Source organism: Sphingomonas alpina, from assembly GCF_014490665.1.
In the GTDB taxonomy this organism is placed as follows: domain Bacteria; phylum Pseudomonadota; class Alphaproteobacteria; order Sphingomonadales; family Sphingomonadaceae; genus Sphingomonas; species Sphingomonas alpina.
The window spans coordinates 4334601-4444770 of the sequence record NZ_CP061038.1 but is presented as its reverse complement, the minus strand read 5'-3'; the positions used below and the strand labels follow the sequence as shown (position 1 = coordinate 4444770).

Sequence of the window (110170 nt, the reverse complement as noted above, 5' to 3'; positions counted from 1 at the left end):
CCGGCGACCATATACGTGGCAACGGTCCAGGGGCTGCCGGCAAAACCCAGAAAGGTCGTTTCCGGTGAAAGCGCCGCGGCCACCTGGGCTACCGTCGCATAGATCGGTTCGAGGCGCTCTGGGGCGGTTTGCAGCCCCGTCAGCGCATGATCGACCAGCGCCGGCTCCAATCGGGGCCCCTCGCCGACTCCGAAGCTCAGATCCTGCCCCAGCGCCCAGGGGATCATGAGAATGTCGGAAAACAGGATCGCACCGTCGAACCCGAAGCGGCGGATCGGCTGCAGCGTTACCTCGGCGGCCGATTCCGGATCGGTCGCCAGTGTCAGAAAGCCGCCTTTCTCAGCCCGCAGCGCGCGATATTCGGGCAGATACCGCCCTGCTTGGCGCATCAGCCAGACCGGCGGGACCGGAAATTTCGCGCCCTTCAGCGTGGCGAGCAGAGGTTTGGAAACCGGGGCATCGGTCAACGCCGAGCATTCCTTCTTCTATATAGATTTAAGAATCTAAGAGGTGATTGAAGTGATTGGCAGGTGGATGCCGGGGCTTATGCGGTCATCCCGATAATGCCAACAGCTTGACGGCACGAGTCTCGCGCTCCTGCGCTGAGTCGGACAATTTGTCCTCCTTATCCACAGGCTGTGGGCGGAATCGTCGCCTGTCGACGAGATTGTGGACAAAGTGCGACTTATCCGCAGACCAACGCCGCCTTTTCGCATCGGCGAAGTTCCGCTACCGATTCGAGTCATGTTGTCCACAGACTTGCCCAGCTGATGCGGTTGCACCTCCATCTCCTCTCCGATTCCACCGGCGAGACGCTGGAGAACATCGCCAAGGCGGCGCTGGCGCAATATGACGATGTCGAGACGATCCGTCATTTCTGGCCGATGGTACGGACCGAGGCGCATCTTGAACGCATCCTGCAGGAAATCGCGCAGAATCCGGGGCTGGTGATCTTCACCCTGGTCAACAGCACCACCAGGCGAACACTCGAGGCGCGATGCCGCGCGCTGGGCCTCCCGGCGGTGGCCCCGCTTGATTCGGTCAATGACGCCCTGTCCGGACTGCTCGGCCAGCAGGCCAAGGCGCGGCCGGGCCGGCAACATGCACTCGACGCCGCCTATTTCGCGCGCGTCGATGCGATCCAGTTCACCATGGCACATGATGACGGCATCGGCTGGGAGAATTGGGAGGAAGCCGATATCGTGCTTGCCGGCGTCTCGCGGTCTTCCAAGACGCCGACCTCAATCTATCTCGCCAATCGCGGATTCAAGACTGCCAATATCCCGATCGTGGTGGAATCGCCGCCGCCGGACGCGCTTTACTCGCTGAAGCATCCACTGGTGGTTGGCCTGACCACCAGTGCCGACCGGTTGATTCAGGTGCGGCGCAATCGCCTGTTGTCGCTCAACCAGGTGCCCGAGACCGATTATGTAAACCAGGAAGCGGTGACTCGCGAGGTAGCTTTTGCGCGGCGCATGTTCGCTGACAATGGGTGGCCGGTGATCGACGTTACGCGACGTTCGATCGAGGAGACGGCTGCGGCAATCATAGCATTGGTGAGCGAACGGGACGATGCGGCATGAGACTGGTTCTTGCTTCGCAGAGTGCTTCGCGTCGGGCGATGCTGACCGCCGCCGGCGTGCCGTTCGAGGCGCTCGCGGCCGGCGTTGATGAGGAGAGCGCCAAGGCGGCTTTCGCTGGCGAAGGCCTGGCCGCGCGTGACATGGCCGACGCGCTCGCCGAGCTGAAGGCGCTGAAAGTATCGCAGCGTGATGGCGAAGCCCTGGTGCTGGGCAGCGATTCGATCGTCGCGCTTGAGGACGGCACGATGCTCGACAAACCAATTGATCGTGCTCAAGCGGCCGAGCATCTCCGCCGCCTGTCGGGCAAACGGCACGAACTGGTCAGCGCCGCAGTGATGGCCGAACAGGGCCGGGCAATCTGGCGTATCGTCGACCGCGCGAAAATGCATGTCCGGCCTTTGTCCGATGCGTTCATCGACACCTATCTCGATGCCGAATGGCCGGCGATTTCGGGCTGTGTCGGCTGTTACCGGATCGAGGGGCCAGGTGCGCAATTGTTCAGCCGGATCGAGGGCAGCCAGTTCACCGTTCTCGGTATGCCATTGCTACCGGTACTCGATTATCTGCGCGTCAGGGGAGTGTTGCCGGCATGAGCAGGCCTTATGCCGAGGTGATCGGCGATCCGATCATCCAGTCCAAATCACCGTTGATTCACGGCTTCTGGATCAAGGCGCTCGGCATCGATGCCGAGTATCGCGCCTACCGGGTCGCGCCCGGGGATCTGCCGGACTATTTTGCCGCACGCCGCGCCGATCCGCTCTGGCGGGGGTGCAACATCACCCTGCCGCACAAACAGGCAGCGCTTGAGCTGATCGAAGATCGCGGCGGGGTGCGCGGCACGATCGGTGCAATCAATCTTGCACTGCGGGTCGAGGATGGCGCGGTGATCGGGACCAATACCGATGCCGGCGGATTCTATGCACCGATTGCCGATCTCGATCTGGCCGGAAAGCCGGTGATCGTGATCGGTGCTGGCGGGGCGGCACGGGCCGTCCTGTTTGCCTTGTCCCGGGTCGGGGTCGGGCCGGTGACGATCCTCAATCGCAATGTGCTGAAGGCTGCAGCTTTGTTGTCCTCCTTTGGGTTGAAGGGCCAGGCGCTGTCGCTGAGTGCCGCGCTGCCGTCCGCGATGCTACTGGTCAACACCAGCGCGCTGGGCATGATCGGGCAACCGCCGCTCGAGATCGACCTGGCGCCGTTACCCGATAACGCTCTGGTCTATGATATCGTCTATGCGCCGCTCGAAACGCCGTTACTTGCCGCGGCGCGAGATCGTGACCTCGATACCGTCGATGGACTCGACATGCTGATCGGCCAGGCCGCGCTTGCGTTCGAGCTGCTGTTCGGCGCTGAGCCCCCGCGTGACCGCGATGACGAGCTGCGAGATCTGCTGACATCATGATCGTGATCGGGCTGACCGGGTCGATCGGCATGGGCAAATCGACCGTGGCGGCGATGTTCGCGGATCGCGGCATACCGGTGTTCGATGCCGACGCCGCGGTCCATCAACTGCAGGGCGAGGGCGGGCGGCTGGTCGCGGCGATCGAGGCGATGTTTCCCGGCAGCACCGGTGTGGAGGGTGTCGATCGGGCCCGGCTTGGCGAAGCCGTGCTGGGCGATCCGGCGGCGCTCAAGCGACTCGAAGCGCTGGTTCATCCCGCAGTCGGGGAAGATCGCGCCGCTTTTCTGGCTGAAAACAAGGCCGCTCCGCTGGTCGTGTTCGATATCCCGCTGCTGTTCGAAACCGGCGGCGAAGCCAGAGTCGACAAGGTGGTGGTGGTCAGCGCACCGGTCGATGTGCAGCGCTCCCGGGTCCTCGCTCGGCCCGGCATGCACGCCGACCGACTCGATGCGATTCTCGCGCGCCAGCTGCCGGATGCGGAGAAGCGGGCGCGCGCCGATTTTATCATTCCGACGGGCGGTTCTCTCGGCGAGACACGTGCGGCGGTTGATGCTGTGATCGCTTGCTTGATCGGCTCCGAAGGCAGATAATCACACTCATGCGCGAAATCGTCTTCGACACCGAAACCACCGGCTTCAGCTTCGACAATGGCGACCGGATGGTCGAGATCGGCTGCGTCGAGATCGTCAACCGGGTCGAGACCGGCCGCACCTTCCACGCCTACTTCAACCCCGAGCGCCAGATGCCGCCCGAGGCGCAGCGGATTCACGGGCTGGGCGATACCTTCCTTGCCGACAAGCCGCTCTTCTCGCACCAGGCCGAAGCGCTGATCGAGTTTCTTGGCGACTGTCCGCTCATCGCGCACAATGCCGGGTTCGACTTCGGCTTCCTCAACGGCGAGCTGGCACGGGCCGGACGGGCCCCGATCGATATGGGACGGATGATCGATACCGTTGCGATGGCGCGTACGCGGCATCCCGGCGCGAAGCACAGCCTGGATGCGCTATGCAGCCGCTATGGCATCGACCGCAGCCACCGTGTGCTGCACGGGGCGCTGCTCGATGCGCAATTGCTGTCGCAAGTCTATGTCGAACTGACCGGCGGTCGTCAGATCGGGCTGACCCTGGTGACCGAGACAGTCGAGGAACAGACCAGCTTCGCACCCGTCGCGGCGCCGGCCGTGGTACGTCCGCCGCGCATTTTCGAACCCAGCGAAGCGGAACTTGCGCGCCACGCGGCGTTTATTGAGAAGATCGCCAATCCCCTTTGGCGGCTTGAGGCGTCAGGTTGACGCGATGACGGGGCCTACCCAGATCGGTGGTCCCCAATAAGGAGAATGCTCATGGAAATCCGGGTATCGGGCCATCAGGTCGACACCGGCAAGGCACTGAAAAGCCATGTCGAAGATCGACTCCAGGGCATTGCCACGAAGTATTTCGCACGCGCGATTTCGGCGCATGTCACCTTCGGCAAGGGTCCGCACGATAATGGCTTCACCTGCGACATCGTCGCGCATGTGATGCATGGTCTGGTGCTCAAGGGAACGAACAACGGCAAGGACGCCCATGTCTCGTTCGATGGCGCGGCCGACAAGATCGAAAAGCAGCTGCGCCGCTATATGCGCCGCCTGAAGGATCGTCATTCCGCCGGTGCGGCGAATGGCGCGGTGGAAAACGGTGCCTATGACAATGCCGGCTATACCGTGTTCCGCGAAACCGAGGATGAAGAGGCGGCGGACTTTCCGCTGATCGTCGCGGAAACGCGCGTGGATGTTCCCGACGCAAGCGTTTCCGATGCGGTGATGATGCTCGACCTGCGCAACACCACTGCCTTGCTGTTCAAGAACAGCGGATCGGGCGCCTATAATATGGTCTATCGCCGCGGCGACGGGACGATCGGCTGGGTCGAGCCGCACCGCTCGGCCTGAGCGGCTTTCACGAACCCGCGTTCGGCGCTATGGGCGCCCGAACGCGGGGGCGATTACGCAAGAGCGTTTCAGGGACGATGATGACCGATTTCAGCGATCTGCTGCTGCCCGAGGCCGTGGTTCAAGGGCTGGTCGCGGGGACCAAAAAGGCGTTGCTGCAGCAAGTTGCGGCTATGCTTGCCGATATCCACGGGCTTGATGCCAAGATCATCGCCGATGCGTTGACGGCGCGCGAGAAGCTCGGGTCGACCGGTTTTGGCGGCGGCGTGGCCATTCCGCACGGCAAGCTTGCGGGCCTGCCGCAGGTGATCGGTCTGTTTGCCCGGCTGGCACAGCCGGTCGAATTCCAGGCGATCGATGATTTGCCGGTCGATCTGGTTTTCGTGCTGCTCTCGCCGCCTGATGCGGGTGCGGCGCATCTGAAGGCTTTGGCACGCGTGTCGCGGCGGCTGCGCGATCGCGGCTTTCTCGCCAAGCTGCGCGGCGCGGGGTCGCCCGACGCGCTGTATGCCTTGTTTACGCAAGACGAAGCACGCGATGCCGCCTGAGCCCGCGAGCGGGGCCGAAGCGCATTTTCGCGCGCTCGAAGCGCTTTATGCTGCGGCCCCGATCAACCAGCTGTTCGACTCGACGCTGGAGATTCCCGCAAGCGGCTTTGCTCGAATCCATTTCCTGATCGACGAACGTTATTATCATGCCGCGGGCGCTGCCCATGGGACGAGCTATTTCAAGATGCTCGACGATGCGGCTTTCTACGCCGTGAACAGCCTGGTCACCGACCGTTTCCTGCTCACCACTGCGTTCAACTTGTTGTTCACGCGTCCGCTCAAAGCCGGACCGGTAACTGCGGAAGGCCGCTGGGTCAGTGGTCAGCGGCGTGTATTCGTTGCCGAAGCACGGCTGATCGATGCCGATGGCGAGGAAGCGGCGCGGGGAACCGGCACCTTCATGCGGTCCCGGGTCGCGTTGGCCAGCCTGCCCGGATATCGCGCCGTTACATGAGCGGGCGGTTGCCCAGCGGGATCCTGGTCAGCGCGTTGCTGCGGCGGGTGAACGATGCGGGTGGAATGGGCATGATGCTCGCCCGGGGCGATGCTCAGGCCGGCGCGATACTGATCATCGCGTTGGAAAATGGGCAAAATCCGCGTGCGCTGGAACGCGGTATCGGGCCGGATGGCGCTGTCGCGTTGATCGAATCGTCTCGTCAAATAGTTGATAATCCATCGGAAATTACGGCGTATTGGCAGCGCCGGCGATCACGCGATCCGGATTTGTGGGTGGTCGAACTGGACATCCCGTTCGCGGAACGGTTCGCCGCTGAAACGATCCTCGGCGATTGACATTGTGCGCTGCACAAAGATAGCAGGCTGCACTGTCAAATGCGTTGTGTCGATGCGGGTGCGATCCGTTCGATTACGCAGTCGGGGGGCAGCCCGGGCGATCGCTCCTTCTGAGCCGGCCGTTCCGCGCACCAACCGCATAGTTCGAAGATTGAATGTCGTTTTTTCAACGCGCCGCAACACTCGCGGCGATGTCGCTCGGAATCGCCGGACTTATCGGCGTCAGCACACCGGGCTTCGCCTTCGAACTGGATCGCGCGATTAACGCATCGACGCTGATTCCGGTTCCACTGCCCACGCAGATTCCGGCTGTTGTGCCCCAGTCTGCGCCTCAGCCTTCCACGCCTGCCATCGATACCGAAGAGCCTGCGCCGGTCGTCACCACTGACGATGTGGAATATGCGAGCCTCGACGCCGCCGTTGCCGACCAGGACGCGCCCGCATCGGTAGATGGCGATCTGCGTTGCATGGCCAGCGCCATCTATTTCGAATCCAAGAGCGAGCCGCTCACCGGCCAGCTCGCGGTTGCTGAGGTCATCCTCAACCGGACCAAATCCGGCCGCTTTCCGAAATCGGTCTGCTCGGTCGTGACCCAGCGCGGCCAGTTCTCGTTCGTGCGCGGCGGCCATATCCCGACCATCGCCAACAACAAGCAGTTCCGCACCGCGGTTGCCGTGGCACAGGTCGCAATGGCCGATCATTGGGATAGCCCCGCCGCCAACGCGCTGTATTTCCATGCGCGTCGCGTCGCGCCGGGCTGGCGGATGAGCAAGGTCGCATCGATCGGAAACCATGTTTTCTATCGCTGATCCGGTATAACCAAAAGCCTTTGGGCTTTATTCCGTTCGCTTAATGTTCTAGATCGGGAGGATGCTTCAGCGTCCTCCCGTTTCTGCGTTGACCGATACCGCTTCGGCCGATTCGTGCGTCGAGGATCCCGGATCCGCGCTGTGCGCAGCCGATGTCGCACGTGGCACGACTCGGATGCTGTTGCGGCATGATCTTGTCGCGATGGCCGAGGTATCGCTCGATGGTGGCAGGCGGGCCGATCTGATGGCGATCGATTCGCGTGGCCAGATCATCATCGTCGAGATCAAGGTGTCGCGCCCCGACCTGCTCGGCGATGGTAAATGGACCGACTATCTCGGCTGCTGCGACCGGTTCTATTGGGCGTTGCCGGCCGGCTTCGATGCCGCGCCGCTCGATGGGGCGGCGTTTCTGCCCGAACGCACCGGTATCATCATCGCCGACCGCTATGATGCGGTGATCGTCCGCGAAGCTCATAGCGATCCGCTTTCTGCCGCGACGCGCAAGCGCTGCACGCTGGCATTTGCCCGTCGTGCGGGCCGTCGCCTGATCGGAATGCTCGATCCCGAGGCCGAAGTCGGAACCCCCTATTGAGGTCGACGTCGGGAGGGCGTTTCAAATCCGCCCGACTTTTTCCGAATCAGAGTTTGGGGCCGGAAACTGCCCGACGTGGTTTTTTCGGTGTCTCATCGATCAGCTTGGCCATGATCGACGACCGTTTGTCGTCATGCGCATAGTCACGCGCCGACATGCCGGCGAGCAAGTCAGGCTGATCGGGGTCCGCACCGGCGGCGAGCAATGTACGGGCCAGGCCCACGTCGCGACGTTGAACCGCGAGAATCAACGGGGTCTCACCACGCGAATTGCCGAGATTCACATTGGCCTTGGCCGTGATCAGGATATCGACCAATGCGGCCTGGCCACCATTCACGGCAAGCGCCAACGGGGTATTTCCGTCTCCATCGCGTAAATTCGGATCAGCCTGTTGCTGCAGCAAGAAGCGTAGATAGGTCGCATCGCCGCGCTTGACGACGATGTGCAGCGCGCCTTCCCGAGTCCCGATATCCCGCGTGTTGATGATGCGGCTGCCGGGCTGATTCAGCATCTTCAGCACGTCGTCGCCCTTGCTGTCGCGTACCGCCTGCAGGAACTTGTAGCTTTCGGACTGCTGCTGCGCCTGTGCGACGCCAGAGGACATCATGAGCGCGGCAGCAGCCACCGCGATCTGCTTCAAACGAACGGTCATCGTGTCGTGCCGACCCTTGTTATGCTGTGGTGACGTATCAACGCAACTTGCGCGCTCCGCCTTAACAGATCATGGCTGGCCACGCTATGAAACTGATCGCCCGCGCTATTGCCGCACTCCTGGTCGCGGCCATGCCTGTCGCTTGCTCCGCACCTTCCGCGCCGGCGCGGCCGCCGCTCGAAGGGGCGACGATCGGCGGGCCTTTCACGCTGACCGATCAGGATGGGCATCTGGTCAGCGACACGGCGTTCAAGGGCAAATATCGCATCGTCTATTTCGGCTACACTTTCTGTCCCGACGTCTGCCCGGTGGATGTGCAGAATCTCGGCGCCGGCTTGCGCGCGCTGGAAAAGAGCGATCCCGCGCTGGGCGCCAAGGTGGTGCCGATCTTCATTTCGGTCGATCCCGAACGTGATACGCCGCCGGTCCTCAAGCAGTTCGTCAGCGCCTTTCACCCGCGCATGATCGGCCTGACCGGGACCCCTGACGCGATCGCCAAGGTCGCAAAGGCATTTGCGATCTATTACAAGAAGGGCGATCCGGCACCGGGCGGCGGCTATCTGATGGATCATGCGCGGGTCGCCTATCTGATGGATCCGGACGGCAAGCCGCTCGCCTTGCTGCCCCAGGACGGTAAACCGGAGGCGATCGCCGCCGAACTCAAGCGCTGGGTGCGATGAGCTGGGTCATATGAGCGGCGCCTTCTGGGAAGATACGCCGCTCGAGCAGCTTGACCGGGGGCAATGGGAAGCGTTGTGCGATGGATGCGGCAAATGCTGTATCCACAAGCTCGAGGATGAGGAAACCGGCGAGCTGATCCCGACCAATGTCGCTTGCCGCCTGCTCGACCGGTCGAGCGGGCAATGCTCCAATTATCGCCATCGTCATGCATACGTCAGCGAATGCGTGCGGCTGACGCGTGACAATGTTCATGACATCGACTGGTTGCCGGAAACCTGTGCTTATCGCCTGCGTGCCGCCGGCGAGCCGCTGCCACGCTGGCACTATCTGGTTTGTGGCGATCGCGATGCGGTGCACCGCGCGGGCGAGTCGGTTCGTGGATGGACCATTTCAGAGGTCGATGCCGGCGAGCTGGAGCATCATATCGTCGACCGGCGCCTGTGACGGAGGGGGTGTGACGGCACCGGTCGAAGTCGTCCGTAACGCCCGCGCCCGCCGCGCCAAGCTGTCGGTCGATCCGGCAAGCGGGCGCGTCCGCCTGACGCTGCCGCCGCGCGCGCCCTTGAAAGAAGCGCTGCGCTGGGCCGAAGAACAGCGCGGCTGGGTCGAGGCGCAGCGCGCGAAACTGCCGCGGGCGCGCCCTTTCGTGCCCGGCGCCGAGATACCGGTCGATGATGCGACGCTGACCATCGACTGGCATGCCGACACCTCCCGCCGGGTGATGCGCGATGGAGCGCTGTTGCGTTGCGGCGGCTCGCTCGATGGCTTGTCGCGGCGGATCGAACTCTGGCTGAAGCGGGAAGCGCTGCGCATCCTGAGTGCGGAAACCGCCGAATTTGCCGCGCGGGCCGGGGTCGGCGTGACCCGGGTGGCGATCGGCGATCCGCGGGCGCGCTGGGGCAGTTGCGCTTCGACCGGGGTCATTCGCTACAGCTGGCGGCTGATCCTCGCGCCTGCGTTTGTGCGCCGATCGACCGTGGCGCATGAGGTCGCGCACCGGGTGCATATGCACCATGGGCCGGAATTCCACGCGCTGGCCGATGCGTTGACCGAAGGCGATCCGGCCGCATCGCGTGCCTGGCTGCGCGCCAACGGCGCAGCGCTTCACTGGTTCGGACGGGTTTCCTGAGGCCGCGCACGCGGCACTTCCGGTGGAGGCACTGCGGAAGGCGCTTTGTTCGGGGCAGAGTTCGGTCTTGGCGGGGGCGACTGATTGCGGTCGAGCACGCGGTCGATCCAGTCCTGATCGAGCCGTTCGGGCTTTGCTTCGGAGCCCTGAGCCGGGGGCAGAGGCTGGCCATCGGCATCGACCTGCGCGTCGCTACCCGGATTTGCCGTGGTGCCCGGCTCGACCGGGTTGCCGTCCGCATCGACGAACAGGCTGTTATCGGCCTCGCCGAAATAGGATTCCTCGTCGGGTTCCAGCTGCCATTCGGGCAGAGTGACCTGGGTATCGAACTGCTCGACCGGCCGATTGGCAACGGCAACCTTCATGAAGGCGGCAAAGGCGCGTGCTGGCGCGGTGCCACCCTGCAGGCCGGGCACGACCTTGGCGTCGTCGCGGCCCATCCACACACCGGTGGTGAGCCCGCTGGAGAATCCGACGAACCAGCCATCCTTGTTCGACGTTGTCGTGCCGGTCTTGCCGGCGACGGGACGGCCGATCTGGGCGGCCTTGCCGGTACCGGTATTGACCGCGGTCTGTAGCAGATCGGTCATCTGTGCTGCGACATAGGGCGCGACCAGCACCTGACTGCGATCGACTTCCTGCGCGTAGATCGTCACGCCCTGCGCGGTCACCTTGGTGATACCGTATGGCGTGACCGCGACACCCTTGTTGGCGACACTGGCAAAGGCACGGGTCATGTCGAGCAGGCGAACGTCTGACGTGCCCAGCACCATGGCCGGATGGGTATCGACCGGCGTCGTGATGCCGAAGCGGCGCGCCATGTCGGCGATCGTGGCGAAGCCGACCTCCAGCCCCAGCTTGGCGGCGATGGTGTTGACCGAATAGGCAAAGGCGGTGCGCAGGGTCATTTCGCCGCGGTTGGCGCCGGATGAGTTGCGCGGGGTCCAGCCCTTGATCGTGACGGGCTCGTCGACCAGCGTGTCTTCCGGCTTGTGACCGGCTTCGAGCGCGGCGAGATAGACGAACAGCTTGAACGCCGATCCCGGCTGCCGCACCGCCTGGGTCGCGCGATTATAGTTGGACGAGACATAATCGGTACCGCCGACCATCGACCGTACCGCGCCGTCGCGGTCGATCGTGACGAGCGCACCCTGCGCGTTCTTCGGTGCATTGGCGCGGATCGCGGCATCGGCGGCGCGCTGCATGTTCAGGTCCAGCGTCGTCCACACTTCCAGCGGGCGTTGCGTCTCGTCGATCAGCACTTCGAGCTGCGGCAATGCCCAGTCAGTGAAATAGCGGACACTGTTCTGCTTCGGCTCGGGCGCGAGCGAGACCGAGGAGGGATTGGCACCGGCCGCCTGGGCGGCGCTGATCTTGCCGGTTTCCTGCATCAGCTTGATCACCACGCCGGCACGGCCGATCGCGGCTTCCGCATCCGCGGTCGGTGAGTAGCGTGACGGGGCCTTGACCAGGCCGGCGATGACTGCCGCCTCGTTGAGGTTCAGCGTGTCGGCGCCATGACCGAAGAAGCGACGCGACGCGGCATCGATGCCGTATGCGCCGCCGCCGAAATAGACCTTGTTGAGATAAAGTTCGAGGATCTGGTCCTTGGAGAATTTTCGCTCGATCGCCAGGGCGAGGATCGCCTCGCGGATCTTGCGGCCGAAATCATATTTGTTCGACAGGAAGATGGTGCGCGCGACCTGCTGGGTGATGGTCGATGCGCCCTGCAGCCTTTTATCGGTACCGCGATTGTTGAAGGCGAGCTTGACCGCACGCAGCACGCCGATCGGATCGACGCCGGGGTGCGACCGGAAGCGGCGATCCTCGACGGAGACCATCGCATCGCGCATCACTCCCGGAATCTTGTCGTAGGGCAGCCATTCGCCATAGCTCGGCCCGAGCGACACAATGACCGTACCGTCCGCGGCATGGACGCGAATCATCTGCCCGTTGGGCGACGATTTGAGCTCCTCGTAACTGGGCAGCTGGGAACGCGCGACATAGACAGCGATGACCAGCGCTATCAGCGCGAGAAAGCCGAGCACGCCCAACACCTGCAGCGTACGGATAAACCGACGACGCCAGGGCGAGGACAATTTGGTCTTGGATCTGGTGGCCATGAAGCTGCCCGAGATTACGCGTTAATCATGCGGCTCACAAGCCGCCACAGGCTGCCCGATCCGTCAGGTTAGTCTTTCCACGCCCAGTAGAGCTGGGCGGGCGGCAGGTTCCACCACTCCATCGTATGTTCGACCCGCGGGATGTAGGGCACGATGAAATCATAGCATTTGGGCGAATATTGATAGACCAGAAAAGCGCCGCCCGGGCGAAGCACATCGGCGGTCGCGGCGCCGATCGCGTCGCCGACACCGGCCGGCAGAGTCGAGAAAGGCAGGCCCGACAGGACGTAATCGGCCTGTTCGAAACCATGATCGGTGATGATCTGGCGCACATCGGCAGCTGAGCCATTCACCACGGTGAACCGCGGATCGGTGATTTCATGGCGCAGATAGCGTACGAAATCGGGATTGGTGTCGATCGCGATATATTTTGCATCGGGACCGAGCTTTTCGAGCACCGACGGGCAGAACGTGCCGACGCCGGGGCCATATTCGACGAACAATTTCGTGTTCTGCCAATCGACCTTGGACAGGACCTTGCGCACCAGCTTGGCCGAGGAGGGGAAGATTGCCCCCACCATGACCGGATGCTTGAGAAAGCCTTTCAGGAACATCCCCATGGGCGAAGGGACGCCTGCGGCGCGAAGGCGCCGACGGCGTTGAGCGGCGGTGGATGCTGGCATCATGGTCCTGTCGTAAAGGAAAAACGGTGTGTTGGGATCACCCGTCGCAAACTTGTAACGAACATTCAAGCGATCGGGTTGCGTGTCGTGCCCAACCGGGGTTGCACGACCCCCCGATTCGCTTAAGCGAGGCACATGCACGACGACCGGACCGGGCAGATCGCAGTCATCTTCCTGTCGCACCGCACCGATGCGGACGATGCGGGATATGGCGAAGCGGCGGAAGCGATGGGAAAGCTGGCGTCTCGCCAGCCGGGCTATCGTGGCATCGATAGCACACGTGGCCCGGACGGGCTGGGTATCACGATCAGCTATTGGATGGACGAGGAGAGCGCGCTGGCATGGCGCGCCAACCCGGAACACAGCGCGATCCGCAATACCGGGCGCGAAATCTGGTACGAAAATTATGAAGTGATCGTCGCCCGCATCGCGCGCAATTATGCCTGGGCGCGATCGTGAAGGCGGCCCCGAAAACTTCAGCACCGGTCAATCGCGACTTCATCCTTCTCTTCCTCGTCATGCTGACCATCGCGGCCGGCAATACCGCGCTGCAATCGGTCCTGCCGGCGCTGGGGCGGTCGTTGAAAGTGCCCGACAGCGCGGTTGCCGCCGCGTTCTCGGTCTCGGCGCTGCTCTGGGTGATCTCGGCGCCGTTCTGGGCAAATCGTTCCGACCGGCACGGGCGGCGGGCGATGATCCTGCTCGGTGTCGGCGGATTCACCATCTCGCTGCTATTGTGCGGGATCGTGCTGACCGCGGGCATCAATGGCTGGATCGGTGGAACGGCGGCGTTTCTCAGCTTCATCGTCGGGCGGCTGATTTATGGCAGCTTCGGATCGGCCGCCCCACCCGCGGTCCAGGCATTGGTCGCCGGACGCACGACCCGCGAGGAGCGGACACGCGCGCTGACTCTGCTCGGATCGGCGTTCGGCCTCGGCACGATCCTGGGGCCGGCGATCGCGCCCTATCTCACGCTTGGCCATATCGGCGGCCTCGATATCGGGCTGGCCGGCCCGGCCTATTTCGGTGCAGCGTTCGGCGCCTGCATCTTCCTGGCCGTGCGTCACATGCTGCCCAACGACCTGATCGCCGAACCCGGCACCCATGGCGCGGCAAATGCCTATCCCTCGATCGGCGGGCAGGCGAGCGGCGCGAGCGTTACCGCTGCCACCCACACCCATAGCGAACGGGTCGGTTATAATGATCCGCGCATTCGCGCCTGGATGGTGATGGGGCTGGTGATGGGCCATGCCCAGGCAATGACCGGTCAGGCGATCGGATTCCTGGTGATCGACCGACTGAAGGTTGCGCCGATCGAGGCCCTGCAGCCGACCGGCATCGTGCTGATGATGGGTGCGGGGTCTTCGCTCCTGGTGCAATGGGGGCTGATCCCCTTGCTCAATTTGACTCCGCGACGGCTGGTGCTCGCGGGGCTGGTGATCGCGGCCGTCGGCACCGCGCTGACCGGCATTGCCACCTCGCTCTATGGCATCGCGCTGGCCTATGCGATCGCCTCGGCCGGGTTCGGCCTGATCCGGCCCGGCTTCACTGCCGGATCGTCACTCGCGGTCGGGCCGGAGGCACAGGGGTCGGTCGCGGGCAAGGTCACCTCGGTCAATGGCGCATCGTTCGTGCTTGGCCCGTCGATCGGCGTCGGCCTCTACGAAGCGCAGCATTCGCTGCCCTATCTGACCGCGAGTGCTGCGCTGCTGATCCTGATCTTCTATGCCTGGCGCAGCCTCAAGACCCCGGCGATGTCCGACGACGATCCGGCTTAGGCCCCGATCGATCGTCAGCCCGTTGCCGCGACGCGAGTCGCGCGACCTTTCCGCTGTTCCGGCGACAATAAAAAAACCCACCCCTGTTAAGTTGGCATCGAAATGGTGGTTTCTTCTTTATTTTCAGTATCTTGAGTCATATTTCGCTGTTTTCGATAACAGGGGTGAACTGCGCAGGAACAGGGGTGAGCGACCCCTGTTCCTGTCGAAACAGCGGTCGCGGGGGCGCGATATTTTTCCGGTCATGTCAAAGAGCGGGGCGGAACGCCGGCTGGCGTCCCGTCCGCCACCACCTTGTCACGGCCATCGGCACAGTTGAATCGATGTGCACCATCCGGTGCCGATCCATTCTAATCAGGCACGACCATGGCCGACCGCCGCGCGCTGATCGAGGCCCCGACGGCATAAATGGCCAGCGCGATCCAGATCGTGATGAAGGCGCCGATCTGAGCGGGATGCAATTTCTCTCCATAGACGAACACCGCAAGCACCAGTTGCAGCGTCGGTGCGAGATATTGCAGCAGCCCGAGATCGGAATATCGAACGCGCTTTGCCGCTGCAGCGAAGAGCAGCAAGGGGAGCGCGGTCACGACACCGCTTGCAGCGAGCAAGGGCCAGCCCGGCCCGGCCGACCCCAGCGTCGTACCTGCCAGCATCAGCCAGGCGAACGCGGCCGGCGCAAGAATCAACGTCTCGATCAACAGCCCGTCAAGCGCGTCGACCGGCGTCATCTTGCGGATCAGGCCATAGAAAGCGAACGAGAACGCCAGGGTCAGCGGGATATAGGGGATACTGCCCTGCCAGATTGCCAGAAAGGCTACAGCGGCCGTGGCAAGCAACACTGCCACCGCCTCGATCCGGCCAAGCCGCTCGCGCAGAATCACCACGCCGAGCACGACATTGACCAGCGGGTTGATGAAATAGCCCAGGCTGGCCTGGGCGACATGGCCGCTATTGATCGCGATGATATAGACGAGCCAGTTGATGCCGATGAGCGACGCCGATGCCGTCAGTGCGATCAGCAGGCGGGGTGTCCGCACGATTCCGAGCAGCGCCGGCCCATGGCGCAGAGCCACCGCCAGGATCAGCAGCAGCAGTAGCGACCACAGGATACGGTGCGCCAGAATGTCCGGCGCCGGCAGCGGATGGAGCAGCTTGATGAAGCTCGGCAACAGGCCCCAGATCGTATAGGCGGCGACGCCGAATACGATCCCGGGGTTGATCTTCCTGCTGCCTGTCATCGATCCCGTGGCGGCGGCATGCGGAGGTTCGGTCAATCCGCTCCCTTCGGCCCGCGCGGGCGCAACTGACCGGGCGAGATGAAGCCGATCGGCTGCAGCGCCGCCGCATCCTGCTTCAGGCGCGATGCCATCTGCTCATAATCGCGTTCCATGTCCGGCGTGACCGAGGCGCGCGATTCGTCCAGTGCTTCCTCGAAATGCGCCATCGACACCTGCGCGACGCTGAGCGACTGACGCAACGCCACCAGGCCGGCCCGGCGCACCAGATCCTCAAGATCGGCGCCGGTGAAGCGATCGGTCCGCTCGGCGAGCGAATCGAGATCGACATCATCGGCCAGCGGCATCTTGCCGGTCTGGATCGCCAGGATGCGGCGGCGGCCATCCTTGTCGGGCACGCCGACATAGATGAGTTCGTCGAAGCGGCCGGGACGAAGCAGCGCCGGATCGATCAGGTTCGGCCGGTTGGTCGCGCCGATCACGACGACCGACTGCAACTCCTCAAGCCCATCCATCTCGGCGAGGATGGTGTTGACCACCCGTTCGGTGACTTGCGGTTCGCCAAGACCACCACCGCGTGCGGGGACGAGCGAATCGAGTTCGTCGATGAAGATCACGCACGGCGCGACCTGGCGGGCGCGGCTGAACAATTTGGCGATCTGCTGCTCGCTTTCGCCATACCATTTGCTCAGCAGGTCGGACGATTTGGTGGCGATGAAATTCGCCTCCGCCTCGCGCGCGACCGCCTTGGCGAGCAGCGTCTTGCCGGTGCCGGGCGGGCCGTAGAGCAGGAAGCCCTTGGCCGGTCGGATGCCCAGGCGGCGGAACGCATCCGGATCCTTGAGCGGCAGTTCCACGCCTTCCTTCAGCCGCATCTGCGCCTTGTCGAGCCCGCCGACATCCTCCCATCGCACGCGTGGCGCCTCGACCATCACCTCGCGCATCGCGCTCGGCTGGACGCGTTTCAGCGCATCGAGGAAATCCTCGCGCGTCACCGCCAGCGTATCGAGCACTTCAGGCGGAATCGTGCCTTCAGCAAGGTTGAGCCGCGGCATGATCTTGCGCACAGCCTCGATCGCCGCTTCGCGCGCCAGGGCAGCGAGATCGGCACCGACAAAGCCATAGGTGGTCCGGGCAAGTTCGCCGAGATCGACCTTGTCGCCGAGCGGCATGCCACGCGTATGGATGCCGAGGATCTCGCGGCGGCCGCGTTCGTCCGGCACGCCGACAATGATTTCGCGGTCGAACCGGCCGGGCCGGCGCAGCGCCTCGTCGATTGCCTCGGGCCGGTTGGTCGCGGCGATCACCACGACATTGGCGCGTGCCTCCAGCCCGTCCATCAGCGTCAGCAGCTGAGCGACCAGGCGCTTCTCCGCCTCGCCCGACACCTGGCCGCGCTTGGGTGCGATCGAATCGATCTCGTCGATGAACACGATCGACGGTGATGCCTTGGCCGCTTCCTCGAATACCTGGCGCAGCTTGCTTTCGGATTCGCCGTAAGCCGATCCCATGATCTCGGGACCGTTGATCAGGAAGAATTCGGCCGCGCTTTCATTGGCGACCGCGCGCGCCAGGCGCGTCTTGCCGGTTCCGGGCGGCCCATGCAGCAACACGCCCTTGGGCGGATCGACGCCGAGCCGCTGGAACAGTTCAGGGTAGCGCAGCGGCAGCTCGACCATTTCGCGCAACTGGTCGATCGTCGGGCCCATGCCGCCGATATCGTCATAGGTGACGTCGGCGCGGCGTGCTTCCTTGGGCTCCTCATATTCGGGACGCAGTTCGATCTCGGTATTTTCGTCGACATGGACCACGCCCTTGGGGCTGGTCGCGATCACCGACAGGCGGATCTCCTGCAGAGCATAGGCCGGCGCACGGAGGAATTGCTGGACGCCCGGAGGCATATTGTCGACGCGCTGCTGGCCAGCGGTGGCGACGACATCGCCCTGGCACAGCGGTCGACCGAAAAAGGTTCGCTTCAGCGCGTTGGATGACCCTTCGAGCCGGAGATTCTGTTGCGCGGGCGCAAAAACGACGCGGGTCGCCGGTTTGGATTCGACCTTGCGCACTTCGACGAAATCGCCGGCGCCGGCGCCGGCATTGGCGCGCTGCAGCCCGTCGATGCGGATGATCTCGAGCCCCTCATCCTCCTGGTAAGGCGAGACGGCGCGGGCTGGGGTGGTGGATTTTCCGACGATCTCGATCACATCGCCCTCGGCGAGGCCGAGGGCCGCCATCAGGGCGCGGGGGATATGCGCCAGGCCACGGCCGCTGTCTTCGGGCCGGGCATTGGCGACTTGCAATTTGTGGACCGGTGATTCGCTATCGGCCATGAGATTCCCCTCGCAAACACGCTGTTCAGCGCGTGAGATAGGGAGCAGGTTCCGGCAATGCGAGAGTTAAGGCGGGATCGCCGCATGGGGGCCCGGCGCTTTTCGCGGAGCGTGACTGGTCAAGCCGTTGAAAAGACAAAAAAAGGGCCGACCCCGGAGGATCGGCCTTGAAAGTTTTAGGAGAGGATGCCTGAAAGGCACCGTCTTTGTGCACCGGCACAGTTTATTGTGCAAGTGCGAAAAGAGAAGTGATAGATGCGTTTCATGCAACTACTGCTGGCCAAACTACGAGGAGGGATGTTAGGTTTCGAGTATGGGGTATATGGTGCAACGCACAATAGAGCAGAATTTTCATGCGTAGATTGCCACCCCTGACCGCGATCGAGGCCTTTGTTCAGGTCGCGCGGCTGGGATCGATCAAGGCCGCTTCGGCCGAATTGGCGCTGTCGCCACCGGCACTGAGCCGGCGCGTACAGGCGCTCGAGCGGTTCATCGACAAGCCCCTGTTCGACCGTCGCCATCAGGCGGTGGTGCTCAATGCCGATGGCGAAAGGCTGCTCGCGCAGATCGCCCCGGCGATCGACAGCCTGTCGGATGCGGTCGAGGCGATGATGAGCGATAGCGAGGTGCTGCGGCTGCGGCTCGGCATCCTGCCCTTGTTCGCATCGCAACGGCTGTTTCCGAAACTCGGCGACCTGCGCGCACGGCATCCCGAACTGCATCTCGATATCGACACTGCCGGGCATGGCGTGCTGCGGCTCGGCGACGGGCTCGATGCGGTGATTGCCCTGGCACGCGATATCGACCCCGGGCTTTATGCCAAGCGACTCGATCGCAACTCGGTCTATGTGATCGGCGCGCGGGCGCTGATCGAGGGCGATCATCCGGTTACCGATCCGGCGCAGCTCAAATCGCTGACCGCGCTGGTCCATCGCGACATGCCCGATACGTTCAGCGCCTGGCGGCAGGCGGCCGGGCTCGGCGACCTCGAACCGCTGGCGATCGACCATTTCGATTCCGGGCCGTTGATGCTCGAGGCCGCGGCGCAGGGGCTGGGCATCGCCTTCATGCATGAAAGCCATTTCGAGGACGCGCATGATGACCGGCTGGTCAGGCTGTTCGATATCGAGGTCGAGAGTCCGTACAGCTATTGGTTCGTGTGCCGTCCGCGCGCGCTTGCGTTGCGTCCGGTCAAGCTGTTCCACGACTGGCTGATCGAGGCGGTCGCGGAGAAATAAAGGGTAACGGGCCGGTCAGGGTCTGTTTGAAAATTCGCGAAAGAGCGAATTTTAGAGGCGGTACCGGCCCGCTCCCCCTCCCGGCCACCCATTCAGGATACGCTGTGGGTGGCCGGGAGGGGGAGCGGGCCGGTACCGCCAAATGCGCCTTCAGCGCATTTTCAAACAACCGGTCAGACGACCGGCCCCTTCACAGTTGATTATTCGGCGCGCATCGACACGATCTTGCCGGGCGCGCGCGGTGGCTCACCCTTGGGCAGCGCGTCGACATGCTCCATGCCTTCGGTCACTTCGCCCCATACGGTGTACTGGCCGTCGAGGAAGCGGGCATCGTCGAAGCAGATGAAAAACTGGCTGTTGGCCGAATTGGGGCTCTGCGCGCGCGCCATCGAGCAGGTGCCGCGAACATGCGGCTCCTTGGAGAACTCGGCCGGCAGGTTCGGCTTGTCCGACCCATGCATGCCGGTGCCGGTGGGGTCGCCGCCCTGCGCCATGAACCCCGGAATCACGCGGTGGAACACGACGCCGTCGTAAAAGCCGTCATTGGCGAGTTCGGCGATTCGTGCGACATGCTGCGGCGCAAGGTCGGGGCGAAGCTTGATCGTCACGGTGCCGCTGTCGAGGGTCAGCGTCAGGGTTTCGGGGGTATCGGCCATGAGGGGCTCCTGAAAGGGGAAACCCGCGCCCTAGCGACCTGAGGCACGGCTGGCAAATTGGCACGCTTGTCGTGGCGCGATCGGAATGGGCTGAACGTCCAGCCCGGATTGGCATTGTCGCACGGCAGCGTTAGACGGCAATGACGCCGGGCGCGCCGTTTCGGCCAGGCCATTTCCAAAAAAGGCCAGAAAGGGAGGTCCAGCATGAACGAGACCGACCTGACATCCGTCGGAGACGAGGTCGAAACCGGCCAGCTCGACGAGGACGACCGGCTCAAACCCGAATTCGTGCGTGCGGTGCTCGACGCGGTCGAAGCGGGCGACGACGAAGCCGCGCGGTCGCTGGTCGAACCGCTCCACCCCGCCGACATCGCCGATCTGTTCGAGCTGACCCCGAACGAGCGCCGTGGCGACCTGGCCAAGGCGATCACCGACCTGCTCGACGGCGACGTGTTCGCCGAGATGAACGATTATGTCCGCGAGGATCTGATCGATTCGCTCAGTGCGACCCAGGTCGCCGATATCGCCTCCGAACTCGATACCGACGATGCCGTCGCGATCATCGAGGACATGGAGGAAGACGACCAGCGTGCCGTGCTCCGCGCGCTCGACCCCGACGATCGCGCCGCGATCGAGGAGGCTTTGTCCTATCCGGAGGAATCGGCCGGCCGATTGATGCAGCGCGAGCTGATCGCGGTCCCCGAACATTGGACGGTCGGCGACGCGATCGATTATCTGCGCGGCCATGAGGAGCTGACGACCGATTTCTGGGAGATCTTCGTCGTCGATCCCGGGCACAAGCCGGTCGGGACATGCCAGCTGTCATGGATATTGCGCACGCCGCGCACCGTATCGATCGGCGATGTGATGAAGCGCGAACAAACCCTGATCCCGGTCGATATGGACCAGGAAGAGGTCGCGCTGCGCTTCCAGAAATACGCGCTGATTTCGGCCGCTGTGATCGATGCGGGCGGGCGGCTGGTCGGCATGATCACGGTCGACGATATCGTCCATATCATTTCCGAGGAAGCCGGCGAGGATATCCTTCGTCTCTCCGGTGCCGGCGAAGGCGACATCAACGAGCCGATCGCGTTGACCGTGCGCACTCGCATAACTTGGCTGGTGGTCAATCTCGGCACTGCCATGCTCGCGGCATCCGTGGTTGGACTGTTCCAGGGCGAAATCGCGAAGTTCGCGCTGCTTGCGGTACTGATGCCGATCGTCTCGGGCATGGGCGGCAATGCCGGCACTCAGACCCTGGCCGTGGTGGTGCGCGCGCTTGCCACCAATCAGCTGACCAGTTCGAACACCGCACGGATGATCCTGCGCGAATTCCGCATCGCCGCCGCCAATGGCGCGATGCTCGGCATATTGATCGGCATGGGTACCTGGCTGATCTTCGGCAATTCCGACCTGGCGATCGTCATCGCCATGGCGATGGTCATGAACAATCTCGTCGCCGGCCTGTCCGGCGTGCTGATTCCGGTCAGCCTCGAACGCGCCGGAGTCGATCCTGCCGTATCGTCGGCCGTGTTCGTGACGATGATGACCGATGTGATGGGATTTTTCTGTTTCCTCGGCCTTGCCTCGCTTTGGGGGCTTGGCGGCTAGCCGCTTCGCGCCCATTTCGAACGGATGCCGCTTCATCTCACCAAGGTCGCGTTCGGCGCCACCGGTATCGAGGATCTTGCCGAGCGCCTGCTGGCGCGTGCCGAGGCTGGGCCGGTCTTCCTCACCACGCGCTACCTTCCCAAACGGCATGAGGAAGTCGCCGGCCAGGGGTCGCTGTTCTGGATCATCAAGCATCAGCTCGTTGCGCGCTCGCCGATCCTGCAGTTCGGCGAAGCGGAGGGCGGCAGAGTGGCGATCCATATCGATCCCCACCTCATCCTGACTCATGCTCGGCCCAAACGCGCGCATCAGGGCTGGCGCTATCTGGAAGATGCCGATGCGCCGGTCGATCTGGGCGTGGATGAAGTGGCCGGCGATGTCATGCCCGCGGCGCTGATGGGCAAGCTGTCGGGTCTGGGCCTCATCTAGGCGGTTTGGGTTTTCCGCATGAGACCGGTCCGCCGGCCATCGCCTTGATCACACAGGCGGGTTCGCCGCCGACGGTCACGCGCCCCAGTCCGGTGGTGGTCACCGCCGCCGTATAGCGGGCTGCGGCGCGCGTCTCGCCGGTGCCGTCGAGCCGTATGATCAGGTCGCTGACATCGAGTGCACTGGCGTCGATCGTACCGGGGCCATTGGTCATCAGCCGCGTTTTCGCCGCACGGCCGCTCAGCGTGACGGTCCCGCTGCCGATCACTGTGGCATTGAGCTGATCCGCGGCAATTCCGTTGACGCTCAGCACGCCGGATCCGTTGACGGCGAGATCGAGCCGCTGCCCGGCCATTCCGCCGACGGTCAGCCGCGCGCCGGCATTGACGTTGATTGAGCGCAGCGTCGGCGTGGACAGGGTAATGACCGGTGATGTGCCGGCCGTCGTCGGCGTCTCGCCCCAGCCATCATTGCCCATGCGAATGATCAAAGTGCTGCCTTCGACGCGGATCGCAAGCCGGTCGAGCGTCCGGGAATCGGCATCGGCCCGCGCACTCGGAGCCTTGCCGGTATCGAGCCGGACGTCGAACGGGCCGTCGATACGGATACGGTCGAAGCTGCCGATGGAATAGGTCCGGTCGGCGGCCTCTGCGCCGACGGGAAGGAACAACAGGCTGGCGGCGATCAGGTGACGGATCATGCGGCCTGCATCGCATTGATCCGTCACGGTGCCAAGCGTATCCGCGGACTGGCTGCGAATCCGGCCTGACTCGCGGACCCGTTCGTCAGGGGATCAGCCGCAATGGACCTCGCCCGATCCCATCTTCGATGTGGTGCATTTCGCGCCCTTGCCGAGATCGACGTCGCCCGAACCGACAACGGAGACATCGGCGGGACCGTTCACCTCGGCGGTGGCGCTGCCCGACCCGGCGATCGAGACGCTCGCCCCTTCCGCTTTGACGCCGCCGGCATCGATGTCGCCGGATCCGGCGATCTTCATCGACAATTGTTTCGCGGTGCCCGCAACGCTCATGTCGCCTGAGCCAGCGATCGAGAATTTGCCGGTCTGCACATTCAGTGCGGCGATCGTCATGTTGCCCGATCCGGCGGTTTCGCCGGCGAAATTCTGCCCATCGATACGATCGATCGTCATATCGCCCGATCCCGCGATTCCCGCCCCGGCAATGCGCGGCATGGTCACGAAAATCTTCACGCCCTTCTGGTCGTCGCCCCAGTTGAAGCCGGCGCTGTTGATCCGGCCGACCTTCAGCGTGTTGCCGATCTTCTCGATCTTGAGCTTGTCGAGTTCCTTGGACGGGCCTTCGGCGCGAACCGAGAAACCGGTGCCGACGCGGATATCGATATCGTCCGATCCGCGCAGGTCGACCTGGTCAAAACCGGCCGCAGCGAAGGTACGCGTCGTGCCGCTGCCCGACCCGGGAAGCCCCTGTTTCGCATCTGCAGACTCCGAACCGAAGGAGCAGGCGGCGAGCGGAAGGACGGCGATGGTGGCGAACAGGCGCATGAAACTCTCTCCACTGTGTATTGGTTCGATAACACACCAAGAGACGAAGGCGCAAGCAAAAAGGGCGACCATCGCTGGCCGCCCTCTTCGTTCATCCGGTCAGGTCCCGATCAGGCGGGAACCTTGTCCTTGTTGTGGATCGCTGCGGCCTTGCGCAGAATCTCCAGGATCTTTTCCTGTGCGGTCGGTTCATCGACCTGCTCCATCGCCGCGAGTTCGCGGGCGAGGCGGCTGGTCGCGCCTTCGAAGATCTGACGCTCCGAATAGCTCTGCTCGGGCTGGTCGTCGGCACGGAACAGATCGCGGACCACTTCGGCGATCGACACCAGGTCGCCCGAATTGATCTTCGCTTCATATTCCTGCGCGCGGCGCGACCACATGGTGCGCTTGACGCGAGGCTTGCCGGTCAGCGTATCGAGCGCCTCACGCAGCGTCTTGTCCGAGGAAAGCTTGCGCATCCCGACCGACTCGGCCTTGTTGGTGGGCACGCGAAGCGTCATGCGCTCTTTCTCGAAGCGCAGCACATAGAGTTCGAGTTGCATGCCGGCGATTTCCTGCCGTTGCAGCTCGATGACACGGCCAACGCCGTGCTTGGGGTAAACGACATAATCGCCGACGTCGAAGGACAGCGCCTTGGCAGCCATTCCGTTGAGCCTTTCTGTGGACCGATGCCCCCGGAGAAGCGCGACGGCAGCGGTGCCGGGTCACGCGATGGGGAGTGTTGATTTCAGTACGTCTCCAGACCGGAAGAACGCGCAACCGTGCCTTCCGTCTCCGGCTATTTAACATAGTCGTAATAAAATTACCAGCCAAACATGGCTGGACACAGGCAATTAACGCTGAAACCGACCCAGATCGGGCAACATCGAACCTTGATTAGTCCCCCGCGCCGGGCTCGGGCGAGAAGTACTTGTCGTACTTGCCCTCTTCGCCCTTGTGCTCGTCGGCGTCGGCCGGGGTCTGATCGGACTTGCGCGTGACATTGGGCCATTGCGCGGAAAAGCTGTTGTTGAGCTCCATCCACTGCTCGAGACCGGATTCGGTATCGGGCAGGATCGCCTCGGCCGGGCATTCGGGCTCGCATACGCCGCAATCGATGCATTCGCTCGGATTGATGACGAGCATGTTCTCGCCTTCGTAGAAACAGTCGACGGGGCAGACCTCGACGCAGTCCATATACTTGCACTTGATGCAGGCGTCGGTGACGACGTAGGTCATGGCGGTATCCCGAATAGGCCCCGAAAAGGGCAGATAACCCGCTTCTGCTATGCGCCGCTTCCGGCCTCGTCAATCGGATGCGGCTTGCTGCGAGACGTTCTCAGATTCGGCATCGGCAAAATACGCCTCCGGCGCATTTGCGAACGAACTCTCAATGAGCTCGGTGTAGCAGGCTCTGGCTTCCGGTGCCGGGCCGCGGCGAGGCGGTAGTGCCTCGACCCGGATCACGCGCACACCGCCATGACCAAGGAAGGTCAGCACATTGCCGATCCGGACCGGGACATGCGCCCGGTCGATCGGCCGTCCATCGATGCGCAGCCGGCTGCTGGCGGCGATCGCCTGAGCCGCACTGCGGCTCTTGGCCAGCCGGGCGAACCACAGAAAGCGGTCGAGCCGCATCGCCGCGCCGTCAGGAACCTCAGCCACCAGGCCTATCCACGAAACAGGGCGAGATCGGCGAGCGCCGAGAATGCATTGTCGCGCGGCGGCGGCAAGATTTTGGCGCGAGTCTGGCCGCGCCAGACCCAGCGCGCCTGATCATTTTCGGGCGGTGCGGCACGGAAGCCCAGTCCGGCCATCAACCGTTCGAGTGTCGCGGGCGCGACGCCGATCGAGGTGGCGAGTGCGGGATCGGGGGTAAAGGGACGGCGCCCCGCCCGCGCATCATGGGCCGCGCGGGCGATCCGCTCGACCAGATCGACACGCACCGCCTGGGTGGCGATCTGGCGATACCCGGATTCGAGCGTTGCGCCGGGCGTATTCCGTGCCAATACCGTCGCGCCATCGGGTGGCCCCTCGGCGATCACCGTGCCGGCACGTGCGGCCAGCAATACGCGCCGCCACTGTGCGGCGGCGGGCTTCAGCAGGCGCGGGTCGAACAGGTCGAGCGCGCCGATCGTGATGCCGATCATGCGCAACCGCTTGCGCGCCGCCGGGTCGAGACCATCGACCGCTACCTGCAGGTCGATGCGCGCGGCAAGACCGGCGCGATCGACCAAAGCGGCGGAAACGGCGCGCAGTGCCGGGCCGGCGGTCGCATCGCGAGCGGCCGCGTCCAGCGCAACCAGGGCGGGCAATCGCCGTGCGGCCTGATCGGCAATCCAGCGGTCCAGCCGTGCCGCGATCCCGGTGCGCATCGCCGTATCGAGGCAATCGAGCGCGGGGTCGAGCTTCACGCGCGGCCGGACGAGCGACGGCCCCGCCGCCAGCGTTGCAACCGGCAATCCGTTCCAGATGAGCCAGGGCTTGCTCCCGATATCGGTGACGAGCGCCAGTGCCGTATCGTCCGCGCCGGCCAGCGCCGCGCCGCGCCGGGCGCGCTCGGCGCCCAGCCGGCGTTCGGCGGCCGCGAGCAGGAGGCGCTTGTCGCCATGACGTGCATCCGGCGCAACGATGAAGCGGAACCCGTCGAGCCGGCCGATCGGATGATCCTCGACCATCACTTCGCCCTGTTCGCCGATCACCACCGGCAGGGTTCGCGTGTCCGCCCCGATCTGCCGCAGCAGCATGGTGGTGCGTTTGTCGACGAAGCGCTGCGTCAGGCCGAGATGCAGGGCATCCGACAACCGCTCTTCGACTTCGCCTGCCCGTCCGGCCCAATGTGCGGGGTCGGCGAGCCAGTCGGGCCGGTTGGCGATATAGGCCCAGCTGCGCGCCGCCGCGATCCGCCCGGCAAGCGTTTCGACATCGCCCGCGACCGTATCGAGCCGGGCGATTTCGTCGGCAAACCATGGATGCGGTATATGGCCCGACCCTTCGCTCAGATGGCCGAACACCCGCCCGACAAAGCGGGTGTGGGGATCGACGCCCAGCTTGCGGAAATCGGGCAGGCCACATGCCGCCCAGAGCCGCGCGACCATCGCGGGCGATCGGACGCGGTCACGGACCCAATCCTCACCCGCGAGCCGCTTGAGTACCGCAAGATCGACCGCCTCGGGCGCGGCGCGCAGCGCGCGGCTGTCGGGCCGGGCCTCCAGGCTCGCGACCAGATCGTCGATACTCGACATATCGGGCTCGCCGTCACGCCAATAGAGGAAGTCGAGCCGGGGAAAGCGATGCTCCTCGATCGCCAGCACTTCCTCCGCCGCGAAGGCGCCCGGACCTTGCTCGACCAGTGCGCCGAATGTGCCGTCGCGCTGATGCCGGCCGGCGCGCCCGGCGATCTGTGCCATTTCGGCGACGGTCAGGCGGCGCTGGCGATGCCCGTCGAACTTGTTGAGGCTGGCAAAGGCGACATGCGCGACGTCCATGTTCAGGCCCATGCCGATCGCGTCGGTCGCAACGAGATAATCGACCTCACCGGCCTGGAACATCGCGACCTGCGCATTGCGCGTTCGCGGCGACAACGCCCCCATCACCACTGCCGCGCCACCGCGCAGGCGCCGCAGCATCTCGGCCACGGCATAGACTTCCTCAGCGCTGAATGCGACGATCGCCGACCGTTTGGGCAAGCGCGAGATCTTCTTCGCCCCGGCATAGCTCAGGGTCGAAAAACGCGGGCGATTCTGGATATCCGCTTCGGGTACCAGCACCTTGAGCATCGGCCGCAACGCTTCGGAGCCGAGGATCATCGTTTCCTCACGGCCGCGCGCGCAGCAGCCGATCGGTAAAGACATGGCCGCGTTCGGCATCCGCGCCCAGTTGCGCCTCGTCGATTCCGACGAACGCCAGGTCGCGGTCGAGCGGCATGCTCTCCGCCGTACACAGGAACCAGCGCGCGTCCTTCGGCACGATCTTCTCTTCGCCGGTGATCAGCGCGACGCGTGACACGCCCTTCAGCTTGACGACGCGATCATAGACTTCGCGCGCCAGCAGGCGCAGCGGGAAGCCGATCATGCCGCTCGAATGACCGCACATCCGCTCGACCGCAAGGTGCGTCTTGCCGGTATTGGTCGGGCCCAGCACGGCGGTGATGGGCGGGGCGGGATCAGCGCGGCTCATGGCATGTCGAACATCGTCGCAGTGTCGCGCCTGCGCAACCCGGGCAAAATGGAAATCGCAGGCAAGCTGTTAATATGGTTAGAAGTTCCGGTAGAAAAATCACTTCGCCGCACGGTCTGAACGGTTGATCGTGCCGGTTCGGCTACGCAACATTCCTTAATTTGACTTTAGTATTTTCGCGCCACAGTCATTCGACGCGAGCCGGGGGTATGCGGCGACGAGCGGCGTGGGGGAACTATCGCCTTGTTTTTACGCAGCGATCATGGATTGGATCAGGCAGGTGGCACCGCTACCCTGTCGTTCGGTCGCGCCGCGTTCGTTCCGGCGACACCCTCGACTCTTGACCGGCTTCGCGCGAGCATTGCCCGGATCGACTGGGCGCCCGATCTCGGATCGCAGATCGGCTCGGCCGACTGGTGGCGCGGCGCCGCGACCTGCACCGCGCTGATCGCCACGACCTGCCTGTTATCGCCCGGTTTCGATCGCCCCGTCATCGGCGACGTTCCGCCGGCGCTCTCGGGCAGCGAATGGGACGAGGCGCGCGCGCAGTCGATCGCGCCGCTTGCCTGGGGCGCTGCGACGGGCCGGCACATGGCGGCGAACGACATGGTCGCACCCCTTGCCGAACGCCCGGAACGCCCGATTCAGGATGTCGTGCTGACTTTTGGTCAAGGCGACAGCTTCGCCCGCGCGCTGGAGCGCGCCGGCGTCTCCAAGGCCGATGCCGGCGATGCGGCGCAGCTGGTTTCGGGCGCGATCACGCTTGACGACATCCGGCCGGGGACGCGGATCGACATGACGCTGGGGCGTCGCCCCGATCGTACCGTCGCACGGCCGCTCGAAAAGCTGGCCTTCCGCGCCAAATTCGATCTCAAGGTTCTGCTCAACCGCAATGGCGACACACTCGCTCTGACCCGTCAGGCGATTGCCGTCGACCATACGCCGCTGCGCATCCAGGGGCTGGTCGGGTCGAGCCTGTACCGCTCGGCCCGCGCCGCCGGCGCACCGGCCAAGGCGGTCGAAGCCTATATCAAGGCGATTGCGTCGCGCATCTCGATCGGCCGCGATGTCGGGTCCGCCGACACGTTCGACTTCGTCCTCAAACAGGCACGTGCCGCGACTGGCGAAGTCCAGCTCGGAGAGCTGATGTATGCGGGTCTCGATCAGGGCCGCAAGAAGGTCCAGCTCGTCAAATGGGGCGCCGAGGGCCGCGAGCAATGGTTCGAGGCCAATGGCGTCGGTGAGCGCCGCGGTACCATGGGCATGCCGGTCGCCGGTCGGCTGACCTCGGGCTTCGGCATCCGCATCCACCCGATTCTGCGCACTGCGCGGATGCACAAGGGGCTCGATATCGCTGCCGCCTATGGCTCGCCCATCTATGCCGCGATGGACGGCATCGTGGCGCTGGCCGGCCGTAATGGCGGCTATGGCAATTTCGTGAAGCTGATGCATGGCGGCGGCATGGCCACCGGCTATGGCCATATGAGCCGAATCGCGGTGCGCCCAGGCACGCGGGTCGCGCGCGGCCAGGTGATTGGCTATGTGGGCTCGACCGGCATGTCGACCGGGCCGCATCTCCATTATGAATTGTGGAAGAACGGCGTGGCGATCAACCCGCGCTCGGTGTCCTTCACGACGATGGCGCAGCTGTCGGGCGCGACGCTGAAGGCTTTCAAAGCGCGCGTGGCCGCGTTGCTGGCGGTCCGTCCAGGCGGACGCTGACGGTTCGCTGGTTGGTAGCCGGCCCGGGCTTCATTTCGAACAAGCAGGAGTGTTCTTCTCGGCTCACCGGGGAGGACGGCACGGGATCAATGCAATCATGCATTCGATGCGGCGATATTGAAATCCATCTAAATCATTGATTTATATGGTATATGTCGCCCTGTAGACGCCGGAGATATGCGACAAAGCGGTGTCCCATATCTCACTCGACCGCCCATCCTACCGCGTGACTCGATCGTCCAAAGCCCGCCCGAAGATATGCGACAAAGCGGTGTCCCATATCTCGCCTGGCCGAGGGCGAGCGAAACGCCCGATTACCGCCCTTGCGAGCGCCAGCGCTTGATCGTGCGGCCGATGATCTGATCCTCCGACCCGACTTCGCGCCACAATTCGGAGAAGAGCGGATCGTCCGAGGCCGGTCGCTTATTCTCCTCCAGCCCGTCGAACGACACGCGGATCGGAATCGCGACACCCTCACCGCAGATGATGCACTCGCGGTTGCGCAGCGCGGGAATCGAATCGAGAAAGCCGCGCGCGCCTTCGGGCATCGCGGCACGCACGAACGCCTGGTCGCGATCGTTGTTCAGCCGCATCGAGATGATCGTGCCGCACTGCGACAGCACGCCCTCGGCCAGATCCGACGGGCGCTGCGTGATCAGGCCGAGCGAGACGCCGTATTTGCGCCCTTCCTTGGCAATCCGGCTGAGAATGCGGCCGACCGACGACGAATCTGCGTTCCGTTCGTTGGGAATGTAGCGATGGGCTTCTTCGCACACGAGCAGGATCGGGCGCTGCGGCTCGTTGCGCGACCAGATCGCAAAATCGAACACCATCCGGCTCAATACGGCGACCACCACCGATGTGATATCCGATGGCACGCCCGACACGTCGATGATCGAGATCGGCTTGCCGTCGCCCGGCAAGCGGAAGATGCGCTCGATGAAGTTCGCCATCGTGTCCGCGACCAGCATGCCGGAGAACATGAAGCTGTAACGCGGATCGGCCTTGATCTCCTCGATCTTGGTGCGCAGGCGCAGATAGGGCGCGGTGTCGCCGGCGCGGTCCATCTTGCCCATTTCCAGGCCGATCAGATTGGTCAGGTCGCTGAGCAGATAGGGGACCGGCGCATCGACGGTCAGCTTGGTGATTTCCTGCCCCAACCGCCCTTTGGCGCGCGCCATCAGCAGGCATTTGGCGAGGATGTCGGCATCGATCTGACGCTCCGACCCCGATGTGGTCAGGAAAACCTCGCAATGCTCCTCGAAATTCATCAGCCAATACGGCATCTGCAGGTTCGACACGTCGAAGATCGCACCATTGGTCTTGAACGCAGCGGCATATTCGCCGTGCGGATCGACCATCACGATATGCCCCTGCGGGGCGAGTTCGCAGATCTTGTGCAGGATCAGCGCAGCGCTGGTCGATTTACCGGTACCGGTCGATCCGAGCAGGGCGAAATGCTTGCCGAGCATGGCGTCGATATACAGCGACGCGCGGATATCGCGGGTCGGATAGACCGTGCCGATCTCGATAAAGGCACGATCGTCGGCGGCGTAGACCTGTTTCAGATCGGCAGTCGATACCGGGAAGACCTGCGTGCCCGGGACCGGATAGCGCGTCACGCCGCGGCGGAATTTGTACAGCTTGCCGGTCAGCTTCTCCTCATCGCCTTCGCCGAGGAAATCGACCTGCGCGGCGACGCGGTTCTGCGCACCTTCGACCAGCCGCAGCGAGCGGATATTGGCGATCAGCCAGCTATTGCCGACACGCATCTTGATCTGGCTGCCGACCGATCCGGCGCTGGCGACGACCGGGTCGGGGCTATCTGCGAATGTGTCGAGCGCACGGGGGTCGAGCATCACCTGGCTGCTCGATCCGGCGATCTCCAGCACCACGCCGATCGCTTCGCCCAGCGCGCCGGGCAATATGGCCTTCGTCTTTGCCATCATCGTCGCGGGCGCGGCCTTGTCGAAAGCCTGGCTGCCCAACATTTCCGTCATCTGGGTGGTCCCCCGGGTTTACCGGCGGGGTTATGGTGCAAACTCGTAAACATAAGGTTCTACTGCATTTGTACCGGTTGTTACGGGTCCGTACTCCCTCAAAGGCGTCGCGCGACATAGCCGGCGGTCCAGCCGAACAACACTGAAAGCGCGACGGCGACCAGGCCATAGGCGATCGAATGATTGTCGGCGGCGCGCGCGACATAGCGTTCGAAGCCCGACTTGCGGATATCGATGTCGCGCGTCGCGGCCGCCAGCACGCGTCCGTCGCGAATCAGGAAGGTTTCGGCGGTGAAACGCCCGACCGGCACGCGCGCGGGGATGGTGACGCGCGCGCGGTACAGCACGCCATCGGTGATCTCGACCGCGCGTGGCGCCTCATAATAAAGGCCCGAACGCCGCTTGAGATCGACCAGGCCGCTGGCGAAGCGATCCTGCTCCTCAGGCGGCGCGCTGCTCGCGGGTGACAATTGCAGGCTGCCCAGGCCCAGTTCGTAGATCGCCCGGGTCCGGTCGTCGACCAGGTCGCCGATCGGCCTGGACGACAGGATCGCATAGAAACTGGGCGCCGACCGATAGCGCAGCCGCGCGGCATTGACCCAAATGCCGGCAACCTTCTCCTTTTCGCGCACCAGGATCGATTGCACCGGTCCCTTGACCACCACCACCACGTCGGTCGGCTTTTCGACCCCCGGCAGCCGCCCGCCGGGATAGAGAACCGCACCGAACAGCAGCAATTCGGCACCCGTGAAGGAATAGGCGATCTCGATATTGCGCTGCGAAACGTCGGGGACGAGAACTGGTTTGGCCTGTCCCATCAGCAGCGGCGTGAAGAGCAGGAATGCCAGCCTCCTCACGACAACTCGACCGAATATATTTCGTCAGGTCGCCAGCCGAGCCCGATCCCGATCCGGATCGCGACGAGCAGCACGATGAGCGCAAGAGCGAGGCGGAGATATTCGGGCTTCACCTGGTTGGCGAAGCGTGCGCCGATTTGCGCGCCGACCACCGATCCGAGCAGCAGCAGCACCGCCAGTACGATATCGACCGCCTTGGTGGTCGTGGCATGGACCATGGTTGCGGCGGCAGTCACGAACAACGTCTGGAACAGGGATGTGCCGACCACCACCTGGGTTCCCATGCCAAGCAGATAGAGCATCGCCGGCACCAGGATGAAGCCGCCGCCGACGCCGAGCAGGATGGTCAGGATGCCGGTGAAGAAGCCGAGCAACAGCGGCGCGAGCGGCGAGATATAAAGGCCCGAGGCATAAAAGCGCGTCCTGAGCGGCAGCGCGGCGACCAATGGGTGATGGCGGCGCTTGCGCGCCTTGGGGGCGGTGCCGCCGCGCGATGCGCTGATCGCCTGGATCGATTCACGTGCCATCAGACCGCCGATCGACCCAAGCAGCAGGACATAGACCACCGCGATCACCGTATCGATCTGGCCGCTCGCCTGGAGCAGCCGGAAAATCCCCGCCCCGGCGAAGGAACCGACCACGCCGCCGGCGACCAGTACCCCGCCCATCTTGAAATCGACGCCCTTGCGGCGGACATGCGCGAACACCCCCGACACGCTCGCGCCGGTCACCTGGCTGGCGGCAGACGCGGCGGCGACGGTCGGCGGGATGCCATAGACGATGAGTAACGGCGTGGTCAGGAATCCGCCGCCCACCCCGAACATGCCCGACAGGATGCCGACCCCGCCGCCAAGCAGGATGATGACGAGCGCATTGACCGACAAATTGGCGATGGGCAGGTAAAGATCCATTGCCGGAGATGACTATCCTGTTCGCGCGACAGGCGGAAGCGGCCCATTCAAGAAATCGGAGGCAGGAAATCAGCGGCGGGAAATCGGTGCTGGACTTCACAGCGCCCAACGCTTTAGCGTCCCTTTGCCTAAGGGGAGCGTTCGATGAAGCTGGCAATTCGGCTTACTTTGCTGAGTCTTGCACTCGCACCGGTCGCGGCTTTCGGGGACAATAGTCCCCAGGTCATCATGGCCACCCCCGGCATTGGCGGGGGCGCGATCGAACGTTTCACCGCGCGCTTCAGCCAGCCGATGGTCGCGTTGGGCGATCCGCGCGCCACCGGCCCGTTCGATGTGACCTGCCCGGTCGCAGGCGAAGGCCGCTGGGTCGACCCGCAGACCTTCGTGCATGAATTCAAAAACGGCCTGCCCGGCGGCACGACTTGCGAATTCAAGCTCAAGAGCGCGCTGAAAAGCGTGTCGGGCTATGCCGTCACCGGCCAGCAAAGCTTCAAGGTCGATAGCGGCGGGCCGGTCGCCCGCGCTGTCCTGCCCGAGCGTTATGACGGCGAGATCGAGGAGGATCAGACCTTCCTGGTTGCCGCCAATCTGCCCGCGACCGCCGCTTCGGTCGGCGCCAACGCCTATTGTTCGGTCGAGGGGATTGGCGAGAAGATCCCGGTCGATGTGCTGCCCGCCGACCTGCCGGGCAAATTGCTCGGTGAGATGGGTACCGACAATTGGAACGTGCGCAGCTTCCTGGAAAGTGCCGGACTGCCGGCGTCGGTCCCGGCGGCGGCGGATCGCGCCAAGGCGTATGAGAGCGTGACCGCGCTCAAATGCCGCCGTCCGTTGCCCCCCGGCCGTGACGTGGCACTGGTCTGGGGCGCGAATATCGCCGGCGCCGGCGGCAAGCTGGCGGGTGCCGACCAGCGCTTCGACTATACCGTGCGCAAGCCGTTCACCGCGCGCTTCGAATGCAGCCGCGTCAATGCCCAGGCCGGCTGTTCGCCGGTCGAAAAGGCGCATGTCCGCTTCACTGCGCCGATCGCGATGAGCGCCGCGCAGCAGATCAGCATCACCACTGCGGACGGCAAGACGATCGCACCGGTGTTCGATGACGACGACAAGAAGAAAGCGACGATCAGCTCGATCAGCTTCGCCGCACCCTTGCCGGCCTCGACCGCTGCGAAACTGACCCTCCCGGCCGGCCTGAAGGATGAAAGCGGCCGCCTGCTCGCCAATGCCGAGCGTTTCCCGCTCGACGTCCGCTTCGACGAGGCGCCGCCGCTGGTGAAGTTCGCCGCACCCTTCGGCATTCTCGAGGCGAAGGAGGGCGGCATCCTGCCGGTCACCGTGCGCAATATCGAGGACAGCCTGCAGGGCTCGAACCTTGCGGTCGCCGGTCAGAGCCTCCGCGTCGAGGCGTCGGACGGGCAGATCGCCAACTGGCTGCGCATCGTCGACAAGGCCGATGACGAGAAATCGGAGACGATCAAGCGTGGCGGGGAAGAAGTCCGCATCAACAATACCGGCGCGGCGCCGATCCTCGCCGGCGGCTCGGCCACGGCGCTGAAAGTGCCGCTGCCCGGCAAGGGCAAGGATTTCGAGGTCGTCGGGATCAACCTGGCCAAGCCCGGATTCTATGTCGTCGAACTGGCCAGCCCGGTGCTCGGCCAGGCGCTGCTCGGGCGCAAGGCGCCGCGCTATGTCGCCAGCGCCGCTCTGGTCACCAACATGGCGGTGCATTTCAAATGGGGCCGCGAACGCAGCCTTGCCTGGGTCACTCAGCTCGATACCGGCAAGCCGATGGCCGATGCAGAAGTGCGCATCACCGACAGTTGCAGCGGCCGGCTGCTCGCACGCGGCGTGACCGACAAGGCGGGCGGGCTGTTCGTGCCGCCCGGCCTGCCCGAGCCGCAAACCTATGGCAGCTGCGACAGCAGCAATAGCGGGGGCAACACCGGCCCGCTGATGATTTCCGCCCGCGCCGGCGACGATTTCAGCTTCACCCTGACTGCCTGGGGCGACGGCATCCGGCCGTATGATTTCGACCTGCCCTATGGCTATGAAGCCAAGTCGGAAATCCTCCACACCGTGTTCGACCGCGCACTCGTCCGCCAGGGCGAGACGGTGCATATGAAGCATATCGTGCGCAAGCCGATCGCGACCGGCTTTGCCAGGACGCCTGCTTTCACCGGTACGTTGCGCCTGTCGCATCGCGGCTCGGACACGCAATTCGATCTGCCGCTGACGATCGATGACAGCGGCATCGGCGAAACCGAATGGAGCGCGCCGCAGGGTGCGCCGATGGGCGATTACGACCTGCAGGTGATCACCGGGGACCGGACGATCTATACCGGCCAGTCGTTCAAGGTCGACGAGTACAAGCTGCCGACGATGCGCGCGACCGTGACCGGTCCAAAGGAAGCCGCGGTCCGCCCCAAGACCATGCCGCTCGACCTGTTCGTCGGCTATCTCTCGGGCGGCGGCGCGTCGAACCTGGCGGTCGACATGCGCGTCGGCTGGTTCGGGCGCAGCGCCAATCCCGAAGGCTATGAAGCGTACAGCTTCGGCGGCGAGGACATCAAGGAAGGGGTGAAGCCGCTCAACGGCGATGGCGAGGAGCAATCGACGCCGCTGCCGCCGACTCAGACGCTCCCCGCCACGCTCGGCGGCGACGGCACGTCGCGCACCACGATCGACGTGCCGGTGCTCGAAAACGGCGCCGATATGCTGGTCGAGATGGATTATCAGGACGCCAATGGCGAGGTGCTGACCGCATCGCGGCGCATCCCGATCTATGCCTCGGCGGTGCAGCTCGGCGTGAAGACCGATGGCTGGCTGATGAAGCAGGACGATCTGCGCCTGCGCTTCGTCGCGCTCGACACTTCGAACAAGCCGATCGCCAACCAGAAGATCTCGGTCGCACTGTACAGCCGCAAGGTGCTGACCGCGCGGCGCCGGCTGATCGGCGGCTTCTATGCCTATGACAATCAGATGCGCACCGAAAAGCTGTCGGCGACATGCAGCGCAACCACCGATGCACAGGGCCTGGCGCAATGCTCGGCCGATCCCGGCGTCTCGGGTGAAGTCTATGCCGTGGCCACGACCAGCGACGCGAACGGCAATGTCGCGCGCGCGACGCGTTCGGTCTGGCTCGCCGGCGATGACGATTGGTGGTTCGGCGGCGACAATGGCGACCGTATGGACGTGGTTCCCGAACGCACCGACTATAAGGCCGGCGAAACCGCGCGATTCCAGGTGCGCATGCCGTTCCGCGAAGCCACTGCCCTGGTCACGGTCGAGCGCGAAGGCGTGCTCTCCAGCTTCGTCACGACGCTTTCGGGCAAGGATCCGGTGGTCGAGGTAAAGATGCCGGGCAGCTATGCGCCCGACGTGTTCGTCTCGGTGATGGCGGTGCGCGGCCGCGTACAGAGTGGTTTCTGGACCTGGGTCAACGGCATCGCGCAGAGCCTCGGACTGGCGAGTGGCCCGCCCGAAGGACAGGAGCCGACCGCTTTGGTCGATCTCGCCAAACCGGCCTACCGCCTCGGCATCGCCAAGGTGAAGGTCGGTTGGGACACGCACAAGCTGCAGGTCGCGGTCAAGGCGGACAAGGAACGCTATGCCGCGCGCGACACGGCGCAGGTCGATGTCCAGGTAAAGACCCCCGAGGGCAAGCCGGCGGCGACCGCCGACGTTGCCTTTGTCGCGGTCGATGAAGCACTGCTGCAGCTCGCTCCCAATGACAGCTGGGACGTGCTGACCGCGATGATGGGCGAACGCTCGCTCTCGGTGCTGACCTCGACCGCGCAGATGCAGGTGGTCGGCAAGCGCCATTACGGCCGCAAGGCGGTCGAGGCCGGCGGCGGCGGCGGTGGTGATCTGTCGGGCCTCAACCGCGAGAATTTCCAGCCGGTGCTGCTATGGAAGGGCCGTGTCGCGCTCGATGCCCAGGGCAAGGCGCGGATTCCGGTGCTGCTGTCCGACGCGCTCAGCTCGTTCAAGCTCGTCGCGATCGCGACCGACGGTGCCGATCTGTTCGGCACCGGCATGGCCGCGGTGCGTACCGCGCAGGATCTGTCGATCTTTGCCGGCATGCCGACCCTGGTTCGATCGGGCGATTATTATGCCGCGGCGTTCACGCTGCGCAACGGGTCGGACAAGCCGATGAAGGTCACCGCGACGGTCGATGTGTCGCCGCGCGTGGCTGAGGGCCGTCCGCTCACGGTGACCATCCCGGCGGGCGGCGCGGTGCCGGTCGCCTGGAACCTCACGGCCCCGGAAAATATCGCGGCCTTGCGCTGGCAGGTGAAGGCGGTGGCGGATGGCCGCAAGGCGGTCGATCAGATCACGGTCAGCCAGGATGTCATCCCGGCGGTCCCGGTCGAGGTGTGGGCGGCGACGCTCGCGCGAATCGGCAGCGATACGTCGATCGCGATCGCGCCACCGGCGGGCGCGCTGCCCGGTCGCGGCGTGGTCGATATCCGGCTCGACGATACGCTTCAGCCGCCATTGCAGGGCGTTCGCGCCTTCATGGCCGCCTATCCGTACGAATGTTTCGAACAGACGCTGTCGCGCGCGGTTGCGCTCGGCGACGGTGGCGCCTGGGCGCGGCTCGCGTCGAGCATCCCGACCTATCAGGCATCGGACGGGCTGTTGCGCTACTGGCCATCGGACAGCCTGACCGGCTCGGAAGCCTTGACCGCTTATGTCCTGTCCTTGACTGCCGAGGCTGGCCTGCCGATCCCCGAAGCACCGCGCACGCGGATGATCGAGGCGATGAAGGCAGTGCTCGACGGGCGCTTGCGGCACGAACAATATGGCGATGTGCGGCTGCAGCGCGTCTCTGCGCTCACCGCTTTGGCGCGGCAGGGTGCGGCAACCCCGGGCATGCTCGGCCAGCTCGGCATCGCGCCGAACGAGATGCCGACCAGCATGCTCGCCGACTATCTCGTCGCGCTTGATCGCATTCCCGGCATCGCCAATGCCGCTGCGCTCAAGTCCAGCGCCGAATCGGTGCTGCGCACGCGCCTGGTCTATGAAGGCACCAGGCTCGACCTGTCGGATCAGAGCAATGCGCCCTGGTGGCTGATGTCCTCCGGCGATGAGGCATCGATCAAGGCGGTCATCGCGACGCTCGGCCGGCCCGGCTGGCAGGACGATGCGCCGAAGATGATGGTCGGGGTCAGCCTGCGCCAGCTGCGCGGCCATTGGGACACGACCACCGCCAATGCCTGGGGCACGATCGCCGCGCGCAAATTCGGTGAGCTCTATCCGGCATCGGCGATCACCGGTCCGACCACCATGTCGCTCGGCTCGAGCACGATCACTCGCTCCTGGCCGCTCGCGGTCGATCTGCGCAAGGCGTCGTTCCCGCTTCCGGCAGCGACGACGCCGCTGAAAATGGCGCAGGCCGGTCCCGCCGGGCCCTGGGCGATGGTTTCGGTCTCGGCGGCGGTGCCGCTCAAGCAGGCCCTTTTTGCCGGCTATAAAATGGCGAAGAAGACCGAGATCGTGCAGGCGCGCACTCCCGGTACGCTGACGCGCGGCGATGTGGTCAAGGTGACGATCACGGTCGAGGCTTCGGCCGAACGCAATTGGGTGGTGGTCAATGACCCGATCCCGGCGGGCGCGACGATCGTCGGCAATCTCGGCGGCCAGTCGCAGATTCTCGCCGGTCAGGCCAAGGCCGGCGATGGCGAGAGCTTCACTGCGGCCGATGGCGACGGAAAGCTGTGGGATGTGCAGGCCGGCGTGCAGGCCTCTTATGTCGAACGGCGGCGCGATTCCTGGCGCGGCTATTTCGCCTGGGTGCCGCGCGGCAGCTTCACCATCGTCTATCTGATGCGCATGAACGGCGCCGGTCGCTTCAGCCTGCCGCCGACGCGGGTCGAGGCGATGTATTCGCCTGCGATCCGCGCGCAGCTGCCCAATGCGCCGGTGACGGTGGCACAACGGTGAGGCGTGCCTGACCCTGATCCAAAGCGCCCGCTCTCCCTGAGCCTGTCGAAAGGCCGTTCCGCTCTGCTTCGGCTGCGGGACAGGGGCGATGCGGCACTTCGTCAGGTGCAGCCGAAACGCTGGTGGGCGGCGCTCACCAGCCGGAAAGGGCTTACCCTGACCGGGCTGGCGGCAGTGATCGGCCTGGTCGCCGCCGGCGATTATGCGACTCAACCGCCACCCCTGCCTGATTATGTGCAGGTCCGCTCGGGCTGGCATCCGTCCGAATCATGGCTCTACGACCGCAACGGCGTGCTGATCGATTCCGCCCGGGTCGATTTCGCCGCACGCCGCCTCGCCTGGACGCCGCTCGACAAGGTTTCGCCGGTCACGCGCGACACGCTGATCGCCGCCGAGGATCGGCGTTTCTACAGCCATGGCGGGGTCGACACCCTCGCGCTGATCGGCGCGCTGCGCGACCGGATTCGCGGCAAGCGGCACCGCGGCGCCAGCACGCTTTCGATGCAGGTCGCCGGCTTCCTCTCGCCCACTCTCGCCGATCCGGGATCGCGCGGGATCTGGGACAAATTGCGCCAGATGCGCGCCGGCTGGGCGATCGACGGTGCCTGGAGCAAGGACCAGATCCTTGAGGCCTATCTTAATCTCGCCGGCTTTCGCGGTGAGGCGCAAGGGGTCGGCGCGGCGGCGCTAGGCCTGTTCGGCAAGACGCCCGAAGCGCTCGCGCGCGACGACGCACTGTTGCTCGCTGCCTTGCTGCCCAATCCGCAGGCCGATCCGCAGGTCGTCGCACGCCGTGCCTGCGCTCTTTCGCATGACCGGGATTGCGCGCGTTTCCCGGGCGAGGCGGCATCGATGCTCGGCCCGGCGCGCAGCCTTGCGCTTGATCCCGGTCTTGCACCGCATCTCAGCCAGCGGCTGCTGACCAAAGCGGGGCTGCGGGTAAAGACCACGCTCGATGCACGGCTGCAACGCATCGCGACGATTGCGCTGCGCCGCCAGCTTCAGGGTCTGGGCGGGACGCGCGCACGCGACGGCGCGGTGGTGGTGGTCGACAATGCCAGTGGCGATGTGCTCGCTTATGTCGGCGGGATCGGCGGCGCCTCGACCGCGCCTGCCGTCGATGGCGCGTCGAGTTACCGCCAGGCCGGATCGACGCTGAAGCCGTTCCTCTACGCCCAGGCGATCGAGAAAGGCTATCTCACCCCGGCCTCGATCCTCGACGATTCACCGGTGCAGCTCGACACCGCCTCGGGCCTGTATGTGCCGCAGAATTACGATCGCGGGTTCAAGGGACCGGTCTCGGCGCGCAGTGCGCTGGCCGGTTCGCTCAACGTGCCGGCGGTGCGCACCTTGCTCCTGGTCGGGGTCGAGCCATTCCGCGACCGGCTGTGGGACACCGGCTATCGCGGCATGACCGAGGATGGCGATTATTACGGCTTCAGCCTCGCGCTCGGCTCGGCCGAGGTGACTCTGCTCGAACAGGCCGATGCCTATCGCGCACTTGCCAATGGTGGCCGCTGGACGCCGCTTCGCCTCACCGCCGACGATCCGCATCCGGCGCCGCGCACCGTCACCACACCACAGGCGGCCTGGCTGGTGTCGGACATGATCGCCGACGCCAATGCCCGCGCCGGGACTTTCGGGCTCGATAGTGCGCTGCGCCTGCCCTTCTGGGCAGCGGTCAAGACCGGCACATCGAAAGCGATGCGCGACAATTGGTGCATCGGCTTTTCCGATCGCTTCACCGTCGCGGTATGGGTCGGCAATCTGGAGGGCGATCCGATGCGCGCGGTGTCGGGCACCAGCGGCGCGGCGCCGGTGTGGCGTGACCTGATGCTGGCGCTCCATGCCGATCGCGCGGGGGCGCGACCGAAACGCCCGGCGGGACTCGAGGAGCGCATGATCCGCTTCGCCAATGCGATCGAGCAGCCACGGCGGGAATTTTTCCTCGCCGGCACTGCCCAGACGCAGATTGCCGTCGCGCCGGAGGGCTCGCGCCGTCCGCGCATCGTCAATCCGGTCTCGGGCAGCGTCTATGCGATCGATCCGGATATCCCGCCCGATCGGCAAAGGCTGGCGATCGGCGTATCGGGCGAAGTCGTGGCGCACCGCCTGCGGCTCGACAAGCGCGATCTCGGCGCGGCGGATTCGCATCCCCTGGTGCTGGCGGGCCCCGGGCAACACCGGCTAAGCCTGGTCGATGTCGGCGGCCGGGTGGTCGATCAGATCGTCTTCACGATCCGCTGACGGACATGCAACCGGGCCGCGCCCGCGATTTGGCGCGGCGCGGCCCGGGCTCATTCCAGGTGCCCGGCGATCGCTCGCCGGGCACCGATGGATCGCTTACCAGTAGAAGTTGCGGATCACGTCGACCACGATCCCGCGTCGCGTATCGACCAGGATCACATCGTTATAATGACGTACCCAGCGCTGGTTGCGGCCGACATTGGGCAGGCGATAGCGCCACGGATCGGCAATGTAGTAGCGCGAGCCGAAATAGCTCGGCGCAATGCGGATGCCGGGGCGGAACGCGGTGTAGCGGAATGGCGCATTCCAGTTGCCGCGGGCATAGATGCCACGATTATGGTCGCGATAGCCGCGCCAGTCGTTGCGGCCCCAGGCGCGATTGCGGTCGCGAACGTCCTCGCGCAACTCCTGCCGTGCCTCGCGCACGTCGCGACGCTGCTCGCGAATGTCACGACGGTCGCCATTGCGATAGGCGCGATTCAGCTCGCGCTGTTCCTGGCGAAGATCCTGCCGGTCGCGACGGACTTCGCCTTGCGATTGTGCGCTGGCGGCAGCGGGAAAGGCGGTTGCCCCGATAAGCGCCGCGATGATCAGTTTACGCATGAATCTTACTCCATTGTTGGCCGGCGACGTGTGGGGGAACACGTCGCCACACGCCCTTTTTGCAGGCGCGCGCTGAATGGAGCGGGAACGGGTCAGTCAGGAAATTGTAAGGCTGGGTTTGGACTTCGCTCTTCCGCGAAGTCCTACGAATAACGCTTACGGCTGGTCGCGATCGCCACCACCGCCCGGCGGTCCACCGATCGCGCCGACGGTGCCGATATTGCCGAACAGCTCGTCGAACAGGCCGCGCTTGCGGCCCAGAGTCGGCGTCTTTTCGCCCGAAGGACTGATCGAGGCGATCTGCTCGACTCCGCCCCGGCTCACGCCCGTAACGGTCCCGTTCTGGTCGAACATCACGCGGAGCGTGATCTGCGAGGTGACCTTGGGGTTATTATAGGCGAAATTGCGCGTGTCGCGCGCGACATAATACCAGTCGCCCTGGTTGAACTGGCTGGTGAAGCTGGGTTTGCCCAGCGTCTGCAGCACCGAATTGCGGTTATCGACCCCGGGCTGAACCGAATTCACCAGATCGGCATCGATGATATAGCCCTGATGCGCACGGAGCGGCGTGCAGGCGCCGGCCGCCAGGGTTGCGAGGCCAAGGGCGGCACCCATCATCAATCGGCCCTTCGTGAATCGGGCTGCGGTGACGCTCATCAAACTCTCCCAGAGGGGGCACTACGCACACAAAGCAAAACGCGCCGAGATGCGCATTGCATCGCGGACCGTTCGTCTCAATATGCCGAGCTTCGTGGCCAAACAAGGGCGCAGGGCCGTTTGGGGCAGTTTGGAGTCGAGATGGGGTGGATGGCGAGAATGTTCGGGGGCCGGACCGAAAGCGCGCTGCCGCTCTATAATGCGGTCGTGACGCGGGCACGGGCGCCGCATTGGTATCTCGACGGACAGGTGCCCGACACGGTCGATGGCCGCTTCGACATGGTCGCGGCGATCCTGTCGTTCGTGGTGCTACGGCTCGAAAAGGATCCTGCGGGTGCCGCGACCAGTGCGCTGCTGACCGAGCATTTCGTCGATGATATGGACGGCCAGCTGCGCGAACTGGGCATTGGCGACGTCGTGGTCGGCAAGCATATCGGCAAGATGATGAGCATGCTGGGCGGGCGAATCGGCGCCTATCGCGACGGAATGGCGGCGGGCGACCTGGCACCGGCGCTGCTGCGCAACCTGTATCGCGGCGAGGATCCCGGCGCATCCGCGCTCGGCCATGCGCGCGACGCGCTGGTCGGGTTCGATACGGCACTCACCGCGCTGCCGCTCGAATCTGTGATCGCGGGGCAATTGCCATGAGCGCGCCTGAATTCTCCCGTCCCGAACGAATCGATACCTTCGGTGCCGGCGAACGCAGCATATCCATCGCCGCGAACGACGCGGAACGCACCGCGCTTGCTGCGCGCTTCGGTCTGCTTGCGATCGAACGGCTCCAGGGCGAGTTCAAGGTGCGAAGCGAAGCGGCGGGTATCGTTGCGCGCGGCCATATCTCGGCCGCGGTGGTGCAGGCCTGTTCGGTAACCGACGATCCCATTCCCGCCACGGTCGAGGAGGATGTCGCGCTGCGCTTCGTCGCCGATGGCGCGGTCGATGAGGAGGAAATCGAGCTGTCCGAGGATGCGCTCGACACCATGTTCTATGCCGGATCGGCGATCGACCTCGGTGAAGCGGCGGCGGAAACCATGGCGCTGGCGCTCGATCCCTTCCCGCGCGGACCAAATGCCGCTGCGGCCTTGCGCGCCGCTGGCGTAATCAGCGAGGATGAAGTCAAGCCGCTCGGCGCGCTGGCCGGGCTGAAGGGCTTGCTCGAAAAAAGGACTGACCGGCGATTCAATCCGGTCTTCATTCAGGGAACAACGATGCCGGACGGAACCTGACAGGCTCTGCCGCGCTCTTTGACATGACAAGATTCCCACCGCGATTGACGGATAGCGCCCCGGTCGAAAAGCTGGCTGTTAGCTGGCTGTTAGCTGGCTGTTAGCTGGCTGTTAGCTGGCTGTTAGCTGGCTGTTAGCTGGCTGTTAGCTGGCTGTTAGCTGGCTGTTAGCTGGCTGTTAGCTGGCTGTTAGCTGGCTGTTATTCGATAACAGCCAGGCGCTATGCAAGCCATTGATAATGAGCCGCAAATCCGCTCTGAAAGTCCAACATAACAGCCAGCAAAAAATGTTTTTGCGAAAGAACAGCCAGGAACAGCCAGCAGCGACCGGCTGCGACTCGGAAATTCTCAGTCGTCGGGACCCAGCGCCGGGTCGAGGTCGCGTGGCCGGATGAACCGGGTGAGCCGCGCCGTGCCCGCCGCGACATCGGACCAGGTGCCGGATTCGAAGCGCAGCTCGGCGATCGTCGCAGTCGGGTATTTCTGCTCGACATCGTCGCGCAGCGGCTCGGCCAGCGTGTCGGGGACGAGCATCAGCACGAGATCCTCAAGCCCCGGATTATGGCCGGCGAACAGGACATGGTCGGCCATTTCGGGCAGGTCGTGAATCACGTCGAGCAAGGTCACTGCCGAGGCGAGGTAGATGCGCCGATCCCAGGCGGGGGCTAGCGCTTCGCCATAGCCGACCGCCACTTCGTCGAGCGTCTCGGCCACGCGGACGGCGGGCGATGCGACGACATGATCGAAAGTCAGGCCAAGCGATTTCATGTGCCGCCCGACCATCGCGGCGGCGCGTTTGCCCTTGCTGTTGAGGGGACGATCAAAGTCGCGGGCGACGGGGTCGTCCCAGCCCGATTTGGCGTGGCGGAGCAGCGTCAGTGTCTTCATGGCGCCGGTCGCATCTCCAAACCCTCATCCCCGCCACCGCTGGTGTCCCCGCCGGTGTCGTCGCGGGCCTCATGCCCATTTTCGATGACGGAAGGAAGACGCGAGACGCGTGCGACGGCTTCGTCGAGGGTCACGCGGGCGATCGGCACGCCGGGCGGAAAGGCGGCGAGCAGCCGTGACGGCATCGCAGCGGACAGCAACACGAACGCGCCATGATCGTCGGCGCGCCGAATCAGCCGCCCGAACGCCTGCGCCAGCCGCGCCCGTACGATCCGGTCGTCATAGGCGCTGCCGCCGCCGGCCAGCCGCCGCGCGGCATGCAGCACGGTCGGCTTGGGCCAGGGCACGCCCTCCATCACCACCAGCCGCAGCGACCGGCCCGGCACATCGACTCCGTCGCGCAGCGCATCGGTGCCGAGCAACGAGGCGGAGGCGTCGTCGCGGAAGATATCGACCAGGGTGCCGGTATCGATCGGGTCGACATGCTGTGCGAGCAGCGACAGCCCGTCGCGCGCCAGCCGGTCGGCGATCCGCGCATGCACCGCGCGCAAGCGCCGGATCGCGGTGAACAGGCCCAATGTACCGCCGCCCGCCGCTGACATCAGTCGTGCATAGGCATTGGCCAGCGCGCCGGTATCGCCGCGCTTCACATCGGTGACGATAAGCACTTCGGCCTGGGATGCATAATCGAACGGGCTGACCGCCTCGAACCGGGCGGCAGGCTTGATCAGGTGATGCGCGCCGGTCCGCGCCTCGGCGACTTCCCAGTCGCCGCCACCGCGCAATGTCGCCGAGGTCACCAGCGCGCCATGTGCCTGTTTCAGCACCGTCTCGGCGAACGGCTTGCTTGGATCGAGCCAGTGGCGGTGCAGACCGATATCGTAATCGCGCCCCTCGATCCGGTCGACCGCGAGCCAGTCGACGAAATCCGGGCTGGCGGGGCCGCCGATCCGCGCGAGCAGCGACAGCCATGCCGCGACCGTCTCGGCGCGCCAGCCGAGCGAGGCAACTGCCCCTTCGACCCGCGCTCGGGCCTGGCCGTCGAGCCAGTCGGGTGCCTCGGCGAGCACCGCTTCGAGCCGTCGCCCAAGCGCGACCAGCGGCCTGACCAGTGCATCGAGCGCATGTGCGGCGGGCCCTGCAGCCTCGATCAGCGCGGCATCGGGTTCGGCAAGCTCGGTCTCCAGGCCATAGCCGGCATCGCCTTCGGTCTCGGCGCGCGCATAGGTCAGCCCGCGCACTGCGGCGAGCAACGTCTCGATCGGTCCGAACGGCGCACCTTCGCCGAGCCGCTGCAGCCAGCCATCCGCGGCAAGGCCCTGCGCGGCGGTCACTGCATCGCTGATCGCCCGCGCGCCCTGCTCGTCATAGCTGGCGACATCCGACAGCCGCGCGGCAAGGCCGCGACGGCGTCCGCGGCTGCCCGATTCGGGCCCGACCACCCAGCGGCGCAGCTCGATCGTCTCCTGGCCGGTCAGCGCGGTCGAGAACATCGCGTCGGCCGCGTCGAAGATGTGATGTCCTTCGTCGAACACGTAGCGGGTCGGGCGGCTCGTCGTTTCGCGGCCGCGCGCGGCATTGACCATCACCAGCGCATGGTTGGCGATGACGATATCGGCTTCCGCACTGCTCCGCGCGGCGCGCTCGATGAAGCACTTCCGGTAATGCGGGCAACCGGCATAGACGCACTCGCCGCGCCGGTCGGTCAATGCGGTCGGCCCGTTGCGCCGGAACAGGGTCGGCAGCCAGCCGGGCAAGTCGCCACCGACCATATCGCCATCCGCGCTGTACCCGGCCCAGCGCGCGACCAGCTGCGCCAGTACTGCTGCCCGCCCCGCGAACCCGCCCTGCAGCGCATCCTCCAGGTTGAGCAGGCAGACATAATTCTCCCGGCCCTTGCGCGTCACGACCTTGGCCTTGCGCACTTCTGCCTGCGGGTAGAGCCGCACCGTTTCATGCGCCAATTGCCGTTGCAGCGCCTTGGTGAAGGTCGATACCCACACCGCGCCGCCGGCCTTTTCCGCCCAGAGCGAGGCCGGCGCGAGATAGCCGAGCGTCTTGCCGATCCCGGTTCCTGCCTCGGCCAGCACCATGTTCGGCGCGTCGCGCACCATGCGCGGTTCGAACGCCTCGATCGCCGCTTCGGCATAGGCGCGCTGGCCGGGGCGCTGTTCGGCGGCGCTGCCGGTCAGGCGCGTCAGCCGCTCCTGCGTCTCCGCCGCATCGATCGAAATGGTGCGCGGCGCGGGCCGCGGCGCGCCTTCCGACCATTCGGGCAGGCGCGAGAACAGCCAACGCTCATGCTGCTCGGGCATTTTGATATGCTCGGCGACCACCGGCGCCCAGGGCCAGCGCAGCCGGGCAAGCGATTGCGCGCTGGTCCAGGCGCCCTCGCGTTCGGGCCAGTCGCCCTTGGGGATCGCCAGCATCGCTTCGGTTGCGCGGAGCAGGAACGCCGCGATCTCGTCGTCGCGCACCGGCACCTCGAGCCCGGTGACTCGCGCCAGCCCGCGCGGCGTCGGCACCATGAAGCGCGCCGGGCACAGGAACGCGAACAATTCGAGCAGGTCGAGCCCCGACAGATCGGCATAGCCGAGCCGCTGTCCGGCCAGCACGGCGTTGAGCACGATCACCGGCGTATCGGCGGCAATGCGGATCGCTTCGCCGCGCCCGACCTGGCGCGTGCCATCGGCCGTGGCGATCCAGATGCCGCTATGGCTTGCGTGGAGGGCGGGATAGGGCAAAGACGCGGCCATTCGCCTACTGTAGTGGCGCGACCGGAACGAAAGGGCAACAGCAAGTGAGTGAATTGCGCACCGCCGCCATGGAATCCAAGGCCTGGCCTTATGAAGAGGCGCGCAAGCTGCTCAAACGCTATCCGGATGGCAAGACAAACGGCCCGGTGCTGTTCGAAACCGGCTATGGTCCGTCGGGCCTGCCGCATATCGGCACCTTCAACGAAGTGCTGCGCACGACGATGGTGCGCAACGCCTTCCACGCGCTGTCCGACACGCCGACCAAGCTGATCGCCTTTTCCGACGATATGGACGGGCTGCGCAAAGTGCCGGACAATGTCCCCAACAAGGATATGCTGGCGCAGTATCTCGGCAAGCCGCTGACCCGCATCCCCGATCCGTTCGGCACCCACGACAGCTTTGCCGCCCACAACAACGCGATGTTGCGCGATTTTCTCGACCGCTACGGCTTTGAGTATGAGTTCGCTTCGTCGACCGACTATTACACCAATGGCCGTTTCGACGACGCGCTGAAGTCGGTGCTTCGCCATTACCAGGCGATCCTCGACGTGATGCTGCCGACCTTGCGGGCGGATCGCCAGGCGACCTATTCACCGGTGCTGCCGATCAGCCCGAAGAGCGGGATCGTGCTGCAGGTGCCGGTCGAGGTGATCGATACCGATGCCGGCACGATCGCGTTCATGGACGAAGGCGAGCGAATCGAGCAGTCGATCCTGGGCGGCAAGGCCAAGCTGCAATGGAAGGTCGACTGGGCGATGCGATGGGTCGCGCTGGGCGTCGATTACGAGATGGCCGGCAAGGACCTGATCGATTCGGTGGTGCAATCGTCGAAGATCACGCGTGTGCTCGGCGGCCGCCCGCCTGAGGGCTTCAACTACGAGATGTTCCTCGACGAAAAGGGCGAGAAAATCTCCAAGTCCAAGGGCAACGGGCTCAGCATCGACGATTGGCTGACCTATGGCCCGGAGGAGAGCCTCGCCTTCTACATCTATCGCGAGCCGAAAAAGGCCAAGACGCTGCACATGGGCGTGATACCGCGCGCGGTGGACGATTATTGGCAGTTCCGCGGCAATTATGCCGGCCAGGAACTGAAGGAGCGGCTCGGCAACCCGGTGCATCACATCCATGACGGCAAGTTGCCGACGGGCGAATTGCCGGTGACCTTCGGACTGCTGCTCAATTTGGTCAGCGTGATGGGCGATGCGACCAAGGAACAGGTCTGGGGCTATCTCGGCAATTATGTGAAGGATGCCGATGCAGCCCGCTATCCCGAGCTTGACCGGCTGATCGACCGCGCGCTTGCCTATGGCCGCGACTTCGTCACCCCGACCTTGAAACGCCGCAAGCCCGATGGTGTCGAGATCGCCGCGCTCGAGCGACTGGATGCCGATCTCGCCGCACTGCCCGAAGGCGCGAGCGCGGAGGAGATCCAGAACATCGTCTATGAGATCGGCAAGACCGGCGGATTCGAGACTCTGCGCGACTGGTTCAAGGCGCTGTACGAAACCCTGCTTGGTGCGGAGCAGGGCCCGCGCATGGGCAGCTTCATCGCGCTTTACGGCATCGCCAATACGCGCAAGCTGATCGCTGAGGCATTGGCGCGCGGATGAAGCGGCGGGCCCAGCACCGGGCCCAGCACCGGGCCATGTCCGCCTTGCGGGCATTCCTCGCCGACGAGGCGGCGGGCGGCATCGTGCTGATCGTCGCCGCCGTCCTGGCGATGATCGCGGCCAATTCGCCCTTGGCGTCCGCCTATTTCCACTTCCTGCATCTCGAAACCGGACCGGCGCTTGCGCCGGCGTTGGGGCCGATGACGGTGCATCTGTGGATCAACGACGCGCTGATGGCGCTGTTCTTCCTGCTCGTCGGGCTGGAGATCAAGCGTGAACTGATCGACGGACAACTCGCCAGTCCGGCGCGGCGGCGCCTGCCGATCGTCGCGGCGGCGGCGGGGATGATCGTGCCGGCGCTGATCTATCTCGTCATCACCATGGGCGATGCGGCGCTGCGCCCAGGCTGGGCAATCCCGGCGGCGACCGACATCGCCTTTGCGATCGGTGTGATGGCGCTGCTCGGCCCACGCGTGCCGCCCGCGTTGAAGCTGTTCCTGACCACGGTCGCGATTGTCGACGATATGGGCGCGGTCGCGATCATCGCGGTTGCCTATAGCCATGGCCTCGATCTTGGCGCGCTCGCGGCGGCGGCCGGTGTGCTTGCGATCATGGCGGCGATGAGCCGGCGCGGCGTGCGGTCGCTCGCTCCCTATCTCGTTGCCGCCGTCCTGCTCTGGTGGCTGGTACTGCTGTCGGGTGTGCATGCCACTGTCGCTGGCGTTCTCGCCGCAGTCTTCATCCCGATCACGCCCACGCCGGGGTCGCCCGATGACGAGCATTCGCCGCTCCACCGGCTCGAACATGCCCTCAGCCCCTGGGTCGCTTTCGCCATCGTGCCGCTGTTCGGCTTCGCCAATGCCGGGGTCGCGCTGGGCGGCATGTCGCTCTCCGTCCTCGCCGAGCCGCTGGTGATCGGCGTGACGGCGGGGCTGTTCCTCGGCAAGCAGGCCGGAATCCTCGGTGGCATCGTACTGGCCGAGCGATTGAAGATCGCGCAGCGGCCCAAGGGTACGAGCTGGACGCAACTTTACGGCGTCGCTCTGCTCGCCGGGATCGGCTTTACCATGAGCCTGTTCATCGGCGGTCTCGCATTCCCGGGCGAAGCGGTGCTGATCGACAAGGTCAAGATCGGCGTGCTCGCCGGATCGATCCTGTCGGCGGTTGCCGGGTTCCTCGTGCTGCGCTTCGCCGCAGTCCCTTCAAAAGCGGCAATGGAGGCTTGATGCGGACATTCTTCGATCCCCGACAGCTGGCCCATGCGCCGCTTCAGGAACTGCACAATGGCGGTTTCATCGACTATTCGGAGACGCCCCGGCGCGCCGAAGCGATCGGTAGGGTGCTGCCGGGTCTCGAACTGCCAGCCAACCATGGCGAAGCGCCGATCCTCGCCGTGCACGATGCCGGCTATATCGATTTCCTCAGGACCGGCCCGGCGCGTTGGGCGGCGGCGGGTCGGCCCGGTGATGTGATGGGCTATATCTGGCCGATCGTCGGCCGGCGTAGGCTGAAGCTCGACCGCATCGATGCGCTGGCCGGACAGTACAGCCTCGATGCCTCCACCCCGTTGACTGCCGACACCTGGGACGCCGCTTACTGGAGCGCGCAGAGCGTGCTGTCGGCGACCCATGCCGTGCTTGGCGGCGACCGCGCCGCCTTCGCGCTGTGCCGCCCGCCCGGCCATCATGCCGGAGCGGATTATCTCGGCGGCTATTGCTATCTCAACACCGCCGCGATCGCTGCGCAGGCGGCGCGCAAGGCGGGGGCGAAGCGCGTCGCGATCCTCGATATCGACTATCACCACGGCAATGGCACGCAGGACATCTTCTGGGACCGCGGCGACGTCTTCTACGCCTCGCTTCATGCCGATCCGGCCACGGATTACCCCTTCTTCTGGGGCCATGCAGATGAGGTCGGCGAAGGTGAAGGGACAGGCACGACACTCAATCTGCCGTTGCCGCAGGGCGCGACGCTTGAGGCCTTTCGCGCAGCCCAGGCAACGGCGCTGGACGCGATCGCCCGGTTCGGTCCCGATCTGCTCGTCCTGAGCTTCGGCGCCGATACCTGGGACGGTGACCCGATCTCCGACTTCAAGCTCGCCACGGTCGATTATGCGACACTGGCGCGCGATATCGCAGCGCGGGGCTGGCCGACGGTCATCGCCATGGAGGGCGGCTATGCGGTCGACGCGCTGGGGGCAAACGTGACGAGCTTGTTGAGCGGCTTCGGACAGCTCGTGCTTAACCCTAGCGCCCGGTGAAGCGGCCCGGCCGCCGCTCCGCGACCGAGCGGACGCCCTCGCTGAAATCCTCGGTATCGCGCAGCTCTGCCTGGCGTAACGCTTCGATTGCGGTGGCGGCGCGGATTGCTGCGACCAGCCCGGCGCGCAGCGTCGCGCGCGTCGATTGCACGGCGAGCGGGGCGTTTTCGGCGATCTCGCGTGCCAGGGCGCGGGCCGCCTCGTCCAGACCGTCGAGCTCGACCAACTGGTCGACCAAGCCCCAATCGCGCGCGGTTTCTCCGGTGACGCGCCGCCCGGTCAGCAGCATCAACGCCGCGCGCTGATCGCCGATCAGCCGGGGCAGGCTATGCGTGATGCCGAAGCCGGGATGAAAGCCGAGCTTGACGAAATTGGCCACAAAGCGCGCTTCCGGTGCGGCAACGCGGAAATCGGCGACCAGGGCGAGGCCGAGCCCGGCGCCGACCGCCGCGCCCTGAACTGCCGCAACGATCGGTTTGCGCACGCCGAACAGGCGCGCGGCCTGGGCATAGAGCGCGTGGGTGAAGTCCTCGCGCACGCCATCGACGCTGCCCGTCCCCGGTGTCAGGTCAGCGCCGGCGCAGAATGCCCGGCCCTCGGACCTCAGGACGCTGGCACGACAGCCGGGATCGGCATCGATCGCGTCGAACGCATCGGCGAGCGCGCCGACCAGATCGATACTGACGAAATTATGTGGTGGCCGATGGAAGGTGACGATGGCGATATCACCATCGCGCTCGATCGATACGGTGTGGTCGGCAATGGTCATTTCAGCGTTTCATTCCGAACAAATTGCGGGCCACGACCCATTGGTGGACCTCGGTCGGCCCGTCATAGATGCGCATCGTGCGCAGCTTCGATGCCATCAGGTGCAGCGGCAATTCCCGCGTCATGCCCATCGCCCCGAACGCCTGCATGACATGGTCGACCACCTCATAGGCCATTTCGGTGGCATAGGCCTTGATCATCGAGATCTCCTGTCGGACATCGCGGCCCTGATCGAGCTTCCAGGCGCAATCATAGGTCATCAGCCGCGCGGCATGGATGCGAGTCGCGGCGTCGGCGGCCCAGAACTGGATCGCCTGGCGCTGCGACAGCGGCTGGCCGAAAGTCGTGCGTTGCGGCGCATAGTCGATCAGCATGTCGAGCGCGCGCTGCGCCATGCCGATCGACCAGGCGGCCATTTCGACCCGCCGCGTGCCGAGCCGGACCTGCATCGGCGCAAAGCCGTCGCCTTCCTGTCCCAGCAGCTTCCAGCCGGGCACGCGGCAGTCCTCCAGCACCAGCTCATAGGTTGCTTCGCCGCCGAGCATGGCGATGCGGCGGAGCACGTTGAAACCAGGCGCATCGCGATCGACCAGGAAGGCGGAGATGCCGTTGCGCGCGCCCTCGCGCTTCTCGGTCACCGCCATGACGATGGTGAAGTCGGCCTCGTCGGCGCGGGTAATCCAGATCTTGTGGCCGTTGAGTACCCAGTCGTCCCCGTCGCGCACTGCGCGGGTGGTCATGCCCGATGGATCGGAGCCGGCACCGGGTTCTGAAATGCCGATCGCGGAGATCGTCTCGCCGCGCACATAGGGCATGAGATAGGCGTCGCGCTGGCGCTCGGTGACGGTCGCCGTCAGCATGCGCAGATTGGGCGAATCCGGCGGCAGGATATAGGGGACGACGGTGCGGGCAAGTTCCTCATTGACCCCGACCATCGCCACCTGCGGCAAATCCATTCCGCCGATATTGGCCGGTGCATCCAGGCCCCACAAGCCCATGTCGCGCGACACCGCGTCGATGCGCACGCGATCGTCGGTGGCGAGTTCCTTGGACTCGCCGGCCGCCTCGCGCGCCAGCACGCCGGCTTCATGCGGCAGCAATTCGGTATCGACGAAACGTCGCACCAGATCCTTGAGCATCCGGTGGTCGTCATCGAGTTCGAAATGCATCGCTATCGTCCTGCCCAGACCGGGAGAGTGATCGGCGCCGAGCCGGCGGTGCGAGCATCGTAACCGGCGTGCGTCTGCGTGACCAGACCAGCGACCATCCGGTTCATCGGTCGGCAGACCTGCCCAATGGGTCTCCAACGAATATCCGAACCGACGCCGAACGGTAACGTCCACGTCACGACAATGCTGCACCCGCGAAGGCGTTCGTACTTCAACGGGGGCCTTTCATGCGCATCACATCCACACTCGTCTTTCTGCTCGCCTCGGTCGCGGCGCTGCCAGCCATGGCGCAGGTGCAGGAACCCAGCGCCGAGGTCGATAAGAACGACATCATTGTGACCGCGCAGAAGCGTAGCGAAAAGGAAGTCGACGTACCGATCACGCTGAGTGCGGTGACCGGCGAGCGGATGAAGCAGCTCGGCGTTTCCGACCTCGACGAACTGGCTTTTTTCATCCCGGGGCTCAACATCCAGGAACAGAGCGCCAACAATCCCGGCATCGTCATTCGCGGCATCACATCGGATTCCGGATCGGCGCAGCAGGCGGCGCGCGTCACGCTCTATTATAACGGCGTCGATATCTCGCGCTCGCGCGGGTCGTATCAGGACATTTACGACGTCGAGCGGATCGAAGTGATCAAGGGGCCGCAGGCGACCCTGTTCGGCACCGCCTCGGCGGTCGGCGCGATCAGCATCATCTCGGCGCACCCGAAGGAAGGCTTTTCGGGCGAATTGACCGGCGGGATCGGCAATTTCGACCAGCGCCTGCTCGCCGGCCACATCAACCTCGGGTCGGACAAAATCGCCGGCCGCTTGGCTTTCGCGTTCAAGAAGCGCGACGGCTATGTCAACAATCTCGCGCCCAACCAGGACGATCTCAACGGTCAGAACCAGCTTGGCGTGCGCGGATCGCTGCGCTTCACCCCGACCGAGGATCTCACCGCCGACCTGATCCTGACCTATGACCGGCAGCGTAACCCGGGGACTGCGTTCGTTTCGCGCGCGCTGCCCACCGCATCGGGGCCGGGCAATCCGTTCGGCGACGCCTATCTCGGCGGATCGCCGCTTTCGCGGCAAGCGCTTGGTGCAGCGAAGCTCGGGCTGAAGCGCGACGTCTATGACGCCAATCTGACGCTCAGCTATAATTTTGCCGATGACTGGTCGGTGACCATGGTCAATGCCTATCGCAAGTTCGATTCGCTCGAAATCTTCGACGCCGACGGCTCGGCCGCCTGGTATCTGGAATTCGCCGAAGGCGCCAAGGGTGACCAGTTCAACCATGAAACCCGCTTCGCCTACACCAGCGACCGGTTTCGTGGGTCGTTCGGCTTCAACTTCTTCCATGAAAACAGCCTGCAGAACGTACCCTTCTCGGCCGAAGAAGGCACTTTCCTGCAATGCGCGGCACGGCTGATCCCGGGCCTCGCCTGTGTTGCGCCGAACGGCACCGTTGCCGCTTCGGGGGCCACCGCGATCCTGACCAAGGGCGCGGCGACGGTCATTCCGTACAGCTCGGTGTTCCAGAACTCAGGTATCAACGACAGCTATTCGGTCTTTGCCGATGGCACCTTCACCCCGACGCCGCGGCTCGAACTGACCGCCGGCGTGCGTCTGCTGATCGAAAAGCGCCAGTCGGGCTTTTTCGCGCGCGTACCGCGTTCGGTCATCACTGGCGGTGCGTCGCTGATTCCCGGCCAGGTCGATACCGGTGGCCAGACTTTCCGTACCGAAGACAGTTTTTCCGCCGTCCTGCCGCGCTTCAACGCACTGTACCGTCTGTCGGACAAGGTGAATGCCTATGCCACCGTATCGAAGGGCCGCCGCTCGGCGACCGTGCAGCTCGGTGCGGCAGCGAGGGCAACCGGGCCGGTCGCCGCCTTCACGCCGGTCGCGGCGGAGAATGTCTGGAATTACGAGGTCGGGCTGAAGGGATCGGCAGGCATCGTCTCGGGATCGATCGGTGCTTATTACATGACCTATGATAATTTCCAGGTCAGCGTGGTCCTGCCCAACGGCACCACCCAGACACAAAGCGCCGGCACGGCAAGCAACAAGGGCGTCGAGGCGGAAATCAATCTTCGCCCGACAAAATGGCTGAGCGCCTTCGCCAATATCGCCTATATCGATGGCGGCATCGACGACAAACCGGGCATTGCGGCCAATTTCCGCGGCGCCAAATTCCGGCTGCAGCCCGATGTTCAGGCGTCGGGGGGAATCACCATCGACACGCCGATCGGCCATGGTCTCCGTCTCTTCGCTACGCCAACGATCACCTATCGCAGCCGTATCTTCTTCGAGATTCCGAACAATCCGCTGATCGCCCAGGGGCCGGTGACTCTGGTCAATGTGCGGGCTGGCGTCGGCTTTGGCGGCGAGGGTGGCGACCGGTTCGAACTGGCCGCCTTCGCCCGCAACCTGTTCAACAAGGATTATCTGCTCGATGCCGGCAACACCGGCGGCGGGTTCGGCATTCCCACCTATATCCCCGCCGAACCGCGTCTCTACGGCGTGCAATTGTCGGCGAAATTCTGACGGACGCTCATGGCCGTCCTTCTGCCGCAGCACGAAGGACGGCCAAAAAGGGGCAGTTGAACGCGCTCCGCCTCGCTCATTGAGTTTCTGGCATAGCTTGCCTGCCCCCTTGCATCGGCTATCATTCGGCACATTGGGGGGCTTTTCATGAACCGATATCTTGCGGCGGGTCTTTCCCTGGTGCTTCTATTGCCGGCCATGCCGGTCGCGGCTTCGACGCTCGACTATGACTGCGATTCGACAGGAGGTCGGTTCTCCGCGTTGAAAACGACGCAATCCGGTAATGTGAACAAGATCAGTGGTGTGCTGACGGCGCGCAACATGATCGAAATTCCCCGATGGGGAGCCGTAGGCAATGTCGCATTGAGCAGTGCCGACGGTAAGAATTCGATCCAGCTGCAGCTGGCTGGCTTCCCGAGCGTGGATGCCCAAGCCATGACGGCCTCAATCATTCTCACCATCGGTGGCGAGAAAACAGAGGTCGAGATCGGCAAATCTGCATTGCTGCAGCCGATGCCCTTCACGATCAGCGTCGATGCATCGGGTTCGGCAACCATCGCCTTCGCCGGAGTGCAGAAGAACGCTATTGTCGTATTGGGTCCAGCACCGGTCGCCCGCGTGTCCTGCTCAACCGGCGAGTTCATCTTCGAGAAGCTTGACCTCGGCAACTGAGCTTACGGGAAATCGACGCTACAGCGCGGCATCGCCGGCTTGGAGTCCGAGCCATTCGAGGTCGCCCGGCAGGTCGTTCGCAGCGAAGTCGATCTGCAGTACACGGCGTCGTCTGGGCCTGGTGGCCGCTTCCGATGCATGCAGGATCAGTGTCGCGTACAGCCATACATCGCCGCGCTCGGCGAGACAGACGATCGTGCCGCATCGTGCGACGATCGTATCGATTTCCGACTCGGCGATCCGGCCCAGCCGATGCGAACCCGGCGCGATCAGCAACGGCGCATTGGTGTCGGGCACGTCGTCGAGGTGTACGCGCATCGTTACCATGCCGGCGAGCAGGTCGACCGGCGGCGCGACATGGGTCATCCCGGCTTTGATCGTCCAGGGCCCGAACCCCGGAGTCTCGTGACGCTCGCGTACCACGACCGTGCGGTCCTGATGCCAGCCCAATGCCCAATTGGTCGCCTCGGTCTTGTCGAACAGGATCGCGCGCACCGGCCGGCATTCCGGACCGAGCGTTTGCGCCGCGAGTGCGCCGAGTGATCCATCGCTTGCCAGCAGCGGGACAAGCGCATCGACGCCCTGCAGCCTGATTCCAGCACGCTCCTGTGGCTGGCGATCGGCCAATGCATCAAGGTCACCCAGAATCGAAAGGGCGGCGCGACCCTGTCGCACCGCCCCATCATGTTCGAGCGTCATTGCTGACACGGATCAGAGCTTTTCGGTCAGCTCCGGTACGATCTTGAACAGATCGCCGACCAGGCCGATGTCCGCGACCTGGAAGATCGGCGCGTCCTCGTCCTTGTTGATCGCGATGATCGTCTTCGAATCCTTCATCCCCGCGAGATGCTGGATCGCGCCGGAGATACCGATCGCGATATAGACTTCGGGGGCGACGATCTTGCCGGTCTGGCCGACCTGATAGTCGTTCGGGACATAGCCCGCGTCCACCGCGGCACGCGAAGCGCCGACGCCGGCACCGAGCTTGTCGGCAAGCGGTTCGATGATCGAATGGAAGTTCTCCGAGTTCTGCAGCGCACGGCCACCCGACACGATGATCTTCGCGCTGGTCAGTTCGGGACGCTCCGACTTGGCGATCTCGGAGCCGACATAGGTCGACAGCCCCTTGTCACCGGTCGATGCGACCTTCTCGATCGTGCCCGATCCACCCGAGGTGGCGGCCTTTTCGAACGCGGTGCCGCGTACCGAAATGACCTTCTTCGCATCCTTTGACTGCACGGTGGCGATCGCGTTGCCGGCATAGATCGGGCGCGTGAACGTATCTTCGCTCTCCACCGACAGGATGTCGCTGATCTGCATCACGTCGAGCAAAGCGGCAACGCGCGGCGCGATATTCTTGCCGTTCGAGGTCGCGGGCACGAGGAACGCGTCATGATCGCCCATCAGCGAGACGACCAGAGGCGCGACATTCTCGGCCAGCGCATGCGCATAGGCGGCGTCATCGGCGACATGGACCTTGCCCACGCCGGCGATCTTGGCGGCTTCGGCGGCAACCGCATCGACGCCCGAACCGGCGACGAGCAGATGGACTTCGCCGAGCTTCGACGCGGCGGTGACCACGGCGAGCGTGGCATCCTTGACGACCTTGCCGTCATGTTCGACCCAGACGAGCGTCTTCATTTCGCGACTCCCATCGCCTTGAGTTTAGCCACCAGTTCATCGACATCGGCGACCTTGACGCCAGCGGTGCGCTTGGCCGGCTCGACCACTTTCAGCGTGGCCAGACGCGGGGAGACATCGACGCCGTAATCGGCCGGGGTCTTTTGCGCGAGCGGCTTGGACTTGGCCTTCATGATGTTGGGCAGCGACGCATAGCGCGGCTCGTTGAGGCGCAGGTCGGTGGTGATGATCGCGGGTAGCGAGAGCTTTTCGGTTTCCGAACCGCCATCGACTTCGCGCGTCACCGTGACGCTGTCCGATGCGAGCTCGACCTTCGAGGCGAAGGTCGCCTGGCCGACGCCGAGCAGGCCGGCGAGCATCTGGCCGGTCTGGTTGTTGTCGTCGTCGATCGCCTGCTTGCCGAGGATCACCAGATCGGGCTTCTCTTCCTCGACGATCTTGGCGAGCAGCTTGGCCACGCCGAGCGGCTCGACCTTTTCTTCCGAGACGACCAGGATCGCGCGGTCGGCGCCCATGGCGAGCGCGGTGCGCAGCGTTTCCTGCGCCTTTTGCTCGCCGATCGACACCACGACGATCTCGGTGACGCCCTTGTCCTTCAGGCGGATGGCTTCCTCGACCGCGATCTCGTCGAACGGGTTCATGCTCATCTTGACGTTCGCCAGATCGACGCCCGTCCCGTCCGCTTTCACGCGGGGCTTCACGTTGTAGTCAAGCACCCGCTTGACCGGCACCAGCACCTTCATTGCATCTTCTCCGTGTGACCGAATGCGTTCCTGGGGAGAAACGGTTCAGGCGGCAGCTTTGACTTCCGCGACGATCTTGCGCGCCGCATCGCCGAGATCGTTGGCAGGCACGATGGCGAGGCCAGAGGTCGACAGGATGCGCTTGCCCTCCTCGACATTGGTCCCTTCGAGGCGAACCACCAGCGGCACCGAAAGGTTCACTTCCTTGGCCGCGGCGACGATACCGTCGGCGATGATGTCGCACTTCATGATGCCGCCGAAGATGTTGACCAATATGCCCTTCACCGCCGGATCGGCGAGAATGATCTTGAACGCCGCGGTCACCTTCTCCTTCGAAGCGCCGCCGCCGACGTCGAGGAAATTGGCCGGGAACATGCCGTTCAGCTTGATGATGTCCATCGTCGCCATGGCGAGACCCGCGCCATTGACCATGCAGCCGATATCGCCGTCGAGCTTGATGTAGGCGAGGTCGTATTTCGACGCTTCGAGTTCGGCTGGATCCTCTTCGCTTTCGTCGCGCAGCGCCATCAGGTCGGGATGGCGGAACATGGCGTTGCCGTCGAAGCCGACCTTGGCGTCGAGTACCAGTAACTGCCCGTCATCCGTGACGGCGAGCGGGTTGATCTCAATCTGCTCGGCATCGGTGCCGAGGAACGCGTCATACAGCTTGGAGGCGGTCGACGCGGCCTGCTTGGCGAGATCGCCCTCAAGGCCCAGCGCATTGGCGACGGCGCGGCCGTGATGCGGCATGAAGCCGGTCGCGGGATCGATGTCGAAGGTCTGGATCTTTTCCGGCGTGTCGTGCGCGACGGTTTCGATGTCCATGCCGCCCTCGGTCGACACGACCATCGAGATGCGGCCCGATGCGCGGTTGACCAACAGCGCGAGGTAGAATTCCTTGGCGATGTCGACGCCGTCGGTGACGTACAGACGGTTGACCTGCTTGCCATGCTCGCCGGTCTGGATCGTCACCAGCGTGTTGCCGAGCATGTCGGTCGCTGCCGCGCGAACTTCATCTGCGGTCCTGGCCAGCCGGACGCCGCCCTTGGCGTCGGGGCCGAGTTCCTTGAACTTGCCCTTGCCGCGGCCGCCGGCATGAATCTGCGCCTTTACGACATAGAGCGGCCCGGGGAGCTTCGCGGCCGCGGCGACCGCCTCGTCCACGGTGAGGGCGGCAAAGCCGGCAGGAACGGGGACGCCGAACTTGGCGAGCAGTTCCTTGGCCTGATATTCGTGGATGTTCATGGGGCGGGCGCCTCTTCAGAAAATCGATGTCGCAGGGCCTTAAGCACAGCGCGTCAGGCGAATCCACCCCTTCGGATGCTGACAGCTCGCGCACCGCGCGGCGAAGGAGCGACCTGGTGACTGCCGTCACACCATGCGACTAGTCAGCCAGGCCGACGGCGCAAAGCCCGGCGGAACTGGTAGTCACGCGGACAATCTCCGGATCGTTCAGCGACCGCACCCGGTGGAGGAATTGCTCGAGATCGCCGGATTGCTTCGCCTTGCCCAGCGCGGACAGGCGACGCAGTTGCAGCAGCGAGAGGCGATCGGTCATCCGGCGCGCCATGCATCCGGCGATCGACTTGGGAATTCCGGCCTTGATCAGGCCGTCGCGGGTGAGCGTCTCCGGCGTCGAACAGGCGGCGAGGAGCAACGCCGGGAGCAACAGCATGGAGAACGGCAATAGACGGCGCATCGGCGGCCTCGCAATCATTCAGTCCCGCCGCTATATCGCGCCCCATGCATTGGACAACCGGCCTGCCGCTATTTTTCGCGACGATCCTCGCGATGGAACTGGTCGCCTATGTCGCGCACCGCTGGGTGATGCACGGGTTCGGCTGGTTCCTGCACGAAAGCCATCACCGTCCGCGTACCGGCCATTGGGAACTGAACGATCTCTATGCGGTGATCTTCGCGATCCCGTCGTTCATATTGCTGCTCGGCGGCGTGCAACTCGGCTGGTGGCCGGGCTTCACCTGGATCGGGGCGGGGATCGCCGGGTATGGCGCAATCTATTTCGGCTTTCACGACGTGATCGTCCATCGCCGCATCGCGACCCGCTATCTGCCCAAATCATCCTATATGAAGCGCATCATCCAGGCGCACCGGTTGCACCATGTCGTCGAGACAAAGGCGGGCACGGTCAGCTTCGGCTTTCTCTGGGCCCCACGGCCCGAGGTATTGAAAGCTGAACTCAAGCGCCGCCAGCATGCCGGGGTTCGTGCGCCTGCCGGGCGGCCGGACGCCGTGCCCATCGATTGACCGAAGGCGCATTGTTTTTCGCGCTGGCGGTGCCGGCGGTGATCCTGCTCGGCCTGTCCAAGGGCGGGTTTGCAGGAATGGGCGCCCTGTCGCTGCCGATCATGGCGCTGGCGATCTCGCCGGTGCGGGCGGCGGCGATCCTGCTGCCGATCCTGATCGTGCAGGATGTGGTGAGCTTATGGGCCTTTCGCAAAAGCTGGGACGGCTATGTCCTCGTCTGGACCTTGCCGGGAGCGGCGATCGGCATCGGGCTTGGCTATCTGTTCGCCGCACAGGTTTCGGCCGATACGGTGCTCGGGCTGGTCGGTGCGATCTCGCTGCTGTTCGGCGGCTACCGCTTGTGGGTCGAACGCGGCGGCGTGCTGCGCACGTCATCGCGTTCGCCGGGCTGGGTCGGGGCGCTGTGCGGCGTCGCCTCGGGCTTCACCAGCCAGATCGCCCATGCCGGCCAGCCGCCATTCCAGGTCTGGGTGCTGCCGCGCCGGCTCGACCGCGATGTGCTGATTGGCACGACGGCGATCTTCTTCGCGGCGGTCAACTGGGCGAAAGTGCCGGCTTACTGGGCGCTGGGCCAGTTCAGCCACGACAATCTCATGGCGGCGGCGTTGCTGCTGCCGGTGGCGATCGCCTCCACGCTGGCCGGCGTGTGGCTGGTGCGTCGGGTCGCGCCCGACCGCTTCTACAGCGCGATCTATGTGCTGATGATGCTGGTCGGGGTGAAACTCATCTGGGATGCGCTCACATAGGTTTCCGTTCGCCCTGAGCTTGTCGAAGGGCCGTCTTTCTCCCGTCGGGCCGAGGAGAATGGTGCTTCGACAAGCTCAGCACGAACGGGAGGGAGTATCGCCTGTCAATCGAACAGCGACGACACCGAGCTCTCATCCGCGATCCGCTTGATCGCTTCGCCGAGCAAGGGGGCGATGGTCAGATGGCGGATGCGCTTCGCGTCCTTGATCACCTCATGGCTGCCGATCGAATCGGTGATCACCAGTTCCTCCAGCGCCGATCCTTCGACTCGCGCTACGGCGCCGCCCGAGAGCACACCGTGCGTGACATAGGCGACGACGCCCTCGGCCCCGGCCTCCTTCAGCGCGGCGGCAGCGTTGCACAGGGTGCCGGCCGAATCGACGATGTCGTCGATCAGGATGCAGAAGCGGCCCTCGACTTCACCGATGATGTTCATCACCTCCGATTCGCCGGCGCGCTCGCGGCGCTTGTCGACGATCGCCAGCGGCGCGTTGTTGAGCCGCTTGGCCAGAGCGCGGGCGCGCACCACGCCGCCCACGTCGGGCGATACGACCATCAGGTTGCGGTCGCCGAAGCGAGTCAGGATGTCGGCCGACATTACCGGCGCACCATAGAGATTGTCGGTCGGGATATCGAAAAAGCCCTGGATCTGCCCGGCATGGAGATCGACCGAGAGCACGCGGTCGGCACCCGCCACGGTGATCAGATTGGCGACCAGCTTGGCCGAGATCGGGGTGCGTGGGCCGGGTTTGCGATCCTGCCGGGCATAGCCGAAATAGGGCACGACGGCAGTGATGCGCTTGGCCGAGGCGCGTTTCAATGCGTCGATGCAGATCAGCAGCTCCATCAGATTGTCGTTTGCCGGATAGCCGGTCGATTGCAGCACGAACACGTCCTCGCCGCGGACATTCTCATGAATCTCGACGAACACTTCCTCATCGGCAAAGCGTCGCACGCTCGCCTGGGTCAGTGCGATTTCGAGATAAGCGGCGACATCGCGCGCCAGCGGCAGGTTCGAATTGCCGGTCAGTAACTTCATTTGGGCCGCCCTTTTTGCTCGCCGATTGAGCGTCTCTTAGAGGCGGGCTAGAGAAATCGAAAGGCAGGAGTGCGACGATGCCCGGTGAGACCAGCTTTCGACCCGATGTCGACGATTATATCGGGGCGGCACGCGTCTGGTATATGCATGCCTTGCAGGCGCGCCGCTTCGCCGTCCGCGCATCGATCATGCTGGCGCTGGTAACGGTCGGCGGGGCCCTCATCGTCTGGGACGAACCCGATCTTACGTACCGCGCGCTGTTTGTTCTGGGCATGACGGGCGGCTTTATCGGCCTCATCACGATACTCATGCTGATAAGCTATGCGCTGCTGCCGCGCCGTGCGACGCGGCTTTTTCACCAGCAGCGCATCCTCGCGCGTGACTTTGCCTTCCTCTGGAACGATGTCGGCACCGTTTCCAGCTCGACCAGCGGGACCAGCACGATCCCCTGGGGCGATTATCACGACTGGGCCGAGGGGCGGGCAACGTTCCTCTTCTTCTTCAACGACCAGCTTTATCAGTTCGTCCCGAAACGCGTGCTTACACCGGAGCAACTGATCGACCTGCGGACTTCGGCGCAGGCGGGGATCGTACGCTGATCGCTGGTTGCGGCCTTAGAGCATCGATCCTAGTGCGACGCATATGACCGTCATCACCCGCTTCGCGCCCAGCCCGACCGGCACCCTGCACGTCGGCAATATCCGCACTGCGCTGCATAACTGGCTATGGGCCAAGAAGACCGGCGGGCAATTCTGGCTGCGCATCGACGATACCGATGCAGGGCGTAGCGAAGAAGTGTTCGTCACCGCGATCCGCACGGATCTCGACTGGCTCGGACTGGCGCACGACGGCGAGGAGCGGCAATCGGCGCGCTTTGCCCTGTACGAGGCCCGCTTCGAGACGTTGCGCGCCGCCGGGCATATCTATCCCGCCTATGAAACGGCGCAGGAACTCGACCTGAAGCGCAAGATCGCCGCCGGGCGCGGACTGCCGCCGATTTACGACCGTGCGGCGTTGGCGCTGAGCGACGGCGATCGTGCCGCGCTTGAGGCCGAAGGAATCCGTCCGCATTGGCGCTTCAGGCTCGAACATTCCGCGCCGATCGAATGGGACGACCTGGTTCGCGGCCATCAGCGCTTCGACGGAGCGACGATGAGCGATCCGGTGATCCGACGTGCCGACGGGTCTTGGCTCTATATGCTCCCGTCGGCGATCGACGATATCGATATGGGGGTCACGCATGTCGTGCGCGGCGAGGACCATGTGTCGAATACCGCGCTGCAGTTGCAGATGTTCGCCGCGATGGGTGCGACGCCGCCGGCTTTTGCGCATGAGGCACTGCTGGTCGGCAGCGAAGGCAAATTGTCGAAGCGGCTGGGGTCGCTCGGTGTCGAGGCGTTTCGCGAGCAGGGCATCGAGCCGCAGGCGATCCGGGCGCTGCTTGCGCGGCTCGGCACCAGCGATCCGGTCGAGCCGATTGCCGAGGCCGGGCCGCTCATCGCCAGCTTCGACTTCGCCCGCTTCGGCCGCGCGCCCGCGCGTTTCGACGATGCCGAGCTGGCGGCGGTCAATACGCGCATTATCCATAGCCTCGATTTCGATCAGGTCGCCGACCGGCTGCCGACCGGCATGGGGCGTGCGGAATGGGAGGCGGTGCGTCCCAATCTGACGGTCATTGCCGAGGCGGCGGACTGGTGGGGCGTGATCGAGGGGCCGGTCGAGTCGGTGATCGACGATGCCGATCGCGACTTCCTGACTGAAGCAGCGCGAGTTGCGGGTGAGCTCGACTGGGGCGCGGACCCCTGGCACTCGCTGACCGCTGCGCTCAAGGCATCGAGCGGCCGGGGCGGCAAAGCGCTGTTCCTGCCGCTGCGCCGGGCGCTGACCGGGCGCGATCATGGTCCGGATATGGCTGCATTGCTACCGCTGATCGGACGCGCGCGCGCGGTGGAACGACTCACGCCGTAATAAGGCGCCTTTCCTTGATGACGATGATGTAATGGTATAACATTACTCTTGGCCGCCGGAACGAGCGGACGGGAGAGGGCATCAATGTATACCAATCGTCACGGCGGACCTAGCATCCGGCTCGGCTCGCTCGGTCTTGCCGCCGGATCCTATGGCCTGATCCTGGCGGCACTGATCTCCTCGATACCCCCGCTGTTCGCCTATGCACCGGCTACAATATTGGTGACCCGGAATATTCCGGTCATCGATCATGCGCCGACGGTGCCGCTGTGCAGGACAATCGAACCCAAATCTGAGCTCAGGCCTGGCATAAAGGCGAAGGTGTCGCTGCCGCGACTCTCGACCCGTCGCGTCAGCCGACCGGGGTCGACTCATCGAGCCGGTCGGCGGGCTTTTGGCCCGGCCATGCCCACAGAGCCTCTTTTAAATTGTAGTCCGACGTTGGTGCTGGGGTGACTGATGCGCGGCAAACCGTGCCATTGCAGCGTTGTGACGTTATATCATTGACAGTCATCAAGGTAACGTTGTATCATTTCATCAACAAGCCGGCGACAGACCGGATGTTGCACTCAAGGAGATGATGGAGACGGCCAATGTACGCGGATCGTTATGGCAAGACCGGGATCAAGCCCGGTTCGCTGACTGTCGCAATCGGATTGAACGGCGCGATCCTCGCCGCGCTGATTTTCTCGACGCCTGAGATAACGACGCGGGTTGAGACGATTCTGGAAGGGACGAACATCCCTATTCCAGAAACTCCCCCTCCCGAGCCGATCAAACCTGAGATCAAGCCTAAGCCCGAAACGAAGGTGATTCAGCGGGCTCAGCCAGAGCGACCAATAAACCCCGACCCGATCATACAGACAGCGAGCACCAATCTCGTCAGTGGGACGACAACGATCACCCCTCCCTTTGTGCCGGGCACAGGTACGGGTACGGTTACCTATGATCCGCCGCCTCATGTCGCTGTGTTGACCGGCGCGCTCCGTGATCCGAAATATGCCAGTGTGTTCCAGCCGACCTATCCGGCGGGCGAACGGCGTGCGGGCAATGAAGGCCGTGTCACGGTGCGAGTCCTGATCGGCGCTGACGGTCGCGTGAAGCAGGTGATAAAGGTCAGCGCGGCGAGCGACGCCTTTTTCGAAGTGACCGAGCGCCAGGCACTGAGCAAGTGGCGCTTCAAGCCGGCCACGCGCGACGGTGTTCCGCAGGAATCGTGGCAGACTCTCAGTGTCAGCTTTGTGCTCAACGAGGAAGGTTGAGCATGAACAGGTCCGGACGGTGCTGATTAACTTTCCTGGGGCACCGTCCTGACCATGGGCGCGTGGGGCTGGCATCGCCGTCCCCACGCGCCTATCTTCACGCCCATGAGCGTCCTTCGTCATTTCAACATGTTCCGCGCCGTCGACGACCTGCGCGGATTCCTGAGGCAGCGCCGGCCGCATGAGCTGGGCTTTCTGCTGCTGTCCGTTGCGCTGTTCGGCTCGATCCTCGTCGCCTTCACGATCGATAGCCATGAAGAGCGGGTCTATCGGCCCAACATCATCTACGTCCAGCAATGGCCCGCATCGCGCACCGATGCCGAAATCCGCGCGCAACAGAAGATCGACGGGCCGATCGAGGCCAAGCGCCGTGCCGACGAGGAAGCACAGCGCAAGAAGACCCAGGAAGAGTTCAAACGACTCGACAGCAAGCTCGAAAAGCTCGGCATCTGAGCGCAGCGTTGCAAGCCGATGCGCGCTGGATGGCGGCGGCGCTTGCGCTCGCCGAGCGCGGGCGCGGACGCACCGCGCCCAATCCCAATGTCGGCTGCATCATCGTCAATGCCGGACGCATCGTCGGGCGAGGCTGGACCCAGCCGGGCGGGCGACCTCATGCCGAGGCCATGGCGCTGGCAGCGGCAGGTGACGCGGCGCGCGGTGCGACCTGCTATGTGACGCTTGAACCCTGCGCGCATGCATCGTCCCGCGGCCCCGCCTGTGCCGACTCGCTGATCACGGCAGGCATCGCGCGCCTGGTGGCCGGCCTGCGCGACCCCGATCCGCGCACCGACGGACTGGGCGCCGAGCGCCTGCGCGGCGCGGGGGTCGAAGTCGCGATGGGTATTGCCGAGGCCGCGGCGCGGCGCTCGATGGCCGGTTTCATCACCCGGCGCACGAACGGCCGGCCGTTCGTCACGCTGAAGCTGGCTCAGTCGCTCGACGGCGCGGTGGCGATGGCCAGCGGGTCGAGCAAATGGATTACCGGTCCCGAGGCGCGTGCCCATGCGCATCTCGAGCGCGCCCGGCACGAGGCGATCCTGGTCGGGCGCGGGACATGGCAGGCCGATGCTCCCTTGCTCGATGTCCGTCTGGCGGGACTGGGCGCGCGCAGCCCGCGGCGCATCCTGCTGTCCCGATCGGAAGGACCTGATGGGTGGGAGACTGTGGCGACGCCCGGCGACATCGCGATGCTGGCCGATACCGACCATCTTCTGGTCGAGGGAGGGGTGCAGACTGCCGCCGCTTTCCTGTCCGCCGACCTGGTGGATCGCCTGCTTCTTTACCGTGCGCCGATTCTCGTTGGTGGTGGCCTGACCTTGCCCGGTATCGGCCTGGCCGATCTCACTGCCGCGCATGGCCGGTGGCGCCTGCATGACAGCCGCATGCTTGGCAGCGACCAGCTCCAGGTCTACGAGCGCGACGATCGCCAGCGCGACAGGGAGCCCGTCTGAATGTTCACCGGCATCATCACCGACATCGGTGCGATCGAGCGACTCGAAACGCGGGCCGACACCGGCGGCGACATGCATGCGCGCATCTCGACCAGCTATGATACCACGGCGGTGGAACTGGGGGCGTCGATCGCCTGTTCCGGCGTCTGCCTGACTGTTGTGGACAAGGGGCCAAGCTGGTTCGCGGTCGATGTGTCGGGCGAAACGATCAGCCGCACCGCGCGCGATCAGTGGAGTGAAGGCCGGCGCCTGAACCTTGAACGTGCCTTGAAGCTTGGCGACGAACTGGGCGGGCATATCGTTACTGGCCATGTCGACGGCATCGGCACGATCGACGCGATCGAGCCGGATGGAGGCTCGCACCGCGTGACGGTGATCGCGCCGGCCGATATCGCGCCTTATATCGCGGCCAAGGGATCGGTGACGGTCGACGGTGTTTCGCTCACCGTCAACGCTGTGGCCGACCGTACCGACGGGACCACCGCGTTCGATCTCAACATCATTCCCCACACTTGGGCGGTCACCGCGCTTGGTGACCTCACGGCGGGCCGCGCGGTCAATCTCGAGATTGATGTGCTGGCGCGTTATCTGGCGCGGATGCAGGAACGACTCGCTACCGCGTAATGTTCGCTCTTGATGTTGTAATGTGATGATCATATCAAAGATCACATCTCGATGTGATTTGGACGATGGACATGAGCACGCAACTGATCGAAAAACTCCGCAGCCTGGTTACCGATGGCGGCATGTCGCGCTCCGGCCTTGCCCGGGCCGCCGGCCTCCACGCCAACACATTGCGCGATCTCGACCAGCTCGACTGGAATCCGACTGCCGACACGTTGCGCAAGCTCGAGACCTTCATTTTCTCCAATGACGATACCCCGGCCCTGGTCTCGATTGAGGAGATCATCGACGAAGCGCGCAATGGCCGCATGTTCATCCTGGTCGATGACGAAGACCGCGAGAATGAAGGCGATCTGATCATCCCGGCGCAAATGGCGACGCCCGATGCGATCAACTTCATGGCGACGCATGGCCGCGGCCTGATCTGCCTGTCGATGACCAAGACGCGGGTCGATGCGCTCGGTCTCGAGCTGATGAGCCGGGCCAATGGGACGCGGCACGAGACCGCCTTCACCACCTCGATCGAGGCGCGAGACGGGGTGACCACAGGCATCTCCGCTGCCGATCGCGCGCGCACCATCTCGGTCGCGATCGACGCGGCCAAGGGCAAGGAAGATATCGTCACCCCCGGCCATGTCTTCCCGCTGGTCGCGCGCGATGGCGGCGTGCTGGTCCGTGCTGGTCATACCGAGGCGGCGGTCGACGTCGCGCGGTTGGCCGGACTCAACCCGTCGGGCGTGATTTGCGAGATCATGAAGGACGACGGCACCATGGCGCGGATGGACGATCTCGTCGCCTTCGCCCGGCTGCATAATTTGAAGATGGGTACGATACGCGACTTGATTGCCTATCGCCGCAAGCACGACCATCTGGTCGAGAAGCGCGCGGAGATGGTTTTCGAGAGCAAATGGGGCGGCGACTGGCGCGCGATGACCTTCTTCAACAAGGCCAGCGGCGACGAAACGATCGCGCTGGTCAAGGGCTATATCGATCCCGACGCGCCGACATTGGTGCGGATGCATACCGCATCCTATTTCGTCGACATGTTCGGCGAGACATCGGAGCGGTCGGGCCTGTTGTCGCGATCGATGGAAATGATCGCGGAAGCCGGATCGGGCGTGATCGTGGTGATCAACCGTCCGATGAAAGACAGCGTGTCGCGCTTCATCAAGCTGCGCGGCGAAGGCAAGGGCGCGGGCGCGCCGGAGATCGAGGAACTGCGCGATTATGGCGTCGGCGCGCAGATTCTCGCTGAGCTGGGCGTGCAGGACATGGTGCTTTTGACCAATACGCATCATACGCTGGTCGGGCTTGACGGCTATGGCCTGTCGATCGTCGGCGAGCGTGCAATTCCCGGGACCGGAGGCGAGTAAATGGCCAAGTTTCTGATCGTCGAGGCTCGCTTCTACGACCATCTCAACGACCTGCTGCTTGACGGTGCGCGTACGGCGATCGAGGCGGCGGGGCATGATCATGAGACGATCACCGTTCCCGGTGCGCTGGAGATTCCCGGCGCGGTCGCGCTCGCATCCGATAGCGGCGCCTATGACGGTTTTGTTGCCCTCGGCGTGGTGATTCGCGGCGAGACCTATCATTTCGAGATCGTAGCCGGCGAAAGCGCGCGCGGGCTGATGGCGTTGTCGATGGATGGCGTGGCGATCGGCAACGGCATCCTGACGGTCGAGAACGAGGCGCAGGCGCTGACCCGCGCGCGCCGGACCGAGAAGGACAAGGGCGGCGAGGCGGCCAAGGCTGCCATCGCCATGCTCGACCTGAAGGGCCGGTTCGGCTGATGAGCCTGCCGGTGCTGTTCACCGAGCGCCTCATCCTGCGGCCGGTCGCCGCGGAAGATTTCGAGGATTGGGCACGCTTTCATGCCGATGAGAGCGTGATGCGCTTTCTTGGCGGCGTGCAGCCGCGCAGCGTTGCCTGGCGCGGGCTGTGCGCGATGGCTGGTGCCTGGTCGATTCGCGGCTTTTCGATGTTTTCGCTGGTTGAGCGCGACAGTGGCCGCTGGGTCGGTCGCGCCGGACCCTGGCAACCGGAAGGCTGGCCGGGGACAGAGGTTGGCTGGGGCGTGCTCCCCGAATTCGCCGGCAAGGGCTTCGCGTTCGAGGCGGCGAGTGCAGCGATCGATTATGCGGTCGATGTGCTCCGCTGGGACGATGTGATGCATTCGATCGATCCCGGCAATGCAGCGTCGATCGCGCTTGCGCGCCGGCTCGGGGGCGTTAATCGCGGCCCAATCAGGCTGCCGCCGCCATTTGAAGCCGATCCGGTCGACAATTGGGGCCAGAGCGCAACGACCTGGCGTGCGCGCCGCTCGGCCGGCGCGAACTGAGATGAGCGGGGTGCCGACATCCCGCTACCGCGTGATCGAGAAGGATCGCCGGCTTTTCGTGATCGACACCTGGGCCGAGGGCGGCAGGCCGGTACAGGGTGCGCCGCCGTCCCTGCCGAAATCCTCCGGGGCAGCGCCTGTCGGGCCGCTGAAACTGTCCTTGCCCAGGCAGACTCGCTTCGATGGCAGCGCAGAGGTCACCACCCACCCCTTCTACGATGATCGCGCACCGCGCACGATCAAGCTCGACGCCGCCCGCATGCAGACACTTGGGCAAGTGAAGCTCGGTGTGTTCGCCGCGTCGTTCGCCTTCGCGCTGGTGGTGCTCACCAACCCGTGGTTTCTCGTCGCGCCGCTCGTTCTGCTCAATCCGGGGTTACGCAAGGGCGTGCGCAGGCTTCTCACGGCATGGCTCGACCGTGCCGAACGCGCGTCCGCCGAACACTGACTTTCAATTGTCGCGGCTCTTACTTATACTGATGTAAGTAAGGAGATCCGGCATGGCTTACGCGCATAGCTTCGAGGCGAATCCCCACTGGCTGCCGCGCCCTGCATCGCGCGCGCTCAGGAGCATCCCCGGCGAGGACGGCCTGCCTTTTATCGGCAGCACGCTCAGGATGCTGAAGGATCCGATCGCTTTCTCCCGTCGCATGGAAGCGGCCCATGGCCGGGTCTATCGTGTCAACGTCTTTGGTGGTCCCAGCCTGGCGTTGCTTGGGCCGGAAGCGAATGAGCTGGTACTCTTCGATCGCGACAAGATCTTCTCGTCGGAGCAGGGTTGGGGGCCGCTGCTCAACCTGCTGTTCCCGCGTGGGCTGATGCTGATGGATTTCGAGAAGCATCGCGCCGACCGCAAGACATTGTCGGTCGCGTTCAAGCCCGAACCGATGCGCCATTATGCCGAGAGCATGAATGACGGCATTGCCCGCCAGGTTGCGGGCTGGTCGGGCAAGCCGCTCAAATTCTATGATGCGATCAAGGCGTTGACGCTCGATCTCGCAGCGGAGAGTTTTCTCGGCATGCCGCTTGGCGAAGAGGCCGAGCAGATCAATCGCGCCTTTGTGGATGAAGTGCAGGCGACGGTCGATCCGATACGCTTGCCCTTGCCCGGCACGAAAATGCGTAAAGGCGTCAAGGCGCGCGCCTTTCTGATGGAGATTTTTGCGCGCGAGATCCCGAAACGGCGCGCGCGCGACGCTGCGGGCGAAGGCGGGCAGGATTTCTTCTCGCAATTCTGCCGCGCGGTCGACGACGATGGGCAACCGCTGAGCGATGCCGCGATCATCGATCACATGAATTTCCTGATGATGGCTGCACACGACACCATCACCTCGTCGGCGACCAGCCTGGTCATGCTGCTTGGCCGTCATGTCGAATGGCAGGACCGGTTGCGCGAAGAAGTGCTCTCGCTCGGCCTTAACGATGCGGGTGTGCCGCACACCCAGCTCGATCGCCTGGTGCTGACCGAATATGCCTTCAAGGAAGCGTTGCGGCTGGTCCCGCCGGTGCCGTCGCTGCCCCGGCGCGCGCTGAAGGATTTCAGTTTCGGTGGCTACGATATCCCCGCGGGGACCTTCATCGGCATCAATATCCGCCACACGCATCAGATGCCCGATCTGTGGCCCGATCCGGATCGGTTCGATCCGCTGCGTTTCACGCCCGAGGCGAGCAAGGGGCGGCACAAATATGCCTGGGTGCCGTTCGGCGGCGGCGCGCATATGTGTCTTGGGCTGCATTTCGCGACGATGCAGATCAAACTGCTGATGGTGCAATTGCTCAGCCGCTATCGGATCGAGCTCGCCCCGGGGGCGGGGCGCACCTGGCAAAGCGTGCCCATCCCCCGGCCGAAGGATGGGCTGCCACTCCGCTTCGTCCCGCTGAACTGAGCGGTTTCAAGCCGGTTCGCCCCTGTTATCCCCTGTTATCGGCATTGTATTTTCGCGCCCCTGTTATTGTTGGATCGATATCTGGATTACGCGTTTGTTTTCAGGAGCATGGCTGACCCTGCCCCTGGTATGGAAACAGGGGTGGAACAGGGGCGATAACAGGGGCCGTTTCGATCGAAACAGGGGCGATGATCGCGCGACGCTTCGTGGCCATTTGAAAGAGCAGGACGAGAACGCCTGATCGGCGTCTCGTCCGACTCTCACCATGCGGCATCCCGCCACGTCATTGAATCGCCATCCGTTCCAGCGCCGGATCGAGATCGATAACCCTACCCTTAGACAGGCTCGGGGTGATCATCGGATGGCAGGATCTATTCCGCCGCGACGCTTTCCAGCGTCGGATAGTCGGTATAGCCCTCGGCTTCCTGGCTGTACCAGGTCTTCCAGTTCGACTGGTTGAGCGGTGCGCCAATGCGCAGTCGTTCGGGCAGGTCGGGATTGGCGAGGAATGTCCGCCCGAACGCGATCGCATCCGCAGTACCGGTATCGAGCACGGCCTGGGCCTGCTCCACGGTCGTATAGTCCGAATTGACCACCAGTGGCCCGCTGAACACCTCGCGTATCGCCGGCGATAATTTGGGCACATCAGTACGGCCGAACGTGCCGTCCGACCCGGGTTCGCGCAATTCGAGGAAGGCGATGCCGATCTCGTCCAGTACCTTTGCCGCCGTCGTGAACAGGGCGGTCGGATTGCTGTCGTCGACGCCTTGCGATTCGCCATTGGGCGAAAGGCGGATCGAGGTGCGCTCGACACCGGCGACCGAGGCGACGCGCTCGACCACCTGGCGCATCAGGCGCACCCGGTTCTCGATGCTGCCGCCATAGATGTCGTCGCGGAAATTGGCATTGTCGCGCAGAAACTGGTCAATCAGATAACCGTTCGCGCCATGAATCTGCACCCCGTCGAACCCGGCGGCGAGCGCGTTGCGCGTCGCCAGCTCATAATCGTTCAGCAGGCGCGGAATCTCGTCAATGTCGAGCGGCCGCGCTGCCTCATGGTCCTGCTTGCCGTCATAGGTATGCACCTGGCCGGGCGTGACGGTGGCCGATGACGATACGGCTTGTCCACCAATCACCGATGAATGGACCTGACGGCCCATATGCCAGAGCTGCGCCACGATCTGGCCGCCTGCGGCATGCACTGCGCCGGTGACCGGCTTCCACGCCTCGACCTGCTCGTCGGTCCATAGTCCCGGCGCGAACGGCCAACCCAGCCCCTCGCGGCTGATTCCTGTGCCTTCGGTAATGATCAGCCCGGCGCTTGCGCGCTGCGCATAATAATCGATCATCAGGCCGGTCGGCACCCCTTCCCTGGTCGCGCGGCCTCGCGTCATCGGCGCCATGAGAATGCGGCTGGGCGATCGGATCGCCCCGAGCTGGATCGGGTCAAACAAGCTGGGCATTCCGTTTCCTTTTGCTACCTGACTGCGATCAGATAGGACGCTAAGGCGCAGCATGCATGTCCCCGAGCCCAAGAAAAACTAGCATGGCTGAAACCATCGACACATCCCTCGCGCCGCATCGCCTGGCTTTCGCCGCGCTGATCGCAGCCAATATTCTGCTCGCCTTCGGGCCGTGGTTCGTACGCCTTGCCGATACCGGGCCAGTCGCCGCCGGCTTCTGGCGCGTGACGCTCGCCGCGCCGCTGCTGCTGGGCGCAGCGTTTGCGGGTGGCTGGCGGGGTAAGGGCTTGAGCTGGGGGCTATGGCTGATGATCGGCGTTGCCGGGATCAGCTTCGCCGCCGATCTGGGGAGCTGGCATCTCGGTATCCTGCGTACCACGCTCGCCAATGCGACCTTGTTCGGCAATGCCGCGACACTGATCTTCCCGATCTATGGTTTCCTCGTCCTGCGTGCCTGGCCCACCCGCATGCAAGGCGTGGCGCTGATCCTCGCCGCGATCGGCGCGACGCTGCTGATGGGGCAGTCCTACAGCCTCAATCCGCGCAACCTGGTCGGCGATCTGCTCTGCCTGTTCGCCGGCATTCTCTACACGCTCTATTTCATCTGCATGGCGCGCGCCCGCGACACCATGTCGTCGCTGCCCGCGCTGGCACTGGCGACGATCGCCGCGATGCTGCCGCTGCTCGTCTTCGCCTGGGCATTGGGGGAGCGCATCCTGCCCGACAACTGGATTCCGCTGATCGGGGTCGCGCTGGCCAGCCAGGTATTCGGACAGGGGTTGATGATCTACGCGCTCGGCCAGCTCTCCCCGCTGATCGTCGGTCTCGGGCTGCTGACGCAGCCGATCGTCGGGGCGACGATCGGCTGGCTGGTCTACAACGAGCGGCTCGGCGCGGCCGACTGGATTGGCGCCGTGCTGGTCGCGGTGGCGCTGGTGCTCGTGCGGCGTACGCCCGGTTCCGCGCCGCCGGAGTCCGCCCCGCTTGCACCGGCCGCGACCGGGCCTAGATTGGAGCCGGAGGAACTGGCTCCGGAGGAGACGCCGCGATGACCGATGCGCTGCCGCAGGACCCGACCCTGGACGAGGTGCGCGACGCGCTCGCCCCGCTGATCGCTGCCAATGCCGCATTCGACGGCTGGGGCGATGCCGCGCGCGATGCCGCCGCGGATGCAGCGCAGGTCGATCGCGACATCGCCCTGCTCGCCTTTTCCGATGGCCCGGTCGACATGATCGACGCCTGGTTCGCGAGCGTCGACCGCGCCATGCTCGCGGCGCTGCCGCCCGAAACGCTGGCGACGATGAAGGTGCGGGCGAAGATTTCCGGGCTGATCGAAGCCCGCCTCGCCGTCACCGCACCCAACCGGGAGGCGCTACGCCGCGCGTTGGCGATCCTCAGCCTGCCGCAAAATATCGTGCGCGGCGCAAAGCTTGGCTGGCGCGCCGCCGACCTGATGTGGCGCGCCGCCGGCGACACCGCGACCGATTATAATCATTATACCAAGCGCACGATGCTCGCCGGCGTCTATGCCGCGACGTTGACGGTATTCCTCGACGACGACAGCGCGGGGCACGCCGATACGAGCGCGTTCCTGTCGCGCCGTATCGACGGCATCATGCGCTTCGAAAAGGCCAAGGCAGGCTTTCTGGCGCGCACCCAGCACCGGCCCAGCCTGTCGCGCTTTATCGGCCGGCTGCGCTACCCTGTGGTATAGGCGCGTGCCTCCCTGCTGGCGGTGCTGATCGTCTTGATATCCGGCCCTGAACAAGACGCAGAAGCGGCGCAGGCGGTGCCCCATGACGCATTTGTCACTGGCGTCGGCGCATAGTTATTGATAATCAGTCGCATCATGGACGCCGTTACCACAATCCCCATTCCCGTCAGCCTCGAGTCGCTGCCTCGCGGTCAGCGCGCGACTGTGGCGGATATCGACTGGCAGGGCCTGAGCATTCCCGAGGCACGGCGCTTGCGCGAGCTCGGCTTCGACGAAGGTGTGGGGGTCGAGGTACTGCATCGTTCGCCGCTTGGCCGGGGCCCGATGGCCTGCCGCATCGGCCGCATGACGGTCGCGCTGCGTCGCACGGTCGCCGGGTCGATCCGCGTTTCTCCACTGACCCTCTAGGGTTTATGAGCACGCACCCTAGATGACGACGATCCCGCTGGTTGCGTTGGTCGGCAATCCCAATGCCGGCAAGAGCGCGTTGTTCAATGCGCTGACCGGGGCGCGGCAAAAAGTCGGCAATTATCCCGGCGTCACGGTTGAGCGTCATTCGGGCAAGCTTGCGCTGGCCGATGGTCGCCCGATTGATCTGGTCGATCTGCCCGGCGCCTATAGCCTTGATCCGTCGAGTCCCGATGAGCGCGTGACCCGCGACGTGGTGACCGGCACCCAGGCCGGTGAGCGACTGCCCGATGCGATCGTCATCGTCGTCGATGCCGCAAATCTCGACAATCACTTACGCTTCGCGCTGCAATTGATCGCGCTCGGCCTGCCGGTGGTGGTCGCGCTCAACATGATCGACCTTGCCGAGCGCGACGGGCTGACGCTCGATGCGGCGAAACTGTCGGCAGAACTTGGCGTGCCGGTGATCCCGACCGTGGCAGTGCGCCGGCGCGGCCTGGATGAATTGAAGGCCGCGCTGACCAGTGCGATCGGGTCGGGCGCCGCGGTGCGCCTGCGCTCGAGTGAAGGGCATGTCGGCGAGGATATCGTTACCCTGCAGCGCCGGGCGCGCAGCATTGCCGCTGCCTCGACCGTGTCCGAAACCGCGGTGCGGCGCTGGACGCATATGCTCGACGCGGTGGCGCTGCATCCGGTGGCCGGCCCGATCCTGTTGCTGACCATCCTGTTCGTGATGTTCCAGGCGGTGTTCGCCTGGTCGGAAACGCCGATCGGCTGGATCGAATCGCTGTTCGCCTGGATTGAGAGCGGCGTCCGCGCAGCGCCCGTGCCGGGTTTCCTGCGCTCGGTACTGAGCGACGGCGTCATCACCGCGATCCGTTCGTTCCTGAGCGACGGCGTCATTGCCGGGGTCGGCGCCGTGATCGTGTTCCTGCCGCAGATCCTGATCCTGTTCACCTTCATCCTGGTGCTGGAGGCGACCGGCTATATGGTTCGCGCGGCGTTCATGATGGACCGGCTGATGGCCAGTGTCGGCCTGTCGGGACGCGCCTTCATCCCATTGCTCTCGTCCTTCGCCTGTGCGGTGCCGGGCATCATGGCGACGCGCACGATCGATGACGAGAAGGACCGGCTGACCACCATCCTGATCGCGCCGCTGATGACCTGTTCGGCGCGGCTGCCGGTCTATACGTTGGTGATCGGGGCACTGATCCCCAATACGCGAATCCTGCCGTTCGTCGGGCTGCAGGGCCTGGTGATGCTTGGCCTTTATGTGCTCGGCGTGGTCGGGGCGTTCTTCGCCGCGCTCGCGCTGCGCCGAACGGTGACCAAGGGGCCATCGTCCGGCTTCATGATGGAAATGCCCAAATATCAATGGCCGCGCCTTGGCGATGTCGCGCTCGGATTGTGGAGCCGCGCGCTGATCTTCCTCAAGCGCGCCGGCACGACGATCGCTCTGACCGTCGCGCTGCTGTGGGTGCTGGCGAGTTATCCGGTCGCCCCTGCGGGACAACGGCAAAGCGAATATTCGATCGCCGGCCGGATTGCATCGGGGATCGAAGTGGTGGTCAGACCGATCGGCTTCAACCACGATATCGCGCTCTCGCTGCTGCCGGCGATGGCGGCGCGTGAGGCGGCGGTGGGCGCGATGGCCACGGTCTATGCGATCGACAATCCGGAGGATGAGGCCGGCCAGGGCAAGCTGTCGGAAAATCTGCGCGGCCGCTGGAGCCTGCCGACTGCGCTCGCTTTCCTGATGTGGTTCGTGTTCGCGCCGCAGTGCATTTCGACCATCGCGGTCACGCGGCGCGAGACCAATGGCTGGAAATGGCCCGCTTTCATGGTCGGCTATCTGTTCGCGCTGGCATATGTCGCCGCCGGAGCTACATACTGGGCCGCAATAGGACTCGGTTTGTAGGAAGTAAGTTATGGCGGGCAGCGTCAATAAGGTGATTTTGGTCGGTAATCTCGGCCGCGACCCCGAGAGCAAGAGCTTCCAGAATGGCGGCAAGGTCGTCAATCTGCGCATCGCCACGTCCGATTCGTGGAAGGACAAGAACACCGGCGAGCGCAAGGAAGCGACCGAATGGCATTCGGTGGCGATCTTCAACGAAGGCCTGGCCAATGTCGCCGAGCGCTATCTGCGCAAGGGCAGCAAGGTCTATATCGAGGGCGCGCTGAAGACCCGCAAATGGCAGGATGCGCAGGGCCAGGACAAATATTCGACCGAAATCGTGCTGCAGGGCTTCAACAGCGTTCTGACCATGCTCGACGGCGCCCCGGGTGCCGGTGGCGGGTCGGGCGGCGGTGGCGGCAGCGGCGGCGCGCGTGACGATTTCGGCGGCGGCGGCAACGACTTTGGTGGCGGATCGGGCGGCGGCTATGGCGGCGGCAGCCGCGGTGGTGGCGCGTCGGGCGGCGCGAGCCGCGGCAGCTTCTCGGACGATCTCGACGACGACGTGCCGTTCTGATGGCCATGCGCCTGATCCGGGCCGTTTTGAACCCGAAACGGCCCGCAGGCGTTCTCCCTCCGCATGACTGACACCCCCTCCACCGATACCCCGGCCCTGAGCGCCTGGCGTATCGACGAATCGGCGCGCACCGCGGCGATTGCCCAGCACGACATCGAATCGCTGCGCGATAGTGCGGGGCTCAAATCGATCACCGATTTCGCGGCGGCGCTGTGCGATGCGCCGATCGCACTGGTCAGCCTGGTCGAGGAAAGGCGCCAGACTTTTCTCGCCCGTACCGGGCTGGAGGTGACGGAAACACCGCGCGAAACCTCCTTCTGCGCGTTCGCCATGCTTGGCGACGATGTGATGGTCGTGCCGGATGCGACGGAAGATCCGCGCTTTGCCGACAATCCGCTCGTCACCGGCGAACCCAATATCCGCTTCTATGCCGGCGCGCCGCTGATCGCTGCCGACGGTACGCCGCTCGGATCGCTCTGCGTGATCGATTCGGTGCCGCGTGCGGGTCTCACCGCGCTGCAGCGCCAGGGGCTGGTGACACTGGCCGGATCGGTGATGGAGCGGCTCAACGACAGCCGCGACGCCGCCGCCTGGCGCGACTCTGAAAATGCCAGCCACCGCGCGCTGGCGGAAAGTCACAATCGCTTCCGCGTACTTGCCGATTCGATGCCGCAGATGGTGTGGTCGAGCCGGCCGGACGGCTATCACGACTATTACAATGCGCGCTGGTACGACTTCACCGGCATGCCGGAAGGATCGACCGATGGCGAGGCATGGAACGGAATCTTTCATCCCGAGGATCGCGAACGCGCCTGGACCATCTGGCACCATTCGCTGGACAGCGGCGATCCGTATCAGCTCGAATATCGGTTGCGCCGCGCTGACGGCGCCTATCGCTGGATCTTGGGCCGGGCACTGCCGATCCGCGATGATGCCGGCACGATCACGCGCTGGTTCGGAACCTGCACCGACATTCACGAACAGAAAGAGGCGAGTGAGGAGCGCGAGGTCATCGCGCAGGAGCTGAGCCACCGGATCAAGAACATCTTCGCGGTGATTTCCGGCCTGATCAGCTTTGCGGCGCGGATGAATCCCGGTTTCTCGCCGATCGCAGAGGACCTGCGCGCGCGTGTCACAGCGTTGGGCCGCGCGCATGATTTCGTCCGGCCGCATAGCGCGCAATCGGCCCCGGCGCTGGCTCAGACCAGCCTGCACGGTCTGCTCGACGAATTATTTCGCCCCTATCAGCCGATCGGTGGACAGCGAATCCTGGTCGGCGGCAGCGATGTAGAGATCGACGACCGCTCGGCAACGCCGCTGGCGCTGCTGTTCCACGAACTTGCCACCAACGCGACCAAATATGGCGCGCTGTCGATCGATACCGGCCACATCACGCTGGATTGCGCGATCGATCACGACGCCGTGGTGTTGAACTGGGTGGAGCAGGACGGGCCGGCCGTGGCGGCACCACCGGCCAGCCATGGTTTCGGGTCGCAGCTGATCGAGATGAGCGTCGTCCGCCAGCTCGGCGGCAAGATCGACCGGTCATGGGATGTGGCGGGGCTGCACGTGACCGTGCGCGTACCGGTATCGGCCTTCAGCCGGCGCTAGAATCGTCCAGCAGGACGAAGTCGTCATTCGCACCGAGCGCCATCTTGCCTTGGGCACTGGCCAGGGCAGCGGCCGCGAGGATGGCGGATTCGCTGAACGGCTTGCGGACATAGCCGAGCGCACCGCTGGGATTGGCGATCTGACCTGGGTTGGCGGTGACGAACACGACCTTCATGCCGTAATCGCGCGCCAGTGTTTTCGCCAGATCGGGCCCGGTCGGGCCATCCCGCAGGTTGATATCGACGAGTGCGAAGCTGCAATCACCTGCCGCTTCGCCGGCTGCCGCGATCGCGCCGGTCTTGTCCGCCGCGATCGCCTTCACCGTATAGCCCGCACTGGTCAGGATGCGTTCCAGGTCGAGGGCGACGAAGATCTCGTCTTCTACAATGATCGCGGTTGCAGACATTATCTCGGGTGGTTCCAAGCGGTTTGTTCCAGCCAGAAACCTCGAACGTGACTATTTGTTCCTGATCGAGATCAATTCTTCAGCAGGAATACCGCATGCTCGGCCAGGAAATTCGCCGCTGCCGAGGTCGTTTGCTTGTCGCCTGACAGAAACCAGGCTCCTTCCACGGTGAGACCGCGATCTTTTACCAGCGCACGGAAATCGTCGATCGTGACATGATGGATATTGGGCGTGTCGAACCATTGTTCGGGCAGCAACCGCGTCACCGGCATCCGTCCGCCCCACAGCAGCGAGGCCCGTACCCGCCAGTGCGCGAAGTTCGGAAAGGATACGAACGCACGCCGTCCGATCCGGAGCAACTGGTCGAGCACCGCATCGGGCCGCCTGGTGGTCTGCAGGGTCTGGCTGAGAATCGCATAGTCGAAACTGGCATCGGGATAATCGGCCAGGTCGGTATCGGCATCGCCCTGGATCACCGACAGGCCGCGCGACACCGCCGCGGCGACATTGACCGCCTCGATCTCCAGCCCGCGCGCATCGACGCCGTGCATGTCGCGCAAGGCCGCCATCAGCGCGCCGTCGCCGCACCCAACATCGAGCACGCGCGATCCTTGCGCGACATTGTCGGCGATGATCGCCAGATCGGGGCGCAGCGTCATGCGCCGACTCGCAAAAAGCCATCGACCACCCGGTTCATCTCGGGCGATTCGAGCAGGAACGCGTCATGCCCGAACGGGCTCGACAATTCGACGAAGCTGACCGGCGCGCCCGCTGCGTTGAGCGCATGAACGATCGCGCGCGATTCGGGCGTCGGATAGAGCCAGTCGGTATCGAAACTGACCAGGCAGAAGCGCGCCTTGCTCGCCCTGAACGCATTCGCGAGATGCCCGCCATGCTCCTCGGCGAGATCGAAATAATCCATCGCGCGGGTGATATAGAGATAGGAATTGGCGTCGAAGCGATCGACGAAGGCGATGCCCTGGTGACGCAGATAGCTTTCGATCTGGAAATCGGCATCGAAGCCGAATGATTTCGCGCCGTCCGGCCGGTCGGGCCGCGCCTGCAGCCGCCGCCCGAACTTCTCGGTCAGCCCGGCTTCGGACAGATAGGTGATGTGCGCCGCCATCCGCGCCACCGCCAGCCCCGCGGCGGGCGGATCGCCCCCGTTCTGACCGTTTACGCCCTGACCCCCGCCATAATAATCGCCGCCGCGCCATTTCGGGTCGGCCATCACCGCCTGGCGGCCGACTTCGTGAAAGGCGATGTTCTGCGCGGTGTGGCGCGCGGTCGAAGCGATCACCACGGCCGCCCTGACCCGTTCGGGGAAAGTCGCAGGCCAGCTCAGCGCCTGCATCCCGCCCATCGACCCGCCGACTACCGCATGCAGCACGCCAACGCCGAGGTGATCGAGCAGCATTGCCTGCGCGCGCACCATGTCGCGGATCGTGATCACCGGAAACGCCATTGCCCAGGGCGCGCCGGTTGCCGGATTGAGGCTCGCCGGGCCGGATGATCCCATGCAGCTGCCCAGGACATTGGCGCAGACGATGAAATGACGCTCCGGATCGACCGGCTTGCCGGGGCCCACCATGCGCGCCCACCAGCCCGGCTTGCCGGTGATCGGATGGTCGCTCGCGACATGCTGGTCGCCGGTCAGCGCATGGCACACCAGCACCGCATTGCTACCCTCGGCATTGAGCGTGCCATAGGTTTCATAGGCGATGTCGACCGGCGACAGCAGCCCGCCGCCATCGAGCCGGAGCGGGCCGGGCAAGGTGATGGTACGGGCAAGGCCGAAGCGCTGATCGGTGGTGGACACGCCGCAGGCGCTAGCGAGTTCGCTGGCGCTTGTGAACACCTCAACTATTGTTTGAGAAGATGATCTCTTCTCCGTTGGTTTCGAGCGAAGTCGAGAAACAGGCCTCGGGGAAAAAGGCTTCTCGACTTCGCTCGAAGCGAACGGAAGAGAGAAACACCCGCCAATCCTTGTCAATTCGTGGCGGAACGTTATGCCCCGCGGCCATGACCGCACCGATACCCAAACCCTGGATCATGGCGATCGCGCCGTACATTCCCGGCCGCTCGACCACGGATGACGGCCGCAAGGTCGCCAAGCTCTCGTCGAACGAGAATCCGCTGGGCACCTCGCCCAAGGCGCGCCAGGCCTTTGTGGCAGCGCAACTGTCGCTCGAACGCTACCCCGATGCGAGTGGGGCGATCGTGCGCGAGGCATTGGCGGAGAAGCACGGGCTCGATCCGCAGCGGATCATCTATGGCAATGGCTCGGACGAGATCCTTCATCTCGCGGCGGGTGCGTTCGCCGGGCCGGGCGACGAAGTGATCTTCGTTCATTACGGTTTCGCGGTCTATGAAATCGCCGCGCGGCGCGTCGGCGCGGTGCCGGTGATCGCCCCGGACAAGGATTATGCGACCGATGTCGATGCGATCCTCGGCCACGTTACCGACAAGACTCGCATCGTCTATATCGCCAACCCCAACAATCCGACCGGCACCTATTCGCCGGCGTCGGAGATTGCGCGGCTCCATGCCGGCCTGCCCGGCCATGTGCTGCTGGTGATCGACCAGGCCTATGCCGAATATCTCGATCCGCAAGACGATGATGGGGGGATGGCGCTGGCGATGACAGCGCCCAATGTGCTCGTCACGCGCACCTTTTCGAAGATCCATGGCCTCGCCGCGGAGCGGATCGGCTGGGGCTATGCCTCGGCGGCGATCATCGAGGCGCTGCATCGCATCCGCCTGCCCTTCAACATCACCATCGCCGGGCAGAATGCCGCGGTAGCGGCAGTCGGCGATGCCGAATTCGTCGAACATACCCGGTCGCACAATGCGACCTGGCGCGCCTGGTTCGCGGATCAGATCGCCGCAATGGGGAATGCGGGCCTGCGCGCCGTGCCGTCCAAGGCCAATTTCCTGCTTGTCCTGTTCGAAGGCGCGCTGACTGCCGAGGCCGCGTACAAGGGGCTGATGGATGCGGGCTATATCGTCCGCTGGCTGCCTGGTCAGGGCCTGCCGCACGGCCTGCGCATCACCATCGGCACGGAGGAGGAGACGCGGGGCGTCGCCGCTGCGCTGCGCCAACTGGTTGAAAAGACTGCCTGATGCTGCCGTTCGCACGCGTCACGATCATCGGGCTCGGGCTGATCGGCTCGTCGATCGCCCGCGCCGTGCGTCAGGCCATGCCGACGGTACGGCTGACCGGTCATGATTTCGACCCGGCGGTCCGCACGACCGCCGACACGTTGCAGCTGTGCGACGATATCACCGACACGGCCGGCGCGGCGGTGATCGACGCCGACCTGGTCATTCTGTGCGTGCCGGTCGGGGCGATGGGCGCCGCCGCCGCCGGTTTCGCCGCCGACCTGCCCGCCGATGCGATCGTCAGCGATGTCGGCTCATGCAAGGCGGAGGTCGCGCGCGCGCTGGCCGAAGCATTGCCCGGCGCGACGATCATTCCGGCGCACCCGGTCGCGGGGACCGAGCGCAGCGGGCCCGAAGCGGGCTTTGCCAGCCTGTTTCACAAACGCTGGTGCATCCTCACCCCGGCCGAGGGCGCCGATCCGATCGCGGTCGAGCGCCTTGCCGAATTCTGGCGCCGGCTCGGCGCCGATATCGAGCTGATGGCGCCCGATCATCACGACCGCGTGCTCGCGGTGACCAGCCATTTGCCGCATCTCATCGCCTATACCATCGTCGGCACCGCCTCGGACCTGGAGGAAGTGACTCAGTCCGAAGTGATCAAATATTCCGCCGGCGGCTTCCGCGACTTCACCCGCATCGCCGCGTCCGACCCGACCATGTGGCGCGACGTGTTCCTGTCCAATCGCGAGGCGGTGCTCGACATGCTGCAGCGCTTCTCGGAGGATCTGACCGCGTTGCAGCGCGCGATCCGGCTCGGCAAGGGGGAGGAGTTGTTCGACCATTTCGAACGTACCCGCGCAATCCGGCGCGGCATCATCGAACAGGGTCAGGACGATCCGGCGCCCGATTTCGGCCGCAGCCATGATTGATATGGGCGGGGAAAGCAGATGATATCGATCGGCGCGCTCAACCTGCATATCGAGGAAGCGGGGCCGACGGATGGCCCGCTCGTCATCCTGTTGCACGGCTTTCCCGAAACCTCGCGCGCCTGGCGCAAGGTCATGCAGCCGCTTGCCGACAAGGGGCTGCGGGTCGTGGCACCCGATCTGCGCGGTTACGGGAAGAGCGACGTGCCGGCGGGGCGCGACGCCTATGCGCTCGACACGCTGGCGGCCGATATAGTTGGCCTGGCGGATGCGCTTGGCGCGCCGACTTTCGCGCTCGTCGGTCATGACTGGGGCGGGATCGTCGCTTGGGCGGTCGCCGCCCGGCATCCGGAGCGACTGAGCCGGCTGATTATCCTGAACGCGCCGCACGCCGATACCGTGAAAGCCGAGATGCGCGCGCATCCTGCTCAGATATTGCGCAGCCTCTATGTCGGCTTTTTTCAGATTCCGCGCCTTCCGGAGGCATTGCTCGGGGCGTTCCGGTTCCGCGCTCTGCGCCGTGCGCTCACCCGCACCTCCCGCCCCCTGGCGTTCGATGCCGGCGATCTCGACGCCTATGTGGAGAGCTGGTCGCGTCCCGGCGGGCTCACCGCGATGCTCAACTACTACCGTGCGCTCCGGCTGCCGCGTGCGCCGCTCGGGCGCATCCGGGTTCCGACGCTGATCCTGTGGGGCATGAAGGACGGCTATCTCGGCGCCCATCTCGCCGATGCCGCTGCGGCGATGTGCGACGATGCACGCATCACGCGATTCAACGAAGCGACCCACTGGATCCAGCATGAGGAACCGCGCCAAGTCGCAACGAAGATCGCGGCGTTCGTTCAGGGCTAGGGTCCAGACGGACCCTGGAAACGGCGGGCCGATTCAATGCCGGCATCAGGCGAGGCAATGTGCCCGGGCCGGGTTCGGCATCGCTCTTTGACATGACGGACAGCTACCGTTGCACTCCCTGTTCCCGGCAATAACAGGGAGCGGCCGCTCCCTGTTATCTCGCTGTTATCGAAAACAGGGAGATTGGAAGTAAGTTACTGGGAAACAGTGTAAAATTCCGGTCAAAATGCGTCCGCCAGACCGAAAAAATTGTTTTCCCGAATAACAGGGAGAAACAGGGAGTTTAGTGCAGGAACAGGGAGCGTGCGGATCGGGATCGAACGGCCATCCTCGTGTACGGCGTCAGGCGCAATGCATTGGCGCTTTTGCCGATGCGCTCGTCACAATTGCCATACTGATCGGTGCAGTAGCGCTATTGCTCACGCGCCCTCTTCTTGTTGCGGACGATAGCCGCGATGATTCCGCCGACGACGACAATGCCGACCGCGCCGGCCACCATGTCGCTGGCATTCGTATCGTTCCGCCGCCTGCGCTCACGTTCGCGCTCGCGGCGACGCCATTTATCGTACCGTTCCACGCTGGAGATCCGGCGCTCCTGGTCGCTGTCGCAGCGCAGGCGATGACTGCCATCCGGATCGCCGCAAAGCGGTCGCGCGAGACGCTCTTCCCGCCCCCCGCTCGGCCGGTCCTGTGCATGGCCGGGGCTGATGACCGCCATCGCACCGATCAGCCACGCGCCAGCGCTCGTCGCCAACACCCATTTTCCCGGATTCGGCCCCATCGTCTTACTCCTTGCAGGCCGATCTCCCGGGGCCGCGATGCAAGAAAGCGCGCCGGACATTGCCGCAGCATGGCGCGAGCAGGAAGGCCGGCTCGCTTCGTCAGCAGCCCAGGGCGGGCTTCGCGAAATCGTCGAAGCGCCAGCCGTCCGGTGTGCGGCGGGCATAGAAGGTATAGAAGCAGCGCTGCTCGTGGGTGGTGCTGGGCGCGTACTCGGTGCGTATCTTTGGCCGGCCGCCATGCCGCCCGCCCTCGGCACGGGTGATGGCTTCCCCTTGCTGGGTGGTCGTCTCGACCTCCAGCCATTGATAGGCACGCCGCCCATCGGGCAGGTCGCGGACGTCGACCGGCGGTCCGTACTTCGCCATCACCGCTTCGGGCGAGCGGCCCATATATCCCCGCATGATATCCGCCGAGCAAGCGGCCAGGGACAGCGTCGCTACGGCCAGAACGGGCAGATTCAGGGAAAGACGCGATCTCATCACTGGCTCCATTGTCGTTGGAGAGCCCGCGTGCGGTGAGAAGATTGTGTCAGGGTTGCGGCACGGCGACGAATTCCAGCCGCATGATCGTGCCGCCGCCGGGCGCATCGATCGCCTCCACCCACCCGCCATGCCGATCCATGACTTGCCGAACCAGATTCAGGCCCAGGCCGGCGCCGGTTTGCCTGGCGCGAAGGCGGTGGAAAGGCTCGAACACCGTATCGCGCTCCTCCGTCGGAATGCCCGGGCCGTCATCCTCGACCTCGACCACAGGGCCGTCGACCCGGATGATGACCCGACGGCCGCCATGATCGATCGCATTCTGGATCAGGTTCGTCAGGACGCGCTCGATCGCAGGCGGATCTCCTCGCACCAGGCTGGCACCGAGGTCGACGACTTCGACGTCACGACCATGGGCAATGACGATAGGGGCCAGGTCGGCGGCCACTCGGCGGGCGATCGCGCCGAGATTCACGGTGTCGTCCGGCGGGGCGATCCGGCCGATTCGCTGAAGATCGAGCAATTGTTCGGCGAGCGTGGCGAGGCGCGCCACGTCGCGTCCGAATCGTTGCGCGATCATCCGGTCGTCCGATGCCTCGATCTTCGCCTGGAGGATCGCGATTGGGGTCCTCAATTCGTGCGCTGCGTCGACGATAAAGCGCTGATGGCGGTCATATCCCTCGTCGAGCCGCTGCAGCGCGCCGTTCACCGCACCGACCAGCGGCGCCACCTCCAGGGGGATATCGGCGGCCGACAGGCGATGGCCACGGCGATCGATGTCGATTCGTTCGGCCTCGTCGGCAATGGTCGACAGGCCGGCAAAGGCGCGTCGCACGATCAGCGGCGTGGCGATCAGGGTCACGATCGCCAGCAGGCCGAGAATCGGAATCATCAGCAAGTTCGACAGGAACAGCACGACGAATGTCATGCTGAACAGATCCCCTTTGCCGAGCACGGTAAACTCCCCGGCGGGGCCCGATGCGCGCCGGATGATCGCCAGATTGGAAAAGGGCGCGGTCGTGTCGCGGATATCCGCAAAGGTCATCTGGTCCAGATGCTGTGCCATCGACCGGTACATTTCGGGTATCTCGCCGGTCGTCACCACCTCACCGCGATCGTTGCGCGCGACGAACCAGAAATCGGGCACGCTCCGTCGCAGCGCGGCGAGTTCATCGGTTTCCCACAAACGGAGCCGCCCGTCCGGCGCGCGCGAGATCGCATGTGCCGCGACTTTTGCGAATTCGGGGCTGACCAGTACGCCACCCTCGTCCGCTCGTACCAGATAGCCGACGAAGATCACCCCGAACAGGAGGAGGATGCCGGTATGGAAGAAGAGCAGCCTGGCGATCAGGCGCCGCTTGAGCGACGTTGCCCCTGCCTTCACGCTGGCTGGCACAGCAGATAACCGACGCCGCGAATGGCATGAATCTCGACCTCGGCACCTGCCTCCGCCAGCCGCCTGCGCAGTCGCGATATGTGTGAATCGAGCGTGTTGGACTGGATTTCGTCGTCAAAGCCGTAGACCGCGTCCTCCAGAGCCCCGCGTTGCACGGTGCGGCCACGACGACGCATGAGGGCGGCGAGCACGAGCAACTCGCGCCGCGGCAGGTCGAGCCGCTTGCCGGCAACGATCGCCTCGCTGTTGACCAGATCATAGACGAGCTGGCCGAGCTGCACTTGCTGGCTCGGCCGGGTTGTCGGCCGCCGTCGCACGGCGCGGATGCGGGCGAGCATTTCCTCCATCGCGAACGGTTTGGCGAGATAGTCGTCGGCGCCATGATCCAGACCCGAGACACGATCGATGACATCGCCGCGCGCCGTGATGACGATGACCGGCATGCCCGGATTGCCTTGCCGCAGCTCGGCCAACAGCGAAAGTCCGTCACCATCGGGCAGCGTGCGGTCGAGCAGGACAAGGTCGCCGCAGCCTGACAGCAGCGCCTCGCGCGCATCGGCCAGGCTGGCGACATGGTTCACCACATAGCCTTCCCGCTCCAGCACGGTGCGCAGTGCCGCTGCCATCTCCATCTCGTCTTCGATCAGCAGGATTCGCACGATCGTCTCCCGGTTTCCCTCCGTGCGCGGCATTGACCGGGCGACGCATGCGCGCCGCCCGGTCAATGACGTTATGGCCGCTTAAAAGCCTACCGACACGCCCAACAGGATTTTCGACGATTTGAAGCCGTCGCCATAGTTCACGCGATTATATTCCGCGCGCACGAAATAGCCGGAGGATATCGCGGTTTCGATACCACCACCGTAGAGAATCCCGCCTTCGGTCGAGCTGCTTTCCTTGTCCTTCAAGGCAATGTCGCGAAAGTCGGTTTTTTCGCGCACTCGCAGCCAGCTGTAACCGGCCCGGCCATAGACGAGTATCGAGCGCGTGGGCAGGACGCCGACGCGGCCGGAGGCATCCCAGTTCCAGCGCGGTTTGATCGAATAATCACCTGCGAGGCTTTCCGTGCGCAGGGTTTTTCCGCCGCGCCCGAACCCGGCCTCTCCGCCGATCACGAATGCGCTGCCGATCTGCGCATCGTAGCCAATATGTGCGCGATAGCCGATGCCGCCGCGGTCCTCGTCGATCCTGGTTGCGATGCGCGGCAGCGAATACTCTCCGTCATGCCAACGATAATCCAGCGAGGCGCCGATCTTCACACCGCCGAATGTGGCGTCTTCGGCCGATTGAGCGAGCGATGCGGTCGGCACGAGCGCAAGGGCACCGGCAATCAGGTAACAGCTCTTCATTGTACACGTCCTTGATACTGAAACCGCCGGACGGGCGGCCGATCCAGAATCGATGACGAGCGTTGCCTGAGCATTGCGGCAATCACCGCCCCGGGTGACCGCGCAGCGCGACTCCTAATCGGGCTGGCGTACGTCCAGCGAGTTGATCGCCGCGTGGACCAGCGCCTCGGCTTCGGCGCGGGGCAGGCCAGGCGGGATGACCTCGCCGAACCGGAAGGTCACCGTCCCGGGCAGCTTCGGGCCGTGTCTCGGCCAGACCTTGCCGGAATCGATAGCGATCGGCACCACCGGGATTTTCAGCATCTGGTACAGGCCGGCAAAGCCCGCGCGCAGTGGCGGTTGCTCGCCCGGTGGCACGCGCGTGCCTTCGGGGAAGATCAGGATCGATCGCCCTTCTGCCAGCGCGACCTTCGCCTCCCGCAGCATTCGCCGAAGCGCGCCGGCCGATGCCTCGCGGTCAACGACGATGACGCCATAGCGCCGCGCTGCCCAGCCCCAGACCGGAATGCTCGCCAGCTCCTGCTTCATCACGATCGCCGGCGTCCTGAGCATCCGACCGAGCTCGAGCGTCTCGTACATCGCCTGGTGCTTGGCGGCGTAGATCACCGGGCCTTCGCCGAACTGTGTGCCCTCGATCTTCTGGTCGATGCCCAGGATGGTGCGCGACGCCCAATGGTGGAATTTGGTCCATAGGTGCGTGTTGACGATGATCGCCTTGCGCCCGAACAGCGCCGTGACCGGCGTCGCCAGGACGATCGGTATCGATACGGTGTAGAAGACCAGCTGGAAGAGCAGGGTGCGCAGCGCGTTCATCGACCGATCCCTACCCACAGCGCGAGGCGGCGGAGCAGCAGCTTGTTATATTCGGCGACGAGCAGTGCGTAACGCGGGCTGCTGCTGCTCGGCACGCCATCGCCGACCACTGTCACATCATCGTCCAGTGCATTGACCAGTTCCATCTGCGCGCGCGCGACATGCCAGTCCGACGTCACCAGCCGGACCGACTTGTAATGATGCTCGCGCACCCAGCGCGCGGTTTCCTCGGCATTGGACCTGGTGTCGACCGCTTCATGACCCAAATCGACGCAACAGGCGAACAGTCTGGACGAGGCCTTATACTGCGCGGCGAGCTCGACCGGCCGCACCTCGGGCGCGACGCCGGTGACCAGCATGCGCTTGGCCGCATTCTGCTTCATCAGCGCGAGCCCGCGGTCGATCCGCCCCGCGCCACCGGTCGGCACGACGATCGCGTCGGTATGGACATCGTCAAGCGGTGCGGGCAGCGCGAGCATGAACAGCGCGAAGCCGAGCAGCCACAGGATGATGGCGACGAGCAGGGTGCGCCAGATCACAGGATCTTCCTCAGCACGCCGAGCACCGCGATGCGCGCGGCGAAGGTGGCGAGCAGGGCGAAGGCAACGGGCAGAAGCGCGAGCAACAGCCAGTCGCGTGCGCCGAGCGTCAGACCGCCAAGCAGGTCGGAGCCGAGCGTGCCGAGCTGCAGCCCGATCAGGCCGATCAGGCCGCACGCCAGCATCGTGCCGAGGATGCCGCCCAGCAACGTGTCGAGCGCGATGCGGCGCTGGAACAGCCGTGCGACCTGGACATCGGTCGATCCCAGCATGTGCAGCACCTGGATCGTGTCGCGGTGCGTCTCCAGCCCCGCCCGCGCGGCGAGGATCACCACGGTCGCCGTCGCCGCCGCCATCAGCAGGACCAGCGCCATGGCCAGGCCGGTCACCATGGTCATGAAGTTGCTGACCGGTGACATCCAGGTCTCATGGCGGTCAACGCGGGCGGCCGGGGCTACCGCCTGCACTGCGGCGGTGACGCGCGCGACCGCGGCATCGCTGCCGGCGCCAAGATCGACATCGATCATCGCCGGGATCGGCAGATCGGGATCGGCGCCGTCCGCACCCAGCCAGGGACGCAGTAACGACGCCAGTTCGGCGCGATCGACGAGCGTCGCCCTGGATATGTCGGGCAGGCCGCGCAGTACTGCGATCGCCGCCGCCGCCTGGGCATCGCGCATGCGTTCGACGGGCTCGACGATCTGCACCGTCAGTCGCCCGGCCAGCTGGCGGTCGAGCAGATTGGCGGCTGCCCGCGTGCCCAGCCCCAATGCGCCGGCGAGCACGGTCAGGAACAGCATGATTGCCATGATCCAGCTCATCGCGCGCGTGCTGCGGCTTTCGTCGAGCAGGCGGCGATCGGCTGCGGAGGGAATGAGATTGACGCTCATGTCTCGTCGCCCGGGGGCGGGAAGCGCAGCGAGCCGGTAGGGTCGAGCAGCCGCCCGCCATCGAGCCGCATCATATGCGCGCCGGGAATTCGTCCGAGCAGATGGAAGTCATGCGTCGCCACCACCACGGTGGTGCCGAGCCGGTTGAGCGAATCGAACAGATGGAGCAGCCGTTCGGCCATGTCGGGATCGACGTTACCGGTCGGTTCGTCGGCGACGAGGATCTCGGGCCGGCCGATCACCGCGCGGGCGATGGCGACGCGCTGCTGCTCGCCGCCCGACAAGGTGCGTGGTTTGGCCGCGATCCGGTCCGACAGGCCGACCCAGGCAAGCATCTCGCGGACCGGCGCCTCGACATCGCTTTCCGGCACGCCCGAAACGCGCAACGGGAGGGCGATATTGTCATAGGCCGACAGATGCGAGAGCAGCCGGAAGTCCTGGAACACCACGCCGATGCGGCGGCGAAAGCCCGGCAGCCGCTTGCGCGGGAGGGTTACCGCATCTTCGCCGAACAGCCGGATCATGCCGCGGGTCGGACGTTGTGCAAGGTAGAGCAGCTTGAGCAGCGAGGTTTTGCCCGCACCCGATGCGCCGGTCAGAAAATAGAATGATCCGCTCGCCAGCGTGAAACTGACGTCGGACAGCGTCTCCTGGCCCGTGCCGTAGCGCAGCCCCACATTCTCGAACTGCACGATATTGGCCATTACCGGCGCACGCCCACTCGCTCTTTGATCAGCCCCACCCTGCCATCGCACGTTCGCACCCGCGGCATCAAGCACATGGGGGCAATTGGGCGCGGGACTTGCCACGCGCGGCCATCGGGTGTTTAGTTTTGGGTCACCAGCCGGGGCCATCCGGCGGCCGTAAAGCGTCCAATCATGATCCTCGAATGCACCGAGTGCCGTACCCGATACCTCGTCCCCGACTCGGCGATCGGAGCGGACGGGCGCACCGTGCGCTGTGCAAGCTGCAAGCATAGCTGGTTCCAGCCCGGGGTCGTCCTCGATCTGGTGGAACGCGCCGAAGGGCCCGCCACCCCGCGTCCTGCCGTTCCGCCGGTCGCTGCACCGCCCGTTACGGCTCCGGTTTCGCCCCTACCCCCATCCGCACCCCCCACCCCCACCCCTCTCTCCACCATCGCCATCGCGGGTCGAGCCCGCTTATGTGTCCGACGACGGCGATTATGACGCCTTTGCGCACCACGCGCCGTTTCGCCCGCGGCGCAACCCGGCGCGACAATGGACGATGATGGCGATCGCCGCCGGAATCGCCATGCTGGTCGGTGTCGGGATCCTGCTCTATTCCGATGCGCCTGGCATTGCCTCCCGGCTCGGCTTTGCCCTGACGCCGGCGGAAACGCCGCTCACCCTGGTCGCCAACAAGCTCGACCGCCGGGACCTGCTCAGCGGCAGCCAGTTGTTCGCGGTCAGCGGCAAGGTGGTCAATCCGACCGATACTCGGCAATCGGTCCCCGATATCCGCGCCGAGCTGCGCGATGCGCAGGGGCGGCTGGTCTATAGCTGGACGATCCGGCCCGAGGCGACGACGCTGCCACCGCGCGGCACGGTCGAATTCAACAGCGCCAAGCTCGACGTGCCGGTCAATTCGAAAAAGCTGGCGCTGAGCTTCGCCGACGAAGCGCCGCGCTGATCATCCAGAAGCGCGCGCCGTGCAACAGCGTCGCCGCGACCATCCCCAGCCCCGAGGCATAGACCAGCCCCATCGGTCCGACACCGTGATGGAGCAACCACCAGCCGGCACCGCCCGTCACCAGGAAGAAGGCGATGATGCTGTTGGCGCCGGCGACAACCTGATCGCCGAGTGAGCGCAGCGCATAGACGAACACCACCTGCACGCCATCGAACAGGATGAACGGCGCCCAGACCGGAAGCATCGCCAGCGCAATCACATGAACTTCGCCCGCTGCTGGAAACGCCGCCACCAGCGGTGCCCGCGCCACGACCAGGATCACCGCCAGCAGTCCGGTCGCCACCGCCGCGACCGCAGCGGCGATCAAGGTGCGCGGGATCGCCTGGCCCGCATCGCCCTCGCCCACCGCATTGCCGGCCCGTACCCCGGCTGCCGATCCCAGCCCGAGCGCGACACCGAAAGTGACGTTGTGGATCGAAAAGACGATCTGGAACGCATGTGCAGTGATGTCGCCGAGCTGCGTCGACAGCGCGATCAGGATCGAAAAGCCGGCCAGTTCGAGCCCCGATGCGATGGCCGGCACCGCCCCGAACAGCGCCAGCCGAGCTGCGCCCGCCGGCACGCCGCGCCACGCTGCCTGCGAAAAATCATGCACGCCCCGTGCGGCGGCGCGCGGCAATGTCCAGACCGCGCCGATCATCCCGACCGCGCCAAAGGCGGATGCGATCGCGGTTGCGGTCGCGGCGCCCACCGCGCCCATCACCGGAAAACCAAGATGCCCGCCCGACATCGCCCAGGCGAGCAGGGCATTGAACGGGAGCATGATCAGGTTGATCGTCATCACCCGGCGCGGACGGCTGACCCCTTCGAGGAAGAAGCTCGCCGCGACGATCGCCATCTGGAACGGATAGGACAGCGCCATGGCCTGCACGACGCGCGCGGCGGGGCCGACCAGCGCTTCGGCGACGCCCATGCCGGCGAGCATCGGCGCAGCGAACAGGCTGAGCAGCAGCGCGCTGACCGATCCGAGCAGCAGGGCAAGCACCAGCCCTTCGCGGAGCACGCCACCGGTGCGCTTCAGATCGCCCGCCCCGTCGGCGCGGGACACGAACACCAGGATGCCGGACAGCCAGGCCAGTCCGGTGACGATCGTCACGAACGTCAGTGAGCGGCTTGCGCCGAGTGCAGCGACTTCGTCGGTGCTGACCAGGCCGACCACCACCACATCGGTCAGATGCAGGATCGTCCAGTTCAGGCTGGTCAGCGCGACCGGCCAGGCGAGCGCGAGGATTCGCCGCGTCTCGGCCGAAATGGTGAAAGGCGCGGACCTCGACATGGCGGCTCTGCTATAGCCTGCTGAGTGCCGGGGGAAGGGCGCGCGCTCATGATGCGTTCCCCGGTTGCTATCTGTCGAAGCCCTTGCTAGGGGCGCTCCCCTACCAGCTGCCGGCCTGTCCGGTGGTGTTTCACGTGCGGCCGTGGCGGAACTGGTAGACGCGCAACGTTGAGGTCGTTGTGGGCGAAAGCCCGTGGAAGTTCGAGTCTTCTCGGCCGCACCACTCACCATATAGTCCTGCTGGCAGGGGAAGTTTCGGAATAGGCCGAATCTCTCCCCGCCCCCGATATCGGCGGTGGTCGCTTTCGGCGCGCCGGGGCGATATTTCCCGATCCTTGCTCGCTCAAGGATTCGCGTCATGATCAATCGCGTCCGTATTGGCCTGACGATGCTCCTTGCCGGGGTGCTGGGCGTCGCCGCACTTGCGCAAACGCCGCTTGGTCGAGCAACGCCGCCAGCATCGCCGGGTGGTAACGATGTCTATGCCAACCGCAAGCGATTGCTCGTCATTGCCGACATCTCGACCGGCAACCAGACCGCCCATGGCGCGCTGTCCCACGCGGTGTCGACGATCGAGCAGATTGGCCGCGCATCTGGCGCCTATGTGACCTTCATCCGCACCGACACCGATCTGATCACCAAAAGCGAGGTATGGGGCAAGGGCGATTATGCCAAAGGCGGCCGCAAGGCGTCGCGCGGCCATAGTCTCGATTATTATGACGCCGTCCTGTTCTACACCAATGGCGAAACCAACCTCACCAGCGACCAGAAGCGCGACCTGCTCGATTTCATCGCAAAGGACGGCAAGGGTTTCATCGGTGTGCATACTGCGACCGCGACGGCCTATGGCTGGCCCGACTATGGCGAGATGATCGGCGGCTATTTCGACAATCATCCCTGGGGCGTGACCAATGCGAAGATCATTGTCGAGCGCCCGGACTTCCCGGCGATGAAGGCATTCCGTACCGGCATGACGGTGCGCGACGAACATTATCAGATGCGCGCAACGCCCTATTCGCGCGCGAAGGTCGATGTGCTGGCGCGGCTCGACCCGGCCAGCCTCGATATGACCAACCCGAACGTCCACCGCACCGACCGGGACTTTCCGCTCGCCTGGATCAAATCCTATGGCAAGGGTCGCGTCTTCTATTCGGATCTCGGGCACACCGATGCGAGCTGGGACGATCCGCGCATACGCACCTTGTATCTCGAGGGAATCAAATGGGCATTGGGCATGGGCAAGGCCCAGCCACGACCCCATCCAATCCCGGCCCGCTAGAGAGATTGCGGCCATTGAACGCGGGGCGTACAGTAGCGTTATGCAACTCATGCACGGCGTCCGGCCGCGCTGCTGAAAGCCGCCCCCGCCCTTGTCCTTACCTGTTCCCGTGTATCTCAATGCAATCGGAACCGCCGTTCCGGGGCACGACATCCATCATGCTTTTATCGCCTGGGCGCGTGAGCGGCTGATCGACTCGCGCAGCGCGAAACTGTTCGACCGCATGGCGGCGCGCTCGGCGATCGGCCATCGCTGGTCGATCCTGCCACCGACCGGCAGCGGCGGATCGCCGGTCGATCCGCAGGGTTTTTATGCCGATGCCATTCTGCCCGGCACGGCTGCGCGCATGGCCATCTATGCCGAGGCGGCGCCCATGCTGGGTATCGCGGCGATCGAGGCTCTCGGTGACCTTGGCGATATCACCCATTTCGTCGTCGCCAGTTGTACCGGCTTCGTCGCGCCGGGCATCGATCAGATCGTCGCGCGGCGCATTGGCCTGTCGCCATCGGTCGAACGGCTGCTGATCGGCTTCATGGGCTGCTATGCCGCGGTCGCCGCGCTGCGCACCGCACGCCATATCGTCCGCTCCGATCCCGCGGCGCGCGTGCTGGTGCTATGCGTCGAGCTCTCGACGCTGCATCTGCAGGACGTCGCGGAGATCGAGCCGCTGCTGGCGATGCTCCAGTTCGGCGACGGCGCTGCCGCCGCCCTGGTCACCGCCGAACCGGGCGGCTTCGTGCTCGGCGCGCCGTTCGCGACCACTCTGCCCGAGTCCGAAGGCCTGATTCGCTGGGACATCACGGATCGCGGTTTCGCGATGCATTTGTCGGGCGAAGTCCCGGCGCGAATTGCCGCCGGGCTGGCCGATCCCGTTTTTGCCCAGGCGGCGACCGGCGGGCGCGACCCGGCGGAGATCGATGGCTGGGCGGTTCATGCCGGGGGCCGGTCGATCCTCGATGCGGTCGAAGGGGCATTGCATTTGCCGGCAGAGGCGCTGGTGGCGTCGCGTGGCGTGCTGGCCGACAATGGCAACATGTCCTCGGCGACATTGATGTTCGTGCTCGCGCGATTGCTGAGCGGGTCGCCGATCGCGGACGGTGTCGCGCTGGCCTTCGGCCCCGGCCTTGCCGCCGAGGGTTTCGGGTTCAGGAGCGCGGTATGACCCTCGCGGTCCGTGCCCAGGCCGAGGAACTGATGGACGCCGAGGATCTCGACGCCGGCACCTATGCCGATGTCGTCGGCGATCTCGCCAGGGTCAATGTCGTGACGATGGCGGCGCGGCCGACGCTCGATTTCCTGAAGCGCGGCACCCGCGGCATGACGCGCTTCCGCCTGCTCGATGTCGGTTTCGGCGATGGCGATATGCTTCGCCGCATTGCGCGCTGGGCCAAGCAGCGCGGTATTGAAGCCGAGCTGCTCGGTATCGATCTCAATCCGCGCAGCGAACTGGCTGCAACCGCGCATACCCCGGCCGACATGGGCATCACCTATATCACCGGCGATTATGCCGATCATGACGGCACCGACCGGGGCGGCTGGGATTTTGTGATCAGCAGCCTGGTCGCGCACCATATGACGCATGAACAGCTGGTCGCGTTCCTGCGCTTCATGGAGGCGAAGACGGTGCGGGGCTGGCAGGTCAACGATCTGCACCGACACGGGTTTGCGCATTGGGGGTTCCCGATCCTCGCCACCATCGCGCGCTGGCACCCGATCGTGCGGCATGACGGGCAATTGTCGATCGCGCGCTCCTATCGGCCCGGCGAATGGCCGCCGATCCTCGCCGAAGCCGGCATTGCCGATGCGCGGGTCGCGCGCGTCTTCCCCTTCCGGCTATGCGTCGAACGCCTGCGCTGATCGTCGGCGGCGGGCCCGCCGGGGCAAGCGCCGCGATCATCCTCGCGCGCGCCGGGCTGCCGCATCTGCTGATCGAGCGGAATCGCGAGACCGGCGACGCGCTGTGCGGCGGATTCCTCAGCTGGCGCACGCTGGAGACGCTGGCCGGGCTCGGCGTCGATCCGCAGGCGCTCGGTCCCGCACGCATCACGCGGGTGCGCCTGCTCGCCGGCGACAAAGTGGTCGAGGCGCCGTTGCCGCGCCCCGCGCATGCCGTGTCGCGACGTCATCTCGATACGCTGCTCCTCGCCCGGGCCGAGGGCGCAGGAGCGGCGATCGAGCGCGGCGTGACGGTGAAGGCGATTGAGAGTCGCGCCGCGCGACTCGCCGACGGCGGGGAAATTGCTGCCGACACGCTGTTCCTGGCCAGCGGCAAGCATGATGTGCGCGGACTCGGCCGACCCGATTCGGCACGCGGCGCCGATCCTACGCTAGGCCTGCGCGTCCGGCTTGGCCCCGCGGCGGCGCTCGACCGGATGATCGGCGATGCGATCGAGCTGCATCTGTTCGACCGCGGCTATGCCGGGGTGGTGCTGCAGGAGGACGGCACCGCCAATCTGTGCATGGCGGTCCATCGTTCGCGCCTGATCGAAGCAGGTAATCCCGAGCGACTGCTCGAGGCATTGGGGCGGGAACTGCCGGCACTGGGCGAGCGGCTTGCCTGGCGCGCGCCGGGGGCGGTCGATGCGGTCGCCAATGTCCCCTATGGCTGGCGCGCCCGGCAGGGTGAGGCCGGGCTGTTCCGGCTTGGCGATCAGGCTGGCGTCATACCGTCACTGGCCGGCGAAGGGATGGGCATCGCCATCGCCAGCGGCATTCGCGCCGCCACCGCCTATGCGGCAGGCGGCGCCGGTGCCGCCGCGGCGTTCCAGACACGGCTCGCGCGCGACCTCGCCCGGCCGATCGGGCTGGCCGGATTGATCCGGGATGGGGCCGAATCGCCTCGCATCGCGCGTGCAGTCTTGCCGATCGCACGCGTCGCACCAATTATGATCGAGATTGTCGCCCGACTCACCCGGATCGGTCATGCTCGCGCCGATACGCGGTTCATTTCAGCCAAAGGTTGACCCGATGGATCATCTGACCCTGTCCGAAGGCGAGTGGCGCAAGAAGCTGTCGCCCGAACAATATCATGTCCTGCGCGAGGCCGGGACCGAACCGGCCTTTTCCGGCCGCTACAATCACAACAAGGCGGACGGCGTGTATCGCTGCGGCGGCTGCGCGACGCCGCTGTTCGACAGCGCGGACAAATATGATTCGGGGTCGGGCTGGCCGAGTTTCACCCGGCCGCTCGCCGCGGAGCATGTCACTGAGCATCGTGACGTCAGCCACGGCATGACGCGGATCGAGGCGCGCTGTGCGAAATGCGACGGCCATCTCGGCCATGTTTTCCCCGACGGCCCGCCGCCGACCGGATTGCGGTACTGCATCAACTCGCTGAGCCTGGATTTTCGCGCACGCAGCGACGTCTAGAGCGTTCTGGCTAACGCCCCTCCCGGCCGAAGTTGAGCCGCCGCGTCACGTTATAATCGAGCACTGCCATCACGAAATAGGCGGCGGCCTGCTTGACCCGCAGCCAGGGTGTGGTGCGCGCCTTGTACAGCGCAGACGTGATCGCCTCGGATTCGGCGATTTCGCCATCGACATAGGCGCGGGCGTGTGCGGCGAAGGCGGCATCGTCGATCCGCAGCATGATCTCCAGGTTCAGAAACATGCTGCGAATGTCGAAATTGGCCGATCCGACATAGGTCACGTCATCGATCACGAAGAGCTTGGTGTGGAGCTTGGTGGTCAGATATTCGTAGATCTGCACGCGTTTGCGCAACAGTCCGGCATAGGTGAAGCGCGAAGCCCAGATCGAAGCGCCATGGTCGTTCTTCGAAGGCAGCACGATTCGCACCAGCCCCCGCTTGCCGACCCGGTCGAGTCGGGTGAGCATCGCCGGGTTGGGGGCGAAATAGCCGGCGATCAGGTCGAACCGCGATGCGCCCTGCATGTCGCGCCGCACCGTGCGCGCCCAGGGCGACAGCCGCCGCGTCGGCCCGCCGAGCAGCCAGCGCGCCGTGCCGTGCGGTTCGCTCCACACGGTAAGCATGCGACGCAACCGGCGCATCGAGGCCTTGGGCCGCTTCGCCCAGGCCGCCAGGGCGTCGAAATAACCGGCGAGGCGTGTCGCCGCCGGTCCCTCGACCAGCAGTCCCAGGTCGCGCCAGGCCTGTTCGGCCGGGGTGCCGAAATAGCTGTCCTGGATATTGAACCCGCCGATGATGACGCGCGCAGCCTGTGGAATCTCCGCATCGGCGAGGGCGAGCTTCTGATGGTTGCGCAGCAGATAGCGCCGGCCCCAGCGTGGCACGAAACGGCACACCGTGACGCCGGCCGCATCGAGCGGCGCGAAGAAATGGCGTTGCGCGGCATGTTCGCTGCCCAGCCCATCGACGATCAGCGACACCGCCACGCCGCGCGCTGCCGCCGCGATCAGCGCATCACGCACCCGCGCGCCGGCGGCGTCATCGACATAGATATAATACAGCACCCGCAAACTGTGCCGTGCGCCGTCGATCAGGGCGATCAACGCCTCGATCCGCCGCGGCCCGGTATCCAGCATCTTCAGCTGGTTGCCATCGACGGTAAAGCTCGGCTGTTCGGGGGGGCGATCATCGCCGCACGTGATGGCGGCCGATCGCACCAGGGGCAAGCCGGATTCCCCAATGCCGGATTCCCCAATGCCGGATTCCCCAATGCCGGATTCCCCAATGCCGGATTCCTTGACTCTGGGCCGATGGCGCCTTAGATCGCGGCGCTTCACCTCATCGTCGTAAAGCGAAGGAAAGCCGTTCATGGCGCGCGTCACTGTCGAAGATTGCGTCGACAAGATTTCCAATCGGTTCGACCTGGTTCTGTTCGCGGCACAGCGTGCGCGTCAGATCTCGGGCGGTGCCGACCTCACGATCGATCGTGATCGCGACAAGAACCCGGTCGTCGCGCTGCGCGAGATCGCCGAGGAAACCGTCAAGCCACCGCATCTCGAAGAAGCGGTGATTTCGGGTCTGCAGCGCGTGCAGGTCGATGACGAGGACGAGGCGGATGCCGTTGGCAGCATCGCCGCATCGGCCGAGGCACTGCGCCTCACCGCCGCCGCGCCGCCGCGCAACCAGAATCTGGGCGCCGATTACGAGGGCTGAGCCCGACGATCGGTTCGCTGATGGTCAAGGGGCCCGGGATGCTAATCCCGGGCCCTTTTGCGTTTGGCCTGCGCTCTTTCCCGTTTGAGGCGTCCGGCGCAAAGCCGATGACGGGCGCGCACGAAGCCGTTACAGAAGGCGGCATGAACCGTCCTGCCCTTTCCGTCGTCATTCCCTGTTACAATGAAGAGGCCTGCCTCGACCTGCTCCATGCGCGCGTTTCTGCTGCAGCGCAGGCTGCAGTGGGCGAGGATTACGAACTCGTCTTCATCAATGACGGTTCGCGCGACGCCAGCTGGCCGGCGATGCAGCGCCTCGCCGCCGCTGACGCGCATCTCGTCGCGATCAACCTGTCGCGCAACCATGGTCATCAGCTCGCGCTGACCGCCGGGCTCGATTTGTGCGCCGGCGCGCAGATCCTGATCATCGATGCCGATCTGCAGGACCCGCCCGAACTGCTGGTCGAGATGCGCGCGGCGATGATCGCGCAGGATGCCGACGTGGTCTATGCCGTGCGCCGCAAGCGCGAAGGCGAGACGATCTTCAAAAAGCTGACCGCGGCGCTCTTCTATCGCATGCTCGACCGACTGACCGACACGCCGATTCCGCTCGATACCGGCGATTTCCGCCTGATGACCCGCAGGGCGCTCGACGCATTTCTCAGCTTGCCCGAACAGGCGCGCTTCATTCGCGGCATGGTCGCGTGGATCGGTTTCCGCCAGGTGCCGTTCCTCTACGACCGCGCCGAGCGCCATGCCGGCGAGACCAATTATCCATTCGGCAAGATGGTGCGGCTCGCATTCGACGCGGTGACCGGTTTCTCGACCGCGCCGCTGCGCTTCGCCAGCCATGTCGGCCTGGCGCTGACCGGCCTGTCGTTGTTGCTGTTCGTCTATATCGCGATCGGCTTCATCTCGGGCAGCGCGGTGCAGGGCTGGACCTCGACCATGCTGGTCGTGGTGCTGCTGGGTGCGGTGCAGATGTTCGTGCTCGGCATGATCGGCGAATATCTCGGCCGGCTCTATGTCGAATCGAAACGCCGCCCGCTCTATCTCGTGTCGGATATCGCCGGGCCGGTGCAGGGCACCGCCACGCTCGGCTATCGCGCCGAGGCGCGTATGACGGCGTTGCCGCCGGGGCCGGTCGAGGCGCTGGTATCGCCCGTCACTGCAGGTGGTGCAGTACCGGCCAAGCCTCGCGCGCGGAAACCCCGGGCCAAGGTTTGATCCGGCCGCGCTGATGCGTGGAAGCGTGTGACTGGATCGAATTCGAGAGTCAGATGACTTTAGGTGCGCTCCTCACCGTCATCCCCGCGAAAGCGGGGATGACAATGGTTCAATCGAATCTGATCCGCTCTAAGCCTTTGGTGCCGCCAGCGTGATGATCGACACGCCCGGCGTCATCGGTACGCGCCCGACCAGGTGGCGTTCCAGTCGGAAGATCACCTCGAACAATGCATTGACCGGCTTGGGCGGCGGCGAATCATCGCTGTCGTCGCGTCCGGTCAGCCGGCCGAGCAGCCGGGCTGCAGCCGCGAGCGGAAAGAGCAGCGAGTTGAAATAGCCGAGCTTGCGCGGTTCGAGCCCCGCCTTGCGGATCGCCGCGATCAGCGTGCCCTTGGAATAGCGCCGGTGGTGATGGTTCACCACGTCATGCGCACTCCACAGCCATTGGTGCGCGGGCACCGTGATCAGGATCTTGCCACCGGGTTTCAGGCAGGTCGCCATCGCCTGCAGCGCCGCGACGTCGTCCTCGATATGCTCGACCACGTCGAGCACCGCGATCAGGTCGTACGCACCGCGTTCGACTCCGGGCAGGATCGGCAACGGTGCCGCGCTGACCTCGCGCCCGAGCCTGAGGCTGGCGATGTCGCGCGCGGCGGGATCGATCTCGATCGCATCGACGCTGCCGAAACTGGCGAGCATCGGCAGATTGTGCCCCGTGCCGCAGCCGATCTCGAGGATGCGCGCCCGGGCGGGCAGATTGCCCTCGCGAGTCAGATAGTCGGCCAGGATATCGCGTCGCGCCCGGTACCACCAATGCGTCGAATCATGCGCCGCCATGCGGTCGTAGACGATTCTATCCATGCTTCTTGACCATATCAGTCGATGGACCCCCGAAAACCCATTGCCGGTTGAGCGCGAAGGTCGCGAGCGGCGTGATCAGCACGACGGGGATCAACGGCACCCATGCGGCCTGATGCAGCGGCCCGGTGAGCACCCAGGTGAACAAGGCGTTGAGTGCGAGGCCGAAGCCCTGCACGACGAGGAACTTCAGATGCTGGCGCCCGCTCGTGTCGCGCGTGCCATGCCCCTTGAAGCTCCACGCGCTGTGCAGGAAAAACCCCGCCGTCACCGCCACGGCAAAGGCGAAGGGGACGGCGAACACCGCTTCGTCGTGCGGGAACACCCAGGTTGCCAGCGGCAGATAGACCGCCGAATAGATGACGGTCGAAATCCCCCCGGCAATGCCGAAGCGGATCAGCTGACCGAGCATGCCACTCGAACGCCACATCTCGAAACGTTTGATAATCGCTGTCACGCTGCCTTGCCCTTTACGCGCGCCGCAGTAGAGCGCGAGTCAAGGCGAGGGAAGCATTTTGAGCGACATATCCAAATCCAGCATCGAACTGCGCGATGAGATCGACCGCAACTGGATGCGGCTGACCCTGATCGCCTGGATCGTGATCCTTGCCTATTTCGTATTCGACCGCTGGAATTCGATCCAGTGGCTGTCGCTGGGCGACACCGACGACAATATGCGGCTGATGCAGGTGCGTGCGCTGCTTGACGGGCAGGGCTGGTACGATCTGCGCCAGTACCGGCTCAATCCCCCGGGCGGGTTCGATATTCATTGGAGCCGGATCGTCGATTTGCCGATCGCCGGGCTGATCCTGATCCTGCGCCCGTTCGTCGGCGTGCCGGAGGCGGAACGGCTGGCCTGCGGCATCGCGCCGCTGCTGCCGCTTAGCTTCGCGATGATCGGGCTTGCCGCGACCGCGCGACGGCTGGTCAGTCCGGTCGCCTGGCCGCTGGCGATCGTCTTCCTGCTCGGCTGCACCGCGACGATGCTGATGTTCATGCCCGACCGCATCGACCATCATGGCTGGCAGCTCGCCATGCTCAGCCTGACCGTTGCGGGCCTGGCCGACCCCAAAAAGGCGCGCGGCGGCGCGATCGTCGGCGTGACCAGCGCGGTGTCGCTCAACATCGGGCTCGAATTGCTGCCCTATGCGGCGATGGCGGGCGCGATCATCGCGCTGCGCTGGGTGTGGGACCGGACGGAGGCGGCACGGCTCGGCGTCTATGGTCTGACGCTCGCCGGCGGGTGCGGGATCGGCTTCGTGCTGTTCGCGTCGAACGCCAACCAGGTGATGCGCTGCGATGCGCTGACACCGGTGTGGCTGAGCGTGATGGTGGTCGGCGGCGGCCTGTTGTTCCTGCTCGCGCGATTGAGCCCGGAACAGCGCTGGGCGCGGCTTGCGCTCGCCGTGGTGGCGGGTGCGGTGATCGCGACCGGTTTCGCATTGCTGTTTCCGCAATGCCTTGGGCGCCCCGAACAGGTATCGCCCGAACTCGCCCGCACCTGGCTCGACAATGTCCGTGAAGCGCGGCCGATCTACAAGCATCCGTTCCGCATGGCCTTTCCGATCGTCACCTTGCCGGTGATCGGCATCATCGGCGCGGCGTTCGCGACCTGGCGCGCGCGCAACGACATCAGCATCAACGGCTGGGTGCCGGTGCTGATGTTCTCGACCTTTGCCGGCCTGATGCTGCTGTGGCAGGCGCGCGCTGGCCCGGCGGCCCAGCTGCTGGCGGTGCCCGGCGCGGTCGCTTTGGCCTGGATCCTCCTCGGCTGGACCTTGGGACATGACCGGATGCTGGTGCGCGTGTTCGGCACGGTGATCGGTTTCATGGCGGTGTCGGGCATGTTCGCCGGCTTCGCGATCAAATATCTGCCGATCGACCGGCCCAGTCCGCGCACCAATGTGGTCAACCGCTCGACCGGCCTGTGCATGACGATTCCGGCGATGAAGGGGCTCGATCGCTACCCTCCGCAGACCATCTTCACCTTTGTCGATCTCGGGCCGCGACTGATCGCGACGACGCATCACAATGCGGTGGCCGGCCCCTATCATCGCAACGGCGATGCGATCCTCGACGTGCAACATGCCTTTTCGCGCTCGGCGGAGAATTTCCGTGCCACGGCAAAGCGGCACGGCGCGACGTTGTTGCTGGTGTGCCCGAACATGGCCGAATCGACCGTCTATCGCGCGCGCAACCCGGGCGGATTCTACGATCAGCTGGCCAACCGCAAGATGCCGCCATGGCTTGAGCCGCTGCCGCTGCAGGCCAAATCGCCCTTCCGCCTGTATCGGATCAAATAAGCGGCCGGAGCGCTGACTTCGCTCCTTCCGTTCGCCCGGAGCCTGTCGAAGCGGCCGTTTCTCCTCGGGCGATCCACTTCAGATCGAGGCTTCAGGTCAGGCTGATGCGGATGCCGTCGATCACGAATTGAACCGCCAGCGCCGCAAGCAGCACGCCGAGCAGACGGGTGATCACCGCCTCGATCTTCGCGCCGAGCACGCGCATGATCGGTCCGGCGGCGAGCAGGGCGACAAGCGTCAGCAACAGGATCGTTGCCAGCGCGCCGAGCACGACGAGCGTGCGCTCGATGCCCTCATTCTTGCTCATCAGCAGCATCACCGAGGCGATCGATCCCGGTCCGGCGATCATCGGCATCGCCATCGGGAAGATCGAGACATCCTCCACCTCGGGCGTCGCGGCGACCTTGGCGGCGCGGTCCTCGCGGCGTTCGGTGCGCTTCTCGAACACCATTTCCAGCGCGATCAGGAACAGCATGATGCCGCCTGCGATCCGGAAACTGGCCAGGCTGATGCCGAGACCGCGCAGCAGATCCTCGCCGAACAGCGCAAAGACCAGCAGGATGCCAGCGGCGACCAGCACGGCACGAATCGCCATTGCGCGGCGGTGCGCCGGGTCGGCGCCAGCCGACAGCCCGGCATAGATCGGCGCACAGCCTGGTGGATCGATCACCACGAAGAACGTGATCAATGAGGAGACGAAGAGTTCGATCATTGCGGCGATGCCGCGATATGGTCTTCGATCACCGGTACAAAATCATGCCCATTCCAGATCTTCGCGTAAAATCGACGCGACAGATCGGGTTCGACTGCCCAATACCAGACTAATGTCGAATCTCCGGACTGGCCCGTGTCGCTTTTGGGCGCGCCAAGGGTGAGAAGCGGCAGTGCCTTCGTGGTGCAGTCGGGCTTGACGAGCTTCGGTTCGGCCGGTCGATCGCGTGAGGTTGTCAGCCCGTCGCCGCCGTCGACGATCCATTTCCAGCCGCCATCGGGCTGGCGTTGCCACACGGTCGAGAAATAGCCGACCGCGCCGTCCGGCCGCTTCCATCCGCCGGTATTGACCGCGAGTGTCCCGTCGCACGAGATATAGCTTTCGGTCGGCCACCACTCGATCGCCTTGGGCGGGTCCTTGCGGTCCTTCAGGAACGCCTGCGCTTTCACTACGTGCGGCACGAACATCACCGCATCCTTGGTCGCGTAGCGGCGAAACGCAGTCCATTGCCCGTCGGTCTGCGCGGCGGCGGCAAAGGCGCGTTCTGCATCGACGGCGGTCACGGCCGGTGCGGCAGCGGCAAGGAGCAGTGCGAGCAGCATCACAGCGATCCCTTCTCGTAAGGGACGCTGGCCCTGCGATGCGCGGATACCAATGTATTGCGCAGCAGCACGGCGATGGTCATTGGCCCGACTCCGCCGGGCACCGGCGTGATCGCGCCGGCGACGCTCGCCGCGCCGGCGAAATCGACATCGCCGACCAGGCCGTCCTCGGTGCGGTTGATGCCGACATCGATGACTGTCGCGCCGGGCTTGATCCACTCGCCCTTGATCATGCGTGGCCGCCCGACCGCGGCGACGACAATGTCGGCACGGCGCACCACACTCGACAGGTCGCGCGTCTTCGAATGTGCGATCGTCACGGTGCAGCTTTCGCCGAGCAGCAATTGCGCCATCGGCTTGCCGACGATGTTCGACCGCCCGATCACCACTGCGTCGAGCCCGGCAAGATCACCGAGCCGGTCTTTGAGCAGCATCAGGCAACCCAGCGGGGTGCAGGGCACGAAACCCTCCAGCCCGGTCGCGAGCCGTCCGGCATTCACCGGGTGGAAGCCGTCGACATCCTTGTCGGGGTCGATCCGCGTGATCACCACGCGCTCGTCGATATGGCCGGGGAGCGGCAACTGGACGAGGATGCCGTCGACCGCCGGATCGGCATTGAGCCGATCGACCAAAGCGAGCAGTTCGTCCTGCGCCACGGTGGCGGGCAGTCGGTGCTCGAAGCTTTCCATGCCGGCGGCGCGCGTGGCCTTGCCCTTCGACCGGACATAGACGGCGGATGCGGGATCTTCGCCGACCAGCACCACGGCGAGCCCTGGCGCGCGCTTGGCAGCGGCGGCAAAGGCGGCGACCTGGACGGCGAGCCGCCCGCGAAAGGCTTCGGCAAATGCCTTGCCGTCAATGATCTCTGCACTCATGCCCCGGCCTCATAGAATGCGGCGGCAATTCCCGCCAGCGTGGTGACGTCGCCACGGATATGCAGCCGCTTCAATCGCGCGGTATCGCCCGCAATCAGGCTGACCGCGCGTTTCGGCACGTGAAAGGCCTGTGCCACCAACGGCATCAGCGCCGCGTTGGCAGCGCCTTCGACCGGTGCGGCGGTCAGCCGGGCGACGAAATGTTCCGTCGTGCCGGCGGCAAAACTCTCGCGCGACGATCGCGGCGTGACCCGAACGGCGATGGCGATGCCGTCGCTGCGCTCGATCCAGGCGCTCACATTGCGGGCGGTGCGCTCATCTGGATTGCGATCGCCGGAATCAGGATCGTCTGGATGATATAGATGATCAGCAACACGACGAGCGGCGACAGGTCGAGCGTGCCGAAATCGGGCAGGATGCGGCGAATCGGCCGGTACAACGGCTCGGTCATGCGCTTCAGCGCCTCCCACACCGTGCGCACCGTGTCGTTATACGTACTGATGACGTTGAACGCGAGCAGCCAGGACAGAATCGCCTGAACGATGATGATCCACCAGACGACGGTGAGCAGAACCTGGACGATTCTGAGAATGACGAACAATTGCGCTCTCCGCTGGGCGTGGGCGCACACCGATAGCGGAAAGCGGGTGCCCTGAACAAGGGCACCCGTGACCGGTCGTTACGCTATCGTAAGAATACGGCGCTTTTCGTCGTTCTGCTGCGGCAGGCGGACCGGTTCGGCCACCTGCACCACGGCCAGGTGCGTGCGTCGTGCTGCGCCGGCCGGGCCTTGGGGCAGCGGTTCCGCACGGCGCAGCTTGGCGATCGCGCGGCGATCAAGGCTGTCGTCGCCCGATCCCTCGATCACACGGATGTCGGAGATGGCGCCGCTGGCATCGACGCAAAAGGCCAGGGTCGCGGTGCCGCTGCGATAGCGGATACCGGGAGTGATCGGGTCGGCCGCCGTGGCGCGGTCGATCGCGGTGCCGAGAGCCGCGATCCAGCGGGCCTCGTCGAAGCTGTGGGTATGGGTCATCGCCGTTTCCTTCGCTTTTCCGGAGGGCACACATAGGGCAGCGATGTTAAGCGAGCGCGACATTGGCGTGACGGCAGCGACATGAAAGTGTCACACCATTGAAACGAAATGCGTTGGCAATGCCGGCGTGTCGATTCAACTTTGCGCCGAGCCGTGAAAGCATGGCGGTGATGGGAAAATATTCTGCTTTCCTGTCGCGCTCTTTCACATGACTGGAAAAATAAGCCGTTCTGCTTTGCTGGCTGATCCCGACAGGAACAGCCAGCTTGTTCGCTGTTCCTGGCTGATCGGCTGGCTGTTATGCTGGCTGTTCCATGGCTGTTATTCGAGAACAGCCAGCCCGGCGCAACTTACTGAAGTATCGATATATTCTGCCCGGAAAATCCAACTTAACAGCCAGCGAAATTATTTTTTCGAAAATAACAGCCAGCAAGGCGCGATTTGCCTCAGCGTCTGTTTGAAAATGCGCCATCAGCGCATTTTCAACAAACTCTCAGCGATGGACCAGCGTACCCGCGCCCTGACGGGTGAAGATTTCGAGCAGCATCGCATGCGGTACGCGCCCGTCGAGGATGACGGCGGCATCGACGCCGCCTTCGACTGCGGCGACGCAGGTTTCGAGCTTGGGGATCATCCCGCCGGTGATCGTGCCGTCCGCGCGCAGCTCCGCGATCCGCGCCGGGTCGAGATCGGTGAGCAGTTCACCTTGCTTGTCGAGCACGCCCGCGACATCGGTCAGCAGGAACAGCCGTGACGCGCCCATCGCGGCGGCGACCGCGCCGGCCATGGTGTCGGCGTTGATATTATAGGTATGGCCGTCATCGCCGATCGCGATCGGCGCGACCACCGGGATCACGCCGGCATTGCTCAGCGTGTCGAGGATCGAGCGATCGACCGCCACTGGCTCGCCGACAAAGCCGAGATCGACCGCGCGTTCGATATTGCTGTCCGGATCGCGTGTCGTGCGTTCGACCTTTCTCGCGCGTACAAAGCTTGCGTCCTTGCCTGAAATGCCGACTGCGCGACCGCCGGCCTGGCCGATCCAGGCGACCAGTTCCTTGTTGATCGCGCCCGACAGGACCATTTCGGCGACCTGCGCGGTCTGCGCATCGGTCACCCTCAGGCCATCGATGAAGCTCGATTCGACGCCGAGCTTCTTCAGCATCGCGCCGATCTGTGGTCCGCCGCCATGCACCACGACCGGGTTGATCCCGACCGCCTTCATCAGCACGACGTCCTCGGCGAAATCGCGTGCCAGTTCCGGATCGCCCATCGCGTGGCCGCCATATTTCACCACGAAGGTCGCGCCGGCATAGCGCTGCATATAGGGCAGCGCT

At 64.8% G+C, this 110170-nt stretch carries 114 protein-coding genes, 1 tRNA gene and 1 pseudogene (2 of these 116 only partly in view); 62 read left to right on the top strand and 54 right to left on the bottom strand.

The window, feature by feature from the left end; all coding sequences use genetic code 11:
- Positions 1-389: the beginning of a uroporphyrinogen decarboxylase gene (gene hemE, locus H3Z74_RS20675; RefSeq protein ID WP_229727105.1), read on the bottom strand. The gene continues 568 nt to the left of window position 1, outside the view; the window shows 389 of its 957 coding nt (coding positions 1-389); its start codon is at positions 387-389; its stop codon lies beyond the left edge, outside the window.
- A gap of 381 nt (positions 390-770) precedes the next feature.
- Here hemE and H3Z74_RS20670 point away from each other — a divergent pair, with 381 nt between their 5' ends.
- The 11 genes from H3Z74_RS20670 (at position 771) to H3Z74_RS20620 (ending at position 7653) form a co-directional block, all read left to right on the top strand.
- Complete coding sequence (locus tag H3Z74_RS20670; protein WP_449325349.1) at positions 771-1583, top strand: pyruvate, water dikinase regulatory protein; 813 nt, start codon at positions 771-773, stop codon at positions 1581-1583.
- Positions 1580-2176: a Maf family protein gene (locus H3Z74_RS20665; protein WP_187761396.1), complete on the top strand. Its 597-nt coding sequence runs from the start codon at positions 1580-1582 to the stop codon at positions 2174-2176. Before H3Z74_RS20670 ends, H3Z74_RS20665 begins: the two co-directional genes overlap by 4 nt.
- The gene (locus H3Z74_RS20660) at positions 2173-2985 is read left to right on the top strand and encodes a shikimate dehydrogenase family protein (RefSeq protein WP_187761395.1); all 813 of its coding nucleotides are present in this window, start codon (positions 2173-2175) and stop codon (positions 2983-2985) included. The genes H3Z74_RS20665 and H3Z74_RS20660 overlap by 4 nt, the downstream gene beginning before the upstream one ends.
- Entirely contained in the window at positions 2982-3575 is a 594-nt protein-coding gene (gene coaE / locus H3Z74_RS20655) for a dephospho-CoA kinase (RefSeq protein WP_187761394.1), read from the top strand. The genes H3Z74_RS20660 and coaE overlap by 4 nt, the downstream gene beginning before the upstream one ends.
- 8 nt (positions 3576-3583) lie before the next feature.
- Positions 3584-4276, top strand: a complete 693-nt coding sequence (gene dnaQ, locus H3Z74_RS20650; protein ID WP_187761393.1) for a DNA polymerase III subunit epsilon — start codon at positions 3584-3586, stop codon at positions 4274-4276.
- A 51-nt stretch (positions 4277-4327) separates the two neighbouring features.
- Positions 4328-4912 carry a ribosome hibernation-promoting factor, HPF/YfiA family gene (gene hpf / locus H3Z74_RS20645; RefSeq protein WP_187761392.1) on the top strand — a complete coding sequence of 195 codons (585 nt, stop codon included), beginning with the start codon at positions 4328-4330 and terminating at the stop codon, positions 4910-4912.
- Positions 4913-4992: 80 nt separating this feature from the next.
- Positions 4993-5460 (top strand): PTS sugar transporter subunit IIA, encoded by a 468-nt coding sequence (locus tag H3Z74_RS20640; RefSeq protein ID WP_187761391.1) that lies wholly within the window; start codon positions 4993-4995, stop codon positions 5458-5460.
- A complete protein-coding gene (locus tag H3Z74_RS20635; RefSeq protein WP_187761390.1) occupies positions 5450-5914 on the top strand; it encodes a PaaI family thioesterase in 465 nt (154 codons plus the stop codon). The genes H3Z74_RS20640 and H3Z74_RS20635 overlap by 11 nt, the downstream gene beginning before the upstream one ends.
- Positions 5911-6252 carry a DUF1491 family protein gene (locus H3Z74_RS20630; RefSeq protein WP_187761389.1) on the top strand — a complete coding sequence of 114 codons (342 nt, stop codon included), beginning with the start codon at positions 5911-5913 and terminating at the stop codon, positions 6250-6252. Before H3Z74_RS20635 ends, H3Z74_RS20630 begins: the two co-directional genes overlap by 4 nt.
- A 155-nt stretch (positions 6253-6407) precedes the next feature.
- On the top strand, positions 6408-7061 hold the full coding sequence (locus H3Z74_RS20625; protein ID WP_187761388.1) for a cell wall hydrolase: 654 nt from the start codon (positions 6408-6410) through the stop codon (positions 7059-7061).
- Positions 7062-7122: 61 nt separating this feature from the next.
- Positions 7123-7653: an MmcB family DNA repair protein gene (locus tag H3Z74_RS20620; protein ID WP_187761387.1), complete on the top strand. Its 531-nt coding sequence runs from the start codon at positions 7123-7125 to the stop codon at positions 7651-7653.
- Between the two features lie 46 nt (positions 7654-7699).
- Here H3Z74_RS20620 and H3Z74_RS20615 read toward each other — a convergent pair whose 3' ends face one another.
- On the bottom strand, positions 7700-8305 hold the full coding sequence (locus H3Z74_RS20615) for an ankyrin repeat domain-containing protein (protein WP_187761386.1): 606 nt from the start codon (positions 8303-8305) through the stop codon (positions 7700-7702).
- A gap of 86 nt (positions 8306-8391) precedes the next feature.
- Between H3Z74_RS20615 and H3Z74_RS20610 the strand changes: the two genes are divergently transcribed.
- Genes H3Z74_RS20610 through H3Z74_RS20600 form a run of 3 tightly spaced genes read left to right on the top strand, consistent with a single transcriptional unit; the run spans position 8392 to position 10115 of the window.
- The gene (locus tag H3Z74_RS20610) at positions 8392-8985 is read left to right on the top strand and encodes an SCO family protein (RefSeq protein WP_229726710.1); all 594 of its coding nucleotides are present in this window, start codon (positions 8392-8394) and stop codon (positions 8983-8985) included.
- Positions 8986-8995: 10 nt separating this feature from the next.
- Complete coding sequence (locus H3Z74_RS20605; protein ID WP_187761384.1) at positions 8996-9430, top strand: YcgN family cysteine cluster protein; 435 nt, start codon at positions 8996-8998, stop codon at positions 9428-9430.
- 10 nt (positions 9431-9440) lie between these two features.
- Positions 9441-10115 carry a M48 family metallopeptidase gene (locus H3Z74_RS20600; RefSeq protein WP_187761383.1) on the top strand — a complete coding sequence of 225 codons (675 nt, stop codon included), beginning with the start codon at positions 9441-9443 and terminating at the stop codon, positions 10113-10115.
- Here the strand turns inward: H3Z74_RS20600 and H3Z74_RS20595 are convergent.
- Positions 10091-12238: a transglycosylase domain-containing protein gene (locus tag H3Z74_RS20595; protein WP_187761382.1), complete on the bottom strand. Its 2148-nt coding sequence runs from the start codon at positions 12236-12238 to the stop codon at positions 10091-10093. The genes H3Z74_RS20600 and H3Z74_RS20595 overlap by 25 nt on opposite strands.
- A 68-nt stretch (positions 12239-12306) precedes the next feature.
- Positions 12307-12921, bottom strand: coding sequence for a class I SAM-dependent methyltransferase (locus tag H3Z74_RS20590; protein ID WP_187761381.1), 615 nt, complete (start codon positions 12919-12921; stop codon positions 12307-12309).
- Positions 12922-13056: 135 nt separating this feature from the next.
- Here H3Z74_RS20590 and H3Z74_RS20585 point away from each other — a divergent pair, with 135 nt between their 5' ends.
- Both H3Z74_RS20585 and H3Z74_RS20580 read left to right on the top strand, forming a co-directional pair.
- A complete protein-coding gene (locus H3Z74_RS20585; RefSeq protein ID WP_187761380.1) occupies positions 13057-13380 on the top strand; it encodes an antibiotic biosynthesis monooxygenase family protein in 324 nt (107 codons plus the stop codon).
- Positions 13381-13439: 59 nt separating this feature from the next.
- Positions 13440-14699, top strand: a complete 1260-nt coding sequence (locus H3Z74_RS20580) for an MFS transporter (protein ID WP_187764446.1) — start codon at positions 13440-13442, stop codon at positions 14697-14699.
- Positions 14700-15049: 350 nt separating this feature from the next.
- On the opposite strand, the gene rarD is transcribed toward H3Z74_RS20580, so the two are convergent.
- Positions 15050-15940, bottom strand: coding sequence for an EamA family transporter RarD (gene rarD / locus H3Z74_RS20575; protein ID WP_187761379.1), 891 nt, complete (start codon positions 15938-15940; stop codon positions 15050-15052).
- Between the two features lie 32 nt (positions 15941-15972).
- Positions 15973-18267 (bottom strand): CDC48 family AAA ATPase, encoded by a 2295-nt coding sequence (locus tag H3Z74_RS20570; protein ID WP_187761378.1) that lies wholly within the window; start codon positions 18265-18267, stop codon positions 15973-15975.
- Between the two features lie 353 nt (positions 18268-18620).
- On the opposite strand from H3Z74_RS20570, the gene H3Z74_RS20565 reads away from it, so the two are divergent.
- On the top strand, positions 18621-19505 hold the full coding sequence (locus H3Z74_RS20565; protein ID WP_187761377.1) for a LysR substrate-binding domain-containing protein: 885 nt from the start codon (positions 18621-18623) through the stop codon (positions 19503-19505).
- A gap of 51 nt (positions 19506-19556) precedes the next feature.
- Here the strand turns inward: H3Z74_RS20565 and H3Z74_RS24905 are convergent, their stop codons facing one another.
- The gene (locus H3Z74_RS24905) at positions 19557-19649 is read right to left on the bottom strand and encodes a hypothetical protein (protein ID WP_187764445.1); all 93 of its coding nucleotides are present in this window, start codon (positions 19647-19649) and stop codon (positions 19557-19559) included.
- Between the two features lie 56 nt (positions 19650-19705).
- Positions 19706-20161, bottom strand: a complete 456-nt coding sequence (locus H3Z74_RS20555; RefSeq protein WP_187761376.1) for a peptidylprolyl isomerase — start codon at positions 20159-20161, stop codon at positions 19706-19708.
- 204 nt (positions 20162-20365) lie between these two features.
- Here H3Z74_RS20555 and mgtE point away from each other — a divergent pair, with 204 nt between their 5' ends.
- Positions 20366-21772: a magnesium transporter gene (gene mgtE / locus H3Z74_RS20550; RefSeq protein WP_187761375.1), complete on the top strand. Its 1407-nt coding sequence runs from the start codon at positions 20366-20368 to the stop codon at positions 21770-21772.
- Positions 21773-21796: 24 nt separating this feature from the next.
- Complete coding sequence (locus H3Z74_RS20545) at positions 21797-22201, top strand: DUF1489 family protein (protein ID WP_187761374.1); 405 nt, start codon at positions 21797-21799, stop codon at positions 22199-22201.
- Here the strand turns inward: H3Z74_RS20545 and H3Z74_RS20540 are convergent.
- The 6 genes and pseudogenes from H3Z74_RS20540 to H3Z74_RS20515 form a co-directional block, all read right to left on the bottom strand.
- The gene (locus H3Z74_RS20540; RefSeq protein WP_187761373.1) at positions 22194-22901 is read right to left on the bottom strand and encodes a GIN domain-containing protein; all 708 of its coding nucleotides are present in this window, start codon (positions 22899-22901) and stop codon (positions 22194-22196) included. The genes H3Z74_RS20545 and H3Z74_RS20540 overlap by 8 nt on opposite strands.
- A gap of 93 nt (positions 22902-22994) precedes the next feature.
- Positions 22995-23726: a head GIN domain-containing protein gene (locus tag H3Z74_RS20535; protein WP_187761372.1), complete on the bottom strand. Its 732-nt coding sequence runs from the start codon at positions 23724-23726 to the stop codon at positions 22995-22997.
- Positions 23727-23836: 110 nt separating this feature from the next.
- Positions 23837-24370 (bottom strand): CarD family transcriptional regulator, encoded by a 534-nt coding sequence (locus H3Z74_RS20530; protein ID WP_034157698.1) that lies wholly within the window; start codon positions 24368-24370, stop codon positions 23837-23839.
- Between the two features lie 232 nt (positions 24371-24602).
- Complete coding sequence (fdxA, locus tag H3Z74_RS20525) at positions 24603-24944, bottom strand: ferredoxin FdxA (protein WP_187761371.1); 342 nt, start codon at positions 24942-24944, stop codon at positions 24603-24605.
- A gap of 69 nt (positions 24945-25013) precedes the next feature.
- Positions 25014-25343 carry a S4 domain-containing protein gene (locus tag H3Z74_RS20520; RefSeq protein ID WP_187764444.1) on the bottom strand — a complete coding sequence of 110 codons (330 nt, stop codon included), beginning with the start codon at positions 25341-25343 and terminating at the stop codon, positions 25014-25016.
- 32 nt (positions 25344-25375) lie between these two features.
- Positions 25376-27884 (bottom strand): annotated as a pseudogene (locus tag H3Z74_RS20515) (helicase-related protein).
- Positions 27885-28127: 243 nt separating this feature from the next.
- Here H3Z74_RS20515 and H3Z74_RS20510 point away from each other — a divergent pair.
- Positions 28128-29606 carry a M23 family metallopeptidase gene (locus H3Z74_RS20510; RefSeq protein ID WP_187761370.1) on the top strand — a complete coding sequence of 493 codons (1479 nt, stop codon included), beginning with the start codon at positions 28128-28130 and terminating at the stop codon, positions 29604-29606.
- A 314-nt stretch (positions 29607-29920) separates the two neighbouring features.
- Here the strand turns inward: H3Z74_RS20510 and H3Z74_RS20505 are convergent, their stop codons facing one another.
- From H3Z74_RS20505 to H3Z74_RS20495, 3 genes are all read right to left on the bottom strand, one after another.
- The gene (locus H3Z74_RS20505; protein ID WP_187761369.1) at positions 29921-31606 is read right to left on the bottom strand and encodes an ATP-binding protein; all 1686 of its coding nucleotides are present in this window, start codon (positions 31604-31606) and stop codon (positions 29921-29923) included.
- Positions 31607-31704: 98 nt separating this feature from the next.
- Positions 31705-32424: a TIGR02186 family protein gene (locus H3Z74_RS20500; protein WP_187764443.1), complete on the bottom strand. Its 720-nt coding sequence runs from the start codon at positions 32422-32424 to the stop codon at positions 31705-31707.
- A gap of 35 nt (positions 32425-32459) precedes the next feature.
- Positions 32460-33374, bottom strand: coding sequence for a sulfite exporter TauE/SafE family protein (locus H3Z74_RS20495; protein ID WP_187761368.1), 915 nt, complete (start codon positions 33372-33374; stop codon positions 32460-32462).
- 144 nt (positions 33375-33518) lie between these two features.
- Here H3Z74_RS20495 and H3Z74_RS20490 point away from each other — a divergent pair, with 144 nt between their 5' ends.
- Both H3Z74_RS20490 and pbpC read left to right on the top strand, forming a co-directional pair.
- Complete coding sequence (locus H3Z74_RS20490; protein WP_187761367.1) at positions 33519-39320, top strand: alpha-2-macroglobulin family protein; 5802 nt, start codon at positions 33519-33521, stop codon at positions 39318-39320.
- Between the two features lie 105 nt (positions 39321-39425).
- Positions 39426-41567: a penicillin-binding protein 1C gene (gene pbpC / locus H3Z74_RS20485; protein ID WP_187764442.1), complete on the top strand. Its 2142-nt coding sequence runs from the start codon at positions 39426-39428 to the stop codon at positions 41565-41567.
- Between the two features lie 96 nt (positions 41568-41663).
- On the opposite strand, the gene H3Z74_RS20480 is transcribed toward pbpC, so the two are convergent.
- Positions 41664-42170 (bottom strand): RcnB family protein, encoded by a 507-nt coding sequence (locus H3Z74_RS20480; protein WP_187761366.1) that lies wholly within the window; start codon positions 42168-42170, stop codon positions 41664-41666.
- Between the two features lie 156 nt (positions 42171-42326).
- A complete protein-coding gene (locus H3Z74_RS20475) occupies positions 42327-42827 on the bottom strand; it encodes an outer membrane protein assembly factor BamE (RefSeq protein ID WP_187761365.1) in 501 nt (166 codons plus the stop codon).
- 159 nt (positions 42828-42986) lie between these two features.
- Between H3Z74_RS20475 and H3Z74_RS20470 the strand changes: the two genes are divergently transcribed.
- Complete coding sequence (locus H3Z74_RS20470; protein ID WP_187761364.1) at positions 42987-43475, top strand: ubiquinol-cytochrome C chaperone family protein; 489 nt, start codon at positions 42987-42989, stop codon at positions 43473-43475.
- Positions 43472-44053 (top strand): YceD family protein, encoded by a 582-nt coding sequence (locus H3Z74_RS20465; protein WP_187761363.1) that lies wholly within the window; start codon positions 43472-43474, stop codon positions 44051-44053. Before H3Z74_RS20470 ends, H3Z74_RS20465 begins: the two co-directional genes overlap by 4 nt.
- A 347-nt stretch (positions 44054-44400) precedes the next feature.
- Here the strand turns inward: H3Z74_RS20465 and H3Z74_RS20460 are convergent, their stop codons facing one another.
- Both H3Z74_RS20460 and H3Z74_RS20455 read right to left on the bottom strand, forming a co-directional pair.
- Positions 44401-44940 carry a SixA phosphatase family protein gene (locus H3Z74_RS20460; protein ID WP_187761362.1) on the bottom strand — a complete coding sequence of 180 codons (540 nt, stop codon included), beginning with the start codon at positions 44938-44940 and terminating at the stop codon, positions 44401-44403.
- Positions 44937-47696 carry an ATP-dependent DNA helicase gene (locus tag H3Z74_RS20455; protein ID WP_187761361.1) on the bottom strand — a complete coding sequence of 920 codons (2760 nt, stop codon included), beginning with the start codon at positions 47694-47696 and terminating at the stop codon, positions 44937-44939. Before H3Z74_RS20455 ends, H3Z74_RS20460 begins: the two co-directional genes overlap by 4 nt.
- A gap of 68 nt (positions 47697-47764) precedes the next feature.
- Between H3Z74_RS20455 and H3Z74_RS20450 the strand changes: the two genes are divergently transcribed.
- From H3Z74_RS20450 to H3Z74_RS20440, 3 genes are read left to right on the top strand one after another with little or no spacing between them, the layout of a single operon-like run.
- Positions 47765-49306, top strand: coding sequence for a lysine--tRNA ligase (locus H3Z74_RS20450; RefSeq protein WP_187764441.1), 1542 nt, complete (start codon positions 47765-47767; stop codon positions 49304-49306).
- Positions 49307-49341: 35 nt separating this feature from the next.
- Complete coding sequence (nhaA, locus tag H3Z74_RS20445; protein ID WP_229726709.1) at positions 49342-50532, top strand: Na+/H+ antiporter NhaA; 1191 nt, start codon at positions 49342-49344, stop codon at positions 50530-50532.
- Entirely contained in the window at positions 50532-51566 is a 1035-nt protein-coding gene (locus H3Z74_RS20440) for a histone deacetylase family protein (RefSeq protein ID WP_187761359.1), read from the top strand. The genes nhaA and H3Z74_RS20440 overlap by 1 nt, the downstream gene beginning before the upstream one ends.
- Here the strand turns inward: H3Z74_RS20440 and H3Z74_RS20435 are convergent.
- Both H3Z74_RS20435 and H3Z74_RS20430 read right to left on the bottom strand, forming a co-directional pair.
- Positions 51553-52335, bottom strand: a complete 783-nt coding sequence (locus tag H3Z74_RS20435; protein ID WP_187761358.1) for an enoyl-CoA hydratase/isomerase family protein — start codon at positions 52333-52335, stop codon at positions 51553-51555. The two genes, H3Z74_RS20440 and H3Z74_RS20435, sit on opposite strands and share 14 nt — an antisense overlap.
- Before the next feature lies 1 nt (position 52336).
- The gene (locus H3Z74_RS20430; protein WP_187761357.1) at positions 52337-53503 is read right to left on the bottom strand and encodes an acyl-CoA dehydrogenase family protein; all 1167 of its coding nucleotides are present in this window, start codon (positions 53501-53503) and stop codon (positions 52337-52339) included.
- 227 nt (positions 53504-53730) lie between these two features.
- Here H3Z74_RS20430 and H3Z74_RS20425 point away from each other — a divergent pair, with 227 nt between their 5' ends.
- Positions 53731-56034: a TonB-dependent receptor gene (locus tag H3Z74_RS20425; RefSeq protein WP_187761356.1), complete on the top strand. Its 2304-nt coding sequence runs from the start codon at positions 53731-53733 to the stop codon at positions 56032-56034.
- Positions 56035-56181: 147 nt separating this feature from the next.
- Positions 56182-56706 (top strand): hypothetical protein, encoded by a 525-nt coding sequence (locus H3Z74_RS20420; protein ID WP_187761355.1) that lies wholly within the window; start codon positions 56182-56184, stop codon positions 56704-56706.
- 18 nt (positions 56707-56724) lie between these two features.
- Here H3Z74_RS20420 and H3Z74_RS20415 read toward each other — a convergent pair whose 3' ends face one another.
- From H3Z74_RS20415 to H3Z74_RS20395, 5 genes are all read right to left on the bottom strand, one after another.
- Positions 56725-57405 (bottom strand): phytanoyl-CoA dioxygenase family protein, encoded by a 681-nt coding sequence (locus tag H3Z74_RS20415; RefSeq protein ID WP_187764440.1) that lies wholly within the window; start codon positions 57403-57405, stop codon positions 56725-56727.
- 12 nt (positions 57406-57417) lie between these two features.
- On the bottom strand, positions 57418-58347 hold the full coding sequence (locus H3Z74_RS20410) for an electron transfer flavoprotein subunit alpha/FixB family protein (protein ID WP_187761354.1): 930 nt from the start codon (positions 58345-58347) through the stop codon (positions 57418-57420).
- Entirely contained in the window at positions 58344-59090 is a 747-nt protein-coding gene (locus H3Z74_RS20405) for an electron transfer flavoprotein subunit beta/FixA family protein (RefSeq protein ID WP_187761353.1), read from the bottom strand. The genes H3Z74_RS20410 and H3Z74_RS20405 overlap by 4 nt, the downstream gene beginning before the upstream one ends.
- A gap of 45 nt (positions 59091-59135) precedes the next feature.
- Positions 59136-60335 (bottom strand): ADP-forming succinate--CoA ligase subunit beta, encoded by a 1200-nt coding sequence (sucC, locus tag H3Z74_RS20400; protein ID WP_187761352.1) that lies wholly within the window; start codon positions 60333-60335, stop codon positions 59136-59138.
- A gap of 139 nt (positions 60336-60474) precedes the next feature.
- On the bottom strand, positions 60475-60765 hold the full coding sequence (locus tag H3Z74_RS20395; protein WP_229726708.1) for a hypothetical protein: 291 nt from the start codon (positions 60763-60765) through the stop codon (positions 60475-60477).
- Between the two features lie 68 nt (positions 60766-60833).
- On the opposite strand from H3Z74_RS20395, the gene H3Z74_RS20390 reads away from it, so the two are divergent.
- The gene (locus tag H3Z74_RS20390) at positions 60834-61355 is read left to right on the top strand and encodes a sterol desaturase family protein (RefSeq protein ID WP_187761350.1); all 522 of its coding nucleotides are present in this window, start codon (positions 60834-60836) and stop codon (positions 61353-61355) included.
- An 11-nt stretch (positions 61356-61366) separates the two neighbouring features.
- On the top strand, positions 61367-62101 hold the full coding sequence (locus H3Z74_RS20385; protein WP_390901780.1) for a sulfite exporter TauE/SafE family protein: 735 nt from the start codon (positions 61367-61369) through the stop codon (positions 62099-62101).
- 104 nt (positions 62102-62205) lie between these two features.
- On the opposite strand, the gene H3Z74_RS20380 is transcribed toward H3Z74_RS20385, so the two are convergent.
- Positions 62206-63141, bottom strand: a complete 936-nt coding sequence (locus H3Z74_RS20380; protein WP_187761348.1) for a ribose-phosphate pyrophosphokinase — start codon at positions 63139-63141, stop codon at positions 62206-62208.
- Positions 63142-63218: 77 nt separating this feature from the next.
- On the opposite strand from H3Z74_RS20380, the gene H3Z74_RS20375 reads away from it, so the two are divergent.
- The 11 genes from H3Z74_RS20375 (at position 63219) to H3Z74_RS20325 (ending at position 72673) form a co-directional block, all read left to right on the top strand.
- On the top strand, positions 63219-63740 hold the full coding sequence (locus H3Z74_RS20375) for a YcxB family protein (protein ID WP_187761347.1): 522 nt from the start codon (positions 63219-63221) through the stop codon (positions 63738-63740).
- A gap of 43 nt (positions 63741-63783) precedes the next feature.
- On the top strand, positions 63784-65109 hold the full coding sequence (locus H3Z74_RS20370; RefSeq protein WP_187761346.1) for a glutamate--tRNA ligase: 1326 nt from the start codon (positions 63784-63786) through the stop codon (positions 65107-65109).
- A gap of 656 nt (positions 65110-65765) precedes the next feature.
- The gene (locus H3Z74_RS20365) at positions 65766-66371 is read left to right on the top strand and encodes an energy transducer TonB (protein ID WP_229726707.1); all 606 of its coding nucleotides are present in this window, start codon (positions 65766-65768) and stop codon (positions 66369-66371) included.
- Positions 66372-66476: 105 nt separating this feature from the next.
- Positions 66477-66824 (top strand): hypothetical protein, encoded by a 348-nt coding sequence (locus H3Z74_RS20360; protein WP_187761344.1) that lies wholly within the window; start codon positions 66477-66479, stop codon positions 66822-66824.
- A 29-nt stretch (positions 66825-66853) separates the two neighbouring features.
- Positions 66854-67822, top strand: coding sequence for a bifunctional diaminohydroxyphosphoribosylaminopyrimidine deaminase/5-amino-6-(5-phosphoribosylamino)uracil reductase RibD (gene ribD / locus H3Z74_RS20355; RefSeq protein WP_187764439.1), 969 nt, complete (start codon positions 66854-66856; stop codon positions 67820-67822).
- On the top strand, positions 67823-68446 hold the full coding sequence (locus H3Z74_RS20350) for a riboflavin synthase (RefSeq protein WP_187761343.1): 624 nt from the start codon (positions 67823-67825) through the stop codon (positions 68444-68446).
- A gap of 71 nt (positions 68447-68517) precedes the next feature.
- Positions 68518-69819, top strand: coding sequence for a 3,4-dihydroxy-2-butanone-4-phosphate synthase (gene ribB / locus H3Z74_RS20345; RefSeq protein ID WP_187761342.1), 1302 nt, complete (start codon positions 68518-68520; stop codon positions 69817-69819).
- Positions 69820-70239, top strand: coding sequence for a 6,7-dimethyl-8-ribityllumazine synthase (ribH, locus tag H3Z74_RS20340; RefSeq protein ID WP_187761341.1), 420 nt, complete (start codon positions 69820-69822; stop codon positions 70237-70239).
- Entirely contained in the window at positions 70239-70787 is a 549-nt protein-coding gene (locus H3Z74_RS20335) for a GNAT family N-acetyltransferase (RefSeq protein WP_187761340.1), read from the top strand. The genes ribH and H3Z74_RS20335 overlap by 1 nt, the downstream gene beginning before the upstream one ends.
- Positions 70788-70797: 10 nt before the next feature.
- The gene (locus tag H3Z74_RS20330; RefSeq protein ID WP_187761339.1) at positions 70798-71235 is read left to right on the top strand and encodes a hypothetical protein; all 438 of its coding nucleotides are present in this window, start codon (positions 70798-70800) and stop codon (positions 71233-71235) included.
- A 52-nt stretch (positions 71236-71287) separates the two neighbouring features.
- Positions 71288-72673, top strand: coding sequence for a cytochrome P450 (locus H3Z74_RS20325; RefSeq protein WP_187761338.1), 1386 nt, complete (start codon positions 71288-71290; stop codon positions 72671-72673).
- A gap of 371 nt (positions 72674-73044) precedes the next feature.
- On the opposite strand, the gene H3Z74_RS20320 is transcribed toward H3Z74_RS20325, so the two are convergent.
- A complete protein-coding gene (locus tag H3Z74_RS20320) occupies positions 73045-74136 on the bottom strand; it encodes an alkene reductase (RefSeq protein ID WP_187761337.1) in 1092 nt (363 codons plus the stop codon).
- 83 nt (positions 74137-74219) lie between these two features.
- On the opposite strand from H3Z74_RS20320, the gene H3Z74_RS20315 reads away from it, so the two are divergent.
- The 6 genes from H3Z74_RS20315 (at position 74220) to H3Z74_RS20290 (ending at position 80340) form a co-directional block, all read left to right on the top strand.
- Complete coding sequence (locus H3Z74_RS20315) at positions 74220-75188, top strand: DMT family transporter (RefSeq protein WP_187761336.1); 969 nt, start codon at positions 74220-74222, stop codon at positions 75186-75188.
- Positions 75185-75850, top strand: coding sequence for a COQ9 family protein (locus H3Z74_RS20310; protein WP_187761335.1), 666 nt, complete (start codon positions 75185-75187; stop codon positions 75848-75850). The genes H3Z74_RS20315 and H3Z74_RS20310 overlap by 4 nt, the downstream gene beginning before the upstream one ends.
- A gap of 135 nt (positions 75851-75985) precedes the next feature.
- Complete coding sequence (locus H3Z74_RS20305) at positions 75986-76258, top strand: FeoA family protein (protein WP_187761334.1); 273 nt, start codon at positions 75986-75988, stop codon at positions 76256-76258.
- 22 nt (positions 76259-76280) lie between these two features.
- Complete coding sequence (gene feoB / locus H3Z74_RS20300; protein WP_187761333.1) at positions 76281-78176, top strand: ferrous iron transporter B; 1896 nt, start codon at positions 76281-76283, stop codon at positions 78174-78176.
- Positions 78177-78186: 10 nt separating this feature from the next.
- The gene (ssb, locus tag H3Z74_RS20295; RefSeq protein WP_187761332.1) at positions 78187-78729 is read left to right on the top strand and encodes a single-stranded DNA-binding protein; all 543 of its coding nucleotides are present in this window, start codon (positions 78187-78189) and stop codon (positions 78727-78729) included.
- Between the two features lie 63 nt (positions 78730-78792).
- Positions 78793-80340 (top strand): sensor histidine kinase, encoded by a 1548-nt coding sequence (locus H3Z74_RS20290; RefSeq protein WP_187761331.1) that lies wholly within the window; start codon positions 78793-78795, stop codon positions 80338-80340.
- Here the strand turns inward: H3Z74_RS20290 and H3Z74_RS20285 are convergent.
- The 4 genes from H3Z74_RS20285 to H3Z74_RS20270 form a co-directional block, all read right to left on the bottom strand.
- Positions 80327-80746 (bottom strand): response regulator, encoded by a 420-nt coding sequence (locus H3Z74_RS20285; RefSeq protein ID WP_187761330.1) that lies wholly within the window; start codon positions 80744-80746, stop codon positions 80327-80329. The two genes, H3Z74_RS20290 and H3Z74_RS20285, sit on opposite strands and share 14 nt — an antisense overlap.
- A gap of 71 nt (positions 80747-80817) precedes the next feature.
- Positions 80818-81405, bottom strand: a complete 588-nt coding sequence (gene metW, locus H3Z74_RS20280) for a methionine biosynthesis protein MetW (protein ID WP_187761329.1) — start codon at positions 81403-81405, stop codon at positions 80818-80820.
- Positions 81402-82565 carry a homoserine O-acetyltransferase MetX gene (metX, locus tag H3Z74_RS20275; RefSeq protein WP_187761328.1) on the bottom strand — a complete coding sequence of 388 codons (1164 nt, stop codon included), beginning with the start codon at positions 82563-82565 and terminating at the stop codon, positions 81402-81404. The genes metW and metX overlap by 4 nt, the downstream gene beginning before the upstream one ends.
- Before the next feature lie 40 nt (positions 82566-82605).
- A complete protein-coding gene (locus H3Z74_RS20270; RefSeq protein ID WP_187761327.1) occupies positions 82606-82770 on the bottom strand; it encodes a hypothetical protein in 165 nt (54 codons plus the stop codon).
- Between H3Z74_RS20270 and hisC the strand changes: the two genes are divergently transcribed.
- From hisC to H3Z74_RS20255, 3 genes are read left to right on the top strand one after another with little or no spacing between them, the layout of a single operon-like run.
- Positions 82769-83869, top strand: coding sequence for a histidinol-phosphate transaminase (gene hisC, locus H3Z74_RS20265; RefSeq protein WP_187761326.1), 1101 nt, complete (start codon positions 82769-82771; stop codon positions 83867-83869). The two genes, H3Z74_RS20270 and hisC, sit on opposite strands and share 2 nt — an antisense overlap.
- Positions 83869-84777 carry a prephenate/arogenate dehydrogenase family protein gene (locus H3Z74_RS20260; protein WP_187761325.1) on the top strand — a complete coding sequence of 303 codons (909 nt, stop codon included), beginning with the start codon at positions 83869-83871 and terminating at the stop codon, positions 84775-84777. Before hisC ends, H3Z74_RS20260 begins: the two co-directional genes overlap by 1 nt.
- 18 nt (positions 84778-84795) lie before the next feature.
- Positions 84796-85626 (top strand): alpha/beta fold hydrolase, encoded by an 831-nt coding sequence (locus H3Z74_RS20255; RefSeq protein WP_187761324.1) that lies wholly within the window; start codon positions 84796-84798, stop codon positions 85624-85626.
- A 412-nt stretch (positions 85627-86038) separates the two neighbouring features.
- On the opposite strand, the gene H3Z74_RS20250 is transcribed toward H3Z74_RS20255, so the two are convergent.
- From H3Z74_RS20250 to ftsE, 9 genes are all read right to left on the bottom strand, one after another.
- Entirely contained in the window at positions 86039-86407 is a 369-nt protein-coding gene (locus H3Z74_RS20250; RefSeq protein WP_187761323.1) for a hypothetical protein, read from the bottom strand.
- Between the two features lie 100 nt (positions 86408-86507).
- A complete protein-coding gene (locus H3Z74_RS20245) occupies positions 86508-86888 on the bottom strand; it encodes a hypothetical protein (RefSeq protein WP_187761322.1) in 381 nt (126 codons plus the stop codon).
- Between the two features lie 49 nt (positions 86889-86937).
- Positions 86938-88272: a sensor histidine kinase gene (locus H3Z74_RS20240; protein ID WP_187761321.1), complete on the bottom strand. Its 1335-nt coding sequence runs from the start codon at positions 88270-88272 to the stop codon at positions 86938-86940.
- Positions 88269-88943, bottom strand: a complete 675-nt coding sequence (locus H3Z74_RS20235) for a response regulator transcription factor (RefSeq protein WP_187761320.1) — start codon at positions 88941-88943, stop codon at positions 88269-88271. The genes H3Z74_RS20240 and H3Z74_RS20235 overlap by 4 nt, the downstream gene beginning before the upstream one ends.
- Before the next feature lie 81 nt (positions 88944-89024).
- Positions 89025-89633: an outer membrane protein gene (locus tag H3Z74_RS20230; RefSeq protein ID WP_187761319.1), complete on the bottom strand. Its 609-nt coding sequence runs from the start codon at positions 89631-89633 to the stop codon at positions 89025-89027.
- Between the two features lie 114 nt (positions 89634-89747).
- Entirely contained in the window at positions 89748-90446 is a 699-nt protein-coding gene (locus H3Z74_RS20225) for a lysophospholipid acyltransferase family protein (protein WP_187761318.1), read from the bottom strand.
- Entirely contained in the window at positions 90443-90985 is a 543-nt protein-coding gene (locus tag H3Z74_RS20220) for a YdcF family protein (protein WP_187761317.1), read from the bottom strand. Before H3Z74_RS20220 ends, H3Z74_RS20225 begins: the two co-directional genes overlap by 4 nt.
- Positions 90982-91875: a cell division protein FtsX gene (locus H3Z74_RS20215; protein WP_187761316.1), complete on the bottom strand. Its 894-nt coding sequence runs from the start codon at positions 91873-91875 to the stop codon at positions 90982-90984. Before H3Z74_RS20215 ends, H3Z74_RS20220 begins: the two co-directional genes overlap by 4 nt.
- Entirely contained in the window at positions 91872-92579 is a 708-nt protein-coding gene (gene ftsE / locus H3Z74_RS20210) for a cell division ATP-binding protein FtsE (protein WP_187761315.1), read from the bottom strand. Before ftsE ends, H3Z74_RS20215 begins: the two co-directional genes overlap by 4 nt.
- Positions 92580-92753: 174 nt before the next feature.
- Here ftsE and H3Z74_RS24505 point away from each other — a divergent pair, with 174 nt between their 5' ends.
- Both H3Z74_RS24505 and H3Z74_RS24500 read left to right on the top strand, forming a co-directional pair.
- Positions 92754-93062, top strand: coding sequence for an MJ0042-type zinc finger domain-containing protein (locus tag H3Z74_RS24505; protein WP_229726706.1), 309 nt, complete (start codon positions 92754-92756; stop codon positions 93060-93062).
- Positions 93040-93525 (top strand): FxLYD domain-containing protein, encoded by a 486-nt coding sequence (locus H3Z74_RS24500; protein ID WP_229726705.1) that lies wholly within the window; start codon positions 93040-93042, stop codon positions 93523-93525. The genes H3Z74_RS24505 and H3Z74_RS24500 overlap by 23 nt, the downstream gene beginning before the upstream one ends.
- On the opposite strand, the gene H3Z74_RS20200 is transcribed toward H3Z74_RS24500, so the two are convergent.
- Complete coding sequence (locus H3Z74_RS20200) at positions 93476-94861, bottom strand: MATE family efflux transporter (RefSeq protein ID WP_187761314.1); 1386 nt, start codon at positions 94859-94861, stop codon at positions 93476-93478. The two genes, H3Z74_RS24500 and H3Z74_RS20200, sit on opposite strands and share 50 nt — an antisense overlap.
- 136 nt (positions 94862-94997) lie before the next feature.
- On the opposite strand from H3Z74_RS20200, the gene H3Z74_RS20195 reads away from it, so the two are divergent.
- From H3Z74_RS20195 to msrB, 6 genes are all read left to right on the top strand, one after another.
- Positions 94998-95084: transfer RNA gene (locus tag H3Z74_RS20195), tRNA-Leu, on the top strand.
- A gap of 135 nt (positions 95085-95219) precedes the next feature.
- The gene (locus H3Z74_RS20190; protein ID WP_187761313.1) at positions 95220-96140 is read left to right on the top strand and encodes a ThuA domain-containing protein; all 921 of its coding nucleotides are present in this window, start codon (positions 95220-95222) and stop codon (positions 96138-96140) included.
- A 109-nt stretch (positions 96141-96249) separates the two neighbouring features.
- Entirely contained in the window at positions 96250-97302 is a 1053-nt protein-coding gene (locus tag H3Z74_RS20185) for a type III polyketide synthase (protein ID WP_229726704.1), read from the top strand.
- A complete protein-coding gene (locus H3Z74_RS20180) occupies positions 97299-97997 on the top strand; it encodes a methyltransferase domain-containing protein (protein ID WP_187761311.1) in 699 nt (232 codons plus the stop codon). Before H3Z74_RS20185 ends, H3Z74_RS20180 begins: the two co-directional genes overlap by 4 nt.
- Entirely contained in the window at positions 97976-99103 is a 1128-nt protein-coding gene (locus H3Z74_RS20175) for an NAD(P)/FAD-dependent oxidoreductase (protein ID WP_187761310.1), read from the top strand. The genes H3Z74_RS20180 and H3Z74_RS20175 overlap by 22 nt, the downstream gene beginning before the upstream one ends.
- A 4-nt stretch (positions 99104-99107) precedes the next feature.
- Positions 99108-99509 (top strand): peptide-methionine (R)-S-oxide reductase MsrB, encoded by a 402-nt coding sequence (gene msrB, locus H3Z74_RS20170; protein WP_187761309.1) that lies wholly within the window; start codon positions 99108-99110, stop codon positions 99507-99509.
- 10 nt (positions 99510-99519) lie between these two features.
- Here msrB and H3Z74_RS20165 read toward each other — a convergent pair whose 3' ends face one another.
- On the bottom strand, positions 99520-100644 hold the full coding sequence (locus H3Z74_RS20165; RefSeq protein ID WP_187764438.1) for a phospholipase D-like domain-containing protein: 1125 nt from the start codon (positions 100642-100644) through the stop codon (positions 99520-99522).
- A gap of 232 nt (positions 100645-100876) precedes the next feature.
- On the opposite strand from H3Z74_RS20165, the gene rpoZ reads away from it, so the two are divergent.
- Both rpoZ and H3Z74_RS20155 read left to right on the top strand, forming a co-directional pair.
- Complete coding sequence (gene rpoZ / locus H3Z74_RS20160) at positions 100877-101221, top strand: DNA-directed RNA polymerase subunit omega (protein ID WP_034156969.1); 345 nt, start codon at positions 100877-100879, stop codon at positions 101219-101221.
- Positions 101222-101364: 143 nt separating this feature from the next.
- Positions 101365-102447: a glycosyltransferase family 2 protein gene (locus H3Z74_RS20155; RefSeq protein ID WP_187761308.1), complete on the top strand. Its 1083-nt coding sequence runs from the start codon at positions 101365-101367 to the stop codon at positions 102445-102447.
- A gap of 129 nt (positions 102448-102576) precedes the next feature.
- On the opposite strand, the gene H3Z74_RS20150 is transcribed toward H3Z74_RS20155, so the two are convergent.
- Both H3Z74_RS20150 and H3Z74_RS20145 read right to left on the bottom strand, forming a co-directional pair.
- The gene (locus H3Z74_RS20150) at positions 102577-103308 is read right to left on the bottom strand and encodes a class I SAM-dependent methyltransferase (RefSeq protein WP_187761307.1); all 732 of its coding nucleotides are present in this window, start codon (positions 103306-103308) and stop codon (positions 102577-102579) included.
- Entirely contained in the window at positions 103301-103717 is a 417-nt protein-coding gene (locus H3Z74_RS20145; RefSeq protein ID WP_187764437.1) for a GtrA family protein, read from the bottom strand. The genes H3Z74_RS20150 and H3Z74_RS20145 overlap by 8 nt, the downstream gene beginning before the upstream one ends.
- A gap of 160 nt (positions 103718-103877) precedes the next feature.
- Between H3Z74_RS20145 and H3Z74_RS20140 the strand changes: the two genes are divergently transcribed.
- The gene (locus tag H3Z74_RS20140) at positions 103878-105608 is read left to right on the top strand and encodes an AcrB/AcrD/AcrF family protein (RefSeq protein ID WP_187764436.1); all 1731 of its coding nucleotides are present in this window, start codon (positions 103878-103880) and stop codon (positions 105606-105608) included.
- A 91-nt stretch (positions 105609-105699) separates the two neighbouring features.
- Here the strand turns inward: H3Z74_RS20140 and H3Z74_RS20135 are convergent, their stop codons facing one another.
- The 7 genes from H3Z74_RS20135 to argB form a co-directional block, all read right to left on the bottom strand.
- Positions 105700-106320, bottom strand: coding sequence for a MarC family protein (locus H3Z74_RS20135; protein WP_187761306.1), 621 nt, complete (start codon positions 106318-106320; stop codon positions 105700-105702).
- Complete coding sequence (locus tag H3Z74_RS20130) at positions 106317-106922, bottom strand: Cif family virulence factor (RefSeq protein WP_187761305.1); 606 nt, start codon at positions 106920-106922, stop codon at positions 106317-106319. Before H3Z74_RS20130 ends, H3Z74_RS20135 begins: the two co-directional genes overlap by 4 nt.
- The gene (gene folD, locus H3Z74_RS20125) at positions 106922-107797 is read right to left on the bottom strand and encodes a bifunctional methylenetetrahydrofolate dehydrogenase/methenyltetrahydrofolate cyclohydrolase FolD (protein WP_187761304.1); all 876 of its coding nucleotides are present in this window, start codon (positions 107795-107797) and stop codon (positions 106922-106924) included. Before folD ends, H3Z74_RS20130 begins: the two co-directional genes overlap by 1 nt.
- Positions 107794-108096, bottom strand: a complete 303-nt coding sequence (locus H3Z74_RS20120; protein WP_187761303.1) for a DUF167 domain-containing protein — start codon at positions 108094-108096, stop codon at positions 107794-107796. The genes folD and H3Z74_RS20120 overlap by 4 nt, the downstream gene beginning before the upstream one ends.
- The gene (locus H3Z74_RS20115; RefSeq protein ID WP_187761302.1) at positions 108093-108398 is read right to left on the bottom strand and encodes a YggT family protein; all 306 of its coding nucleotides are present in this window, start codon (positions 108396-108398) and stop codon (positions 108093-108095) included. Before H3Z74_RS20115 ends, H3Z74_RS20120 begins: the two co-directional genes overlap by 4 nt.
- Before the next feature lie 78 nt (positions 108399-108476).
- Entirely contained in the window at positions 108477-108833 is a 357-nt protein-coding gene (locus tag H3Z74_RS20110) for an energy transducer TonB (protein ID WP_187761301.1), read from the bottom strand.
- Positions 108834-109326: 493 nt separating this feature from the next.
- Positions 109327-110170 carry the 3' portion of an acetylglutamate kinase gene (gene argB / locus H3Z74_RS20105; protein WP_187761300.1) on the bottom strand. Its footprint extends 56 nt past the window's final position, so 844 of the gene's 900 nt are visible here — the last part of the coding sequence; its start codon lies beyond the right edge, outside the window; its stop codon occupies positions 109327-109329.

Bases quoted from the DNA above. Each gene is read 5' to 3' on its own strand.
- H3Z74_RS20670 (WP_449325349.1), top strand. From the start codon at position 771: ATGCGGTTGCACCTCCATCTCCTCTCCGATTCCACCGGCGAGACGCTG.
- H3Z74_RS20665 (WP_187761396.1), top strand. From the start codon at position 1,580: ATGAGACTGGTTCTTGCTTCGCAGAGTGCTTCGCGTCGGGCGATGCTG.
- H3Z74_RS20660 (WP_187761395.1), top strand. From the start codon at position 2,173: ATGAGCAGGCCTTATGCCGAGGTGATCGGCGATCCGATCATCCAGTCC.
- coaE (WP_187761394.1), top strand. From the start codon at position 2,982: ATGATCGTGATCGGGCTGACCGGGTCGATCGGCATGGGCAAATCGACC.
- dnaQ (WP_187761393.1), top strand. From the start codon at position 3,584: ATGCGCGAAATCGTCTTCGACACCGAAACCACCGGCTTCAGCTTCGAC.
- hpf (WP_187761392.1), top strand. From the start codon at position 4,328: ATGGAAATCCGGGTATCGGGCCATCAGGTCGACACCGGCAAGGCACTG.
- H3Z74_RS20640 (WP_187761391.1), top strand. From the start codon at position 4,993: ATGACCGATTTCAGCGATCTGCTGCTGCCCGAGGCCGTGGTTCAAGGG.
- H3Z74_RS20635 (WP_187761390.1), top strand. From the start codon at position 5,450: ATGCCGCCTGAGCCCGCGAGCGGGGCCGAAGCGCATTTTCGCGCGCTC.
- H3Z74_RS20630 (WP_187761389.1), top strand. From the start codon at position 5,911: ATGAGCGGGCGGTTGCCCAGCGGGATCCTGGTCAGCGCGTTGCTGCGG.
- H3Z74_RS20625 (WP_187761388.1), top strand. From the start codon at position 6,408: ATGTCGTTTTTTCAACGCGCCGCAACACTCGCGGCGATGTCGCTCGGA.
- H3Z74_RS20620 (WP_187761387.1), top strand. From the start codon at position 7,123: ATGCTTCAGCGTCCTCCCGTTTCTGCGTTGACCGATACCGCTTCGGCC.
- H3Z74_RS20615 (WP_187761386.1), bottom strand. From the start codon at position 8,305: ATGACCGTTCGTTTGAAGCAGATCGCGGTGGCTGCTGCCGCGCTCATG.
- H3Z74_RS20610 (WP_229726710.1), top strand. From the start codon at position 8,392: ATGAAACTGATCGCCCGCGCTATTGCCGCACTCCTGGTCGCGGCCATG.
- H3Z74_RS20605 (WP_187761384.1), top strand. From the start codon at position 8,996: ATGAGCGGCGCCTTCTGGGAAGATACGCCGCTCGAGCAGCTTGACCGG.
- H3Z74_RS20595 (WP_187761382.1), bottom strand. From the start codon at position 12,238: ATGGCCACCAGATCCAAGACCAAATTGTCCTCGCCCTGGCGTCGTCGG.
- H3Z74_RS20590 (WP_187761381.1), bottom strand. From the start codon at position 12,921: ATGCCAGCATCCACCGCCGCTCAACGCCGTCGGCGCCTTCGCGCCGCA.
- H3Z74_RS20585 (WP_187761380.1), top strand. From the start codon at position 13,057: ATGCACGACGACCGGACCGGGCAGATCGCAGTCATCTTCCTGTCGCAC.
- H3Z74_RS20580 (WP_187764446.1), top strand. From the start codon at position 13,440: ATGCTGACCATCGCGGCCGGCAATACCGCGCTGCAATCGGTCCTGCCG.
- rarD (WP_187761379.1), bottom strand. From the start codon at position 15,940: ATGACAGGCAGCAGGAAGATCAACCCCGGGATCGTATTCGGCGTCGCC.
- H3Z74_RS20570 (WP_187761378.1), bottom strand. From the start codon at position 18,267: ATGGCCGATAGCGAATCACCGGTCCACAAATTGCAAGTCGCCAATGCC.
- H3Z74_RS20565 (WP_187761377.1), top strand. From the start codon at position 18,621: ATGCGTAGATTGCCACCCCTGACCGCGATCGAGGCCTTTGTTCAGGTC.
- H3Z74_RS20555 (WP_187761376.1), bottom strand. From the start codon at position 20,161: ATGGCCGATACCCCCGAAACCCTGACGCTGACCCTCGACAGCGGCACC.
- mgtE (WP_187761375.1), top strand. From the start codon at position 20,366: ATGAACGAGACCGACCTGACATCCGTCGGAGACGAGGTCGAAACCGGC.
- H3Z74_RS20545 (WP_187761374.1), top strand. From the start codon at position 21,797: ATGCCGCTTCATCTCACCAAGGTCGCGTTCGGCGCCACCGGTATCGAG.
- H3Z74_RS20540 (WP_187761373.1), bottom strand. From the start codon at position 22,901: ATGATCCGTCACCTGATCGCCGCCAGCCTGTTGTTCCTTCCCGTCGGC.
- H3Z74_RS20535 (WP_187761372.1), bottom strand. From the start codon at position 23,726: ATGCGCCTGTTCGCCACCATCGCCGTCCTTCCGCTCGCCGCCTGCTCC.
- H3Z74_RS20530 (WP_034157698.1), bottom strand. From the start codon at position 24,370: ATGGCTGCCAAGGCGCTGTCCTTCGACGTCGGCGATTATGTCGTTTAC.
- fdxA (WP_187761371.1), bottom strand. From the start codon at position 24,944: ATGACCTACGTCGTCACCGACGCCTGCATCAAGTGCAAGTATATGGAC.
- H3Z74_RS20520 (WP_187764444.1), bottom strand. From the start codon at position 25,343: ATGCGGCTCGACCGCTTTCTGTGGTTCGCCCGGCTGGCCAAGAGCCGC.
- H3Z74_RS20505 (WP_187761369.1), bottom strand. From the start codon at position 31,606: ATGACGGAAATGTTGGGCAGCCAGGCTTTCGACAAGGCCGCGCCCGCG.
- H3Z74_RS20500 (WP_187764443.1), bottom strand. From the start codon at position 32,424: ATGGGACAGGCCAAACCAGTTCTCGTCCCCGACGTTTCGCAGCGCAAT.
- H3Z74_RS20495 (WP_187761368.1), bottom strand. From the start codon at position 33,374: ATGGATCTTTACCTGCCCATCGCCAATTTGTCGGTCAATGCGCTCGTC.
- H3Z74_RS20490 (WP_187761367.1), top strand. From the start codon at position 33,519: ATGAAGCTGGCAATTCGGCTTACTTTGCTGAGTCTTGCACTCGCACCG.
- H3Z74_RS20480 (WP_187761366.1), bottom strand. From the start codon at position 42,170: ATGCGTAAACTGATCATCGCGGCGCTTATCGGGGCAACCGCCTTTCCC.
- H3Z74_RS20475 (WP_187761365.1), bottom strand. From the start codon at position 42,827: ATGAGCGTCACCGCAGCCCGATTCACGAAGGGCCGATTGATGATGGGT.
- H3Z74_RS20470 (WP_187761364.1), top strand. From the start codon at position 42,987: ATGTTCGGGGGCCGGACCGAAAGCGCGCTGCCGCTCTATAATGCGGTC.
- H3Z74_RS20465 (WP_187761363.1), top strand. From the start codon at position 43,472: ATGAGCGCGCCTGAATTCTCCCGTCCCGAACGAATCGATACCTTCGGT.
- H3Z74_RS20460 (WP_187761362.1), bottom strand. From the start codon at position 44,940: ATGAAGACACTGACGCTGCTCCGCCACGCCAAATCGGGCTGGGACGAC.
- H3Z74_RS20455 (WP_187761361.1), bottom strand. From the start codon at position 47,696: ATGGCCGCGTCTTTGCCCTATCCCGCCCTCCACGCAAGCCATAGCGGC.
- H3Z74_RS20450 (WP_187764441.1), top strand. From the start codon at position 47,765: ATGGAATCCAAGGCCTGGCCTTATGAAGAGGCGCGCAAGCTGCTCAAA.
- nhaA (WP_229726709.1), top strand. From the start codon at position 49,342: ATGTCCGCCTTGCGGGCATTCCTCGCCGACGAGGCGGCGGGCGGCATC.
- H3Z74_RS20440 (WP_187761359.1), top strand. From the start codon at position 50,532: ATGCGGACATTCTTCGATCCCCGACAGCTGGCCCATGCGCCGCTTCAG.
- H3Z74_RS20435 (WP_187761358.1), bottom strand. From the start codon at position 52,335: ATGACCATTGCCGACCACACCGTATCGATCGAGCGCGATGGTGATATC.
- H3Z74_RS20430 (WP_187761357.1), bottom strand. From the start codon at position 53,503: ATGCATTTCGAACTCGATGACGACCACCGGATGCTCAAGGATCTGGTG.
- H3Z74_RS20425 (WP_187761356.1), top strand. From the start codon at position 53,731: ATGCGCATCACATCCACACTCGTCTTTCTGCTCGCCTCGGTCGCGGCG.
- H3Z74_RS20420 (WP_187761355.1), top strand. From the start codon at position 56,182: ATGAACCGATATCTTGCGGCGGGTCTTTCCCTGGTGCTTCTATTGCCG.
- H3Z74_RS20415 (WP_187764440.1), bottom strand. From the start codon at position 57,405: ATGACGCTCGAACATGATGGGGCGGTGCGACAGGGTCGCGCCGCCCTT.
- H3Z74_RS20410 (WP_187761354.1), bottom strand. From the start codon at position 58,347: ATGAAGACGCTCGTCTGGGTCGAACATGACGGCAAGGTCGTCAAGGAT.
- H3Z74_RS20405 (WP_187761353.1), bottom strand. From the start codon at position 59,090: ATGAAGGTGCTGGTGCCGGTCAAGCGGGTGCTTGACTACAACGTGAAG.
- sucC (WP_187761352.1), bottom strand. From the start codon at position 60,335: ATGAACATCCACGAATATCAGGCCAAGGAACTGCTCGCCAAGTTCGGC.
- H3Z74_RS20395 (WP_229726708.1), bottom strand. From the start codon at position 60,765: ATGCTGTTGCTCCCGGCGTTGCTCCTCGCCGCCTGTTCGACGCCGGAG.
- H3Z74_RS20390 (WP_187761350.1), top strand. From the start codon at position 60,834: ATGCATTGGACAACCGGCCTGCCGCTATTTTTCGCGACGATCCTCGCG.
- H3Z74_RS20380 (WP_187761348.1), bottom strand. From the start codon at position 63,141: ATGAAGTTACTGACCGGCAATTCGAACCTGCCGCTGGCGCGCGATGTC.
- H3Z74_RS20375 (WP_187761347.1), top strand. From the start codon at position 63,219: ATGCCCGGTGAGACCAGCTTTCGACCCGATGTCGACGATTATATCGGG.
- H3Z74_RS20370 (WP_187761346.1), top strand. From the start codon at position 63,784: ATGACCGTCATCACCCGCTTCGCGCCCAGCCCGACCGGCACCCTGCAC.
- H3Z74_RS20360 (WP_187761344.1), top strand. From the start codon at position 66,477: ATGAGCGTCCTTCGTCATTTCAACATGTTCCGCGCCGTCGACGACCTG.
- ribD (WP_187764439.1), top strand. From the start codon at position 66,854: ATGGCGGCGGCGCTTGCGCTCGCCGAGCGCGGGCGCGGACGCACCGCG.
- H3Z74_RS20350 (WP_187761343.1), top strand. From the start codon at position 67,823: ATGTTCACCGGCATCATCACCGACATCGGTGCGATCGAGCGACTCGAA.
- ribB (WP_187761342.1), top strand. From the start codon at position 68,518: ATGAGCACGCAACTGATCGAAAAACTCCGCAGCCTGGTTACCGATGGC.
- ribH (WP_187761341.1), top strand. From the start codon at position 69,820: ATGGCCAAGTTTCTGATCGTCGAGGCTCGCTTCTACGACCATCTCAAC.
- H3Z74_RS20335 (WP_187761340.1), top strand. From the start codon at position 70,239: ATGAGCCTGCCGGTGCTGTTCACCGAGCGCCTCATCCTGCGGCCGGTC.
- H3Z74_RS20325 (WP_187761338.1), top strand. From the start codon at position 71,288: ATGGCTTACGCGCATAGCTTCGAGGCGAATCCCCACTGGCTGCCGCGC.
- H3Z74_RS20320 (WP_187761337.1), bottom strand. From the start codon at position 74,136: ATGCCCAGCTTGTTTGACCCGATCCAGCTCGGGGCGATCCGATCGCCC.
- H3Z74_RS20315 (WP_187761336.1), top strand. From the start codon at position 74,220: ATGGCTGAAACCATCGACACATCCCTCGCGCCGCATCGCCTGGCTTTC.
- H3Z74_RS20310 (WP_187761335.1), top strand. From the start codon at position 75,185: ATGACCGATGCGCTGCCGCAGGACCCGACCCTGGACGAGGTGCGCGAC.
- H3Z74_RS20305 (WP_187761334.1), top strand. From the start codon at position 75,986: ATGGACGCCGTTACCACAATCCCCATTCCCGTCAGCCTCGAGTCGCTG.
- feoB (WP_187761333.1), top strand. From the start codon at position 76,281: ATGACGACGATCCCGCTGGTTGCGTTGGTCGGCAATCCCAATGCCGGC.
- ssb (WP_187761332.1), top strand. From the start codon at position 78,187: ATGGCGGGCAGCGTCAATAAGGTGATTTTGGTCGGTAATCTCGGCCGC.
- H3Z74_RS20290 (WP_187761331.1), top strand. From the start codon at position 78,793: ATGACTGACACCCCCTCCACCGATACCCCGGCCCTGAGCGCCTGGCGT.
- H3Z74_RS20285 (WP_187761330.1), bottom strand. From the start codon at position 80,746: ATGTCTGCAACCGCGATCATTGTAGAAGACGAGATCTTCGTCGCCCTC.
- metW (WP_187761329.1), bottom strand. From the start codon at position 81,405: ATGACGCTGCGCCCCGATCTGGCGATCATCGCCGACAATGTCGCGCAA.
- hisC (WP_187761326.1), top strand. From the start codon at position 82,769: ATGACCGCACCGATACCCAAACCCTGGATCATGGCGATCGCGCCGTAC.
- H3Z74_RS20270 (WP_187761327.1), bottom strand. From the start codon at position 82,770: ATGGCCGCGGGGCATAACGTTCCGCCACGAATTGACAAGGATTGGCGG.
- H3Z74_RS20260 (WP_187761325.1), top strand. From the start codon at position 83,869: ATGCTGCCGTTCGCACGCGTCACGATCATCGGGCTCGGGCTGATCGGC.
- H3Z74_RS20255 (WP_187761324.1), top strand. From the start codon at position 84,796: ATGATATCGATCGGCGCGCTCAACCTGCATATCGAGGAAGCGGGGCCG.
- H3Z74_RS20250 (WP_187761323.1), bottom strand. From the start codon at position 86,407: ATGGGGCCGAATCCGGGAAAATGGGTGTTGGCGACGAGCGCTGGCGCG.
- H3Z74_RS20245 (WP_187761322.1), bottom strand. From the start codon at position 86,888: ATGAGATCGCGTCTTTCCCTGAATCTGCCCGTTCTGGCCGTAGCGACG.
- H3Z74_RS20230 (WP_187761319.1), bottom strand. From the start codon at position 89,633: ATGAAGAGCTGTTACCTGATTGCCGGTGCCCTTGCGCTCGTGCCGACC.
- H3Z74_RS20225 (WP_187761318.1), bottom strand. From the start codon at position 90,446: ATGAACGCGCTGCGCACCCTGCTCTTCCAGCTGGTCTTCTACACCGTA.
- H3Z74_RS20215 (WP_187761316.1), bottom strand. From the start codon at position 91,875: ATGAGCGTCAATCTCATTCCCTCCGCAGCCGATCGCCGCCTGCTCGAC.
- ftsE (WP_187761315.1), bottom strand. From the start codon at position 92,579: ATGGCCAATATCGTGCAGTTCGAGAATGTGGGGCTGCGCTACGGCACG.
- H3Z74_RS24505 (WP_229726706.1), top strand. From the start codon at position 92,754: ATGATCCTCGAATGCACCGAGTGCCGTACCCGATACCTCGTCCCCGAC.
- H3Z74_RS20200 (WP_187761314.1), bottom strand. From the start codon at position 94,861: ATGTCGAGGTCCGCGCCTTTCACCATTTCGGCCGAGACGCGGCGAATC.
- H3Z74_RS20190 (WP_187761313.1), top strand. From the start codon at position 95,220: ATGATCAATCGCGTCCGTATTGGCCTGACGATGCTCCTTGCCGGGGTG.
- H3Z74_RS20180 (WP_187761311.1), top strand. From the start codon at position 97,299: ATGACCCTCGCGGTCCGTGCCCAGGCCGAGGAACTGATGGACGCCGAG.
- H3Z74_RS20175 (WP_187761310.1), top strand. From the start codon at position 97,976: ATGCGTCGAACGCCTGCGCTGATCGTCGGCGGCGGGCCCGCCGGGGCA.
- msrB (WP_187761309.1), top strand. From the start codon at position 99,108: ATGGATCATCTGACCCTGTCCGAAGGCGAGTGGCGCAAGAAGCTGTCG.
- H3Z74_RS20165 (WP_187764438.1), bottom strand. From the start codon at position 100,644: ATGCTGGATACCGGGCCGCGGCGGATCGAGGCGTTGATCGCCCTGATC.
- rpoZ (WP_034156969.1), top strand. From the start codon at position 100,877: ATGGCGCGCGTCACTGTCGAAGATTGCGTCGACAAGATTTCCAATCGG.
- H3Z74_RS20155 (WP_187761308.1), top strand. From the start codon at position 101,365: ATGAACCGTCCTGCCCTTTCCGTCGTCATTCCCTGTTACAATGAAGAG.
- H3Z74_RS20150 (WP_187761307.1), bottom strand. From the start codon at position 103,308: ATGGATAGAATCGTCTACGACCGCATGGCGGCGCATGATTCGACGCAT.
- H3Z74_RS20145 (WP_187764437.1), bottom strand. From the start codon at position 103,717: ATGCTCGGTCAGCTGATCCGCTTCGGCATTGCCGGGGGGATTTCGACC.
- H3Z74_RS20140 (WP_187764436.1), top strand. From the start codon at position 103,878: ATGCGGCTGACCCTGATCGCCTGGATCGTGATCCTTGCCTATTTCGTA.
- H3Z74_RS20135 (WP_187761306.1), bottom strand. From the start codon at position 106,320: ATGATCGAACTCTTCGTCTCCTCATTGATCACGTTCTTCGTGGTGATC.
- H3Z74_RS20130 (WP_187761305.1), bottom strand. From the start codon at position 106,922: ATGCTGCTCGCACTGCTCCTTGCCGCTGCCGCACCGGCCGTGACCGCC.
- folD (WP_187761304.1), bottom strand. From the start codon at position 107,797: ATGAGTGCAGAGATCATTGACGGCAAGGCATTTGCCGAAGCCTTTCGC.
- H3Z74_RS20110 (WP_187761301.1), bottom strand. From the start codon at position 108,833: ATGACCCATACCCACAGCTTCGACGAGGCCCGCTGGATCGCGGCTCTC.